This window comes from Pseudomonas sp. 2822-15 (assembly GCF_002742515.1).
In the GTDB taxonomy this organism is placed as follows: Bacteria; Pseudomonadota; Gammaproteobacteria; order Pseudomonadales; family Pseudomonadaceae; genus Aquipseudomonas; species Aquipseudomonas salomonii.
Map to the genome: position 1 here is coordinate 1 of NZ_LJRY01000210.1, position 88,753 is coordinate 88,753.

Consider the following 88,753-nt stretch of genomic DNA (forward strand, 5'->3'; position numbering starts at 1 on the left):
CAAGGACGGCTATATTTCACTCAAAGTGTTACCTATGTGAATGCACTTTTGTGTAACCCATGTGGTTGTCCCGTACATCAGGTAGATAGGCTGTTGCTTTGCACTTGATCTGGCTTTTGCTTCAACCACTCAGGTCGGCTTTCAGGCCGCCGTGCTGTAGATCTTGATCTGCTTTTGATCTCAGACGCCCCGTCAACCACGATGGCCGAACGCAGGCTTGAATCCGTGGGTAACCCGGCAGGACGCCGGGTTAGCCGCGCTGGGCCAAGGATGGCCCATCGCGGCGGCCCACGGATTCAAGCCGGAGTGAGGGCACACCGAGCATTAGCGAGGTGCCGAGTGGTGGGGCGAAGACCTTTTGGTTACTTTTGGGGCGTTTGCCAAAAGTGACCCGCTGTAAGAGCGGAACCCTAGGCAGCCGTTACCGCAGCAACGGATATGTACGCCAGCAAACCACCCCACCCCAATCAAACGCTGCCAACAAAAATCAATCCCGCGCCAGCGCCTCAATCGGGTCCAACCGCGCCGCATTCCGTGCCGGCACAAAACCAAACACAATCCCGATCAACGTCGAACACGCAAACGCCGTCACAATCGACCCCACCGAAAACACCATCTCCCACTCCTTCACAAACAGCGAAAACAGATAGCCAATGGCATACGACAACGAAATCCCGATAACCCCGCCGATCAAACACACCATCACCGCCTCCACCAGAAACTGCTGACGAATATCCGACTGCCGCGCCCCCACCGCCATGCGAATCCCGATCTCACGGGTGCGCTCAGTGACCGATACCAGCATGATATTCATCACCCCAATCCCGCCCACCAGCAGCGAAATCACCGCAATCAGCGACAACAGCAGCGCCAGGGAGCGGCTGGTTTTCTGCACCGTCTGCATGATGCTATCAAGGTTATTGGTAAAAAAATCCTTGGTCCCATGCCGCTGCAGCATCAGCTTGTTAACGTTGTCTTCCACCACCTTGCTCGGCTGCCCATCCTTGATACGCACGGTAATGCTGTCCAGATGCCGCTGCCCCAACAAGCGCCCCGCCGCCGTTTCATAAGGCACCCACACGTTCAACGCCTTGCTGGCGGCAAACATGTTTTTATTGTCAGCCGTCACCCCGATCACCGTACACGGCAGTTTGCCGACCAGGATCACCTGCCCCAGCGGGTCCACGTTCGGGCCGAACAGACGATGCCGAGTGTTGTGGTCAATCACCACCACCTGCGCCTGACGCCGCGCGTCACTTTCACTGAAGGCAATCCCGGCTTCGAGCTTGAGCCCCTTCACTTTGAAATACCGATCGCTGACGCCGTTCACCTGCGCATCCAGGTCGATATTGCCGAAACGCAGCAACAGGTTACGCCCCACCACCGGCGTGGCGCTGTCGACGTAATACAGCTGGTTCAACGCCTCCACATCCGACGGCATCAATGTCTCGATGGCCGACGCCCGACTGTCCCCAAAACTGGTGCCGGAAAAGATATCAATGGTGTTACTGCCAATCGCCTGGATGTCCTTGAGCACATAACGCTTGGCCCCCTCGCCGATCGCCGAAATCGACACCACCGAGGTGATGCCGATCACGATACCCAGCATGGTCAGCAAGGTGCGCATGCGATGGGAAATCAGCGCGACCCAGGCCATATTGAAGGCTTCCTTGAACAACCCCAGGCTCGCCACCAGACGCCGGGCGCCGCTGCGCTTGGGTTCGATGGGCGCCTCGCTGGGCAACGCCAGGCCCTCACTGTCATTGGCCTTGTCGCTGACTATCTCGCCATCACACACCTCGACAATACGCTGGGCGTTCGCCGCCACCTTGGGGTCGTGGGTGACGATGATCACCGTGTGCCCGGCCGCGTGCAGCTCGGCGAGGATGCGCATCACCTCTTTGCCGCTGTGGGTGTCGAGGGCGCCGGTGGGCTCGTCGGCGAGGATCACTTCACCGCCGTTCATCAAGGCCCGGGCAATACTCACGCGCTGTTGCTGGCCCCCGGAGAGCTGGCTCGGGCGGTGGGTGGTGTGCCCCGCCAGGCCCAGGCGCGTGAGCAGGTCGCGCGCGCGGCCGTGCCGTTGGTTTTCGGGCGTACCGGCATAGATCGCCGGCATTTCCACGTTGTGCAAGGCGCTCAAATGCGCGAGCAAATGGTAGCGCTGGAAGATAAACCCGAAGTAATCACGGCGCAGCTCCGCCAACTGTTCATCACCCAGCGAGCGGGTCTCGATGCCGTTGATCTTGTAGCTGCCGGCGGTGGCGTAGTCCAGGCCGCCGAGGATGTTCATCAAGGTGGATTTGCCCGAACCCGAGGCGCCGATGATCGCGACCATTTCGCCGGCATGAATCGTCAGGTCGATGCCCTTGAGCGCGATGAACTCGCGCTCGCCGGCCATGAAACTGCGGGTAATGCCCTTGAGCTCCAACAGAGGTTGGGTCATGGCTCAGTTCCCCGCTACGGCTGGGGTGGCATCGCCGATCACGACTTTGTCGCCCTCGGCCAGGCCTTCCAGGATCTGCACCTTGACGTTGTTATTGATGCCGGTCTTCACATCCCGCGACAGCGCCTTGCCCTTGGCGTCCAGCACCCGCAACGGGTAAGTACCGTCGTTGTTGCGCGCGCCGAGCGCCGCCACCGGCACCATCAACGCCGCCTGGGCGGTGTCGAGCACGATGCGCACCTGGGCGGTCATGGCGATGCGCAGACGATGGTCCGGGTTCGGCACGTCGAACAGCGCGTTGTAAAACACCGCGGTGTTCTGCTTGGGCGTGCCGGCAGTCTGGGTTTCGAGGAAGTTCTGCGGCGCCGGCTCCGTGCCGCGCAGCTTGGCGTAGTAGCGCTTGTCGGCTTCACCCAGAATGGTGAAATACACCTGCTGGCCAGGGCTGATATGAATCACATCGGCCTCCGACACCTGGGCCTTGACGGTCATGGTGTCCAGGTCCGCCAGCTTGAGCAGCACCGGCGCCAACTGGTTGGCGATCACGGTCTGGCCTTCCTGGGTGACGATGCCGACCACATCGCCGTCGATGGGCGCGACGATGCGCGTATACGCCAGGTTGACCTTGGCGGTGTCGATCTGGATATGCGCGCTTTTGATCTGCGCATCCAGGGACAACAGGTTGGCCTGTTGCACCTGGAACGTGGACTCGGCATCTTCAAAATCCTGACGCGATACCGACTCATCCACCTGCAAGTCCTTGTAGCGCTCATACACCGACTTGGCCTGCCTGAGCTGCGCCGCCGTGGCGCGGCGCTGGGCCTGCAGGTTTTCCTCATCCACCTGGGCCTTGCGCAAGGTGTTCTGCAGGATCAGCGGATCGATCTCCGCCAACCACTGGCCCTTCTTCACCTTGTCGCCGACCTTGACCTTGAGCGACTTCAACTGCCCCGACACCTGCGCGCCGACATCGACCTGCTTGATGCCTTCGAGCAAACCGGTGGCCAACACCGCATTCTCGATATCACCGCGCTCAGCCGTGGCAGTGAGGTACTGCGGCGCATCAGCGGGTGCCTGCACCGTATAGATAGTCAGACCTGCTGCAACCGCCAACGCCAAGAACACCGCTGTTTTGCGAAACTTCACGACACCACCTCCCCAACCACCACCCCTTCCAGCCACCACCGCGCCAACCCCAAAACATTCGGTGCCTTAAGCAACGTAAAGTGATTCCCCGCGCCATACCAAACCTGCAACCCGTTCCCCTGGCGCCGCCACCCTTCCACCATCAACCCCTGCTCACGCTGATTACCTGCCGCATCCAACGCCGGATCCTGCGCCAGCACCAACCGCACCACCCCGTTGAACCGCTGCACCGGCCGATACACCGTGCGCAACGCCGCCGCATAAGTCCGCGCCGGCCCCGCCATCGCATCCACACTGGCACGCCCCGGCAACAACCCCACGCTCACCATCCCCGCGTGCAGCCACTGCTGCTGCGCCACCTCATCGCGCCCGGCAAAATCCACCCGGTCAATGCCCAGCGACTTGCCCGCCGCCAACTGCATGGCCTCGATCAAGCGCAACAGCGCTGCGGTGGTCGAATACGGCTTGCCCGCACCACCCGGCGATTCACTGTCGATCACCGTCAACGACGCCACCTCCCGGCCCATCGCCTGCAAGCGCAGCGCCATCTCCAGCGCGACCCAGCCACCAAATGAATGCCCGACCAGATGCACCGGCCCGCGCGGGCACTCCTGCGCCAGCGCCGCCAGGTAACACTGCGCCGCCGCTTCCACCTGGCTATGGGGCACCGCCTCGCCATCCAGCCCGCGCGGCTGCAAACCGAACAGCGGCCAGTCGCGCCCGAGTGCCTCGCTCAACCCGACAAACCCGGTAACACTGTCCCCCGCTCCCGGCACGCAGAACACCGGCGCATGGCCCGCACGCCCACTCTGAATGCGCAGCACCGGTTGATGCAGCGCTTGCGTCACCGGCGCACTCACGGCCAGGGCCTGCGCCATCGCCGCGCCCAAGCCTTGAATATGCGGTGCCTGCATCATGCTCTGGTGATCGCCCGGCACCTCGACCCGGCGCAATTGCCCAGGCGCCAAGGTGTCTTCCCAACCCAGCGATTCACTGCGCCGCGACAGCTCGGTCGGCCGTTCGCGGGCACTGAACAGATGCACCGGCACCGGCAGCGGGAACAGGCTGTAGTGCGCCAGCGCATGCCCGTGGCCGACTTCCCGCTCGATAAAGCTCAAAAGGTCCGCGTCCGTAGCCGCTGCCATTTGCGCGTATAGCAGACCTTGATCGCGACAGCGTTGCAGCAGACCCGCAAAGTCCAGCTGTCCAATGCCCGCCTCAAGCTGTTCAAGGTTCGCCAGTTCATCCACACCTCCCTGTGCTTTCCAATACGCCGTGCACTGCAACAGCAAATGCCGTTTAAGGGCATCCGGCCCACTCCAGCGCGCCTTGCCCTGATCGGTCATGCGCGGCACATAGCTGTCGATCAAACCGAGGAACGCCACCGGCTCATCCAGCCCCAGCAGTTGCATCGCCACTTCATAGGCCAACACGCCGCCAAATGACCAGCCCGCCACGCGGTAAGGCCCGTGCGGCTGAACCTGGCGGATCAGGCCGACCATGCGCGCCGCCAAGCCTTCCATGGTGTTCAGGTGCGCCTCGCCCAGTGCCGCGCCCGGCAGGCCGTAGATCGGATAGTCACCGGGCAAGTGCTGGCCCAACGCCGGGAAATACACGTCCATGCCGCTGAACTCGTGCACCAGGAACAACGGCGGCTGCGCGCCGCTGCTGCGCACGGTAATCAGCGAGGTGTCGCGCACCGGCTCGCCGGTACGCTGACGCAGCATCGCCGCCACCGAGGCCACGCTGACGTGTTGGAACAGCTCGGCCAGCGACACCTGCAACCCCGCCGCTTCCATCAGGTTAACCAGTCGAATCGCCAGCAACGAGTGGCCGCCCAGTTCAAAGAAACTGTCATGTCGACCCACTTGCTCAAGTTTCAATACCTCGGCCCACAGGCCGGCGAGCGACTGCTCCAAGGCATCGGCCGGCGCCTCGAAGTCGCGGCTGAGCAAGGCTTCCAACGCCGGAAACGGCAAGGCTTTGCGATCGATCTTGCCATTGGCCGTCAGCGGCAACTGCGCCAGCGGCACATAGGCCGACGGCACCATGTAGTCCGGCAACTGCCCGTGCAGGTGCGCACGCACACTGTCGATGTCGAGAGGCTCGCCAGCCCAGGTGAAATACGCCACCAGGCGCTTGTCACCCGGCACGTCTTCACGGGCCAGCACCACCACGTCCTGGATCGCGGCGAAGGTCGCCAGGCGTGCTTCGATCTCCCCCAATTCAATACGGAAACCGCGGATCTTCACTTGGTCGTCGTTACGCCCGATGCACTCCAGCAAGCCGTCCACTGTCCAGCGGCCAAGGTCGCCGGTGCGGTACATCAAGGCGCCCGGGTTGAACGGGTCGTCGACAAACGTCTCGGCAGTCAGCTCCGGCCGGTTCAAATAGCCCTTGGCTACGCCGTCACCGCCGATGCAAATTTCGCCCGTCACACCCACCGGCAGCGGTTGCAAGTACGCATCCAGCACGTGGATTTGCGTATTGGAAATCGGCCGGCCGACCGGCACGCTGTCCGCATCGGCGGCGACCGCACGCACTTCGTAAGTGGTGGCGTAAGTGGTGGTTTCGGTCGGCCCGTAGCAATGCACCAAGCGCAAGCCCGGCGCCTGCGCCAGCAGGCTGCGGAACGCTGCCGGGTCGGCACGCTCGCCGCCGCAGAGCAAAATGCGCAAGCCCGCCAGGGCCTCGGGGATCATCTGCACGTACTGGTTGAACAACGCGGTGGTCACGAACAGCACCGTCGCACCCTGCAGCGCATTGGCGAATGCAACCGGCTCGAGCAAGGTGCAATGGTCAATCACCTGCACCTGGCCGCCGTTGAGCAGCGCGCCCCACACGTCCATGGTGCTGGCGTCGAACGCCGGGTTGGAGGCAAACGCCACGCGGTCGGCGGCGTTGAAGTCGGCGTAGCCGTTGTTGAGCACCAGCCGCGTGATGCCGCGATGGGGCACCAATACGCCCTTGGGCGTCCCCGTGGAGCCGGAGGTGTACATGATGTACGCCACGCTGTCCGAGGACTGCGACAGGTCGGGGTTGTGGCTCGGCTGCGGGTCCATGACCAACGTATCCAGGTCCAGGCGCCGCGCCGGGTGCTCCAGCGCCGCGTCGCTGCGGGTCAACAGCCAGCTCGCGCCGCTGTCCTGCAACATGAAGCTCTGGCGTTCGGCGGGTGCGTTGATGTCCAGCGGCACATAGGCCGCCGCGCACTTGAGGATCGCCAGTTGGCTGACCAGCAGGTCCAGGCAACGCGGCAGCAGGATCGCGACGTTATCGGCCGGGCGCACGCCCAGGCTCATCAGGTGATGGGCCAGGCAGTTGGCGCGGGTGTTGAGTTCGCCGTAGCTCAGCACCGCATCACCGTGCAACGCCGCTATCGCGTCAGGCCGCGCCTGGGCCTGGGCTTCAAACAAGCGCTGCACCGTGTGCTCGCGGGGGAAGGTGCGCGCCGTGGCATTGAAATCCGCCAGCTGTTGGCGCTCGGCTGTCGGCAGGATCGGCAGACCGCTGATGGCCGTCTCGCTGTGCTGCTCCAGCGCTTCAACCACCTGTTCCAGTGCGATAGTCAGGTAATCACACAATCGCCGGGCGCCCTGCCCCATGGCGGTGAGGCTGAAACCCTCGCCAAGGTCATCGACACTCACCGACACCCCGTAATTGGTCTGTTCCTCGGCACCGAGCAGCGCAATCCCCTGCCATGCCTGGGCCACGCCACCCGTGTGCGGCGCGCTGTGACGGTAGTTGAACAGCACGTTGAACAACGGCGTCCCTACTGGCACGCCGCTGCAGCGCTGGGCCAACGCGAGCGGTGCATGTTCATGGCTGAGCAATTGGGTCAGGCGCGCATGGGTGGCGCGCAGTGCGGCGCGTACCGAGTGTTCGCCCAGGTCGACGCGCAGCGGCAAGGTGTTGATAAACACGCCCATGGCCCGCTCGGCGCCTTCGCCGCCTTGCAGGCGCCCGAGCATTACGGTGCCGAACACCACCTGTTCGCGGCCACTGACCTTGCCCAGCACCTGCGCCCAGGCCAGGTGCATCAGGCTGGCAGCACTCACACCTGCCTGACGGGCCTGGGTACGCAGGCGCCGGCTCAACTGAGGGTCGATTGCCAACTGAGCCTTTTGATCGACACCCAGGTTTTCAAACTCGGTGGGCTCGTCGATCTCACTGAGCATTTCGCGCAAGAACGTTTCGTGATCGTCAACGCCCAGGCGGGTCTGGGCCACATAGTTGCGATACGGCACGGCCGCGTCCAGGGTGTGCTGGGTACCGAGCAGAAACGCCTGCATTTCATGCTGCAGGATGTCCAGCGCGATATGGTCCATCACCAAATGATGGAACAGCAACGTGGCCACCACGCGCTGCGGTTCCGCGGTACAGATCAGACGCATCAACGGCGCGTGCGAAAGATCCAGGCGCTGTGGCACAGCACCGGTTTCAACGCTTAGCGAGGCTTCACGCCATACCACCTGCACCGGTTCTTCCAGGCCCTCCCAATGGAAGGAGGAACGCAGGATGTCATGCCGCTGGATCACCGCCTGCAAGGCCTGGGCAAAGGCGTCCAGGCGCAGACGGTTGTCGAAGGCAAACTGCGCCCGCAACAGGTAGGCATCGCCGTCAAGCACCGCCCGATGGTGGTACAAAATGCCGGCCTGCAACGGCGCCAGCGGGTAAATATCCTGCACATTCGCGGCACCGCCGGGGATGCATGCAACGATGCGGTCGATGGCAGCCTGGTCCAACGCGATCAAGGGCAGCATAGCCGGGCTGATGTGAGTGCAGCCTTCGACAATGCCATTGGCCGGCACCACCACTTCACGCCCACTGCCCAACGCCGCCGCCAAGGCCGAGAGCGTCGGCTGGCCGAACAGCACCTTCACATCCGCCGACAAGCCCAGGCGCCGCATGCGCCCCATCAAGCTGACGGCCAGCAGCGAATGCCCGCCCAGTTCGAAGAAGTTGTCGTGACGGCCCACGCGCTCAACATTGAGCAGTTCGGCCCACAGGCTGGCCAAGGCGATTTCGGTATCGCCCTGGGGCGCCTCATACGCTCGCACCGCCACCGAGTCCAGGCCCGGCGCCGGCAGCGCCTTGCGGTCGAGCTTGCCGTTGGGGCTGAGCGGCAACGCCTGCAGATGCACGAAAATCGCCGGCACCATAAACTCCGGCAGATGCCGCAGCAGGTGGCCGCGCAGCGCGTCGATGTCGCTCGGCGTGCCGGTGTAGTACGCCACCAGCCGCTCTTCACGGGCGACCACGGCGGCTTCGTTGACCTGCGGATGCTCAAGCAGCCGCGCCTGGATTTCACCCAGTTCGATGCGCAAACCACGGATCTTCACCTGGTCATCATTGCGCCCCAGGTACTCGATATTGCCGTCCGGCAAGTAACGCCCGACATCACCGGTGCGGTACATGCGCCCCGGCATGAAAGGGTCGTCAAGGAAACGCTCGGTAGTCAATTCCGGCCGGTTCAGATAGCCGCGCGCCACTTGTACACCCGCAATAAACAACTCGCCCACCACACCCAGCGGCACCGGCTGCAATTGGCTGTCGAGCAGGTACATGCGCGTGTTGGCGATGGGCTTGCCGATCGGCGTGTTGTCCGGGGTCACCGGGCCTGCACAGTTCCAGGCGGTGACGTCGACGGCCGCTTCGGTCGGCCCGTACAGGTTATGCAACTCGCTGCCCGGCAGTTGCTGCTTGAAGCGCCGCACCAGGCTGCCCGGCAAGGCTTCGCCGCTGCACATCACCCGCACCAGCCCGGCCGCCTGGCGGACATCGCCATGGGCCAGGAACACATCGAGCATCGACGGCACAAAGTGCAAGGTGGTGATCTGTTCGGCCTCGATCACTTCGCACAGGTATTCGGGCTCTTTGTGCCCGCCTGGGCGCGCCATCACCAGACGCGCGCCGGTAAACAACGGCCAGAAGAATTCCCACACGGAGACGTCAAAGCTGAATGGGGTTTTCTGCAGCACCGAATCCTGCGCGTTAAGGCCGTATGCGTCCTGCATCCACAGCAGGCGGTTGACCACCCCGGCGTGGTCGTTGATCACACCTTTGGGCAGGCCGGTGGAGCCGGAGGTGTAGATCACATAGGCGCTCACGCCCTGTACCTGAGGGTTGCCTGCGGGCAGGTGCTGCCAGCTTGGCTGGTCCAGATCGACCACCGCCACCTCGCCCAGCAAGCCCAGGGTCGCACCTTGGGCCAGCACCACCCGCGGCGCGCTGTCTTGCAGCATGTAGGCCAGGCGCTCCTGCGGATAGGCCGGGTCCAGCGGCACATACGCAGCGCCGGCCTTGAGGATCGCATACAGGCCAATGACCATTGAAAGGCCGCGCTCCACGCAGATCGCCACCCGCGCACCCGGCTGTACGCCCAGCGCCAGCAGGTGATGGGCCAACTGGTTAGCCTGCGCATTGAGTTCGGCGTAGGTCAGTTGCTGCTCGCCCGCCTTCACTGCAATCGCGTTCGGCGTGCGCGTCACCTGCGCTTCAAACATCCCGTGCAGGGTCTGGTCGAGGTTGTAGGCCACTGCGGTGGCGTTGAAGTCGACCAGCAGGTGCTGACGCTCACGCTCATCCACCAACGGCGCGTGTTCCAGCACCGCCTGGTCGTTATCGACCATGGCCTGCAAGGTGCGGATGAAATAGCCGGCGTAACGCTGCACGGTCGACTCATCAAACAGCGCCACGGCAAACTCCAGCGCGCCGAGAATGCTGCCCTGCACTTCACCCAGGTTCAGCGACAGGTCGAACTTGGCAAAGTGGCTGTTCTCGACAATGCCTTCCAGGGCCAGGTCGCCCAAGGCCAGGGTCGGCGCGCTGCTGTCCTGCCAGCTCAGTAAGGTCTGGAACACGGGGCTGTGGGCCAGGCTGCGCACCGGCCGGGTGATTTCCACCACCTGTTCGAACGGCAAGTCCTGATGCGCCTGGGCTGCCAGCGTCAGCGCCTTGACCCGTGCCAGCAAGGCCTCGGTGCTCAGCTCGCCCGAGGTGTCGATGCGCACTGCCAGGGTGTTGACGAACAGGCCGATCAGCCCTTCCACCTCGCTGCGGGTACGGTTGGCCACCGGCGTGCCGATTACCAGCTCCTGTTGCCCGGACAGCCGTGCCAGCAGTGAGGCCCAGGCCGTCATCAAAGTCATGTACAGCGTGGTGCCATGGCGTTGGCTCAAGGCCTTGAGCCCAGCGGTCAGGCGTTCGTCCAGGCGCACTTCAACGCTGCTGCCGGCGTAGTCCTGCTGCACAGGCCGTGGGCGGTCGGTGGGCAGCGTGAGCAAGGCCGGCGCACCGGCCAGTGCCTGTTGCCAATAGCTACTTTGGCGCTGTAACACTTCGCCGCTCAGCCACAAACGCTGCCACACGGCAAAGTCGCCGTACTGGATCGGCAGGCTTGGCAACGGGTCAGGCATGCCGTGGCTGAAGGCTTGATACAGCGCCATCAACTCACGGGTGAGCACGCCCATCGACCAGCCATCGGAAACGATATGGTGCAAGGTCAACAGCAGCACATGGTGATCGTCGGCCATCACCACCAGGCGCCCGCGCAGCAAGGGGCCGCGCTCCAGGTCGAACGGCGCCGAGGCTTCGCCATGAATCAAGGCATCCAGCGCCTGTTGCGGTTGCCGGTGGCGGCGCAAATCCTGCACTTGCAGGGGCAGCATCTCCTCGGCCGGTACGATCAGTACCTGGGCCTGGTCGCCCTGTTGGGCAAAGCGGCTGCGCAAGGTTTCGTGGCGCGCGACGATACGCGCCAGCGCGCGTTGCAGCGCCTCGACATGCAACTGGCCACGTAAACGCAGGCCGATAGGAATGTTATAGGCGGTGTTGGCGCCTTCCATCAGCGCCAGGAACCACAGGCGCTGCTGGGCGAACGACAGCGGCACGTCGTCATCACGATTGGCCGGCAGGATATCCGGCAAGGTGCTGCGCGCCGACTTCGCCAGCCCTTCAGCGACTGCCGCCAGCTCTGCATTGGCAAACAAGTCGCCCAGCACCAGTTCCACCCCCAGGCGCTGGCGCACTTGCGACACCATGCGCATCGCCAGCAACGAGTGCCCGCCCAGCTCGAAGAAATGGTCGTGGCGCCCGACACGCTGCACCTGCAGCACATCGGCCCAGATCTGTGCGAGCACGCTTTCGATCTCGCCCTCGGGCGCTGCGTATTCGCGGGTAAACACCGCGGCCATGTCCGGCGCCGGCAACGCCTTGCGGTCGAGCTTGCCGTTGGCCGTGAGTGGCAACGCCTCAAGCTTCACATAGGCGACCGGGACCATGTAGTCCGGCAGATGCGCGACCAGGTGGGCACGGATATCACCCACAGCCAGAGGGTCGAGTTGCGGGTTCTGGGTGAAATAAGCGACCAACCGGTCCTCGCGCACCAGCACCACCGCTTCCTGAATTTCGGGCAATTGGCCGAGTCGGGTTTCAATCTCGCCCAGCTCGATGCGCACGCCACGGATTTTTACCTGATCATCGTTGCGCCCCAAGTACTCGATATTGCCATCCGGCAACCAGCGCGCCAGGTCGCCGGTGCGGTACATGCGCCCCGGGTTGAACGGATCTTGCAGAAAACGCTCGGCGGTCAGCTCCGGGCGGTTGAGGTAACCACGCGCCACACCCTTGCCGCCCACGTACAGCTCACCGGCCACACCCAACGGCACCGGCCGTTGTTGTTCATCGAGCAGGTACACCGTGGCATTGGCCACCGGTTTGCCGATATGCAACGGCTGGCCCGCCTCGACCTTGCCGGAGGTGGCGACCACCGTGGCTTCGGTGGGGCCGTAGTTGTTGATCAGCTCAAACCGCTGCGCCCGCGCAAACTGGCGCAGGCGGTCACCGCCAATCAGCAAGGTGCGCAGTGTCGGGTGTTCGATCTGCTGGCTGAACGCGTACTCGGCCACCGGCGTGGGCAAAAAGCACACGTCCAGCGGCTGCGCGCACCACCAGCTCAGCAGCGCGTCGATATCTTCTGCGCCGTCCGTGGCCGGCGGCAGGTGCAGGGTCGCGCCGACACACAGCGCCGGCCACACTTCCCAGGCCATCGCATCAAAACCAAAGCCGGCGACACTGGCGGTGTGGCGCCCGGCGCACAGGTCGAAGGCGCGGCAATGCCAGTCCACCAGGTTGGCCACCGTGCGGTGCTCGACCATCACCCCTTTGGGCAGGCCGGTGGAGCCGGAGGTGTAGATCACATAGGCGAGGTTCGAAGGGCTGACGGCGGCTTTCGGATTGCTGGCTGAATGGTGCTGCCAGGTGTAGCGGTCCAGCTGAATCACCGGCGCGTCCAGCGCAGGCAAGCGCTCAAGCAATGCCTGTTGGGTCAGCACCGCCACCGGGGCGCTGTCGCTCAGCAGGTAGCTCAGGCGCTCGGCCGGGTGCGATGGGTCCACCGGCACGTAGCAGGCACCGGCCTTGAGGATGGCCAGCAACCCGGCCAGGGTGTCCAGGCCACGCCGCGCGACGATGGCTACGCGGTCATCAGGTTTGACCCCCAACGCCAACAGGTGATGGGCCAGCAGGTTGGCTTGCTGGTTGAGTTCGGCGTAGGTCAGTTGGCGGCCCTGCTGCACGGCGGCGATCGCGTCCGGCGTGAGCGCGGCCTGGGCTTCGACGCGGCCGTGCAAGGTGCTGCCGTGAGCGAAATCGACCTGGGTGGCGTTGAACTGCTCAAGCAGCAACTGCCGCTCGGCGGCGGGCACCACCGACAGCTGATTGAGCGCGGTGTGCGGTGCCTGCTCCAGCGCCGTCACCAGGTTTTCCAGGGCGGTTTGCAGGTAGCCGCACACACGCTGCGGGTCGACCCGCTGGCTGGCCAGCAGGCTCAGGCCAAAGCCGTCACCCAGGTCATCCACACTCAGGGTCAGCGGGTAGTTGGTGCGCTCTTCGGCGCTGAGCGCGGCGATCCCGTGCCAGGCCGACACGGCTTCGGCGCTCGCGGCCGGGGCGCTGTGGCGATAGTTGAGCAAGGCACTGAACAGCGGCGTCGGCGCCACTACCCCGCTGCAGCGTTGGGCCAGGGCCAGCGGCGCGTGTTCATGGCGCAACAAGGTGGTGAGCCGCGCGTGGGTGGCCTTGACCCCGGCGCGCACGTCCTGGGCGCCTACGTCCACGCGAAACGGCAAGGTGTTGATGAAAATACCCAGCGCCCGATCCGTGTCATGGCTGCCTTGCATGCGGCCCATCAATACGGTGCCGAACACCACCTGCTCTTTACCGGCCAGCACACCCAACACCTGCGCCCAGCCCATATGGAACAGGCTGGCGGCACTCACGCCCAATTGCCGGGCTTGCGCGCGCAACCGCTGGCTGAGCACTGCAGGCAAAGGCAGGCTGACTTCGCTGATGCCACGGGCATCGCCCTGCACGTCCTGCAAGCCGTATGGCAAGGTCGGCTCGCTGATGTCGCCGAGCATGTGGCGGAAGAAACTTTCGTGCTTCGGCTCGCTGATGCCCAGGCGTGCCTGCGCCACATAGTTGCGAAACGGCACGGCCTGGCCAAGCGCCGCGCCCTGGCCCAGCAGGCACGCCTGCATTTCATGGCACACCACTTCAAGGGCGCTGTGGTCGAGGGCCATATGGTGGAACAGCAAGGTGGCGACAATGCGCTGGTTCAGCGGGTCGTCGGCCCGCACCAGTCGCAGCAGCGGCGCTTGGGTCACGTCGAGACGATAATGGCGAGCGTCGAACAGCCCGTGCAGTTGGGCGGCGATATCGCCGTCCGCCGGGTTCAATTGCAGCGCCTGCACCGGCAGGCGTGCCTGGCGCCACACCACTTGCGAGGGTTGCTGCAAACCGTCCCAGACCACCCCGGTGCGCAGGATATCGTGGCGGTCCATCACGCTTTGCAACGCCTGGGCGAAAGCCTCGAAACGCTCCAGGCTGTCGAACGCAAACTGCGACTGCATCACATAGGGGTCGCCCTGCTCGGCGCTGACGTGGTGGAACAGAATGCCTTCCTGCAACGGCGCCAGCGGGTAAATGTCCTGGATATTCGCCACACCGCCATCGACCGTGGCCACGATGCGCTCGATCTCGTCCTGGCTTAACATCGACAGGGTCAGCATGGCCGGGGTGATGTGCTCGGCCCCCGTCGGGATGCCATTGGCCGGCACCTGCACTTCACCGGCCTTGGAGGCCGAATATTCACCGGCCTTGATCAGTTCGATCAAAGCCGCTTTGTGCTCACGCAACGCCGCCAGGATCAAAGGGTCGCTCAGCGCTTGTTTGTTGCCTTGCACCGACAACTGCTCGCCCTTGAGCGCCAGTTGCACGTCCTTGGTTTTCAGCGTGGTCAATAACTCAAAAATGCTCACAGGACGATCTCCATTCGTTCGGTAATGGCGGCGTAGCCGGCCAGGCTCGGCTGTTCGAACAGCGCCCGCACATCGGCTTCCAGGCCTTCCTGGCGCAGGCGTCCGATCAAGCTCACGGCCAGCAGCGAATGCCCGCCCAGTTCAAAGAAGTTGTCATGGCGCCCAACGCGCTCAACGTTGAGCAACTCGGCCCACAGCGCAGCCATGAGGATTTCGGTCTCGCCTTCGGGCGCCGCGTAGTCGCGCACACTCAGTGCGTCCATGCCCGGCACCGGCAGTGCCTTGCGGTCGAGCTTGCCGTTGGGGCTCAGTGGCAATGCCTCCAGGTGCACAAACACCGCGGGCACCATAAAGTCCGGCAAGTGCTGCAACAGGTGGGTGCGCAGCCTGTCGATGTCAGTGTGTGTTCCGGTGTAGTACGCCACCAGGCGCTCTTCACGGGCGACCACGGCGGCTTCGTTGACCTGCGGATGCTCCAGCAAGCGCGCCTGGATTTCGCCCAGTTCGATGCGCAAACCACGGATCTTCACCTGGTCATCGTTGCGCCCCAAGTACTCGATATTGCCGTCGGGCAGGTAACGGCCGACGTCGCCGGTGCGGTACATGCGCCCGTCGGTGAACGGGTCCTTGAGGAAGCGCTCGGCGGTCAGTTCCGGGCGGTTCAGATACCCGCGCGCCACTTGCACGCCGCCGATGAACAACTCACCCACCACCCCCAATGGCACCGGCTGCAACTGGGCGTCCAGCACGTACAGGCGTGTATTGGCAATCGGCTTGCCGATCGGCGTGTTGTCCGGCACCTCGGGCCGCGCGCAGTTCCACGCAGTGACGTCGACCGCCGCTTCCGTCGGGCCGTACAAGTTGTACAGGCCAACCCCCGGCAGTTGCGCTTTGAAGCGCCGCACCAGGCTGCCCGGCAAGGCTTCGCCGCTGCACATCACCCGCGCCAGCCCTATGGCCTGGCTGACATCGCCATGGGCCAGGAACACATCGAGCATCGACGGCACAAAGTGCAAGGTGGTGATCCGCTCGGCCTCGATCACCTCGCACAGGTACGCCGGCTCTTTGTGCCCGCCGGGGCGCGCCATCACCAACCGTGCGCCGGTGAACAGCGGCCAGAAGAATTCCCACACCGACACGTCGAAGCTGAACGGGGTTTTCTGCAGCACCGCGTCATGGGCCTTGAGGCCATAGGCGTCCTGCATCCACAGCAAGCGGTTAACCACGCCGGCGTGTTCGTTGATCACACCTTTGGGCTGGCCGGTGGAGCCGGAGGTGTAAATCACGTAGGCCTGGTGCCGGGCGGTCAGGCCCGGCACCAGCAGGTTGCTCGCGCTCTGCTGTTGCCAGGTGACGCGATCCAGGTCCAGCACCGGCACGTCGCCCAATAACTGGCGGGTCGCGCCTTGCGCCAACACCACCACCGGCGCGCTGTCTTGCAGCATGTAAGCGATGCGTTCGAGTGGATACGCCGGGTCCAGCGGCACATAACCGCCGCCGGCCTTGAGGATTGCAAACAGGCCGACCACCATGTCCAGCCCACGCTCGACGCAGATACCCACGCGCGAATCCGGCCGCACGCCGAGTTCGCGCAAATGATGGGCCAGGCGGTTGGCGCGTTCGTTGAGTGCCCGGTAGGTCAACTGCTGGTCACCGGCCTTGACCGCCACCGCATCCGGCGTGCGCTCAACCTGGGCTTCGAACAAACCGTGCAGGGTCTGGTCGAGGTTGTAATCGACCTCGGTGGCGTTGAACGCTACCAGCAGTTTTTGGCGTTCCTCGGCGCCCAGAACCGGCAGGCGATTGAGCGCCTGGTGCGGCGCCTGTTCCAAGGCCTGAACCAGCCCGGCCAGGGCGTTCTGCAGGTAACCGCACACCCGTTGCGCGTCAACCTGCGCCAGGGCGGTGATATCGTAACCATCGCCCAAGTCATCCACGTTCAGGGTCAACGGGTAGTTGGTGCGGCCATCGTTGGCCAGCGTCTGCATGCCTTCCCAGGCGTGTTGCGCTTGGGCAGAGCGCGTGGCGGCGCCGCGATGGCGATAGTTGAGCATCGAGCTGAACAACGGCGCCGGGGCCGCCACGCCACTGCAACGCTGGGCCAGGGCCAGGGACGCGTGTTCATGGCCGAGCAACGCCGTGAGCCGCGTGTGGGTGGCACGCACGGCGTCGCGTGCGCCTTGCGCGTCGATCTCCAGGCGCAGCGGCAAGGTATTGATAAACACCCCGAGCGCGCGATCAGCGCCCTCGCCGCCTTGCAGACGCCCAACCAGCACGGTGCCGAACACCACGCTGTGGCGCCCTGAAGTGGCCGCCAGCACTTGGCCCCAGGCCAGGTGGAACAGGCTTGCCGTGCTCACGCCGAGCAAACGTGCCTGGGCCCGCAGGCGGCGGTTGAGGTCGCTGTCCAGGTGCAGGCTGAACGCCTCAATCGCGCTGCCGTCGCCGCGCACATCCTGCAAGCCGAACGGCAAGGTCGGCTCATCCACATCGGCGAGCATCTCGCGGAAGAACGCCTCATGTTCCTGCTCACTGACGCCCAATCGCGCCTGGGCCACGTAGTTGCGATACGGCATCGGCGCCACCGTCGGGGCGGCGTGCCCCAACAAGTGCCCCTGCATCTCACGCAGCACCACGTCGAACGCGGTGTGGTCCAGCGCAATATGGTGATAGAGCAACACCACCACCACGCGCCGGTTGGCCGGGTCCTTGGCGTACTTGAGGCAGATCAGCGGCGCCTGGCTGATGTCCAGGCGATAACGCCGCGCATCAAAACGCTCGTGCAGGCCGGCGAGCACATCACCCTGCAACTGCAGCTCTTCAAGCGGCAATTGAGCCTGACGCCACACCACTTGCAGCGGTTGCGCCAGGCCTTCCCAGACCACGCCGGTGCGCAGGATGTCATGGCGGTTGATCACCTGTTGCAGCGCCTGGGCAAAGGCTTGCAGGCGCTCGAGGCTGTCGAAGGCCAGGTGCGATTGCAGCAGGTACGGGTCGCCCTGTTCGGCGGTGAGGTAGTGGTAAAGAATGCCCTCCTGCAACGGCGCCAGCGGGTAGATATCCTGCACGTTGGCGGCACCGCCGGGGATGCGGCTGACGACTTGATCGAGGGTCGACTGGTCGATATCCACCAAGGGCAGCATGTCAGCGGTGATACGCACGCAATCCGCTGCAATCCGGTTGGCCGGCACCTGCACTTCGCGGCCACTGCCCACGGCAGCCGCCAGCGCGGCCAGGGTTGGCTGGCTGAACAACACACGGACATCCGCGCTGAGGTCCGCTTGACGCATGCGTTCGATCAGGCTCACGGCCAGCAATGAATGGCCGCCGAGTTCGAAGAAGTGGTCATGACGGCCGACCTGTTCGACCTGCAACACCTCGGCCCAGATCCGCGCCAGGGTGGTTTCCACTGCGCCCTGGGGCGCTTCGTAGTCGCGGGAGAGCAATGCCGTCTGATCAGGTTCCGGCAAGGCCTTGCGATCCAGTTTGCCGTTGGCGGTCAGGGGCAACGCGTCGAGCCTCACGTAAGCGGCGGGCACCAGCGCATCGGGCAGTTGCGCCTGCAATTGTGCGCGCAGGGTTTCGATCGCCAGCGGCTGGTGTTCAGTGAACCAGGCAATCAGGCGCCCTTCGCGCACCAGCACCACGGCCGCACCAACGCCTTCCACTGCCGCCAGACGGCTTTCGATTTCGCCCAGCTCCACGCGCACGCCACGCACTTTGACCTGATCGTCATTACGGCCCAGGTACTCGATATTACCGTCGGGCAACCAACGCGCCAGGTCGCCGGTGCGGTACATGCGCCCAGGGTTGAACGGGTCTTGCAGGAAGCGTTCGGCGGTCAGGTCCGCACGGTTCAGGTAACCGCGTGCCACGCCGCTGCCGCCCACGTACAGCTCACCGGCCACGCCCACCGGTACCGGGCGCAGCTGTGCATCGAGCAAGTAGGTGCTGGCGTTCGCCACCGGCCGGCCGATATGCAGCGCCTGCCCGGCACGGACACGGCCGGAGGTGGCAACCACCGTGGCCTCGGTCGGCCCATAGTTGTTGATCAGCGCAAAACGCCGCTCCTGGCTGAACTGGCGCAGACGGTCGCCGCCGATCAGCAGGATGCGCAACGTCGGGTGTTGCAGGTGCCGGCTGAAGGCGTATTCGGCCACTGGCGTGGGCAGGAAGCTGACGTCCAGCGGCTGCGCCAGCCACCAGGCGAGCAGTTCGTCGATGTTTTCATTGCCCACCGTGGCAGGTGGCAAATGCAGGGTCGCACCGGCACACAGCGCCGGCCAGACTTCCCAGGCCATGGCATCAAAGCCAAAACCGGCGACACTGCTGGTATGGCTGCGCGCGTCCAGGCCGAAGGCTTCGCAGTGCCAGTGCACCAGGTTTTCCACGTTGCGGTGTTCCACCATCACGCCTTTGGGCTGGCCGGTGGAGCCGGAGGTGTAGATGACGTAGGCCAGGTGCGCCGGGGTCAGCGCTGCGAGCTGGGGATTGCTGACGGCGTGGTGCTGCCAGCTTTCGCCCAGCAGGTCCACTGTGGCGGACGTGCCCAGCAACGCTTGAGTGCCGGACTCGGCCAGCACGGCCACCGGCGCACTGTCCTGCAACAGATAAGCAATGCGCTCAGCAGGGTAAGCCGGGTCGACTGGCACATAACCGGCGCCGGCCTTGAGAATGCCCAGCAGCCCGATCAGCATCTGCGGGCCACGTCGGCAACAGATCGCCACGCGGTCGTCCGGCTGTACGCCGAGCGTGAGCAGGTGATGGGCCAGTTGGTTGGCGCGTTGGTTGAGTTGCTGGTAGGTCAGCGACCGCTCGCCCTGCTGCAGCGCAATCGCATGGGGTTGGCGCTCGACCTGGGCTTCGAAGGCACCGTGTAGCGTGTGCCCGACGGGGAAATCCGCAGCCGTTGCGTTGAATTCGCGCAACAGGGTGTCGCGTTCGGCCGACGGTAGAATCGGCAGGCGGTTGAGCGCGGTGTCGGCGGCGTTTTCCAAGGCCTCGACCAGTTGCTCCACGGCGTTATGCATATAGCCGCACAGGCGCTGGGCGCCGATCTGCGGCAGCGCCAGCACGCTGAGGCCAAAGCCTGCGCCAAAATCATCCACGCTCAAGGTCAGCGGGTAGTTGCTGCGCTCTTCACCGCCCAGCAGTTGCACGCCTTCCCAGATACCGTGGCCATCGCGGGCCATTGCGTCGGGGCGGCTGTGGCGGAAATTGAGCAAGGCACTGAACAGCGGCACGCTGGTCGGCACGCCGCTGCAACGCTGGGCCAGCGCCAGGGACGCGTGTTCGTGCCCCAGCAAGGCGCTCAAACGTGAATGGGTGGCCTTGACCGCCACGGCGGCACCCGCCGCGACATTCACCCGCAGCGGCAAGGTGTTGATAAACATGCCCAGCGCCCGGTCGGCGCCCTCACCCGCTTGCATACGGCCCATCAATACAGTGCCGAACACCACATCATCGCGCCCGGACACCAGCCCCAGCACCTGCGCCCAGGCCAGGTGCATCAGGCTCGCCGCACTCACGCCCAACAGGCGCGCCTGCTCACGCACGCGCACGGCCAGCGCCGCGTCCAGGTGCTGCTCGGCCTCTTCGATATCGCGGCCATCGCCCTGCACGTCCTGCACGCCGAACGGCAAGGTCGGTTCGGCAACATCGGCGAGCATGGCGCTGAAAAACTGCTCATGCTCGGCCACGCTCACGCCCAGGCGTGCCTGGGCCACGTAGTTGCGAAACGGCGCCGCCACGAGCAGCGCGTCCGCCTGGTTGAACAGGAACGCGCGCATCTCCTGGCCCACCACGTCCATGGCCGTGTGGTCCAGCGCAAGGTGGTGGAACAGCAGGATTGCCGCGACTCGGTTATTCGCCGGGTCCTGGGCGTAAACCATGCGCAGCAGCGGCGCCTGGGTAATGTCCAGGCGGTAGTGACGGGCATCGAAACGCGCATGCAACTGCTCGATGATGCCGCCCTCGGCCGGGTCCAGGATGACTTCCTGCACGCTCAGTTGCGCGTCGCGCCAGACCACTTGCACCGGGCTGTCCAACCCTTCCCAGACCACACCGGTGCGCAGGATGTCGTGACGCGCCACTACCTGCTGCAGTGCCCCCATAAAACCGTGCAAACGCGCCAGGCTGTCGAACGCCATGCGCGATTGCAGCAAATACGGGTCGCCCTGTTCGGCGCTGATATGGTGATAGAGAATGCCTTCCTGCAACGGCGCCAGCGGGTAGATATCCTGCACATTGGCCGCACCGCCGGGCACATGGGCGACGATGCGCTCGATCGCCGTTTGGTCAAGCTGCACCAGGGTCAGCATCGACGGCGTGATCTGCGTGCAGCCCGGCGCAATGCCATTGGCCGGCACCACAATTTCACGCCCGCTGCCGACTGCCGCCGCGAGTGCCGCAAGGCTCGGCTGGCTGAACAGCACACGTACATCCGCGCTCAGGCCGACCTGGCGCATGCGTTCGATCAGGCTGACCGCCAGCAACGAATGCCCGCCCAACTCGAAGAAATGATCATGGCGCCCGACGCGTTCGAGCTTGAGCACGTCCTGCCAGATCTGCGCCAGCAGGGTTTCCACTTCACCTTCCGGGGCCTCGTAGCCACGGCTGAGCAGCGCGCTTGGGTCAGGCACCGGCAGGCCTTTGCGGTCCAGCTTGCCATTGGCGGTCAGCGGCAACAGCTCCAGCCACACATAGGCCGACGGCACCATGTAATCCGGCAACTGGCCTTGCAGATGGGCGCGCAATGCTTCGATTTCCAACGGGATCCGGGCCGTGTAGTACGCCACCAGACGCTTGTCGCCGGGCTCGTCTTCGCGGGCCATTACCACAACGTCGCGCACACCCGGGAAGGCCGCCAGGCAGGTTTCGATTTCGCCGGGCTCGATGCGGAAACCACGGATCTTCACCTGCAAGTCATTGCGCCCCTGGTACAGCAAGGTACCGTCGGCCTGCCAACTGGCGAGGTCGCCGGTGCGGTACAACAGGCCTTCGCCGAACGGGTTGGGAATGAATTTTTCGGCCGTCAGTTGCGGCTGGTTCAAGTAACCCTTGGCCACGCCTGCACCGCCGATGTACAGCTCGCCGACCACACCCAGCGGCAGCGGCTGCTGGCGCGCATCAAGCACATAGGCCTGGGCATTCGCGATGGGCCGGCCGATCGGCACCGCGCCCGCGCCTGGTGTGGTGATCTCGAACGTGGTCGAGAACGTAGTGGCTTCGGTCGGCCCGTAGCCGTTCAACAGGTGTTGCGGCTTGCCATGCTTGAGCACCCGGCCGATCACCAGCGGGTCGAGCACGTCGCCGCCGACGATCAGGTAGCGCAACTGGCGCAGCACCGGCAGCAAGGCGTCGGCGTATTGATGAAACAAGCCCGCAGTCATCCACAACACGCTGACGGCCTGTGCCTGCAACAGTTCGGCAAATGCGGCCTGGGACAGCAGCACCGCGTGCTCGACCACCACCACGCAACCGCCATTGAGCAACGGCGCCCACACGTCGAGGGTACTGGCGTCGAACGCCGGGTTGGAGGCGAAGGCCACGCGGTCGCGCTCGTTGAAATCGGCATAGCCGTTGTTGAGCACCAGGCGCGAGACGGCGCGGTGCGGCACTTGCACACCTTTGGGCGCGCCGGTGGAGCCGGAGGTGTACATGATGTACGCCACCTCGTCCGAAGACTGCGCAAGCTCCGGGTTGCGCGGCGACAGGCTGTCCAGGTTGAGGTCGGCCAGGGTATGGAGCACATGCCGCGCACCGCTGTCCTGCACCATAAAGGCCTGGCGTTCGAGCGGCGCGTTGATGTCCAGCGGCACATACACCGCCGCACACTTGAGGATCGCCAGTTGGCTCACCAGTAGATCCAGGGAGCGCGGCAGCGCAATCGCTACGCTGTCACCCGGTTGCACGCCCTGGTTGATCAGGTGATGGGCCAGGCGGTTGGCGCGGCGGTTGAGGTCGCGGTAGCTCAAGGACAACCCGCCATGCACCGCCGCCACCGCTTCGGGACGCGCCAGTGCCTGAGCTTCGAACAGCTGGTGCACCGTGAGCTGCGACGGGTATTGGCGGGCAGTGGCGTTGAACGCGACCAACAGTTGGTGGCGCTCGGCCGCCGGCAAAATCGACACCGCCTGCAACGCGGTGGTCGGCGCTTGTTGCAGCGCGGTCACCAGGTGGCTGAGGGCGGTGAGCATGTACTCGCCCACGCGCTGCACATCCACGCTGGCCACGCCTTGTACGGTCAGCGCAAAGCCGGTTCCGAGGTCATCGACGTTGAGCACCAAGGGGTAGTTGCTGCGTTCCTGGGAACTGAGAATCTCGATGCCGTGCGCGGCAAACGGGCTGTCTCCCGGCGCCTCGTCCGCGGCACTGTGGCGATAGTTGAGCAAGGTGCTGAACAGCGGCAACGAACCCGGCACACCGCTGCAACGCTGGGCCAGGGACAGCGACGCGTGCTCGTGCCCAAGCAACTGCGCCAGACGCGCATGGGTGGCGCGCACGCCGGCCTGCACGCTGGTGGCGCCGAGGCTGACGCGCAACGGCAAGGTGTTGATGAACATACCCAGCGCCCGGTCAGCGCCCTCGCCGCCTTGCATGCGCCCCAGCAGTACGGTGCCGAACACCACCTCCTGCTGGCCGGAGACCTGGGCCAGCACCTGGGCCCAGGCCAGGTGCACCAGGCTGGCGCTGCTGACGCCCAGTTGCCGCGCCTGTTCGCGCAAGCCGTGGCCGAGTGCCGGGGCCAGCGGCAAGTGCGCCTCGACGATGCCGCTGCCGTCGCCATTCACATCCTGCAAACCGAACGCCAGCGTGGGTTCGTCGATATCGCCGAGCATGTCGCTGAAGAAGGCTTCGTGTTGCGCCTGGGTCACGCCCAAACGCGCCTGGGCCACGTAATTGCGATATTGCACCGCCGGCGGCAGCTGCGCGCCGTGGCCGGCCAGGCTGGCGCTCATCTCCTCCACCAACACCTGCAGGGCGGTGTGGTCGAGCAGGATATGGTGCAGCAGCAGGATGCCGACCAAACCATCCTGTTGTTGCGCGTAACCGAAATGCATCAGCGACGCACGGCTCAGGTCGAGGCGGAAATGGCGCGGATCAAAGCGTTGCTGCAACTGTGCCAGTGCATCATCAGCCGGCACGTCGAGGCGCTCGACCTGCAGCTGCGCCTTACGCAACACCACTTGCACCGGCTCATCCAGGCCTTCCCACAGAATACCGGTGCGCAGGATATCGTTACGCTCGATCACACTGTGCAAGGCGTGGGTAAACGCGTCCACCGCGGCTTGGTCGGCAAAACTCAATTGCACCTGCAACACGTAGGGGTCGCCCTCGGTGGTTGCCAGGTGGTGATACAGAATGCCGGCCTGCAACGGCGCCAGGCCGTAGATATCCTGCACGTTGGCGATGCCGCCGGGCACGTGCTGGAGGATATGGTCGATGGCCGCCTGGTCCAGCGTCACCAGTGGCAGCATGTCGGGGCTGATGTGTGCGCTGCTCGCCGTGATCACATTCGCCGGCACCTGCACTTCCTGCTGCCCGCCCACCGCCGCAGCGAGTGCGCGCAAGGTGGGTTGGCCGAACAGCACGCGCACGTCGCAACTCAACTCCACTTGGCGCATGCGTTCGATCAGCTTGACCGCCAGCAGCGAGTGGCCGCCGAGCTCGAAGAAGTTGTCGTCGCGCCCCACCTTGTCGAGCTTCAACAGCGATTGCCAGATACCGGCAATGGTGCTTTCCACAGCGCCTTGCGGGGCGGCGTAGTCTCGCCGCGCCAAGGCGTCGGCATCCGGCGCGGGCAAGGCTTTGCGGTCGAGCTTGCCGTTGGTGGTCAGCGGGAACTGGTCCAGCCGCACGAAGGCGCTGGGCACCATGTATTCGGCCAGGCTCAGCAGCAGATGGTCGCGCAGTTCGGCGGCACCCAGTTCGCGCTCGGCGATCACGTAGGCCACCAGGCGTTTGTCACCGGGTTCGTCTTCGCGGGCGATCACCACCGCGTCGCGCACGCCGTCGGCGCTGGCCAGAGTGGCTTCGATTTCGCCCAACTCAATGCGGAAACCACGGATCTTCACCTGGTCATCGTTACGGCCCAGGTAGTCGACGCTGCCATCGGCCAGCAGGCGGCCGAGGTCGCCGGTTTTGTACATGCGCAGGCCGGTGGCCGGGTCGGCCAGGAAACGTTCGGCATTCAGCTCGTCACGGTTGAAGTAACCGCGCGCCACACCCGCGCCGCCGACATACAACTCGCCGACTACACCGATCGGCAACGGCTCACGACGCGCATCCAGCACATACAGCTGCAGGTCGGGGATGCGCACGCCAATCGGGCTTACGCCGACCAACTGCGCATCCGCCGCCTCCAGGGCACGGTAGGTCACGTGCACGGTGGTTTCGGTGATGCCATACATGTTGACCAATTGGGTGCCGGCGTTGATGGCGCGGGCGTACCACGGCTTGAGCATGCCCGGCTCCAGGGCTTCACCGCCGAAAATCACCTGGCGCAGTGAATGCGCCTGGTCGCTCTGGGCCGCGATCAACTGGCGAAACGCACTGGGTGTCTGGTTGAGGATGCTCACGCCCGCGTCGCAGATCAGCGCGTAGCACTCATCCGGCGAGCGGCTGACCAGTTGCGGCACGATCAGCAACTGGCCGCCGTGCATCAGTGCACCCCAGATTTCCCAGACCGAGAAGTCGAACGCGAAGGAATGGAACAGCGCCCACACATCGTTGGCGTTAAAGCCAAACCAATGCTCGGTGGCGGTGAACAGCCGCGCCACCTGGCGGTGTTCGATCATCACGCCCTTGGGCAGGCCGGTGGAGCCGGAGGTGTAGATCACATAGGCGAGGTGGGCCGGGCTGAGCGCAACGCGCGGGTTGACGATGGATTCTGCGCGCAGGTTGTTGAGGTCGATGCGGGTCAGATCGCCGACCCGATGCTGCGTGTCGGCTTGCACCAACACCGCCACTGGCGCGCTATCGGCCAGGGTATAGGCGATGCGCTCCAGCGGGTAAGCCGGGTCGATGGGCACATAACCGCCGCCGGCCTTGAGGATCCCGAGCAGGCCGATGATCATGTCCGGCCCGCGCTCCACACAGATGGCCACGCGATCATCGGGACGAATGCCCTGGGCCAGCAGGCGGTGGGCCACCTGGTTGGCGCGTTCGTTGAGTTGGCGGTAGGTGATGCGCCGGGTGTCGAAACGCAGGGCGATGGCATTGGGTTGTGCGGCAGCGTGGGCTTCGACTTGCGCGTGGATCAGGGCGGTGTCGCTGTAGTGCGCGGGGCTTTGATTGAGGCGGTGCAGCAGATGGTGACGCTCGGTGTCAGGCAGGATATTCAGGCCGCAGAGCGGCATATCCGGTCGCTGCTCCAGGGCCTCGGCCAGGCTGTGCAGGGCCGTATGCAGGTAACCGGCGACGCGTTGCGCGCCGATGGACGCATCAACCATCACCGTCAGCGCAAAGTCTTCACCCAGGTCGTCGACGTTGACCGTCAGCGGGTAGTTGGTGCGCTCTTCGGCACCCAGTACCTGGATGCCTTCGGCCACCTCGATCACCGCAGCCATGTCGGTGGCGGCGCTGTGCCGGTAGTTGAGCATCGCACTGAACAGCGGCGTCGGCGCCGTCACACCGCTGCAACGCTGGGCCAGCGCCAGGGACGCGTGCTCGTGATTGAGCAAGGCGGTCAACCGCTCGTGGGTAGCCTTGACCCCGGCGCGCACGCCCTGCTCGCCCACGTCCACGCGCAACGGCAAGGTGTTGATAAACATACCCAGCGCGCGTTCACCGCCCTCGCCGGCGCCCATGCGGCCAAGCATCACGGTGCCGAACACCACGGCATCGCGCCCGGACACCACGCCCAGCACGCGCGCCAGCGCCAGGTGCATGATGCTTGCCACGCTGACGCCCAAGGGCCGTGCCAGGCTGCGCAGGCGGCGGCTCAGGCTGCTGTCGACGGGCACCCGCACTTCATCGATGCCGTGCCCGTCGCCTTGCACATCCTGCAGGCCGAAGGGCAAGGTCGGCGCATCGATATCCGCCAGCATGTCGCGAAAGAACGCCTCGTGCGCCTGTTCGCTGACGCCATGGCGCACCTGGGCGATGTAGCTGCGAAACGCCACTGGCTCGGCCGCCTGGGCTTGCTCACCGGCCAGGTAGCGTTGGATTTCATGGCGCACCACATCCAGCGCGGTGTGGTCGAGGATGGTGTGGTGGAACAGCAGCATCGCCACCACGCGCTGGTTGGCCGGGTCATTGGCGTAAACCAGGCGCAGCAACGGCGCCTGGCCGAGGTCCATGCGGTAGCTGCGGGCGTCATAGCGGGCGAGCAACTGCGCCAGGCGGTCGCCGTCGGCAAAGTGCGCTTCTTCGCAGGCCAGGGTCGCCGTGCGCCACACCACTTGCAGCGGTTCGTCCAGACGCTCCCAGGCCATGGACGTGCGCAGGATATCGTGGCGGTCGATCACCCATTGCAGCGCCTGGGCAAACGCCTCCAGGCGCGCACGGCTGTCGAACACGAATTGCGCATGCAGCACGTAGGGGTCGCCCTGCTGCGCCGAAAGATGGTGGTAAAGCATGCCTTCCTGCAGCGGCGCCAGCGGGTAGATATCCTGCACATTCGCCGCACCACCGGGGATGGTGGCGACGATACGGTCGATGGCCGGCTGATCGAGGGTGACCAGCGCCAGCATGTCCGGGGTAATGCGGTAGGCCGGGCTGAGCCAGTCACCGCCGTGTTCAGCCACAAAGGCAAGCAGGTGGGGTTTGTGCGCGATCAGTTGATCCCATAGCGCGTCATCCAGGGCTTGGTCATCGCCGAGAATAATCAGGTCGCCTTCTTCCAATTGAAGACGGACCGCATGGGTGGAAATCGCTGCCAATAATTCACTGAACTGCATGGGGGTAACCTGCCTGATAAGTCACGGTTGAGGAGAACGTCCGTATTCAGCTGCCGTTTGAAGCGGGTGTGCTGGCGCCGTAAAAAAATCGCGGGCGCAGCCGGGGGCCTGGAGTGGCTTCCGGCAGGCTTGGAAAATTAAGGGATTTGACAGGTGCGGGGTGACATGGGAAGCGGGGACAAGCGGGAATCAGGCAGCGCTCGGTTTTATTAAGCCTACAAACTATCGATAGGCCGATAGTCCAGTTGCAGCTCAAGCGCCAGTTGCTTCGCGCGGCCGAGCCTGATCGGGCCGCGCTCGATATCCACCAGCAATCCAGGGCAGTCGAGCACAGGCAACCCGGCGATAGCCTTGAGCCGCCCATCGGTGATCACCAGCAGCCGTTGCTGCTCGGCCGGGTAACGCTGGCGACGTGTTTGCAGCCATTGGCCGGCTTCGGACAACGCCGCCAGCAACGGCGTGCCGCCACCGGCGCCCAGCTGCGCCAACCAGCCGGTCAAGCCTTTGGCGGCCTTGAGCCCCTGCACCTGCCATTCAGGCGCGTGCCCGCTGGCGGTCAATAACGCCATGCGCGCCCGCTGTCGATACGCGTCATCAAACAGTTGGGCGAGCAGGCCTTTGGCGTCGCTCAGCGCGCCATGGCGGCGGGTGGACGCCGAGGCATCGACAATCACCAGCCACAGCTCATGAGGCGTGCGGCTACGCAGGTGATAGAGCAGATCCTCACGGCACTGCGGCCGGCCACCGAGCAAGGTGCCCGACCAATTGATCGCGCCACGCTGGGCGCTGCGCGCCTTGCCGTGCCTGCCGTGTTCCAGTCGCCCTGCTTTGGGCCGGGCATCCGCCCCCGCGTCAGGTCGAGGGCGAATGCCTAGGGCTTTTTTGGCCAGGCGGGTACTTCCCGGCGGGCGCCCGTGGGCAATGCGGGCGCGGGCATATCGCCCCACTGGCCCTGGCCGGGCGACGGGTCAGACGGTTTTGCAGCCTGGCCCTGATCGGGCGGGCTTGTCGACGCTGACTGCGGTTGGCGGCGATGACGCAAGGCGAACTCGGCCACCGCTTCGATATCTTCTTCGGCGATGGCAGCCGCGCCGCGCCAGGCGGCATGTGCACGCGCGCCGCGCAACCAGACCAGGTCGGCGCGCAAGCCATCGACACCGGCGGCAAAGCACCGCTCGGTGATCTGCGCCAGGGCCTGGTCGTCCAGCTCAATGCTGTCGAGCCGCTGGCGCGCCTGGGTGCAACGCTCACGCAGCGCCGCCTGCGGTTCGGCCCATTGGCGGCAGAACGCCGCCGGGTCGCTGTCGAAATCCAGGCGGCGCCGGATGATTTGCCCGCGCTCGCTGGGCAAGGTCCGCCCGCTCAGCGCCACATTGAAGCCGAAGCGGTCGAGCAGTTGCGGGCGCAACTCGCCCTCCTCCGGGTTCATGGTGCCGATCAGCACAAAACGCGCCGAATGGCGATGGGAGATACCGTCGCGCTCGATCAGGTTGGTGCCGCTGGCGGCCACATCCAACAGCAGGTCCACCAGGTGGTCGGGAAGCAAGTTGACTTCATCGACGTACAGCACGCCGCCATCGGCCTTGGCCAGTACACCAGGGGAAAATTGCGCACGGCCCTCGCCCAGCGCGGCATCCAGGTCCAGGGTGCCGACCAGACGCTCTTCGGTGGCGCCCAATGGCAGGGTGACGAACTGGCCACTGGCGAGCAGGTCCGCAAGGCCACGCGCCAGTGTGGATTTGGCCATGCCGCGTGGGCCTTCGATCAGCACGCCGCCGATTTTCGGGTCGATGGCGGTCAGGCACAGCGCCAGTTTCAGCTCATCGGCGCCGACCACGGCGGACAGCGGGAAGTGGGGGATATCGGTCATACCTGCTCTCTTTAAATTCTGCTACTTCTTGTGGCGAGCGGGCTTGCCCCGCGTTGGGCTGCGAAGAGCCCTAAATCCAAACGCCGCGTTCTTTCAGGAAAACCAGGTTGACCTTATTGGGGCCGCTACGCGGCCCAACGCGGGGCAAGCCCGCTCGCCACAGTGTGGGAATATCGGTCATCAGCTGTCTTCTTCTATGTCCAGCAACAGGTTTTCCAACGCCTCGCGATACGCGCCCGGCTCCTGCCACATGCCGCGCTGCTGGGCTTCGAGCATGCGCTCGGTCATGTCGCGCAGTGCCGCCGGGTTGTGCTGCTGCACAAAGGCGCGGGTGTCGGCGTCGAGCAGGTAAGCGTCGGCGAGCAAGGCGTATTGGTGATCGTCGATCAGCGCAGTGGTGGCGTCGAATGCGAACAGGTTGTCCACCGTGGCCGCCATCTCGAATGCGCCTTTATAACCGTGGCGTTTCACGCCGTCGATCCACTTGGGGTTGGCGGCACGGGAGCGGATCACCCGGTTGAGCTCTTCCTTCAAGGTGCGGATCTTCGGCAAGTCCGGCTGGCTGTGGTCGCCATGGTAGCTGGCGGCCTTGTCGCCACTCAGGGTTTCCACGGCGGCGAGCATGCCGCCCTGGAATTGGTAGTAATCGTTGGAATCAAGCAGGTCGTGTTCGCGGTTGTCCTGGTTTTGCAATACCGCCTGCACCTGGCTCAGGCGCTGGGCGAATTGTTCGCGGGCGGCGGTTCCCTCGTCGGAGCCGCCATAGGCGTAGCCGCCCCAGTTCAGGTAGACCTCGGCCAAGTCTTCGCGGCTTTGCCACAGGCGACCGTCAATCGCACCCTGCACGCCCGCGCCATAGGCACCGGGCTTAGCGCCAAAGATGCGCCAGCCCGCCTGCTTCGCAGCCGCCGCGTCGTCCAGGCCCGACTCGAGCAACGCTTCACGCTCACTGCGCACCTTGGCGGCCAGCGGGTTCATATCATCCGGCTCATCCAGCGCCGCCACTGCCTGCACCGCCGCATCGAACAGGCGGATCAGGTTGGCGAACGCATCGCGGAAGAACCCGGACACCCGCAACGTCACATCCACCCGTGGGCGATCCAACAGGCTGATCGGCAGGATTTCAAAGTCATCCACGCGCTGGCTGCCGGTGGCCCACACCGGGCGCACACCCATCAGCGCCATGGCCTGGGCGATATCGTCGCCGCCGGTGCGCATGGTGGCGGTGCCCCATACAGACAGGCCGAGCTGGCGCAGGTGGTCGCCATGGTCTTGCAAGTGCCGCTCAAGGATCAGGTTGGCGGATTGAAAGCCGATGCGCCAGGCCGTGGTGGTGGGCAGGTTGCGCACATCCACGGTAAAAAAATTACGCCCGGTGGGCAGCACGTCGAGGCGCCCGCGACTTGGCGCGCCGCTGGGCCCAGCCGGTACGAAACGACCACTGAGGGCATCCAGCAAGCCGCGCATTTCGGCCGGGCCGCAGGCGTCGAGGCGCGGCGCGACAACAATGCGCAGGCTCTCGATCACCGACTTTACGTCCTCCCAACCCGGTTCTTCGAGCTGTTCGAGCGGGCCTTCGAGCGCTTGCTCGATCAAGCGCGCCGCATACAGCTCCAGGCGTTCACGGGTGTCGCCGGCGGTGCGCCACAGCTGCGCGTCGATCTTCTGCAACACCGCGGGACGGCGCCCGGTCCAGGGTTCGGCCAGGGCGCAGTCCAACGGGTCGAAACCCAGGTCAAAGGCTTTGGCCAGCACCCGCAGCAGGCTCGATTGCGGGCCACGGCCATCGCCACGGGGAATGCGCAGCAGGGCCAGCAAGGTGTCGATGCGCAGGCGGCCCTCGGGCGACTCGCCAAAAATATGCAGGCCATCACGGATCTGCGACTCCTTCAAGTCGCACAGGTAGGTGTCCAGGCGCGGCAGCCACACCGCTGCGTCGGCATCCTTATCCAGCTCAAGTTCCTGGTCGATACGGGTTTCGCGCACCAGCTTGAGAATGTCTTTTTGCAGCTCGAGGGCGCGGCGTGGGTCAAGCAGCTGCGCTTCGTAATATTCGTCTGCCAACAGCTCCAGGTTACGCAGCGGGCCGTAGGTTTCGGCGCGGGTCAGCGGCGGCATCAGGTGGTCGATGATCACCGCCTGGGTGCGGCGCTTGGCCTGGGCGCCCTCGCCTGGGTCATTGACGATAAATGGGTAGATATTCGGCAATGGCCCGAGCAGCGCATCCGGCCAGCACTGTTGCGACAGCCCGACACCCTTGCCCGGCAGCCATTCAAGGTTGCCGTGCTTGCCCACATGGATCACACCATGGGCGCCGTAGGTGTGGCGCAACCAGAAGTAGAACGCCAGGTAGCCGTGGGGCGGCACCAGGTCGGGGTCGTGGTAGACCGCGCTGTGGTCCACCTGATAGCCGCGTGCCGGCTGAATGCCAACGAAGGTCAGGCCCAGGCGCAGGCCGGCGATCATCATGCGCCCGTCGCGGCACATCGGGTCGTTATGGGGCGCGCCCCAGCGTTCCAGCACCGCCTGGCGATTGGCTTCGGGCAAGCGCTGGAACATCGCCTCGTAGTCGTCCAGGCCCAGGCTTTGATGGCACGGGCGCAGGTCGAGGCTGTCGAGGTCGTTGGTGACGCCGCCAAGCAGTTCATGGATCAAGGCCGTGCCGCTGGCGGGCAACTCACTCGGCACCGGGTAACCTTCGGCTTGCAGCGCCCGCAGGATATTCAGTGCCGCCGCCGGGGTGTCCAGGCCGACGCCATTGCCGATGCGGCCGTCGCGGGTCGGGTAATTGGCGAGGATCAGTGCGATGCGTTTGCCGGCATTCGGTACCCGCGCCAGTTCAACCCAGCGCCGCGCCAGTTCGGCAACAAAATCCATGCGCTCCGGCGCTGCGCGGTAGCACACCACGTCGGATTGGCTGCGCTCGCTGCGCCAGGCCAAGTCTTTAAAGCTGATGGCTCGGCTGATAATGCGCCCGTCCAGCTCCGGCAAGGCGATGTGCATGGCCAGGTCACGTGGGCCAAGGCCTTGTTCACTGGCCTCCCAGCCGGGCTGGTTGTCCTGGGCGCAGATCGCCTGGATCACCGGGATGTTGCGGCGAAACGGGCGCAAATGGGGGGCTTCCGGGCTGGATTGGGCAAAGCCGGTGGTGTTTAAAATCACCGCCGCCTGCACTTCATCCAGCCAGTCCTCGACCACCGTCAGGCAGCCGGGCTCTTTTAAACTGGCCACCGCCATCGGCAACGGGTTAAGACCCGCCTCCTGCAAGCGTTGGCAGAACACGTCGATAAAACCGGTATTGGCCGCCTGCAGGTGCGAGCGGTAGAACAACACCGCCGCCACCGGCCAGTCGGCGTGCCAATCGGCCTGCCAGTCGTTCAGGCGTGGGTGGGGTTTATGCGGGTGATAAATCGCCGTGCGCGCCAGGGTTTGCGGCTCGCCCCAGGCGTAGTCGCGGCCCAGGTGGCTGCTGGCCAGGCAACGATAAAAATCCAGCGCATTGCCCAAACCGCCCTGGCGCAGAAAGTGCCAGAGGCGGTCGCGCTCAGCCATGCCAACGGTGCTTAAGCCGCTGAGTTCCGGGTCGGGGCGATCATCGCCCGGCACCAGAATCAGCTGCACGCCGCGCTCCGCCAACTCCACCAGGCGCTCAATGCCGTAGCGCCAGTAACCGATGCCGCCGTGCAGTGAAATCAGGATGACCTTGGCGTGGCGCAGCACCTCGTCGACGTAGAGGTCGACCGAGGCGTGGTTTTGCACCTGCATGGGGTTGGCCAGACGAAAGCTGGGGTAGTCGTCGGGCAACTGCCGGCCGGCCTCGGCCAACAGTGCGAGGCTGGAATCACCGCTGCACAGGATCACCAGTTCGGCGGGGGTTTGGCCCAAGTCGGCAATATTGTCGTCCGAAACGAAACCACCCGGCTGAGTCCTGAGCAGGTGCATGGGTTAAACGCTGAGCGCTGCGCGCAATTGCGCTTCGAGGCCCGCCGCGTCCAGCGCCTGGCCGATCAGCACCAGGCGTGTGATGCGCGCTTCGTCGGCGCCCCAGGCACGGTCGAAATGTTTGTCGAAACGCGTGCCCACACCCTGGATCAGCAAGCGCATCGGCTTGTTCGGGATCGCTGCGAAACCCTTGACGCGCAGGATGCCGTGCTGCACCACCAACTGGGTCAGGGCGTCGAGCAGCAGCGCTTCGTCGGCTTGCGGCAGGTCGATGGAGATGGAGTCGAATGCATCGTGATCGTGGTCATGATCGTCTTCACCGTCGTGATGATGATCGTGGTGGCTGTGGCGGCCGTCGATGTGTTCTTCGGAACCGGCGCCCAGGCCGATCAGCACGTCCAGTGGCAGGCGGCCGCTGCTGGCTTCGACGATCTTCACCGCCGGTGGCAGTTCCTCGGCGACTTCCAGGCGCACGCGGGCCAGGTCTTCGGCGCTGATCAGGTCGGATTTGTTGAGGATCACCAGGTCGGCGCTGGCCAGTTGGTCGGCGAACAGCTCGTGCAGCGGCGATTCGTGGTCCAGGTTCGGGTCGAGTTTGCGCTGGGCGTCAACCTGGTCCGGGAAAGCGGCGAAGGTGCCGGCGGCCACGGCCGGGCTGTCGACCACGGTGATTACTGCGTCAACCGTGCAGGCGCTGCGGATTTCCGGCCACTGGAAGGCTTGCACCAGCGGTTTTGGCAGGGCCAGGCCCGAAGTTTCGATAAGGATATGGTCGAGGTCGCCGCGACGTGCCACCAGCTCGCGCATCACCGGGAAGAACTCTTCCTGCACGGTGCAGCACAGGCAGCCGTTGGCCAGTTCGTAAACGCGGCCGTTGGCCTCTTCTTCGGTGCAACCGATGGAGCACTGCTTGAGGATTTCACCGTCGATGCCCAGCTCGCCGAACTCGTTGACGATCACGGCGATGCGACGGCCCTGGGCGTTGTCGAGCATATGGCGCAGCAAGGTGGTTTTACCCGAGCCGAGGAAGCCGGTAACGATGGTGACGGGAAGTTTGGCCAGTGTTTTCATCGGATGCCCTTTGGGGCGGGCATACGGGACGATAAGCCCTGCGACGGCGCGCAGCAGCGGATTTCGTCACCGGATCACCCCGCCCGGTTAAGTAGAAAATCAGTTGCGAGGCAGGTCTCCTGGCTTGGGGCTTGCGAGTCGGGTGACCCACGCCGGCTGCGCCTTCCCGCCGTTATGGCAGTGGCGTGGCAGTCAGCTGAACCCTTCACAGTTGCGGGGGCAGCCGCGGCTTTGACCGCGTTCCCTTCTTAGCTTCGGCGTGGGCCGAAGAACCTCGAAGGTGCAAGGCTACGCAGTGCGGGGAAGCGGGTCAATGTCGATTAATACGCGGACCCGGACGCTCGCCATTAGGCGGGTTGAAACATTTTAGAAACTTATTAACAGAATGCCCCGGAACGCAATCAACGCATTGGACACCTATGAGTAGATCCCAACTACAACGGAAATGACCATGACGCTCTCAATCCCTGCCTATGGCAATTCACACTTGCCCGCCTCTCCCCTCGCTCAGCAAGCAGCGCCAACGACTGCAATTTGGAGAGAGCCTATTGACCAACTCCAGCCCCGGGAACTGGCGCAAGCACTCCAAACCTATTTTGATGCCATGAGCGATCCGCGTTTTACCGAGACCATCACCAAAAAATCCCTTCAACGAGTAGCAGATGGACGCCCGCTGAACGGAGTGCCCCCAACACAAACGCAGATCGAGATTGCACAGGAGGTGTTGAAGCGCAAAGACCTGTTCCAGCAGTTGGACTTCACCAGTGGTAAGGACGGTCAAATCAGCCGAGACGATCTCGCGACTGAGACCGGTGAATTTCACCTCCTGAGCGACCGGGCGCTGATAACCCTGGTCGGCAAAAACTTCAATGAATACGGCGCAGGCGATGAATATGTGAATTTCACCGAATTGCGAGAAGCCGCCGGTGAACTGCCAAGCGCCAAAAAATTCAGTCCGCAAGCGAGGGGAGTCGCTCAGGAACTGCTCAAACGCAAAGAGTTGCTTGATCGGTTGGATATCGGCGTGGGGTTTTTGGGGTTCTCGGGCAAACAAGATCAACGCTTCGATCAGCGCAACGTTGAGTACACACGCACTCACAGCTCTCCCCAATTCCATTACCCAGACTGATCGATACACCCAACTGGCCGACAGCGGCTCCCGAATTTCGAGAGTCGCAAACCTCTATTTGACGCCTATCCCCCGCCCATGCTCTCCTACACATCTTGTTTCGGGTGCCCTTCACAGGGTGAAACGGGAAACCGGTGAGTCATAGCGTGATGACGAGTCCGGTGCTGCCCCCGCAACGGTAAGCGAGCGAAGCGTCAAATCCACTGTGCCTGTGCATGGGAAGGAGATGCTTGATACGGCCCGGCTCTTTTCCCAAGAGCGCCCCTCGCAAGCCCGGAGACCGGCCCGAAAAAATCAGATAACAAACCCGCGGTGGGCGGGCGCTGTTCAGAACCCTGCGTGCCTGCCTCGCGGGGTTTTCATGCGCCTGCGCCACCCTGAAACCCTGAAGGGACGCGCCATGTCGATCATCAGCAGCACTTCGCACACCGCCAGCAGCACCGCCACCTTGAGCCAACGCCTGGGCGCCGCCATCGGCGCGTCGATCCTCGGCGCATGCCTGGTGTACTTCGCCGGTTTCTCGCATATCGAAGCGGTGCACAACGCCGCCCACGACACCCGCCACAGCGCCGCGTTCCCGTGCCACTGAGGCCTGCCGACATGATCAAGCGTATTGCTCAAACCGCAGGTTTCACCGGCCTGCTGGCCGCCCTGTTGCTGACCCTGCTGCAAAGTTTCTGGGTCGCCCCGCTGATTTTGCAGGCGGAAACCTTTGAAAAGGCCCCGGTTGCCGAAGTCGCGCACGAACACGCCGCCGGGGCCGCAGCTCACACCCACGACGCCGAAGCCTGGGAGCCGGAAAATGGCTGGCAGCGTGTGCTGTCGACCACCGGCGGCAACCTGGTGGTAGCGGTGGGTTTCGCGCTGATGCTCGCCGGTCTCTACACCTTGCGCGCGCCGACCCGCACAGCTCAAGGGTTGCTCTGGGGTTTGGCCGGTTACGCAACGTTTGTACTGGCGCCGACCCTGGGCCTGCCGCCGGAGTTGCCGGGCACGGCTGCCGCCGACCTGGCGCAACGGCAGATCTGGTGGATCGGCACTGCGGCCTCTACCGCTGCGGGTATCGCACTGCTGGTGTTTGGTCGTAGCTGGCTGCTCAAGGTGCTGGGCGTGGCGATCCTGGCCGTGCCCCACGTGATCGGCGCGCCGCAACCGCAAGTGCATTCGATGCTGGCACCCGAAGCCCTGGAAGCGCAGTTCAAGATCGCCTCGCAACTGACCAACGTCGCCTTCTGGCTGGCCTTGGGCTGGATCAGCGCGTGGCTGTTTCGCCGCAACCGCGACGGCCAATACTCGGCATGACGCTGGTGGTCGGCCTGGGTTGCCAGCGCGGCTGTGATGTTCACACCCTGCTGGGCCTGCTTGACGCAGCCCTCGCCGACGGCGGCATTGATCGCCAACGCATCACCGCGTTGGCGAGCATTGATCACAAACACGATGAACCCGGCCTGCTGGCCCTGGCCCGGCTGCTGAAACTGCCCTTGCGGTGTTTCAGTGCAGAACAATTGGCTGGTTATCAAGACCGCTTGAGCCACACGTCAGCCGTCGCTTTTGCGCATACCGGTTGCTACGGCATCGCCGAAAGCGCGGCCCTGGCCCTGGCTGAACAGCTGTCTCAACGCCCCGCTCGCCTGTTGATCACGCGCAAAAAAACCGCCCAGGCGACGTTTGCATTGGCATGCGCCGACTAAAATCCCGATAATTGCGCGCCTCGATCATGAGCAATTTTCATGCTCGCCCGTTTTTTCAACAGGAACTCCCATGACCGTCTACTTTATCGGCGCAGGCCCCGGCGACCCGGAATTGATCACCGTCAAGGGCCAGCGGCTGATCCGCAGTTGCCCGGTGATCATCTACGCCGGCTCCCTGGTACCGGCGGCGGTATTGCAAGGTCATCAGGCCGAACAGGTGGTCAACAGCGCCCAATTGCACCTAGAGCAGATCATTGAGCTGATCAAGACAGCCCACGCCAACGGCCAGGATGTGGCGCGCGTGCACTCCGGCGACCCAAGCCTGTATGGCGCGATTGGCGAGCAGATCCGTTATTTGCGCGACTTGGGCATCCCCTTCCGGATCATCCCTGGGGTGACGGCGGTGTCGGCTTGCGCAGCATTGCTGGAGACAGAGCTGACCCTGCCGGACATCGCCCAGAGTGTGATCCTGACCCGTTATGCCGATAAAACCAGCATGCCGGCCGGTGAAGCGTTCGACAGTTTGGCGCAACACGGCACAACGATGGCGATTCACCTGGGGGTCAACCATCTGGAGAAGATCGTCGCCGAACTGCTGCCGCACTACGGCGCGGACTGCCCGATTGCCGTGGTGCACCGCGCGACGTGGCCGGATCAGGATTGGGTGATGGGCACGTTGGCGGATATTGCCGCGAAGGTGGCGGCCAAAGGGTTTCGGCGTACGGCGTTGATTGTGGTGGGCCGGGTGCTGGCCAGTGATGGTTTCAGCGAGTCGTCGCTGTATCGGGCGGGGCATGCTCACCTGTATCGCCCCTGAATTCACAGAAACAACATGTGGGAGCTGGCTTGCCTGCGATAGCGGTGTGTCAGGTACCTGATTTGTTGGCTGTTAGGCCGGCATCGCAGGCAAGCCAGCTCCCACAGTTGAGTGCTTTGTTAAGTAGATTGCGTAATACATTGAATTTTAAGCATAAAAAACGGCGCTCACGGGGCGCCGTTTTTTTATTCGCAGTGAACACCTTACTCAGTAGTAGGCGTTTTCTTTCTGCGTGTGGTCGGTCACGTCACGTACGCCCTTGAGCTCCGGGATACGTTCGAGCAAGGTGCGCTCGATGCCCTCACGCAAGGTCACGTCCGCCTGGCCGCAGCCTTGGCAGCCGCCGCCGAACTTGAGCACGGCAATACCGTCTTCGACCACATCGATCAGGCTGACCTGACCGCCGTGGCTGGCCAGCCCCGGGTTGATCTCGGTTTGCAGGTAGTAGTTGATGCGCTCGTTGACCGGGCTGTCGGCGTTGACGTTCGGCACCTTGGCGTTGGGCGCCTTGATGGTCAACTGGCCGCCCATGCGATCGGTGGCGTAGTCGACCACGGCGTCGTCGAGGAAGGCTTCGCTGAAGTTGTCGATGTACGCGGTGAAGCTTTTAAGCCCCAGGGCGGTGTCTTCAGGTTTCTCTTCCCCAGGCTTGCAGTAGGCGATGCAAGTCTCGGCGTACTGGGTGCCGGGTTGGGTAATAAAGACGCGGATGCCGATGCCTGGGGTGTTCTGCTTGGACAGCAGGTCAGCCAGGTAATCGTGGGCGGCGTCGGTAATGGTTATGGCAGTCATGGAAACTCCTCACAGGCTTGCCGGCAGTTTACGCCAAAATATTACGCAGGTACAAAGTCCGAGTAATTTTGTCGGAAAAGACCCAAAACCCTCATCAAAGATTTTCATAGCGATTCATATCCAGCACCCCGTCTTCCACCGGCGTCGTCTCGCGGATGTACTGCGACAGGTCGTGAAAGTACTGCCAGAACAGCGGATGACTGCGCCGCACACCCCACCGATCAACAATCTTCTCGAACCGCTTGGCATCCTTGGCGTTCTCCATGGCTGCCACAAACGCCGGCACTTCCTGCGCCGGAATGTTGAAGATGAAGTTCGGATAGCTGCTAAGCACACCCGGATAGATCGTCACCGTATCCAACCCCGGCTGATAGCGATAAGCCTCGCCCAGCAGGAACGCCACATTGCTGTGCGCGCGGTTACGCAGCAGGCTGTAAACCACGCGCTTGCCGCTGGCGGTCTCGATACGCAGCATGGTTGCCTCAGGCAACTGATCAATCACCTTGAGCCCCGCCGCCGGGCGCGATGTCAGCCGGCTCAATGCCTGCTCCGCGTCCTGCAACGCCGGGTCGATACCGTCCCGCGAGCAGTAAGCACCCGTACAGCGATTGATCGGATCCGGGCTGGCATTCAAATTGCCGTAACGCGTCAATAACTGGTTGGCAAAGTCACGCTTCGGGTCTTTTTCATCCAGATGCAAGCCGCTTGGCTTGTCGTCGTCAATCGCCTCGTAGTCCAGCCACAGCTTGAGCTTGCCGCTGTTCTGGTACCAGTCATCCATAAAGTCATCGCGGGTATCGGCCGGCATCAGGCGCAGGAAGTTCTGCTCGGCGCCGTTGCGGATCAGGTCGAAATACAGCCGGGTCTGGGCCTGGTGCGACACATTGCCGAACACATCGAAATTCACTGCCAACTGGTAATAGGTGCGCTCCAGCAGCGGATAGTCGAACAACCACATCGTCTGCGGTACTTCGCCAATCAAGCCTTTGGTCACCGCAGCACTGTCGAAATGCCGGAAAATCGTCAGCAAGGCATTGTCATTCCCCGCCCACAAGGTCGACCAGCTCGGCGGCGGCACGTCCGCGTAGCTGTCTCGGCGCAAGGCTTCGTATTGGTTGCGCTTGTCGCGATAGGCCAGCCACAGGCTGAGCACGCTGCCCACGTCATCGTTCTGCCCCGGCATCGCCAGCAGCGGCGTGGCCTGGCCGCGATAGCGTGCATCGGTGATGTACAGGTCGTGGTCCGGGTCCTGGAACAGCGTCCAGAAATTGTCGCGGATTACGTCCGTGGCGATCTGCCCACGGCAGACCGGCCCGCGTATAAAGGTGCGCACAAAATACTCGGCGTTATCGAGCATGAACTGGTAGCGGGCCTTGGCCGGGATGGCTTCGAAGGTCTCGAACGGGTTGGCACGGCGACCAGGGCCATAGCCCGGCAAGGCACTCACCTGCCATTCGCCGGAATAGAACAGGTCTTTGATACGCAGCATTTTCGCCGCACTGAGCGGGTAAGTGATGTGGGTTTTATGCACGATCACGCCCTGCACCGGCCACAGGCGGTAATACACCTGGGTGCCCGGATCATCATTGGGGCGACGGGTAGCGATCAGGTCGATGGGCTGACCACTTGGCGTGCGCGAACGCACCCACTGGAAGAAATGCCCCGGCTCGCCGTTTTCGAAGTAGATATGCGCCAGGTATAAATGCTCGTACAACCAGCGAGCCACCAGGCTTTCGCGGGCGCCGGGCTGGTTGAACAGGTTTTCCCACTGCTGTACTTGCAGGGCTTCCCTGGCACTCGGCGCCAGGCCTTGTTCATCAATCGGCGCACCGGAGGCGAGCCAGCGTTGCAGGGTCTGGTATTGCTGGTCAGTCAAACCGGTGACCGCCAGCGGCATGCCTTCCTTGGGATGGCTGCCGGCGTAGGCATTGAACTCGCCGGGCATGGCGCACAGGTTCTGGCGGTTGAGGCCCAACACGATCTCGTCGGGCAGCTTGGCATTCGGTTGCAGCGGTGCGTTATGCCCCAGTTCCAGCATGCGCGCCATCAACGCAGCCTGGCTGCCTTGGGCGTCGAGTACCGAATAGAAGCCTTTTTGCTGCCAGGCCTGCTTGCCGAAGGCGTCGTAGAACAAACGCGTGGTCGGTGTGGCCTGGCTGCGCTCGCCGTCATACACCGGAGTTTTGCTCGCGCCACGGGCCGCGCCCTCGGCGCTGCCCAGGTTCAATTGGCACGCGGAGTCGTAGCAGGCATGGCAGGCCACGCATTTTTCGGTGAAGATCGGCTGGATGTCGCGGGTATAGGAAATCGCCGGGGCGGGTCCGTTGGCCTGTGCAACGCAGGCGACCAGTGCCAGGACGGCGCTGGTGAGTAGACGAAGTGACATGTATCCGGTCCCGATTCAATGCGTGCGCTATAAGTGCCGGCGAGTCTACCGGGCCAAGGCCCGTACCAACATGAACGATATTCATGCAAAACCACGACATGCTCTAAATCGGCACAGGTTTGCTATGATTCACGCCCTCCGAAATGCCTGACCAGAGTAGCCCCATGTCCGACCGTAGCGTTCGTCTGCAAGCCCTTCATCAAGCCCTCAAGGACCGTATCCTGATCCTCGATGGTGGTATGGGCACGATGATCCAGAGCTACAAGCTCGAAGAGCAGGATTATCGCGGCAAACGCTTTGCTGACTGGCCCAGTGACGTCAAAGGCAACAACGACCTGCTGGTACTCACCCGCCCGGACGTGATCGGCGGCATCGAAAAGGCCTACCTGGATGCCGGCGCCGACATTCTGGAAACCAACACCTTCAACGCCACGCGTATCTCCATGGCCGATTACGGCATGGAAGAACTGGCCTATGAACTCAACGTAGAAGGCGCCCGCCTGGCGCGCAAGATCGCCGACGCCAAAACAGCCGAGACCCCGGCCAAGCCGCGTTTTGTTGCCGGCGTGCTGGGCCCGACCAGCCGCACCTGCTCGCTGTCGCCGGACGTGAACAACCCCGGCTACCGCAACGTGACCTTCGATGAACTGGTGGAAAACTACACCGAGGCCACCAAGGGCCTGATCGAAGGTGGCGCCGACCTGATCCTGATCGAGACCATCTTCGACACGCTCAACGCCAAGGCCGCGATCTTCGCCGTGCAAGGCGTGTTTGAAGAGTTGAACGTCGAACTGCCGATCATGATCTCCGGCACCATCACCGACGCCTCCGGCCGTACCCTGTCGGGCCAGACCACCGAAGCGTTCTGGAACTCGGTGGCGCACGCCAAGCCGATTTCGGTGGGCCTCAACTGCGCCTTGGGCGCCAGCGAACTGCGCCCGTATCTGGAAGAACTGTCGAACAAGGCCAACACCCATGTGTCGGCGCACCCAAACGCCGGCCTGCCCAACGAGTTCGGCGAGTACGACGAACTGCCGTCACAAACCGCCAAGGTCATCGAAGAGTTCGCCCAGAGCGGTTTCCTCAACATCGTCGGCGGTTGCTGCGGCACCACGCCGGGCCACATTGAGGCCATCGCCAAGGCGGTGGCCGGGTATGCGCCGCGCCAAATTCCGGACATTCCCAAGGCCTGCCGCTTGTCGGGCCTGGAGCCGTTCACCATTGATCGCAGCTCGTTGTTCGTCAACGTCGGCGAGCGTACCAACATCACTGGTTCCGCCAAGTTCGCCCGTCTGATCCGTGAAGACAACTACACCGAAGCCCTGGAAGTCGCCCTGCAGCAGGTGGAAGCCGGCGCGCAGGTGATCGACATCAACATGGACGAGGGCATGCTCGATTCGAAGAAGGCCATGGTCACCTTCCTCAATCTGATTGCCGGTGAGCCGGACATCTCCCGCGTACCGATCATGATCGACTCCTCCAAGTGGGAAGTGATCGAAGCCGGCCTCAAGTGCATTCAGGGCAAGGGCATCGTCAACTCGATCAGCATGAAGGAAGGCGTCGAGCAGTTCATTCACCACGCCAAGCTGTGCAAGCGCTACGGCGCGGCGGTGGTGGTGATGGCCTTCGACGAAGCCGGCCAGGCCGACACCGAAGCGCGTAAAAAAGAGATCTGCAAACGCTCCTACGACATCCTCGTGAATGAAGTCGGCTTCCCTCCGGAAGACATCATTTTCGACCCGAATATCTTCGCGGTCGCCACCGGCATCGAAGAGCACAACAACTACGCCGTCGATTTCATCAACGCCTGTGCCTATATCCGCGACGAGCTGCCATATGCGCTGACCTCCGGTGGCGTGTCCAACGTGTCGTTCTCGTTCCGCGGCAACAACCCGGTGCGTGAGGCGATTCACTCGGTGTTCCTGCTGTATGCGATCCGCAACGGCCTGACCATGGGTATCGTCAACGCCGGCCAGCTGGAGATCTACGACCAGATCCCGGCCGAGCTGCGCGACGCGGTGGAAGACGTGGTGCTTAACCGCACGCCGGAAGGCACCGACGCCCTGCTGGCGATTGCCGACAAGTACAAGGGCGACGGCAGCGTCAAGGAAGCCGAAACCGAGGAATGGCGCGGCTGGGACGTCAACAAGCGTCTCGAGCACGCGCTGGTCAAGGGCATCACCACCCATATCGTCGAAGACACCGAAGAATCCCGGCAGTCGTTCGCGCGCCCGATTGAAGTGATCGAAGGCCCGCTGATGTCCGGCATGAACATCGTCGGCGACCTGTTCGGCGCCGGCAAGATGTTCCTGCCTCAGGTGGTGAAGTCCGCCCGCGTGATGAAGCAGGCCGTGGCCCACTTGATTCCGTTTATCGAGCTGGAAAAAGGCGATAAACCGCAAGCCAAGGGCAAGATCCTGATGGCCACGGTCAAGGGCGACGTGCATGACATCGGCAAGAACATCGTCGGCGTGGTGCTCGGTTGCAACGGCTATGACATCGTGGACCTGGGTGTGATGGTGCCTGCGGAAAAAATCCTGCAGGTGGCCAAGGAACAGAAGTGCGACATCATCGGCCTCTCCGGCCTGATCACGCCATCCCTGGATGAAATGGTGCACGTGGCCCGTGAGATGCAGCGCCAGGACTTCCACCTGCCCTTGATGATCGGCGGCGCCACCACCTCCAAGGCGCACACGGCGGTGAAAATCGAGCCCAAGTACAGCAACGATGCAGTGATCTACGTTACCGACGCCTCACGCGCCGTGGGTGTGGCCACGCAGTTGCTGTCCAAGGAACTGAAGGCCGGTTTTGTCGAAAAAACCCGCCTGGAATACATCGACGTACGTGAGCGCACCGCCAACCGTAGTGCGCGCACCGAGCGCCTGAGCTACCCGGCCGCCATCGCCAAGAAGCCGCAGTTCGACTGGAGCAGCTACACCCCGGTCAAGCCGACGTTTACCGGCGCCAGGGTGCTGGACAACATTGATCTGCGGGTGCTGGCCGAATACATCGACTGGACGCCGTTCTTTATCTCCTGGGACCTGGCCGGCAAGTTCCCGCGCATCCTTGAAGACGAAGTGGTCGGTGAAGCCGCCACTGCGCTGTACGCCGATGCCCAGGAAATGCTCAACAAGCTGATCGACGAAAAGCTCATCAGCGCCCGCGCCGTGTTCGGTTTCTGGCCGAGCAACCAGGTGCAGGACGATGACCTGGAAGTCTACGGCGACGACGGCCAGCCGATTGCCAAGCTGCACCACCTGCGCCAGCAGATCATCAAGACCGACGGCAAGCCGAACTTCTCCCTGGCCGACTTCGTTGCGCCTAAGGACAGCGGCGTGACCGACTACATCGGTGGCTTTATCACCACCGCCGGCATCGGCGCCGAAGAAGTTGCCAAGGCCTATCAGGACGCTGGCGACGACTACAACTCGATCATGGTCAAGGCCCTGGCCGACCGCCTGGCCGAGGCGTGCGCCGAATGGCTGCACCAGCAAGTGCGTAAGGAACACTGGGGCTACGCCCAGGACGAACAGCTGGATAACGAGGCACTGATCAAAGAGCAATACAGCGGCATCCGCCCTGCCCCCGGCTACCCGGCGTGCCCGGACCACACCGAAAAAGCCCAGCTGTTTCAATTGCTCGACCCCGAGGCCCGCGAAATGCACGCAGGCCGTAGCGGTGTGTTTCTTACCGAGCATTACGCGATGTTCCCGGCAGCGGCGGTCAGCGGCTGGTACTTTGCCCACCCGCAGGCGCAGTATTTTGCAGTGGGCAAAGTCGACAAGGATCAGGTTGCCAGCTACACCGCACGCAAAGGCCAGGACCTGAGCGTGACGGAGCGCTGGCTGGCACCCAACCTGGGCTACGACAACTGACGGCCTGCCCGGCTCGTTACGGCCGTGTCGAGGGACCCGGCTGTGGCGACGCCGGGCCTGCCGCCTGCGATGCCGCGACCTCTTTGCGCGACAACTCCAGCAACAACCGCGCCCTTGCGCTACTTCGCTCAACCTCCAGGCGGATCAGTGCCGCCTCGTAGTTGTCCTGGCTGTCGGTGCCCGGCATCCTGTGCGCATACTCGTCCTCCAAAGCCTCATAACGCGCGGCAGCATCGCTCTGCATCGCCTGAAACTCATCGGGGTAGCGGTCCTTCAGGTACCGGGTCCAATAATCGCGGGCAATCAGGCTTTCATAGAACGCGTCGGAAGCTTCGGCCTCCAGCACCCGCGCGCGGGCGGTGGTCAACGCCTGACCGCTGATCGGTCGACCAAATGCCATGTACCTGGGTTGCCCAGGCAGCTCGAGTCCGTCGGGCCAGCCACCGGTCATGCCGATGCGGTATTGCAGGCGCACTTCGGCCTGGTCGCGTCCTATGGCGTCGGCGATGGCCAACGTGTCGACGTGGTCCAGCCGGAACAATTGCCGGGACAGCCTCAGCAAGCGCTGGCCCCTGACGTGCAAATCTTGCGTCGGAGCCACACCCAGCATATCCGTTTCGAACACCAGAACTTCCATTGAGCTGAACGTGAGGATACGTCCGTCGATACAGGTGCCGTGGGTTTCAGCGGCCACGAACAACAACTCACGCATCTGCGCGCTGCCGGCCGCCGCTTCAATGACAGTCCATACCCGTCGGGTCAGGTCAGCGGGGACGTACTGGTACTCATCAGTCGCGCGCAGTCTCTCGAGCAGATGGAAAAACCGCTCGTGGCCCGGCTCCCCGGCCAGCTGCTGCCACAACTGCCGCCTGGATTCAATCACACTGCCCGGGGAGTGTGTCAGCCAAGATGCCAACACCGTTTCGCTCGTGTCTGCGCCTGGGTTGAGAATGACTTCCAATGGTTCGTTGGCAGCCTCTTCGTCATCCTCACTGTCGGAACCCGAGTCACTGTCATTACTTTGGGCCGCTGCAATTTCCTCTTCGATCTCGCGCCGGGTCCACCCCATCACGGTGCCATCGCTATAACCTCTGAGCAGCTCGAAGCTCTCGAGTGAAAGGGACTGGTTCTCGGACAGGTCCGTGCCGCTAACCAATGCGTGATGGTCGCCATCAAGCAACTCTTCAGGAAACGTCGTCAGGTCATTGCCACACAGGTTCAACCTGCGCAGGCTCGGGGTGTCCAATGCGCCGTCTGGCCACTCTGCAAGGCGATTGTAGCTAAGGTCCAGACGCTCAAGCCGAGTGAAAGCCTCGGTACTGAACTCACGCAGGTCATTTCTGGCCAGATCCAACTGCCGCAGGTGGCCGCCCCCCAACTGGCGATACAGAGGCTCAGGATCGCTGATGGCATTGGAGGCCAGTTCCAACGCTTCGAGCTGAGCCATGCGCCCCACCGCTTCGGGAAGCATGGTCAAACCATTGCCGCTCAAGGTGAGTTTGCGCAGCGCGGGAAAACTATTCAGGAAACCTTCGGCACCCGATGCCGTGCACTGCACACCGGTCAGGTTCAGCGTGTGCACGTTGTTGAACTGCACAGTCAATTCAGGCAGGTCATGGGTTTGCAGGCCTTGCAGGCTCACCGTATAACCGGCTTCGGCCGACACGCCGGTTTGCCAGCACTCAACTATATTAAGCGCGATCAATCGACGTTCGTCAGCCAACTGGCTGATGTCGGCGCCGGGCAATTGGCGGGTATACAGCCAGCCGTTCAGCTGGCGCGTCAAACTCACGTACTCCTCGTGCCAGCCCGTCAACAGGCTATCGATTTGCGCGTCACTCATGCCTCCCTGACGGAGCTGCGCGAACCATTGCCGTGCGTTTTGTTCGGTCACCGCTGGGCTCATCTGCTGCAACCGAGGGACAAACCCCTCAGCCCCTTCGGCCACTGCAATCGGCTCAGGCAATGGCAATAAATAACGTGCCATCGTCATGCCCGTTTCCTGCGGGGGAAACACGTCCGGTACATTTTGCGCGTCAAAACGCGCCAACGCGCCCGCCGGTAAACCCTTCGCCTCCTCGACCCGCAGGCGCGCAGAGGACAGCGCAGACTCACCCGAGGTGCTGAAGCGGTTACCCACGAAGTGGGTTTTCATCAGTATCGCATCATTGCTCAACACCTGAGGCGGCAAGGTCGCCAGTAGATTGTCCCGCAGATCCAGCCAGGCCAATTTCGGCAGGCTCTCGGCTCCGCTCGGCCAAGCCTGCAAGGCTGAACCGCGCAGATTCAGCGCCTCAAGCTGCCTCAAGGCGCTCACATCCACCTCGTCGAGCGGCGTGCTGCTCCGGCTCAAGTCCAACAGCTCCAGGCCGCCCAGGTCATTGAGTTGTGCCTGCAGTGCCGGCATGACCAGGCTGTTATCGGCCAGGTCTAACCGGGCCAAAGCGGGAAGGTCGCCCGCGCCAATGGGTATTTCAGTCAAGCCAAGCCCTTTGAGTTCAAGGGATTGCGTACCGCTGAAGGCGCGTATGAAGGCACGCATCTGTGCGGGCGTTTCACCCGCCCAGCGCATGCGCAACGTGCGTACATGCGCAAAACTCGCTGCCGGTAACCGGGGCAGCTTCACGCTACTCAGTTGCACCCCAGAGCCCGTCGCTGGATACGACGGTCCTGGCAAATCCAACACTGATGCCTTGCCCGCTATGCCGTATCGCTCGCCCACTGCCTCCCACCAATTGGTTTCGAGCACACTCAGTATCTGAGCACTCCGCCCCGCCTGCCATGAGTGGGAACGTAATCTCAACTGCCGGGCGGTCTTGACCGGCGAGTAGTAGAACGTCTCAAAAATGCCGGAGTACTGATCGCTGAGGCCATCAATAATGGCAAGCTGTGCCTGCGGGGTTTGCGCGGCTGCGATTATTTTTTCGCGCAGTGCGTCAGCCAAAAATGTATTGCCGGTCAGCGATGCCAACTCGCCCTTGGCATAACCATTGACCATCTGGTGCAAATCAACCAAGTGCCCAAGCTCGCCCCGGTAAGCGCTGACATACTCATAGGCCGGTTGGAAGGTTTCGCGGGTAAACCTCGACCAGTCCATCGACAGCCCCGCCCACAGTCGTTCATGCCCGCTATACAGCGTTTCAGGCAGCGCGCCGATTGCGGTACGGCTCAAATCGAGACGTTCCAGATGGGGCAGGTTCTCGATATTGATCGGCCACTGGGAAAGGCCTATCGGCGCTTCGATTTGCAACCGTTGCAACCGCGTCAACCCCGACAAGTCAAGGTTATTGAGTGCGTCGCTGGAGAACCCACGGTAATCGATATGCAACGCCTCCAGCGAAGTCAGAGTATTGAGCCTTGAGAAAAACTCCGGCGCCAGTTGCTCCGCCGCCGAACCGAACTTCAGGTTTTTGAGACGGGCCATCCTGGAGACCGCCGGGGGCAGTGTCGTCAACGACGTTCGGCCTGTCGGGATGGTCGGCGCCCACAATTGGGTCGTGTCGCCAATCGACAGGGTTTGCACCTCAGGAAACCGCGCCAGGAAAGCCTCAACTCCGGCATCGTTCATCTTCCTTCCGATCACCGTCAGCTCACGGATATGGGAAAAGTCAGTCGGCAATGGCGGCAGATGCTCATCGATATAGAGATGCAAGTGATCGGCACTGACCACCTTTCCAGCCAACGGCTCCATCCGCCAGGCCTCCTTGAGCTGATGCGCCAAGCGAGTTCTGTATTGGAACGTGGCAGTGTCGGCCGCCGTGCCGCCCCAGGTCCCGGCCCAAGTCCCGGCCCACTCGTCGAGTGCCGACACCAGCGCGGTGTATTCACGCTCACGGGTTTGCAGATAATTGAATATCGCCCTGCTATCCTTGCCCTCTCTTTGCAGGTGTCGGATATAGCCGGCAGCCTGCTCATCGTTCAGCCCGTAGAGTGCCTGCGCGCGTGACTCAAGGTTTGCCCCCAGCCCCGCCCCTCGTCCACTGGCGTAATAGCCCACCGCCTTGCCATTGACCCGCACGGGTGGCTTGAACCATTTGCGCTGCGGCTCCAGCCATCGTGCTGCCTGGTTACGATTCAGGTCTGCGAATTCGATGATCTTTTCGCGCAGTTGCGCGCTTTGACCCACATGCGGCACATCCAGCCCCTGACGCACTTGATCGGGCATGGCATGCATGAGCGAGGCGTAAAAGTTATCGCCGTCCGAGGGAACGCTATTGAGTTCCTCCCCGCGCTCATTGAACGCCTGGAAGCGCGGGCCTTTTTTCACCAGGTACTTCTTGTCCCGGGCGGTGTCACTGCCGATGCTGTCCAATAGCGCACCACTCTCACTGCCTTCGCGTACTTCCAGACGTAAGGTGTCCGGCCAACCAGGCAGTTTCTCGAGGGTGTGCAGCGCCAGCCGACGGCTATCTGCCGAGGCCATGGTTTCGCTGCGCAAACCGGCATACGCACGCGTCTGTCGCCCCTCAAGCGCGTACCAGCGCGCCTCCTCAAGCATCGCCAAAGACGGCCGGCGCGTCGCTTGCAGACGTTTGAGGTCCTCCACAGAAGCGTTGGCCAGGGTTTCCTCGGCGGCGGCTTCGCTGAGCCCGGGACAGAGGCGTTGTAGCAGCTTGACCTGGCTGTCTACAGGTTCGGTGCCCGCGTAAATGCTGTCAAAAACAGCCGGTTTGCGGGTCTGGGCATAATCGGCGATTTGCCGGGTAAACTCCTGCGGCCGCAAATCACCGACGCGGGCAGCTTCGCCGCCCAGCAGGCTGGTCACCTGCGACTCATCCAGCGCAGCCAGAATCACCGTGGGCAATTTCCCGCTCAGTACATCGGCACGGGTAATCTGGATCGGCACTTGCGTCCCCGCTCCACGCGGCAAGCGCTCAGAGCCGTACTTCACCGAATCGCCAGTGAACGCTGCCCCCTCGAACACTTGCAGCACGCGCGTTTTCGGCCAACGCGGCATCTCGGTGATCAGAGGCAGGGCAAATAAATAATGGTCGTCGATCGGTTGACTGCCTCGCAACTGCGCTATCACTTTAGAGCTGTCAGCCTCAGCCTTGAACAAGCGCATGGCATCGAGCAACTGCGGAGGCGGCGGCGCCAGGTCAGTGTGCATTTTACGCAAAGCGCTGTCGCTCACCCCACTGACCTGCGCGACCTTGAGCAACTCAGTATCGGAAAACGCCTCGGTTTCATGACCCATGCGCCGCAACAGCGTCAAACGATCCCACTCGGCAGGTCGCTCGAGGGTATGACGCCAGGCCCCCCTGCCGTTGCTTTGCAGCGCCGGTTGGTACACCTCGGGATTAGTGGGGTGCTTGATCCGCCAATGCTTGGTCGACTCATCGAAAACCTGTTCATAAACCTGACCGCCCTGGCGCACATAAGTCTTGCCGTTGAGCGTGTACTGCCCCATTGCGTTCGGGGCTGTCCCGGCGTCCAGCGTCACGGGGCTTTCGTAGCCCGTCAGGTCTGGTTTCCAGAGACGGGTCTCACCGTTGGGCAGGGTCACGGGGCTGAGGTTTTCGAGGACCGGTTCAGCCTTGACCGCGCGATACTTGCCTACCGCCGCCCCCACGCCTGCCATCACCGCGATCTGGGCCAGGTTCTGTGCCACATCGACCAGATGCGCCTTGGCCGCCCGTTTATCGCCCTCGGCCCAGTCAGCCACGCCTTCCACGGTTTGCGAGAGCAATTGCTCAGCCATGACTGCGAGCATGACTTCACCCAACACCGGCACAAACATGGAGACCACGTTGAGCGCCAATATGCCGACCTCCAGCAGGTGCGCCAGCTTGGCTTCCCGCGCCTTTGCATCAACGTCGGCGGTGGGCACTGCATGGGCACGGGCGTCGGCCAGGATCTTGTTACGCTGTTTTTCGTAGAGAAATGGCCAAAGATCGAGAAGCCCGGAATATATGCCTACACCGCGGTAAGGCATCTGGCTGCCGGGCGCAATGTAAGGGTCGCTTGCCGGCTCTCGTTTCGCCGGTTTTTCCGGCGGTAATTCCTTAATACGTGTAATCGGCGACAACCCGAAGATGAACTCCACCAGCCCTCGCCACGGCGAGTTGAAGGGGCTGCTCGGGGAGTCGGCAGACGTCTGCGTGAACTGACTGAAATAGTAAGGCCGCTGCTCATAGGGTACGAACTGGCTGAAAAAGCGCTGATAGGGCGTTGGTGCAGGATCATCCGTCGCCATGCCTTGACGGTCCGTGAACAGGCGCTTGAGCTCGTCGCGCATTTGCTGCCTGGTATAGCGCTTGAGCGGGTGGGCCGGGTCGTGCGGGATATACAGGATCAACTCGTTGCTGTAGGTGTCACCGATGGCAAAATAGACACAGCCTGTCAGTCTTATTTTCATCAGGCTCATGTCGAGCACCCACACACGTTTGTCACCAAGCGTGGGGTAAAGACTGCCGCCGATCACCGCCAGGATCATCGCATGGTCGGCCGGCTCGATATCACCGGCCAACACGGCATAGTCGGCGGCGGCCTTCATGGTTGCCTTCTGGCAGGCGATGAAGTGCTGGCGAAGAGGCGGCTCAGGTTGGGTGTCGACCGGTTCAAAGAACGACGTGAGGTAGGCCTGATACTTTGCGCCGATATCGAGGCTGCGACACAGGGTCATGAACTGGCTGACCGTCAGATTGACGGTCGCAACTTCAAAGGTTGCGGCTTCGGCGGTTTCCCGCACATAACCAGAAGTCGAATGGTACGCCCCTGCCCGGCACTCCCAGGCTTCAAAGTTATGCAGGGCCGCCTGCAGCATCGATATCCTCAGAAACTCGAACGAAGCGACTTCAAGTTCCAGCGCACTGATCGCCAGCGGGCGTCGCAGACACAGAAAGGTTTTGTCGACATCGACCTCTACCTGGTACTGGTCTTTCAAAGCTTTGAGCAACAACGGCCTGGCGAAGGCGTCGACGTCCTGGAACGTTGACATCGCGCTGTCCAACTGAACCTGGGCGATTGCACTGGCCTGGGCGCTTGCAGCGACGGCCTGGCGTTGCAAGGCAGAGGCATTCTGGTACACGGGCGGCGTGACCGGCGCAGCGTGCTTAAGCGCCAACCTGCGCGCAGGCGTTGCATCGACCAGCCAACGGGGCACGGCTTTCTCGAGAAAGTCGCCATGAATACTCAAGGTCGCCGCGAGCTGCCTGTCGGCAGCGCGCGGGGTGGGTAAATCAGACATTCGGTCACTCCTGTGATAGGGAATGACAGAACATCACCGTCCAGGCCTTGGTCGGTGGTGACTATGTAGAGAAGCTGACTGTTGCCAAACCGAGCGAAACCCACGGTGGGGCGGTAGGCGATAATCGCCTACCGCATCTGCGATGACGAAATGCGATTTCCTGTACCGGACCACCCCCGGTTCGCTGAGCCGGCAGCCTGAGAAACACCGGTTCCACACAGAAAAAGGATTTCGTCATGCCCGACCCAACTGCTCCTGCATTACCCATGGCGCTGAGCCAATTACCCGCCAAAGCCGTTCATGCACATTTCGCCACCCGCCCGGTGTTGTATTCCGTCGTGTTCAACGCACTGCGCAACCTCATCCTGGAGCGCTACCCTACCCTTGAGCTAAACCTGCTCGACGTGCAACTAGCCATTCCGACCTCCACCGGCCATTACACCTACCGATCGTTGATGGAAGTCACCCTCGCGCATGTCCTGAACCCGCAATCGCTGGACCTTCACTCAAAACGCGAACTGCCCTATTACCTGACGCAGCAAATCCCCAAGATTCTGAAACCCTTGCCGCCCGCGCTCATCGACATGAAAGTCATCGCGCAAATCATCGACGAACTGCGCTCATCGCTGTACCTCTATTTTCAGTACGACCTGGCCGACTACTGGAGCGTTATTGACAGCCACGGCAACAGCCGCTGGCAATGGCTGGGCACCTTTCTCAACGGTCAAATGACCGCAGCGGCAGCGGGCCAATCAAGCCTGAACGACACCCAGCGGGATATGCTGACTGTCGTCGCCGCCTGGCCGGTATTACTCGAGCGTCTGCCCCATTCTTCGCCCCCTACCTACACCTATTTCATTGAAAACACTTTCACCACCGCCGATAAGCAAGCGCGCTTGCTGACGCCGCACCTGCTGCTGGTCCGTGAAAAACAAGTGTTGCTGTACAGCGTCGCCGGCGTTATCGAGGCGTTTGACTCCATTGATGCCTTCGGTCAGGCCTGGGGCACGCGGATGCAGGACCAGTACCAGTTCGACAGCATGACCTGGAGGCGCAATGAACCAGACGGCAATGTGTTCGAACAGCAAGCCGGCTTGATCCTCAATCAACAACTTGAAGACTTGGCGACGCTTGTGTTTGAGGGGCAAGACGAGAAAACCCTTGAGCGACGCTTGGACAAAATCACCAATCCGGCGCTGCTTTTTACCAACATCCCGACACCCGCAGCCCCGCTCATGCAAAAAGTCAGTGACCACCTGCCTGAATGGTTCAAGCAAGCCACAGCCACTGACAGCTTTGCCTACCACCGCCACCTTCAGGACATGGCGCGGGTGTTGCGACAAAACCAAGGCCGATCATTCGATCAGGGCATTGAAAGCATCCACCGCTTCAGCCGTGAAGCGCTGCGCAAGCAGATGCAGGCCGATCATGAAGATTTCGACCCCGATGAAGTGGTGCTGGACTTCACCGTGACGGCCGGGCTTCCAGGCACTGCCGGTATAATCGAGCACGTGCGTATGTCGTTGACAGAACTGGCCCTGAAGAACCTGGCCGGTAAACCCTCTGGCGTGTTGAAGCTATCTTCCAAAGGCGCCACGCCGTTGCCCGAATGGTTGAACGAAGAGTATCTCTTAGGCAGAACCGGGCTGATCCAGCGCGTCGACATCGGTACCACCTACCCGCAAAAAATCAAGGATCTACTGTTGTCCGACACGGATGACGCCCGGCAACGCGAGACGTTGTTCACCCGCGAACTCAAGGTCAAGCTGCCGATGCTGGCGCTGGAGTGCAAGATCCGGCAACTTAACGGCGTTACTGTCACAGGCTACCGGTATGTGAAGGCATTGATGGGTGAGATGCCAACGGACAGAGTCGTCGACGAACAGGAGATCGTCCTGCGCCCTCTGGCCCTGTGTCGTAAACCCGGGGCCAGGCCCGATGAAGTCAACAATGTATTTATCATTGAACCGCGTGACGCCAGCGTCGGCCCGCACTTGCTGTATCGGCCGCTGTATGACGAGGCCCTACATGAATTTCCGACCCGCCAAGCCCTGCTGGATGCGCTGGTCACACCCGGCGAACTGCAAGACAGCATACTGACGTGGCTAACCGACAAGGCCCGCCCCATCTATGACCACGGCGGAATCAAGGAACCTCACATCGTTCATTTCTTGCCTGGAGATGAGTTCCCCCCCCCTGAAAAACCAAGCCCTGCCACTCTGGCCATCGATGAGGGCGCTGGCGAATGGATGCAGTCGCAAATCAACGGACAACTGCTCAGCCATCTATTCGGCAGTACTGCAAGGGCCCTGGTTGACCTGGCGGATCGCGAGTCGGTATCCAACAGCGAAAGCCGCTGGGCCGTTATGATGGAAGGTGCCTGGCTGCTGTTCAATACCCTGTTGCTGCCCTTGGTACAGGGGCCGGCCATGCTGGTGGGGTGGTTCATGGTGCTGGTCAGCAGCCTGGAGCAGGATTTGGCCGGCCTGGACAGTGAAGACCCAACCACCCGTGAGTTGGCGCTGATTGATCTGTTGCTCAACACCGCGATGGTGTTGCTGCACACGGCGACACCCACCAACAGGTCACACCAACCGCTGTCGGAACCGAGCGCAGCGGAGCACACCCTACCATTGCGAGCCTGGCGTCGCACCGTGGGCCTGGCCCACCAGCAACCTATCGCAGAGGTCCGCATCGGCTCAGTGGCATTTCCCGGCGAGCCGCCGGCGACAGGCCATACCACGCTGGACTTCAGCCGCTCGATTGCCAGCCCTCAAGCCAGCGCAAAATTGCTCAAGGCACTGTTGGAAGTGAAGGTGCCTTGGCCCGACCCACTACCATCCCCACTGCCCACGGGTGTTCTCAAAGGGCTCTATTGGATTGAGGAAAAATGGCATGCCAGCGTTGGCGGGCTGCTGTTTCAGGTGAGCGTGGTGCCCGGTTTCGGCGACGTCTATCTGATTGATCCGCAGCATCCGTTGCATCCAGGCTTCAGGCTGGTCACCGACGGCCAGGGGCATTGGCGGTTGGACCGACATGCCAGGCTGGAGGGGGGCATGCGCAGGACCGGCATCAGCGCACTGCGAGCGCTTAAGACCCAACGTATCGCCGAGCTCGGCTCGGAGCTGGCCATCCTCAATCAAGAAGCGCAGGTCCTGGCAAAACATGCCCAACCGTTCAACGAAGCCGTCGTGCGCAGTGGGGCTCAACTTGACGAGCGGCTGCTCGCCTTGAGGAAAGATTGGGAATTACTCAGCAACCCCGAATTACTCCCCGCATTACGCCCCAGAATCGCTGAGCGGCATGAACAAAGGCAAGCCTCGACACTGCACGCCAAAAGCGCATGGGGCCTTGCATTCGAAAACTATCAGGAAAATACACAGCCCTTTATAAACGCACTGGAAGCGTCGGTGGCCAAAGTTGACGAACTGATAGCAGTGGACAGGGTAGAAAAGGAATACACCGATTTACGAAATAACGTCATAACTAACATTTACCAGCATTGGCTATTTACCTATGGCTACCTGCATAAAAAAATCTCACTGACGCTGCAAACCCCGCGCGGCGAAAGCCTTCTTGAATTGCTCAATCGTATGAACAGAGAACTGCCAGACAAGGTCACGGACGGCTACAAGGCGTTCATCCGTGGCGCCACGCAACGATTAGAAACGCTTAAAGAAGCCCTCGATGCCACAGAAAAATACGAAGCCACACTTAAGCAAGCGGGCGCGGCACTGCATGAAAAACTGTTGAGAGACTTCAACCCTAGTCAACCCATATCCTCATTCCGGATAAAGCAAAACATTTTGTTAGCGTTTATTGAACTGCTAGTGAATCGTGCACTGGATACCGATAAACCGGAACAGCGCCCTTTTCTCGACGTGCTCACGGATCGCCAACTCTACGCCAGTATTAACACGCATACGGAAATACAGACGACTACCGGCTACTCCACCTCAGAGCAAATGGACGTATTCAAGAACTTACTTCAGCAATATGAACAGCTGGGAAGTGCCGTCAGCTCGTTAATTGAAATGGGTTCCCCGCTCATTCAAGAGGACTATAGCGCGCCGTTCCTGGAACAGCTCAGCGAGGCCCGCGCCGATGTTGAAGCACGGCTTGCGAACCTGATCCTGATTGAAGAAAAGATTACCCCTCAACCTGCGCAGGATAAAACCAAACGGCAAAAACCGAGCAACCGGAGGGTGATCAAAACCGTCGACAAGAAGAGCCTGGTGGGCGACATGCGCCCGAGGACGGCTGACGCTTCAGGTAATTACGTCGACATCAAGGACCCGTTCACCAATGAGGTCTTCGCCACTTACCATGAACATGCCAGTGAAAACGTCTGGAAAATTGTCGATCCCGAAGGTCCGAAAGCAAAGGCTCCCGCGCCTGCGGCTCGATCATTGAAGAGGATAAAGGCGGATGCACAGACCCTCGACGGCCAGCGGGCCGGTATTGATGCGAGCATTCTCTTCCAACAGAGAGGGCTTCGAGAGCCCAGCCGAGTGGAAAGCCTGAGTCCTTACGAATGGGACGTTATGTTGAGCCAACACGCGGAAAAATTCGAAGCCCTCGCCACAGAACTCAAACGCGACCACAGTGCCAATACCGGTGCCATCGTGTTGATCGATGAATACCAGGCCAAGGCCGGAGACGCCACAACAGCGGCCCGCATAGCCTGCGCCGAGGGTTACAAACTACAGCGGCCCAAAGCCGATAAAGTCGCCTATTTATGGAAGCATGGCTTTGTCGATATCAATCTGCTGGGCAGTCGTATTCCACTGGCGGCCGGTGACTTCCTCACCGAGTACGTGATTCGTGACCGGAGCAAAATCAAAGCAGGAGCAACGTTCGAAGAGACCGTGTTGTGGTACGCCCACTTCCACTACCCAGCCGTCGATACGCCGCCCTCGCAATCGCCTTTCGGCCACCTCAAGACCAAAGAGGATCGGCGTTTCACCCGTGCTCAACTGATCGAGAAGGCACGCTCGAGCAACCGCGCGTTAGTCATCTACGAGACCGCTAAAATCTGGCCACCACTGGACCAAGAGTTGTTTCTCAAGCTGGAGGTACTGATACCTGAGTGAAGTTCCAGGTCGGGCGGCCAGATTGTCTATGCTCTGTAGGATAATCCGGCTGACGAGGGCTGTATGGACGATCCAATCGATAACAAGCCGCCGACCTTCTGGCAGATGCTGCACAGCGTGATGGCGGCGGCTTTCGGCGTGCAAAGCGGCAAGAACCGCGCCCGCGATTTCACCCACGGCAAGCCCAGCCACTTTGTGATCCTGGGCATTCTGTTCACGGCAGTGTTTGCCCTGACCCTGTTTGGCATCGTCAAGCTGGTGCTGCACCTGGCCGGCGCCTAACGCAGCAGCAGTTGCAGGCTGAACGGGTAGCGATAGGACGCAGGCTTGCCCACGGCCGACAGCGCACGGAAATCCACCGCCGTTGTCGGCCCTGACAAGCGGCGGGCCTGCGCGCTGTCGATGAGTTGGAACAGCGCCTGCTGGCGATCACGCCCCCCATAGGCGCTGATGTCGAGCCCCTGGGCATCATCATGGATCAGCACCATGGCCCAACCGCCCAAGGTGAAGTGACCTGCAACCAGGGTGGTCAGCCGCCCCCCAAGACGCGCCTGCAGGATCTCGGGCGAGCTGTTGACCGCGCTGAACAGAACGTCCTTGCCCGGCACCCGCCCGCTGTCTTGCAAAGCCTGCATTGCCCCCAGCGCCATCTCGTCATTGGCTGACCATACCAGCGCTGTCTGTGGGTAACGCTTGAACATCTGCGTGCCTTGTTCAAAGGCGCGTTGACGGTTCCACTCACCATAGACCAATTGGCGCAGGCGCACTTCGGGGTGCTCGGCCAGGGCCCGGCGCAAGCCTTGTTCGCGCAGTTGTGCGGCCGGGGTATTTTTGGCGCCGGAAAACGCCAGCAGGCCGAGCGACTCGCCTGGGGCTATCGGGCCATGTTGGCGCACAAGATCAGTGAGCATCAGATAACCGGCTTGCTCGTCGTCGGCCACCAGGCTGCCGATCCACTGCGCGTCTTTATGCGCATCGAGCAACTGGATCTGGTCGGCGGTGAGCGCATTATTGACCATCAGCAACTTGACCCCAGTGCCCTGGGCCATGCGCAGAATCTGCGGGGCGACGTATTGCTCGTTCACCAGCACCAGGTAATCGGGCCGCTCGCCGCCTTGCAGCGCCTCACGGGCATGAACCAGCGTGTTATCCGCGTTGCGCTCGGAATAACGCACACGCAAATCCAGGCCGAGGTCCTTGGCGGCGGCCTGCATGAATTGCGCGTAGCTGACCCAAAAGGTTTCCGTGGACGCGCCCGGGTTGAGAAACACCACTGACGTCGCCTGGGCCATCGCCCCATAGACCGACCCCAGCAACCCCACACACGCAATCAGAACCTTCAACATGGTTATTTGTGCCTCGAATATTGATCGCCATCATAGTGGCAATGCGACAGTCAATCGAGGTTCAATCAACCTTCTTTATTGGTGGCTAACCCAGAACACGGCGGTTCCAACCACCAGGATTATCAGAAACAGAATGGCCCAGGCATCAACGGTACTGTCAGGTTTACGGGCTTTGGTGGAGTTGCTCATCGCATCGCCTCTTGTCGGTTTTATAGGTGATTGCACGAAGACACGAGCACAGTAAAGTTGATGATTGCCCGCATGACAAATGTGGGTATCGCGATAACGGTTCTCATTAGTCAATTTGGTTATTTACATATACTCAAACATCACTTTTGCGCATAAACGCAAACTGGTATCGTGCGCCGGCTCCGTTGGGAGTGCGCGGCCGTGCGCGCAGATTTGCCGAGAACAGGACCTATATGTACGTATACGACGAATACGATCAGCGCATCATCGAGGACCGCGTCAAGCAGTTCCGTGATCAGACCCGACGCTACCTAGCAGGTGAACTGAGCGAAGAAGAGTTCCGCCCTCTGCGCCTGCAAAATGGCCTTTATGTTCAGCGCTTTGCGCCGATGCTGCGGGTTGCCGTGCCTTATGGCCAACTGACCTCGCGCCAGACGCGCATGATGGCCAAGATTGCCCGCGACTTCGACAAAGGCTACGCCCACATCAGTACCCGCCAGAACGTACAGTTCAACTGGCCGGCGCTGGAAGACGTGCCGGACATCCTCGCTGAGTTGGCGACCGTGCAGATGCACGCGATTCAGACCAGCGGTAACTGCCTGCGCAACGTGACCACCGACCAATTCGCCGGCGTTGCCGCTGACGAGCTGATCGACCCACGCCCGTGGTGCGAAATCGTGCGCCAGTGGACCACCTTCCACCCGGAATTCGCCTACCTGCCGCGCAAGTTCAAGATCGCCATCAATGGCTCGACTTCGGACCGCGCAGCGATCGAAGTGCACGATATTGGCCTTGAGCCGGTGCACAACGCCGCCGGCGAGTTGGGCTTCCGTGTGCTGGTGGGCGGCGGCCTCGGCCGTACGCCGGTGGTCGGCGCCTTCATCAATGAGTTCCTGCCCTGGCAGGACCTGTTGAGCTACCTCGACGCCATCCTGCGGGTTTATAACCGCTATGGCCGTCGTGACAACAAGTACAAGGCCCGAATCAAGATCCTGGTCAAGGCGCTGACCCCTGAGGTATTTGCCCAGAAGGTCGACGCCGAGATGGAACACCTGCGCGGCGGCCAGACCACCCTGACCGAAGCCGAAGTCCACCGTGTGGCCAAGCACTTCGTCGACCCTGAGTACAAGGCCCTGAGCAATCAGGACGCCGAACTGGCGGCCCTCGACCAGCAGCACCCAGGCTTTGCCCGTTGGCGCACGCGCAACACCCTGGCGCACAAAAAGCCGGGCTATGTGGCCGTGACCCTGTCGCTCAAACCTACCGGCGTTGCCCCGGGCGATATCACCGACAAGCAGCTGGACGCCGTCGCCGACCTGGCCGAGCGTTACAGCTTCGGCCAACTGCGCACCTCCCACGAGCAGAACATCATCCTCGCGGACGTCGAGCAGAGCCAACTGTTCACCCTGTGGGGCGAGCTGCGCGAAGGCGGTTTTGCCACGCCGAACATCGGCCTGCTGACCGACATCATCTGCTGCCCGGGCGGCGATTTCTGCTCCCTGGCCAACGCCAAGTCGATCCCGATAGCCGAATCGATCCAGCGCCGTTTCGACGACCTGGACTACCTGTTCGACATCGGCGAGCTGGACCTGAACATCTCCGGTTGCATGAACGCCTGTGGTCACCACCACGTCGGCCACATCGGCATCCTGGGCGTGGACAAGAAAGGCGAAGAATTCTACCAAGTGTCCCTGGGTGGCAGCGCCAGCCGCGATGCGAGCCTGGGCAAGATCCTCGGCCCGTCCTTCGCCCAGGAAGCCATGCCCGAGGTGATCGGCAAGCTGATCGACGTGTACATCGAACAGCGCACCGAAGATGAGCGTTTCATCGACACCTACCAGCGCATTGGCATTGACCTGTTCAAGGAGCGCGTCTATGCAGCGAATCATTAAGAACAACGAAGTTCTCGACGAAACCTGGCACCTGCTGCCCAAGGACGCGAGCTTCGACGGCATTTCCAACTGCGACGACCTGATCGTGCCGCTGGCCCTGTGGCGCGAACACGGGCACGCCCTCAAGGCCCGCGACGGCGGCCTGGGTGTGTGGCTGGACGCCGACGAGGAAGCCGAAGAGATCGGCGACGACGTGCAGCACTTCCAGGTCATCGCGCTGAACTTCCCGGCCTTCACTGACGGGCGCAACTACTCCAACGCGCGCCTGCTGCGTGACCGTTATGGTTACAAGGGCGAATTGCGCGCGATTGGCGATGTGCTGCGCGACCAGCTGTTCTACCTGCGCCGTTGCGGGTTCGATGCCTTCGCCTTGCGCGCCGACAAAGACCCGTATGAAGCGCTGGAAAGCCTCAAGGACTTCTCGGTGACCTACCAGGCTGCCACGGATGAGCCGTTGCCGCTGTTCCGTCGCCGCTGAGCCTGCTGCTGTGAAAAACCCTGGCTTGCCAGGGTTTTTTTATGGGCTGCATTCAGTCGGCCCCATGACGCAATCTTCACATTTAAGGGTGAACATCCGTCGTGTTCGAACTGTCCTCTACTGATCAGCAGCCTTTAACCTCACTGACGATTGGAGTTCTTCATGGCGAAAATCAACCTGGCCCAGCAGTTGGCGACCACCCTTGAACAGGCGGGCATCAAGCGCATCTGGGGCCTGACCGGCGACAGCCTCAATGGCCTGACCGACGCCCTGCGCACCATGGACAGCATCGAGTGGATGCACGTGCGCCACGAAGAAGTGGCCGCCTTCGCCGCCGGCGCCGAGGCCGCTGCCACCGGCGAGTTGACGGTGTGTGCCGGCAGCTGCGGGCCGGGTAACCTGCATTTGATCAATGGCCTGTTCGACTGTCATCGCAACCATGTGCCGGTGCTGGCCATCGCCGCGCAAATCCCCTCCTCCGAGATCGGTCTGAACTACTTTCAGGAAACCCATCCGCAGGAACTGTTCAAAGAGTGCAGCCACTTTATCGAGCTGGTCACCAACCCGGCGCAGATGCCCCAGGTGCTGCACCGCGCCATGCGTTCGGCGATCCTCAATCGCGGCGTGGCGGTGGTGGTGATCCCAGGCGATATCTCGCTGCTCGAAGTGGAAGACAAACTCAAGCCCTGGCCGGCCCTGCACGCGCCGCGCACCTTGCCGGCGGAACAAGACCTGCAGCGCCTCAGCGAAATCCTGCACAGCAGCGAGAAAGTCACCCTGTTGTGCGGCAGCGGCTGCGCCGGCGCCCACGACCAGGTGGTAGCCCTGGCCGATGCCTTGGGCGCGCCGGTGGTGCATGCCTTGCGCGGCAAGGAGCATGTGGAGTGGGACAACCCGTTTGATGTGGGCATGACCGGCCTGATCGGCTTCAGCTCCGGTTACCACGCAATGCTCAACTGCGACACGTTGATCATGCTCGGCACCGACTTCCCCTATCGCCAGTTCTACCCGACCGATGCCAAGATCATTCAGGTCGACCGCAACCCGCAGGCGCTGGGCCGTCGCGCCACCCTGGACCTGGGCATCGCCGCCGACGTGAGCGAGACCATCGACGCACTGCTGCCACGCCTGACACGCAAGACCGACCGCAGCTTCCTCGACACCTCGCTCAAGCACTACGAGAAAGCCCGCCAAGGTCTGGATGACCTGGCGCAGCCATCGAAGGCCGACCGACCGATTCACCCGCAGTACGTGGCGCGCTTGCTCAGTGAGCTGGCCGATGACGATGCGATCTTCACCGCCGACGTCGGCTCGCCCACCGTGTGGGCGGCGCGGTATTTGAAGATGAACGGCAAACGTCGCCTGATCGGCTCGTTCAACCACGGTTCGATGGCCAATGCCATGCCCCAGGCCATCGGCGCGCAGGCCGCGTTCCCCGGGCGCCAGGTGATCTCGATGTCCGGCGACGGCGGCTTCGCCATGTTGATGGGCGACTTCATCTCGCTGGCGCAATTGAAATTGCCGGTGAAAGTCATCGTGTTTGATAACTCGTCACTCGGGTTTGTCGCCATGGAGATGAAGGCCGCCGGCTACCTGGACACCGGCACCGAGCTGAAAAACCCGGATTTTGCCGCCATGTCCAATGCCATGGGCATCCTCGGCATTCGCGTGGAACAGTCCGAAGACCTCGAACCGGCCTTGCGCCGCGCCCTGGCCCATGACGGCCCGGTGCTGGTGGATGTGGTCACCGCTACCCAGGAATTGGTGATGCCGCCGACCATCAAGCTGGAACAGGCCAAGGGTTTCAGTCTGTACATGCTCAAGGCGGTGATGAGCGGGCGTGGCGATGAAGTGATCGAACTGGCGCGCACCAACTGGTTGCGCTGAGCCTCAGTGGCGACGCACAGCGCCGTAGCGGACCACCACCTGGGTGATTATCTCAACCAGGCGCGGGTCCGCCTCGGGCGCGCTGAACAGGCGGAATTCGGCATCCGGCAACGCGGGTAAACCGTGTTCGGCGCCGAGTACCGTCAAGCCCGGCCCGACTTGGCTCTGCGCCATGGGTGCAATCGCAAACCCGGCCAACGCGGCGGCATGCAGCGCAGCGTAACTGCTGCACTGCATGGCGCTGCGCTGGGCGATGCCGGCCTGAGCCAGACGGGTCAGCGCCGCCTCGCGGTACGGGCATGGCTCAGGGAACAAGGCCAGTGGCAACGGGTTCGGCAAGGCCACCAGCGGCTGCCCGGACCAAGCCCAGACTAATGGCTCACGCCACAGCGCCAAACCTGGCTCACTGGATTCGCACAACGAGCCGACCACCACATCCAGCTCACCCTGCTTCATCAAACTCAGCAACGAACCGGGAATGCCCACCTGCACGCTGATATGCATGCCAGGGTATTGCGCCGCGACGTTTTGCAGCTCACGCAACAGGCGCGCGTCCGCGAACTCTTCCGACACACCTACGCGCAGGTTTCCTTCAAACGCCGAACGCGTCAGCTCGGCCCAGGCGTCCCGGTTCAGCGCAAGGATGCCACGGGCATAGGCCATCAGCCGTTCGCCATCGGGCGTCAATTGCTGTGAGCGCGTGGTGCGGGTGAGCAAAGGCTTGCCCACCTGCTCCTCCAATCGGCGCAAATGCCCGCTGACGGCCGATTGCGTCAGGTGCAGGCGCTCTGCGGCGCGGCTGAAACCGCCCTCATCGACCACAGCGACGAAGGTTTTGAGCAACAAGGCGTCGAACATATTCTGATTGGTGATCAATAGGTGATGAAAAGACGATTTATATTCCAATCAGCATTATGTTGCAATGCTCTGGTCAACTTACCCGAGGCCCCACCATGACCACGCTCCTGCACATCGAATGTTCGCCGCGCAAACAGCGCTCCGCGTCACTGGAAATCGCTCGCCAGTTTATCGCCCGCTACCAGCAGAACGCCCCGGATACTCAAGTAGTGACCCTGGATTTATGGGCGCTGGACTTGCCGGAGTTTGCCGGGCCGGTGATGGACGCCAAATACGCGGGTATTGCGGGCACGCCATTAAGCGAAGAACAAAGCGCGGCCTGGACCACCCTCAAAGCGCTGGCGGCTCACCTGCATCAGGCAGATGTGCTGGTGTTCTCGGTGCCATTGTGGAATTTCGCGATTCCCTACAAGCTCAAGCACTTTATCGACGTGGTGTCGCAGAAGGACGTGCTGTTTGAGTTCAGCCCGGAGCATGGGGTGCGGGGCTTGCTGCACAACAAAATCGCGGTGAATGTGTATGCGCGGGGGATGGATTTTTCGGCGCCTGGCGCGCAGGCGATGGACTTTCAGAAGCCCTATATGGAGGCTTGGCTGGGGTTTATCGGGGTGACCGATGTGCACTCGCTTTATGTGGAAAAAACTATTTTGGGGGCGGAGGTGGATCAGGGGTCGCGCCTTGAAAGTGTGGGGGTGGCGCTGAAGCTTGCTGACCGATTGGGGTTGGTTGGGGGTTAGGGTCTGCTGAGTGTATATCCGTTATTTAGGTAACGGCGGCTTATGGTTTCGCTCTTACAGCGACTCACTTTTCGAAGGACCGAAAAGTAAGCAAAAGGTCCTCGCCCCAACACTCGGTGCCTCGCTGTGGCTCGGCATGCCCGCAATCCGACACTGATTTGGGGGGTCGCCGCCACGCGCCATCCATGGCGCGGGGCGGCTAAACCGGCATCCCTGCCGGTTTACCCCCCAAATCACTGTCAGATTCCGGCCATCGTGTTTGACGGGGCGATTTCAGATCAAGATCAAGATCAAAAGCGCAGATCAAAAGACCGCTGACTTCGTCATCGAAAAGGATGTAAGAGCCGGAGCAACAGCAACAGCAACAGCAACAGCAAAGCCATACTCGGTCAAAGGTGGGAGCGGGCTTGCTCGCGAATGCGGTGGGCCAGTGACAGATAAATTGACTGACCCACCGTATTCGCGAGCAAGCCCGCTCCCACATTTAGACGCCGCGGCATCAGGTAGATAGGCTGTTGCTTTGCACTTGATCTGGCTTTTGCTTCAACCACTCAGGTCGGCTTTCAGGCCGCCGTGCTCTGCTTTTGATCTTGCTTTTGATCTGAGGCGCCCCGTCAACCACGATGGCCGAACGCAGGCTTGAATCCGTGGGTAACCCGGCAGGACGCCGGGTTAGCCGCGCTGGGCCAAGGATGGCCCATCGCGGCGGCCCACGGATTCAAGCCTTCGTTCTGGCATGCCGAGCCACAGCGAGGCACCGAGTGGTGGGGCGAGGACTTTTTGGTTACCTTTTTGGTCCTTCAAAAAGTGACCCGCCGTAAGGGCGGAACCCTAAGCAGCCGTTACCGCAGCAACGGATATGTACTCAATCACCACGCCCTCCCCCCATCAACCCAACTGTTTCTCAACCCACTTACCATACCCATCAATAAACGCCTGCAAAAACGGCCGGGTCTTCTCCGACACCTTACCCGCCTCATCAAACACGCTCCCCGCCCCGCCCAGGTACGCCTCGGGCTGCTGCATGCAAGGCACATCCAGAAACACCAGCGACTGGCGCAGATGGTGGTTGGCACCAAACCCACCAATGGCCCCCGGCGACACACTGATGATCGCCCCAGGCTTACCCCCATAGGCACTCTGCCCATAAGGACGCGACCCAACGTCAATGGCATTCTTCAACGGGGCGGGCACGGAACGGTTGTATTCCGGGGTTACAAACAACACCGCGTCGGATGAACGTACTTGCTGACGGAAAGTACTGTAGGCTGCCGGCGGTGCTGCACCGTCGATGTCCTCGTTGTAGAGCGGCAAATCGCCAATTTCCACAATGCTCAACTTGAGATTGGCGGGGGCCAGTTCGGCCAGTGCCAACGCGACCTTACGGTTGATCGACTCTTTTCTAAGGCTGCCAACCAGGACGGCAATCGTGTAGACCTTGCTCATGAGGTTTTCCCGACGTCTGACTAAAGGAGCTTGTAGTTATAGAGACTTCACGACAGCTTCACCAGTGAGTTTTGATAATCTCAACGCCGTTTGCCACGCACTCACCAGTGTAGGAAACGTCGGAAAACATCAAAGAATAGTATTTTTTTTCCATAGGTAAACTACCCCGCTCCATGACGGTCTACAGAACCGCAAATCGAGTGTTTATCTCCAGAGGTTCTAAACAGATGGCTGCAGTACTTGTCGGACAGTTCCATGCCAGAGACGCGGAAGGACGCGTGTATTCCGTGCATGAGTTCCAGGAATCCAACCCGGCGCAGGACAGCCAGGCTGGCTCGCTGCCTACCACCACCTACAAGCTGGCCATTGGCGACCGTGTAGAAAAATTGGAAGGCGATGAATTCAAATTGATCCAGTCGGGGACCATCATCACCCGCGAATCGCAAACCATCCTCGCTTCATAAGATCCCGCCTTATCGACCTGCTCAGTCCTGGCCATCACTGGCGTTGACTGGGCCGGGGGGATCACGGGCGGCGTATTTGCGTCACCTCCACGTCCTGCGCGCCGTCCAGTTGCTTGAGCGTTACCAGCAACCGCCCCCGCTCGCCTTCAACGGCATACAGCGAACGTTTGTAGCCCGGCGTGCCGTAGGCGGGATACGCCACCACCTGCCTGACCAGCGCAATCTCCAGCACCGCCCCCACCTGCTCGCTCACCTGTTCCTGGGAACGGATAAACGCCTCTAGGGCATGGTTTTCCGGGGTGCGTTCGTCTTGATTATTGAGGAGATAAGCAGCCACGCAACCAAGGGTCACCAAGACCAGCAGTTGTTTGGCCCTTACCCCGAAAAACGTCGAGGGTAGAGGCATGTGAGACCAGACCTGTTGTTGTTTTAAGTGCCGTGCGAGCGGCATTGGTCGTTGATGATCAGCTGCGTCATTCTAATCGGGTCGATGGGGAATGCCAGGTGATTCAGTGGTCGCCGTAAGTAATATCCTTGTTATCGCCGACGCCGCCCAGGGTCCGGTCCTTGCCGAATGAAAACAGATCGAAGGCGGTGTTGGGCTGGGACGCCGGGTAGTGGTACTGATAGGCGATGCCCCAAGGGTCGGTCAATAGCTCTTCCTTGATATAGGGGCCTTTGCCGTTGGCCGACGGCGCAGATTGCGCGGTCAACACCTCCAGGCCCTCCTCATCCGTAGGATAGCGGCCGGTGTCCTGATGGAACTGCTCGACAGCCTTGCCCAGCTCAGCCACTTGAGCCTTGGCGGTCGCGATCTCTGCCAGCGTCACATCCCCGAACAGGCGTGGCCCCAATGCCAGGGCCAACAAGCCGATGATGACCAGCACCACCAGCACCGCCCAGCGCGTAAAGCCACGCTGGGTGGGTATTTTTGCGGTTATAAGACTTGCCGGCATGATGAGACTCCCCTTTCCCTCGATTGATACATTCTTTGTATAACCTGCCCGTGACAGTGACATACACACTGACGGTAGCCAACACTCACCCAGGCCTGTGCTCTTTTTTACCCAGCCATTGAAACCCCACCGCACTGAACATAGACTCCGGCGATGCGTTTACGTCATATCGAAGTGATTCAGGCCATTTTGCAGACCGGAAACCCAGGCTTGGCCGCCGAGTGGTTGCAACTCTCCGTGGGCGATGTGGACGCAACCCTCAAGGAGGCCGAGCAGCAACTGGGCTTCATGCTGTTTGCCAGCGTGCGCGGGCGTTTGCAAGCGACGCGCGAAACCCTTGAGTTGCAAGCCGGTATTGCCCTGCTTTATGAGGCGCTGGAGCCGGTGCAGCGCCTGGCCAGCCGCCTCAAACACCATCACGCGCCGACCCTGCGCGCGTTGTGCACGCCGCCGCTGGCCAATCAACTTTTGCCACAAAGCCTGGCGCTGCTGCGCCGACGCTTCCAGGACACACCGTGCAACCTGTCGAGCCAGCCGACCCGGGAGATCGTCAGAAGCCTGTTGTTGCACGAGGCCGATGTGGGCCTGAGCCTGCATGATCCGCAACACCCACAAATCCAGAGCACCGTACTGGCCCAGGGCAAGTTGCAACTGCTCGCGCCCCATGGCTGGCTCAAACCCAAGCAAAAGTACATTGCACTGCAGGATTTGGCCGGGCAGTCGATGATCGGGCTGGAAGGCCACGACCCGCTAAGCCGCCTGCTGGACAGCAAGCTGCAAGCCCTGCGCCCGCTGCCGGTAGTGCAGACGCGGGTACAGACTTATCAAATGATGCGCAGCATGGTCGAAGCCGGGGAAGGCTTGGCGATTGTCGACCCGTTCACCGCCTTTGGTGCGCGGGAGGCCGGGCTGGATGCGTGTCCGTTATCGCCGCCTGTGCCTGTAGCCCTTTACGCACTGACATTGAAGGAATCTGAACCCAGCTCAGCGCTGAACGCACTGCTGGAAATCGTCGCACACAAGGCTCAAGCCTTGCTGACCGGCACAGCACCGGGTACTCCAGCAGAATAATCGCGCACCCTCCCCTCGTATGGCCCGTTCACTGACACAACTCCTTAAAGGTCAGCGTGGAACCTTGCTCCAGAGACGTCGCACTCACAGAGGCAGAAAGCACCGCCGCGCGCTTTCTACCGGACGACATACTCTAATCAAGGACAGCGATTTTTATGACCCATCTCCAGCACACCCTGACTCAACCGCCGGCACTCCCCCCCTTCAGTTTGCCCCCGATACAGGACGCCAGTGCATTAAAGGGTGCCCCACCGGTTTTGACTGCAGCCCCGGCCAACGATGCGACGGCCCCTGACGAACTCGACAACCCGGCGGCGCTTAAAAAAGCCTTTGCCGAGCGCTGTAACTGGGAAACCCTGACTGCAAAACTGCGCACGGTTATTGAAACACTGCACACCGCCTTCCCCGACGACACCGCCAGCGACCAGCAAAACCTGATGGAAGCGCAACTGGCAGCGCATTTGAACAGCACCTCAGTGCCGGTCTGCGAAGGCTCCAGCTATTACCAGAAACATAACCTGGCCCCCACCAGCGTCGTCAAACTCGGCACATTCCTCAACGGCAGCGGTTTGCCTGTTCCCAAAACCCTGGACGCGCTGCTTGCCCTTTATCAGGTGGCAATCCGGCACTTGCAGACCCTGCCGCTGGGGAATTTCAGCGGCGCGCTGTCCTGGCCGATTCCGCTCTCGACGCAGGACAAACAAGCCATCGTCGACCTGTTGAACGCGCCTGACCCTGCCCTGCCAGACCTGCCGCTGACAGATAAAACCAGCGTGCTGGGTTATCTGTTGTCCGCCTGCAGCCTGTCCGCCAATGACTTTAAATTCACCAGCAGCGCAGTCGAGACGCTGCTGGGATCGGCCAAGGCGCAAGCGCTGGGCCAGGCCATTCAAACCCGATTGGGTGGCATTGCAACGAATACCAGTGTTAACGACTACTTGCTGGCAGCGATTCATCTGGGGCTGAACCCGGATTCCACGGGCTCACCTGCACGCAACCGCGTGGCCGGCTTTGATCTTGGGCAACGACAGCACTGGAATCAACCTGCCAGCGTCGTGATCGAGGGTTTAGGCCACCACTTGGTCAAGGAAGGCCGCGCCTCTGCAGCATCGGCAGACCTGGCGGCCCTTATGTTGCTGGCACGCAGCGCGCCTGAATACCTGGTCAAAGACATTCCGCCCACCGTGACCTACGGCAGCGTCCCCTGGACCCAACTGGCGATCGCCGCAGCCAAGCTGGAAGTCGAATCACCCGGCCGCGTGCTCACCATGAGCTATCGCGAAGTACTCGCCGCTGCGGATACGACCGATGTCGGTGCCTCACTCGCACAACATATCCAACGCGAAGCCTTGCACAACTGGGGGGTAGTCAATGGCCATCTGGCGGCCGACACAACGCCCACCGCGGCTCAAATGCGCACCGTGCAGAACGCCTTTATCGCCCAGCAAGAAGCGTTGCAAGCAACCGCCCTGGCACTGGCAACCCCCATCCCGATGCGCGAAGACATGGGCATGGAATTGCTCAGGACCAAATTTCCAGGCGTTGCGGACGAGGTGTTCCGGGCAAAAAACCTCACCAAAGCCTGGTTGCTCCCCGGGCGACCTGGCCGCTTCCCCGGGACGTATTCAATGCTGGATGTGGTGATGCACGGCGATAAGGTCAGAAATGACGACCTTGAACATTGGGTCACCCGTGACAAGCGCATCCCCATCATTGAGTTTTGCACGCTTTCCGATAGCGGCGCACTGTCTGTGGCAGACACTTTTACGCAGCGCTACACGCCGGCCATAGCGGCGCTGGAGAAAGGCCATGCGGGCATGACCCAGCACCTTATCTCAAGCTTGCCACCCGAGGATCGGAAAAATTTCGAATACGGAAAACTCGAATTTTTTCATACCGATGACTACCTCATCGGTTTGGACTTGTCGACAAAAACCCTGACGCAAAAGGGTCATACCCTGGATGTAAAAATCACCCGTGAAGGGCAGGTCAATATTTACCGCATCGATACACGCGCCGGAACCGTTTCCAAACACAACTACCTGGCCCACATTTACTCGCCCCCCTACACCCGGCTCGATAGCCGAGACGACAACACACTGCACAGAACGGTGCGATTCAACCCCTTCGAAGACGAACACACCGCGCACGCCAAGGAACTACCAGCAACCGCTGAAACGCCACAGGTCTTCGATTCCGAGCGCACCCGCTACATCGCCAAGGTACTCACTAAACGCCTGGATTTGCACGGCGATGACCTGCTCGAACATGCCCGCGGAACCACCGCCTATGACACCAGCCGTGCCGCTGACAAGGCGATCGGCGAATTTTTCCTGAATATGATCCCCTTCAGGTCGGCAATCATTAACTTCACGCAGGGCCATATCGGCGACGGTTTGCTTGACCTCGGGCTGGATGTGATAGGCCTGGTGACTCTGGGCGCAGGCAAGGCCGCCCACGCCAGCAAATTGCTCGCCAAGGGCGTGACCGGCCTGAAGGGTGCAGCGAGAACGGCGCGGTTTATGGGGACCGTCGCGATCGAAGCGCTCAATCCGTTGGGCGGTGCGGGCGACGTGCTAAAAGGCATCAGTCGCTGGGCCTGGTCCAAGGGCACCAAAGCATTCAACGCACTCAGGGGCGCCAGCGGCAGCTACGACCTGCTCAAAACGACCAGCACACAGCATGGGCTGGCGGCCATGGGTACCTCAAAGGTTGCCGGTCACGACCTGGAAGTGGGTGCGGTATTTCGCGGCGGCAACTGGCACGCCTTCGACGCAGCCAAGGGGGTGCCCTATGGCGCGCCGCTGAAAAATTTCCAACCCACCGTGGCAGCGGCGAACGGCGAAGTCAAAGTCCTCACTACCAAACCCATTCTGCGCGAGTATGAGGCCGCCGTATCGCCCGACTTATTGCAGGTCAAAGGCCTGCAGGGCAATGTCTACATAGGCCCAAACAACAAAGAATATATAAAAGTCGATGGCAAGCTCTACCCGTCCAGCGTCAAGGACGGCCAGCGGGTTATCCAACACCCCGGCGGGGCGCGCGACGACATTGTGGTCAGGGACCTGGGCAGCGCCGGCTGGGAGCCTTCCGCCAGCGCCAATCGCTTATTGGGTGGTAACTCACTCACCCCCTGGAAACTCAACGAAAACACCTACGTCGTGCCGGTGGACGACGTAAAAATAAACTCGGGCCCTTCATACCCCTACACCATCAACTACCGGGGCATGAACTATGTCACCACCTTTGATCCCAAGACGGGCGCCTGGATGGCCGGTTCGGGTAACGCCAACGGCATAAACACCCAATATTTCTGGAGAACCGCAAAGAACAAGTGGCAGATGGGACCACTGGATGAACTTAAAAAAGCCCCGAAGATCCCCGAGCATAATTTCAGGTTTATCGAGATAACCCCGCCGGCCATCTTGCAGATGCCCAGCAATATCAAACCCATCCCTACCAACATTCACTACTTCTGGGCCGGCGGCGAAATACCCGACAAGCTGGTCAAGAACATCGCGACCAATGCGGAAAAAATGCCGGGCTTCACATCCATTGTGCACGTTGACGCCGACACTCCAGAGTTGCTCCAGGCCATCAAGCTCAAGCTGGACAAGGATGCACCCGGCGTAACCGTCATGAACTTGCATGACGAAGACTTTTTCCAGCCATTGAAAAACACAGAGCTGTACACCTACTTCCGCAGGGGCCAGGGAAAAAACCTTGCCGCCACTTCTGATGTGGCTCGCTATCCGTTGATGAACAAATATGGCGGTATTTATCTCGACACCGACGACACAATCAAAGGCGCCGTGGGAACCGCCGGTTTGAACGCAGGCGACTCGGATATGCTGGTGAGCAAACCGGTCGCGCACAAAATCACCGACTACAAACCCTTCTTCAATACCAGTAACTTCGCCACGCAACCCGATAACCCGGTCGTGACCGAAATGATCGCCGAGATGAACCGGCGCTTCACTAAAAACAAAGCGTACTTCGAGGCCCATCGCCCAACACTTTCCAGAGAGGCAAACGGCGGGCTCACCTACACCGAAGATTTTCTGGAATACGAAGGCAAGGTCTTTGAAACCGTCGGCCCGAGCATGTTTGACGATGTACTGAAAACCAAGCGACCCGACATCTACGATGCCGGCTTTGATGGGATGAGCAAAGAAAAAATGCAAACGCGCAATAACAGGTTCTTGCCCGGCGAACCGTTCAAACTGGAAGACGACACTCGCCAGTATTATCTCGATAAAGGCCTGGCTGAGCCGGATGGACTCAAACAGAGTGTGGCCCAGGCCAAGGCGCACTACCGCGCGCTCCGTGACCAGTTACAGATCAACATCGGCGCCGAACATTCGTGGATCAATTCCTGACCTGACCTGCCGCACGTCAACTTGGCCTGAACATCAGCCGTCAGGGTGTTCAGGCCATTTGCAACTCCGACTTGAACAACCGATACCAGAAAATCGCCACTTCACGGGTTTGCGGATCAATCCCGCGATAGCGCAATTGGTCGATCCCGCCCATCACATACCCGCACCGCTCATACAGGCGGCAGGCACCGAGGTTGTTGTTCTGGGTTTCAAGCATCATGCCCGGCAGGTTTTTCTTGCGCGCCCAGAACTGCGCTACATCCAGCAACGCCTTGGCCACGCCATGGCGCCGCGCTGGCAAGGCCACCGCCAGTTCGTCGACATGGGCAAAACCGTTCCAGTTGGTGCTCACCACAATGTGCCCCACCGCGCGATCATCCAGATACGCCATAAAAATCGCACTGTCGGGGACATCGCGAAAACTGGCGAATTCTTCCGGGTCGATGCCATAACACTTGCGGTACGGCAGGATGCGCTCCACCGCCCATTGGTCGACACGCTTGCCCATCTCCGGCACGCCGTAGGCGCCGACCTCAAAGCTGAAGTCATTGCCCCACACATAGGCGTCAAAGCCCTCGTCGGCGACTCGAACGCTGAGCCCCGGATACTTCGGGTTCATTACAGCTTGCATAAACATCCTTAACCCTTGATGCAATCGACGGTATAACAACGACCACTGCCGTCATCTTCGTGCTGCAACCCATGCACATCAGCGACAAAACCGGGGAAACTGCTATCGAACGTGCGGGCAAATGCCAGATAGTCGATGATTGAACGGGTTGATTCGGTAAAGCGCTCGCCCGGCATGATCAACGGAATGCCCGGTGGGTAAGGCACCAGCATCACGGCTGCGATGCGTCCTGGCAAGGCATCAATGGAAACGGCTTCGACTTCCCCCCTGACCAGATGGTCGTAGGCATTGGCCGGTTTCATCGCAATGTCCGGCAGCACCGTGTACATGCGCTTGAGGTGTTTGGCCGTGGCGTTGCTGCGGTAACAACTATGCAACTGGTCGCACAGGTCACGCAAACCCAGGCTTTGATAGCGCGCCGGGCCCTCTTTGAACACCGAAGGCAAACAGCTGGCCAGGCTGGCATTGGCGTCGTAGTTGCGCTTGAACTCCAGCAATTCGGTGAGCAAGGTGCTCCATTTGCCCTTGGTGATGCCCATGGAAAACAACACGAGGAAGGAATACAAACCGGTCTTTTCCACCACCAGCCCGCGCTCCCAGAGGAACTTGCTGACCACGGCGGCGGGAATCCCGCAGTCGCTCAAGGCGCCGCCGGCGTTAAGGCCGGGCATTACCAGGGTGACTTTGATCGGGTCCAGCAACACATAATCTTCGGCCACATCGCCAAAGCCGTGCCAGTCGTCCTGCGGGTGCAACAGCCAATCCGCCGTGGCGACGCGGTCGATGCCGGCCACCGACGGCGGCTGCCAGATCGAGAACCACCAGTCTTCGGCTGCAATATGCTGGCGCAGGTTAGCCAGAGCACGGCGAAAGCTCAGGGCTTCGTCGAACATCTCCTGCAGCAGCGAGCGCCCGGCCGGGCCTTCCATCATCGCCGAAGCCACGTCCAGCGAGGCGATGATGCTGTATTGCGGGGACGTGGAGATGTGCATCATGAAGGCTTCGTTGAAGCGGTCGCGGTCCAGCTGGCGCGCGCCGCCATCCTGCACATGAATCATCGAAGCCTGGCTGAAGGCCGCGAGCAATTTGTGGGTCGAGTGGGTGGTGAACACCAGCGGGCTGTCCGGGGTGCGCGAAGTGCCCATGCCATAACGCCCGGCGAAGAATTCGTGAAAGGCCGCGTAGGCGTACCAGGCCTCGTCGAAGTGCAGCACCTCGACACTGTTGCCCAATTGCTGCTTGATCAGCTCGGCGTTGTAGCACAGGCCGTCGTAGGTGGAGTTGGTGACCACCGCCAGCTTCACTTTCGCCGGCCGGCCACGGGTCAACGGGCTGGCATCGATTTTGGCGCGGATCGATTCAGGGCTGAATTCACTTAAGGGAATTGGGCCGATAATCCCCAGCTCGTTGCGTTCAGGGCACAAATACAGCGGGATGGCGCCGGTCATGATGATCGAATGCAGCACCGACTTGTGGCAGTTTCGATCCACCAACACCAAGTCGTCGCGTGCCACCATGGAGTGCCAGACAATCTTGTTGGCAGTCGAGGTGCCGTTGATCACGAAGAACGTGTGATCGGCACCAAAATTACGCGCCGCACGGGCCTCGGCTTCGGCCAATGGCCCGGTGTGATCGAGCAGCGACCCCAGTTCCGGCACCGACACGGACAGGTCCGAACGCAGGGTGTTTTCACCGAAGAACTGGTGAAACGCCTGGCCCACCGGGCTTTTGCGATACGCCACGCCGCCGCCATGGCCGGGGGTGTGCCAGGAATAGTTGGAGTCGGCCGTGTGCTGCACCAGCGCTTTGAAGAACGGCGGCAACAAGCCATCAAGGTAGGCGCGCGCAGCGCGTGCGACCTGGCGGGCCAGAAATGGCACGGTGTCCTCAAACAGGTACAAAATGCCGCGCAATTGGTTGAGCTCGCTCATGGCGTCGGCCGGCGCGTTTTCCAGGGTGACCTGCTCGCCCAGGGCAAAGATCGGCAGGTTGGGCGCCCTCACCCGCGCCAGGCGAATCAACTCGACCATGTTTTGCAGCAGGTGGGTGTTTTCGCCAGCGCCTTCGGCGGCGATCAACATGCACGCCAGCCCATGATGGGTAGAGGCCACCAACCGGCCTTCGGCGTAATCCACCGCGGAAAATATGCTGAAGCCCTCTTGTTCCAGCTCGTGGGCGATGCCTCGAACCCGATCACCGGCAACGGTGTCGGCCTTGATGTCACGGTGCACGATGAGAACAGGGAACTTCAGGTCTTTGTACATGAGTGCTTGGAGTCCTGAGGGCTATGCACTCAGGGTAGAAGCTGGGAGTGGATGTGGCGAATGAAGATTGTAGGACACCGCAAATCAACTGTGGGAGCTGGCTTGCCTGCTCCCACATGTTCAACCGTGCTCGACCGTGATTATTGCTGGGTCAGTTGCGACCACAACGCCGGCGCACCCGCCGACTTGGCGATCGCTTCCAAGCGCGCCGCATGCTCGGCCAGATCCTGCTCGCTGGCACGGATGATGGTGGTCGGCTTGCGATCGGCCGCCAAACGACGAATTTCCGAAGGCCGGTTGCCCGAGCCTTCCGCCGAGCCGCTGCCATCGGAAGCGTTACCGGCCAGGGACAGGCTGGTCTGCCCGCCGGTCATGGTCAGGTAAACGTCGGCAAGAATCTCGGAGTCGAGCAAGGCGCCGTGCAGTTCACGGCCGGAGTTGTCGACGCCATAACGTTTGCACAAGGCATCCAGGCTGTTGCGCTGGCCGGGGTGACGCTCACGGGCCATCATCAAGGTATCGAGGATCGAGCAGTGCCGGGAGATATCCGCGCGCTCGGTCTGCCCCATCAGGGCAAATTCGTTATTGATGAAGCCGACGTCGAACGCCGCGTTATGAATGATCAGCTGCGCGCCGTTGATGAATTCGAAAAACTCGTCCGCCACTTCAGCAAAGCGCGGCTTGCCCTTGAGGAATTCATCAGTGATACCGTGGACGCCAATCGCGCCCTCGTCACTGTCACGATCCGGTTGCAGGTAGACGTGAAAGTGACGCCCGGTGAGACGGCGACCCATCAATTCGACACAGCCGATTTCAATGATCCGGTGACCATCGGTCACCGGCATGCCGGTGGTTTCGGTATCGAGTACAACAGATCGGATGGCCATCAGGGTTCAGCTCTCAACGGTGGTGTGCAATGTGGTGTGAATCAAGGGGCGCGATGTTAACACGTCAGCCGGCTCAGCTCTGTTTGTAGCCCCGCACTTCATCCACGCCACGATTGGCCAACTGGTCGGCGCGCTCGTTGCCAGGGTGGCCGATATGCCCGCGTACCCATTTCCAGGTGATGTTATGACGATTGCATTGCTCATCGAGCAGTTGCCACAGGTCGGCATTCTTTACCGGCTCCTTGGCCGCGGTTTTCCAGCCGCGCTTCTTCCAATTCACCATCCACTCGTTGATGCCCTTCATCACGTATTGCGAGTCGGTCACCAACAGCACGTCACAGCGACGCTTGAGTTCTTCCAGGCCGCGAATGGCGCCCATCAGCTCCATGCGGTTGTTGGTGGTGTTGGCTTCGCCGCCCCACAGTTCCTTCTCCACGCCTTTGCACACCAGCAACGCGCCCCAGCCGCCGGGGCCAGGGTTGCCCTTGCAGGCGCCATCGGTGAAGAGTTCTACGGTATCGGTCATCAGTTGCTCGGTCTTAAATCAAAAAGAGGGTTTTACGGTTCGCTTTGCTTGCGGTTGACCTTGGCCATCGGCATCGGCACCAGCTTGCCCATGGGCTGACGCGCGACCTGGCGCACCGGCCGCAGCCCGACCACGATCTTGCGCGCCACCAATAAATAGAAGCCGCCGCCCGACAGTTGCCAGGCACCCGCCCGGCGTTCCCAGCCGGCCAGACGACCTTGCCACTTGGCAGACGCAAGCGGCGGACGATAGCACCCGAAGCGGCGTTTCTCCAGCGCGAAGCCCAGCAGGTTCAACCAGTCGCCCACCCGCGACGGCGCGATGCAGCGCGCCTGGCGCAGGCCGTCATGGGCGAACACATGGCGCAGGCCCCAACTGCTCCAGGGGTTGATGCCGATAATCAGCAAATGGCCACCTGGGCGCACGCTGCTGGCAGCCTCGCGCAGCAAACCGTGGGGCGACAGGCAGAAATCCAGGCCATGCTGCAGCACCACCACGTCGGCGGCATGTTCGCTCAGCGGCCAGGCCTGTTCCTCGCACACAATCTCTACCCCAGGCAACGGCGCGCCCAGGCGCACATTGCGTTGCACCTGCGGCGCAGCGGGCGGCGTCTGGGCCGACGGGCCGTAGTGCACCAGGTAGCCACCAAAGAACCGGCCCAGCTCGTCTTCGAGCATGCGCCGCTCTTCATCCAGCAAAAATTGCCCGATCGGCCCGGACAGCCAATCACGGGCTGCGCTGATCAGGGCCAGCCATTCAGGATCGGCCTGGGCGAACGCTTTATCAGTCATTGCATTCTCCAACTCGCCTAGACGTTCTAAGATGCACCAATGTGTTCAGCTTGGCGAATCGAAGAATGATACAGATCAGTGCTCTGCCCGCCTTCACCGATAACTACATCTGGTTGTTACAAGACCCTGATACCCAACGCATCGCCGTGGTCGACCCCGGCGATGCCGCGCCGGTGCTGGCCTGGCTCAAGCAAAACCCAGGGTACAGGCTCAGCGACATCCTGATCACCCACCACCACCATGATCATGTCGGCGGCGTCGAACTGCTCAAACAGGTCACCGACGCCACGGTCTACGGCCCGGCGAACGAGAAGATCCCGGCACGCGACGTGGCCCTGCACGATAACGAGCGCATCAACGCACTCGGCTGGGACTTCGACGTTTATAGCGTGCCCGGCCATACCCTCGGCCATATCGCCTACTACCACCAGGGCGTGCTGTTTTGTGGCGACACCCTGTTTGCCGCCGGCTGCGGGCGCCTGTTCGAAGGCACCCCGCAACAGATGCACACCTCCCTTGAGCGCCTGGCCGCCCTGCCCGCCGACACGCTGGTGTACTGCACTCACGAGTACACGCAAAGTAACCTCACATTTGCCCAGGCCGTGGAGCCGGGCAACGCCGATATTGCCGAACGCGTCGAAAGCGTCAAGCAATTACGCGCCCGTGGCGAGATGACGCTGCCGTCCAACCTGGCCCTGGAAAAACGTACTAACCCTTTTCTGCGTACCGCCGAAACATCCGTTAAACAAAAAGCGGACGAACGGAATGGTCGCGACAACCGCACTGGGGCCGAGGTGTTTGCTAGCTTGAGGGCTTGGAAAGATAAGTTCTAAGCGGATGCAATCTGATACGGAATTTCTGAATGGTTGACCGGAACCAAAGCGCTTTCTAGAATCGCCCGACATTTTTGCCCGGAACTTACTTCCAGCCAATGTCGTCATCTATTCGTAAATCCATTTCTTCAGACGCATTGACCCGCCTGGCTCAAGCCGTGGCGGTGGCCGTTTCCGCGACTCTGGCGGGCTGCCAATCGACCAATTTCGCTGCACAATCCACCGTGCAACCCAAACCCAATCTTGCTGCCAAGATCAAGCAAAAACCTATTTGGCTCTCAGAGAAGCCTAGCCCCGAAGTGCCCCAGGATGTCTGGGAGCGCATGCGCCGGGGCTTTCAATTGCAGGACGGCCTGGGTGTGAACCCGCGCATCGAGCAACAACGCTTGTGGTTCGCCAGCAACCCGTCCTTTTTAGAGAACGCCGGAGAACGCGGCAGCCTCTACATTCATTACATCGTCGAACGCCTTGAAGAACGCAACATGCCCCTGGAGCTGGCGCTGCTGCCAGTGATCGAAAGTGCCTACAACCCGATGGCCTATTCGCGCAGCGATGCGGTCGGCTTGTGGCAGTTCATCCCCTCCACCGGGCGCTACTTCAACCTGCGCCAGACCCGCGCCTACGACGGCCGCCGCGATATCACCGCCTCCACCACCGCCGCCCTGGACTATCTGACGCGTCTGCATGACATGTTCAACGGCGACTGGCTGCTGGCCCTGGCGGCCTACAACGCCGGCGAAGGCACGGTCAGCCGGGCGATCGAGCGCAACGAAAAGCTCGGCCTGCCTACCGACTACTGGAACCTGCCCCTGCCCCAGGAAACCAAGGACTACGTGCCCAAGTTCCTGGCGCTGTCCCAAGTGGTGCTGGCTCCCGAGGCCTACGGCGTCAACCTGAGCCCGATTGCCAACACGCCGTACTTCGAAGTGGTTGAAGTCAAGCAAAGCATGGACCTGTCCCGGGTTGCCGCGCTGGCCGAGATCGACGAAGACGAACTGTTCCAGCTCAACCCGGCCCTGAAACAACGCACCACCCTGGACGGCCCGCAGCATTTGCTCGTGCCCAGCTCCAAGGCGCAGTTGCTCACCAGCACCCTTTCGACGATGAAGCCCGAAGAATTGCTGGCGATGCGGCCTAAAAAGCAGGTGTTCGACGAAGTTGAGAGCACACGGGTGGCCGGGCGTACCCGCAACTACAAGGTACGCAGTGGCGACAACCTCACGCTGATCGCCAAGGCGAACAAGGTCGATGTGCATGACCTGCAGCGCTGGAACAAGCTCAACGGCCAGGCCCTCAAGGTCGGCCAGACCCTGGTGATGCAGGACACCCGCAAACTGGTGGTCAGCAGCAAGAAGCCGGTGCAGTACAAGGTCAAGAAAGGCGACTCGCTGTACATCGTCGCCAAGCGCTTCAACGTGGAGATGCAACATCTCAAGCGTTGGAACCCGCGTACTGGCCAGGCGTTGAAGCCGGGGCAGATGCTGGTGGTTTCCGGGCCTAGATAAAGTCCCGCGGGGACTGGCTTGTGTGGGAGCTGGCTTGCCTGCGATGCAAACACCTCGATGTGTCAGGCACACCGAGTTGATGCCATCGCAGGCAAGCCAGCTCCCACATTTGATCTTCACCCAATTCGATACCTTCCCAACCCTGAACCCAGGGCTTTTCAACGGCCTTTTTCCAACCGGAACAAGCTGTTACTGTACCGATCATAAAGCCCAAGCCGCCTGGATCGGATCTCTGACTTGAAGCGTCCCCTCCTTCTACTAATAAGTCTGGCCTTGAGCTTTGCTGCGAACGCGACGATTACCGAGAGCCACGGTTACACGCAGTTCGGCACACTCAAGTACCCGGCCAAATTCACCCACTTCGATTGGGTAAACCCTGCAGCGCCCAAAGGTGGGACCTTGCGGGTCATGGCATTTGGCACCTTCGACACCCTCAACCCCTACACCTTCAAGGGCACCAGCCCGGTTTCCACGCCCAATTTCCTGCAATACGGCGTCAACGAGCTGAACGAGCCGCTGATGGTCGGCACCGGCCAGTATGCGCCGTCCGGTGACGAACCCACCTCCAGCTACGGGCTGATTGCCCAATCGGTGGAGTACAGCGAGGACCGCAGCTGGGTGGTGTTCAACCTGCGCCCGGAAGCGCGTTTCCATGATGGCAAGCCGATCACCGCCTACGACGTGGCGTTCTCCTATCGCACCCTGCTCACCGAAGGCCACCCGCAGTACCGCACCAACCTGCAGGAAGTCGCACGGGTCGACATCCTCAACCGCCATCGCATCCGTTTTGTGTTCAAGCGCGCCGGCAACCCACTGCTGATCCTGCGTCTGGGCGAACTGCCGGTACTGCCCCAGCATTACTGGAAAAACCGCGATTTCAAGGCCACCACCTTCGAGCCGCCCCTGGGCAGCGGGCCGTATCGCATCACCAAAGTCACCCCAGGCCGCCAACTGGTGTTCGAGCGGATCAAGGATTACTGGGGCAAAGACCTGCCGGTCAACCAGGGTTTCTACAACTACGACAAGGTCGAAGTGGAGTTCTACCGCGACAGCGATGTGGCCTTCGAAGCCTTTAAGGCCGGTGAATTCGATATCTATATCGAACACCAGGCCAAGAACTGGGCCGCCGGCTACAACTTCCCGGCGGTCAACCGCGGCGACGTGGTCAAGGCGCAGATCGCCCACCAGATCCCGACCCAGAGCCAGGGCCTGTTCATGAACGCGCGGCGGCCGATCTTCAGCCAGACCAAGGTGCGCGAGGCGCTGGGGCTGATGTTCGATTTTGAATGGACCAACCGCACCCTGTTCAGCAACGCCTATAAACGCACGCTCAGTTACTATCCCAACAGCGAGTTTGCTGCGACGGGTGTGCCGGTGGGGCATGAATGGCTGATGCTCTCGCCCTACCGCGATCAGTTGCCGCCCAACCTGTTCACCCAAGCCTTCAGCCTGCCGCAGACCGACGGGCGGGGCATTCCGCGCGAGACCATGCGCCGCGCCCTGGGGTTGCTCGGTGAAGCCGGCTGGAAACTCTCCGACCAGCGCCTGCTGGACAGTAAGGGCCAACCGCTGCGCTTCGAGATCCTGCTGGTCAACCCGAACCTTGAACGCATCCTGCAGCCCTACGTCGAGAACCTCAAAAGCATCGGCATCGACGCGCGACTGCGCACCGTTGACCGCGCGCAATACAAACAGCGCCTGGATCAGTTCGACTACGACATGGTCCTGATCACCCTCAACCAGACCTTGAGCCCCGGCCTTGAGCAGTGGCAGTACTTCCACTCCAGCCAGGCGGCTATCAAGGGCAGCAAAAACTACGCCGGCATCACCAACCCGGTAGTCGACCACCTGCTCGAGCAGCTACTGGCGGCGCAGACCCGCGAAGAACAATTGGCCGCCGGCCGCGCCCTCGACCGGGTGCTGCTGTGGCAGCACTACAGTATTCCCAACTGGTACCTCAACTATCATCGCTTGGCGTACCGCAACCGGTTCGCCTTTGTCACCACGCCGCCCTACAGCCTGGGTTTGAGTGCGTGGTGGCTGAAAGCTGCGGAGAAAGCCCAATGATGACTTTGCGCACCGCCCTGTTTGGCGCGCTGTTAGCGTGCGGCGCGGCCAACGCCGCGCCGCAACATGCGCTGACCCTGTACAGCGAGCCACCCAAGTACCCCGCCGACTTCAAGCATTTCGACTATGTAAACCCCGATGCGCCCAAGGGCGGCACCTTCCGTGAATCGAGCATGGGCGGCTTCGACAGCCTCAACCCCTACATCAGCAAGGGCGTACCTGCGGACAACCTGCCGCTGATCTACGACACCCTGGCCATGCAAAGCCTGGACGAGCCCGTCACCGAGTACGGCCTGGTGGCCGGCAAGATCGAAAAGGCTCCGGATAACAGTTGGGTGCGCTTCTACCTGCGCCCCGAAGCGCGCTTTCATGATGGCCACCCGATCCGTGCCGAAGACGTGGTGTTTACCTTCCAGGCACTGATGAAGGACGGTTCGCCGCTCTACCGCAACTACTACGCCGACGTCGACGAAGTGGTCGCCGAAGACCCGCTGCGCGTGCTGTTCAAGTTCAAGCGCACCAATAACCGTGAATTACCGCTGATCCTCGGCCAACTGCCGGTATTGCCCAAGCATTGGTGGGCAACGCGCGACTTTGCCAAGGGCAACCTGGAAATACCGCTGGGCAGCGGCCCGTACAAGGTCGCCGAGGTCAAACCGGGGCGCATGGTGCGCTATGAGCGGGTCAAGGATTACTGGGCCAAGGACTTACCGGTGGCCAAGGGGTTCTACAACTTCGATAACCGCATCACCGACTACTACCGTGACAGCACCGTGGCCCTGGAAGCCTTGAAAGCCGGGCAGTTCGACTATTGGCTGGAGTTCAGCGCCAAGAACTGGGCCAACGCCTACAACATTCCGGCCGTGGCCCAGGGCCGGTTGATCAAGGAAGAAATTCCCAACGGCAACCCCACCGGCATGCAGGGGTTTGTGTTCAATACACGCAAACCGATGTTCCAGGATGTGCGGGTGCGCAAGGCCATCAGCCTGCTGCTGGATTTCGAGTGGAGCAACAAACAGCTGTTCAATGGTGCCTACACCCGCACCCGCAGTTACTTCGAAAACTCGGAGATGGCCGCCACCGGCCTGCCCGGCCCGGCGGAAACCGCCATCCTGGCGCCGTTTCGCGACAAGCTCCCCGCCGAAGTCTTTACCCAAGCCTTCGAGCCGGCCAAAACCGACGGCAGCGGCATGATCCGCACCCAGCAGCGCGAGGCTTACCAGCTGTTGCAGGAGGCGGGCTGGAAGATCGTCGACGACAAGATGGTCGACACCACCGGCAAGCCGGTAAACATCGAGTTTCTGTTGACCCAGACCGATTTCGAACGGGTACTGCTGCCCTTCAAGCGCAACCTGGCAGACCTTGGGATCAACCTGGTAATCCGCCGCGTTGACGTTTCCCAATACATCAACCGCCTGCGTTCACGGGACTTCGACATGCTGGTAGGCAGCTTCCCGCAGTCCACCTCGCCGGGTAACGAGCAGCGCGAATTCTGGTCGTCCGCCGCCGCCGACAAATCCGGCAGCCGCAACTACATGGGCCTCAAGGACCCGGTGGTCGACCAACTCGTCGAAGAACTGATCAACGCCGACTCGCGCCAAAGCCTGGTCGACCATGCCAAGGCGCTGGATCGGGTCTTGCAGTTTGGCTACTACGTGATTCCCAACTGGCACATCAAGACTTACCGCGTGGCGTACTGGGATCACTTGGGCCACCCCAAAGTCCCGCCACGTTACGACGTCGGCACGGCCACCTGGTGGGCCAAACCTGAAGTCAAACCTGCCGTCGACACTGTCCAGAGCGCCGATCCGGCGAGCGGAGGCGATTAAATGCTGGCCTATATTGTTCGCCGCCTGTTGCTGATCATCCCCACACTGTTCGGGATCCTGCTGATCAACTTCATCATCATCCAGGCCGCCCCCGGTGGCCCGGTGGAGCAGATGATCGCCAAACTCGAAGGGTTCGACGGCGCCACCAGCCGTATTGCCGGTGGCGGCGCCGAGGTCTCGGTGGCCGGTTCCAGCTACCGCGGCGCCCAGGGCCTGGACCCGGCGCTGATCAAGGAAATCGAAAAGATGTACGGCTTCGACAAGTCGGCGCCGGAACGCTTGTGGATCATGGTCAAGAACTATGCACGGCTGGATTTTGGCGACAGCTTCTTTCGCGACGCCAAGGTCATCGACCTGATCAAGGAAAAAATGCCGGTGTCCATCTCCCTCGGGTTATGGAGCACGCTGATCATGTACCTGGTGTCGATCCCGCTGGGCATCGCCAAGGCCACGCGGCACGGCAGCCACTTTGACGTGTGGACCAGTTCGGCGATCATCGTCGGCTATGCCATCCCGGCGTTTTTGTTCGCGATTTTGCTGATCGTGGTGTTTGCCGGCGGCAGTTACCTGGACTGGTTCCCCTTGCGCGGGCTGACCTCCAACAACTTCGAGGAACTGAGCTTAGGCGGCAAGATCCTCGATTATTTCTGGCACCTGGCCCTGCCCGTCACGGCGCTGGTGATCGGCAACTTCGCAACCATGACCCTGCTGACCAAAAACAGCTTCCTCGACGAAATCAACAAACAGTATGTGGTCACCGCCAAAGCCAAGGGTCTGACCAACCACCGCGTGCTTTACGGCCATGTGTTTCGTAACGCCATGCTGCTGGTGATTGCCGGTTTCCCCTCGGCATTTATCGGGATCTTCTTCACCGGCTCGTTGCTGGTCGAGGTGATCTTTTCCCTCGACGGCCTGGGCCTGATGAGCTTTGAAGCGGCAATCAACCGCGATTACCCGGTGGTGTTCGGCACGTTGTTTATCTTCACCCTGCTGGGGCTGATTGTGAAACTGATCGGCGACCTCACTTACACCCTGGTCGATCCGCGTATCGACTTCGCCAGCCGGGAGCATTGAGATGAACCTGTCCCCCCTCAATCGCCGCCGGTTCGAGCGCTTTAAGGCCAACAAACGTGGCTGGTGGTCGCTGTGGCTGTTCCTGATTCTGTTCGTGCTGAGCCTGGGCGCCGAGTTGATCGCCAACGACAAACCGCTGGCAGTCCATTACGACGGTGGCTGGTATTTCCCGGCGCTTAAACGCTACCCGGAGACCACCTTCGGCGGCGAATTCCCGCTGGAAGCCAACTACAAGAGCCCGTATATCAGGGAACTGCTCAAGGCCAAGGATGCCTGGACGCTGTGGGCGCCCATCCCGTTCAGCTACCAGAGCATCAACTACGACCTGAAAGTCCCTGCGCCAGCGCCGCCGTCTTCGGTGAACCTGCTGGGCACCGATGACCAGGGCCGCGATGTGCTGGCGCGGGTGATCTACGGCTTTCGCGTGTCGGTGCTGTTTGCCCTGACGCTGACCGTGCTCAGCTCGATCATCGGCGTCATCGCCGGCGCCTTGCAGGGTTTCTATGGCGGCTGGGTCGACCTGGCCGGCCAGCGTTTCCTAGAGATCTGGTCGGGTTTGCCGGTGCTGTACCTGCTGATCATCCTCGCCAGCTTTGTGCAGCCCAACTTCTGGTGGCTGCTGGGCATCATGTTGCTGTTTTCGTGGATGAGCCTGGTGGACGTGGTACGCGCCGAGTTCCTGCGCGGGCGCAACCTGGAATACGTGCGCGCCGCCCGAGCCCTGGGCATGCAGAACGGCGCGATCATGTTCCGGCATATCCTGCCCAATGCCATGGTCTCTACCATGACCTTCATGCCGTTCATCCTTACCGGCGCCATCGGCACCCTCACCGCCCTGGATTTTCTCGGCTTTGGCCTGCCGGCCGGTTCGCCGTCCCTGGGCGAACTGGTGGCCCAGGGCAAATCCAACCTGCAAGCGCCGTGGCTGGGCATGAGTGCCTTTGCCGTGCTGGCGATCATGTTGAGTTTGCTGGTGTTTATTGGCGAGTCCGCTCGCGATGCCTTCGACCCGAGGAAATGAGATGAACCAGGACAATCTGATCGAAGTCCGCGACCTCTGCGTCGAGTTCGTCACCGGCGAGCATCACCACCGCGTGGTCAACCACATCAGCTTCGATATCAAACGCGGCGAAACCCTGGCGCTGGTCGGCGAAAGCGGCTCGGGCAAATCGGTGACCGCCCACTCGATCCTGCGCCTGCTGCCCTACCCGCTGGCGCGGCACCCGGCCGGCACCATCAGCTATTCCGGGCATGATCTGCTGACCCTCAAAGAGAAAACCATACGGCATATTCGCGGCAACCGCATAGCGATGATCTTTCAGGAGCCAATGACCTCGCTGAACCCGCTGCACTCCATCGAAAAGCAGATCAACGAAGTGCTCGGCCTGCACAAAGGCCTGACCGGTAAAGTCGCGACCCGACGCACCCTGGAACTGCTCGAACTGGTGGGCATCCCCGAGCCGCACAAGCGCCTCAAGGCCCTGCCCCACGAACTGTCCGGCGGCCAGCGCCAGCGGGTGATGATCGCCATGGCCCTGGCCAACGAGCCCGAACTGCTGATCGCCGACGAGCCGACCACGGCCCTCGACGTCACCGTGCAATTGAAGATCCTGGAACTGCTCAAAGAGCTGCAGGCCCGGCTGGGCATGGCATTGCTGCTGATCAGCCATGACCTGAACCTGGTGCGGCGCATTGCCCACCGCGTGTGTGTGATGCAGCAGGGTTGCATCGTTGAACAGGCTGATTGCGAGACGCTGTTTCAGTCGCCCCAGCACCCCTACACCCAGGAATTATTGGCTGCGGAGCCCAGCGGTGGGCCAGCCAGTAACGAGGTCGGGCCGCCCCTCCTGGAAGTCGACGACCTGAAGGTCTGGTTTCCGATCAAAAAGGGCTTTTTGCGCAACACCGTCGATTACGTCAAGGCGGTGGACGGCATCAACTTCAGCCTGCCCCAGGGCCAGACACTGGGCATCGTCGGTGAAAGCGGCTCGGGCAAATCCACCCTGGGCCTGGCGATTTTGCGTTTGATCGCCAGCAAAGGCGGGATTCGCTTTGAAGGCCAGCAACTTGACCGCCTGACCCAACAACAGGTGCGCCCGCTGCGGCGGGAGATGCAGGTGGTGTTTCAAGACCCGTTCGGCAGCTTGAGCCCGCGCATGTGTGTGAGCGAGATTGTTGGCGAAGGCTTGCGTATCCACAAAATGGGCACGCCGGCCGAGCAGGAAGTGGCGATTATTGCAGCGCTCAAGGAAGTGGGTTTGGACCCGGAGTCGCGGCATCGTTACCCCCATGAGTTTTCCGGCGGGCAACGTCAACGCATCGCCATCGCCCGTGCCTTGGTGCTCAAGCCCCGCTTGATACTGCTTGATGAACCGACATCCGCGCTGGACCGCACGGTGCAGCGGCAAGTGGTGGAATTGTTGCGGGGGCTGCAGGCCAAGTACAACCTGACGTATCTGTTTATCAGCCATGATTTGGCGGTGGTGAAGGCCTTGAGTCACCAGTTGATGGTGGTCAAGCAGGGGCAAGTGGTGGAACAGGGCGACGCGGCGGGGATCTTTGCGGATCCGCAGCATGCTTATACGCGGCAGTTGTTGGAAGCTGCGTTTTTGGTGCCTGCTGGTGTGGTTTGATCGTGTACATATCCGTTATTTAGGTAACGGCGGCCTATGGTTCCGCTCTTACAGCGGGTCACTTTTGCAAGGACGCAAAAGTAACCAAAAGGTCCTCGCCCCAACACTCGGTGCCTCGCTGTGGCTCGGCATGCCCGCAATCCGCCAGTGATTTGGGGGGCCGCCGCCACGCGCCATCCATGGCGCGGGGCGGCTAAACCGGCATCCCTGCCGGTTTACCCCCCAAATCACTGTCAGATTCCGGCCATCGTGTTTGACGGGGCGATTTCAGATCAAGATCAAGATCACAAGCGCAGATCAAAAGACCGCTGACTTCGTCATCGAAAAGGATGTAAGAGCT

At 61.7% G+C, this 88,753-nt stretch carries 43 protein-coding genes and 2 riboswitches; of the genes, 22 read left to right on the forward strand and 21 right to left on the reverse strand.

All coding sequences use genetic code 11. The features are described from left to right. Positions 1 to 487: 487 nt before the first annotated feature. The 8 genes from AOA59_RS24910 to cobW form a co-directional block, all read right to left on the reverse strand. Complete coding sequence (locus AOA59_RS24910; RefSeq protein WP_065911437.1) at positions 488 to 2,446, reverse strand: MacB family efflux pump subunit; 1,959 nt, start codon at positions 2,444 to 2,446, stop codon at positions 488 to 490. A 3-nt stretch (positions 2,447 to 2,449) separates the two neighbouring features. Then, positions 2,450 to 3,592 carry a macrolide transporter subunit MacA gene (macA, locus tag AOA59_RS24915; protein ID WP_099489444.1) on the reverse strand — a complete coding sequence of 381 codons (1,143 nt, stop codon included), beginning with the start codon at positions 3,590 to 3,592 and terminating at the stop codon, positions 2,450 to 2,452. Further along, a complete protein-coding gene (locus AOA59_RS24920) occupies positions 3,589 to 14,913 on the reverse strand; it encodes a non-ribosomal peptide synthetase (protein WP_099489445.1) in 11,325 nt (3,774 codons plus the stop codon). The genes macA and AOA59_RS24920 overlap by 4 nt, the downstream gene beginning before the upstream one ends. Next, positions 14,910 to 27,815 carry a non-ribosomal peptide synthetase gene (locus tag AOA59_RS24925; RefSeq protein ID WP_099489446.1) on the reverse strand — a complete coding sequence of 4,302 codons (12,906 nt, stop codon included), beginning with the start codon at positions 27,813 to 27,815 and terminating at the stop codon, positions 14,910 to 14,912. The genes AOA59_RS24920 and AOA59_RS24925 overlap by 4 nt, the downstream gene beginning before the upstream one ends. 215 nt (positions 27,816 to 28,030) lie before the next feature. Next, a complete protein-coding gene (locus AOA59_RS24930; RefSeq protein ID WP_099489469.1) occupies positions 28,031 to 28,633 on the reverse strand; it encodes a VWA domain-containing protein in 603 nt (200 codons plus the stop codon). A 53-nt stretch (positions 28,634 to 28,686) separates the two neighbouring features. Beyond that, positions 28,687 to 29,685, reverse strand: a complete 999-nt coding sequence (locus AOA59_RS24935; RefSeq protein ID WP_099489447.1) for an ATP-binding protein — start codon at positions 29,683 to 29,685, stop codon at positions 28,687 to 28,689. A 180-nt stretch (positions 29,686 to 29,865) separates the two neighbouring features. Next, on the reverse strand, positions 29,866 to 33,627 hold the full coding sequence (gene cobN, locus AOA59_RS24940; RefSeq protein WP_099489448.1) for a cobaltochelatase subunit CobN: 3,762 nt from the start codon (positions 33,625 to 33,627) through the stop codon (positions 29,866 to 29,868). Between the two features lie 3 nt (positions 33,628 to 33,630). Continuing rightward, on the reverse strand, positions 33,631 to 34,698 hold the full coding sequence (gene cobW, locus AOA59_RS24945) for a cobalamin biosynthesis protein CobW (protein WP_065911427.1): 1,068 nt from the start codon (positions 34,696 to 34,698) through the stop codon (positions 33,631 to 33,633). Between the two features lie 91 nt (positions 34,699 to 34,789). Then, positions 34,790 to 34,990: riboswitch (cobalamin riboswitch) on the reverse strand. A gap of 159 nt (positions 34,991 to 35,149) precedes the next feature. Between cobW and AOA59_RS32720 the strand changes: the two genes are divergently transcribed. The 5 genes from AOA59_RS32720 (at position 35,150) to cobM (ending at position 38,335) form a co-directional block, all read left to right on the forward strand. After that, a complete protein-coding gene (locus AOA59_RS32720) occupies positions 35,150 to 35,827 on the forward strand; it encodes a hypothetical protein (protein WP_178076290.1) in 678 nt (225 codons plus the stop codon). 85 nt (positions 35,828 to 35,912) lie between these two features. Beyond that, a riboswitch (cobalamin riboswitch) is annotated at positions 35,913 to 36,131 on the forward strand. A 96-nt stretch (positions 36,132 to 36,227) separates the two neighbouring features. Then, positions 36,228 to 36,416, forward strand: coding sequence for a CbtB-domain containing protein (locus AOA59_RS24955; protein WP_056859468.1), 189 nt, complete (start codon positions 36,228 to 36,230; stop codon positions 36,414 to 36,416). Between the two features lie 11 nt (positions 36,417 to 36,427). Further along, entirely contained in the window at positions 36,428 to 37,129 is a 702-nt protein-coding gene (locus tag AOA59_RS24960) for a CbtA family protein (protein WP_065911425.1), read from the forward strand. Continuing rightward, positions 37,126 to 37,518: a cobalamin biosynthesis protein gene (locus AOA59_RS24965; RefSeq protein WP_099489449.1), complete on the forward strand. Its 393-nt coding sequence runs from the start codon at positions 37,126 to 37,128 to the stop codon at positions 37,516 to 37,518. Before AOA59_RS24960 ends, AOA59_RS24965 begins: the two co-directional genes overlap by 4 nt. 70 nt (positions 37,519 to 37,588) lie before the next feature. After that, a complete protein-coding gene (gene cobM / locus AOA59_RS24970) occupies positions 37,589 to 38,335 on the forward strand; it encodes a precorrin-4 C(11)-methyltransferase (RefSeq protein WP_099489450.1) in 747 nt (248 codons plus the stop codon). Between the two features lie 207 nt (positions 38,336 to 38,542). On the opposite strand, the gene nfuA is transcribed toward cobM, so the two are convergent. Then, the gene (nfuA, locus tag AOA59_RS24975) at positions 38,543 to 39,127 is read right to left on the reverse strand and encodes a Fe-S biogenesis protein NfuA (RefSeq protein ID WP_017136914.1); all 585 of its coding nucleotides are present in this window, start codon (positions 39,125 to 39,127) and stop codon (positions 38,543 to 38,545) included. Between the two features lie 94 nt (positions 39,128 to 39,221). Further along, entirely contained in the window at positions 39,222 to 41,513 is a 2,292-nt protein-coding gene (locus AOA59_RS24980; protein WP_099489451.1) for a fatty acid cis/trans isomerase, read from the reverse strand. A gap of 164 nt (positions 41,514 to 41,677) precedes the next feature. Between AOA59_RS24980 and metH the strand changes: the two genes are divergently transcribed. Then, positions 41,678 to 45,388, forward strand: a complete 3,711-nt coding sequence (gene metH / locus AOA59_RS24990; protein ID WP_099489453.1) for a methionine synthase — start codon at positions 41,678 to 41,680, stop codon at positions 45,386 to 45,388. Positions 45,389 to 45,404: 16 nt separating this feature from the next. Here the strand turns inward: metH and AOA59_RS24995 are convergent, their stop codons facing one another. Next, a complete protein-coding gene (locus tag AOA59_RS24995) occupies positions 45,405 to 52,577 on the reverse strand; it encodes an NEL-type E3 ubiquitin ligase domain-containing protein (protein ID WP_099489454.1) in 7,173 nt (2,390 codons plus the stop codon). Between the two features lie 236 nt (positions 52,578 to 52,813). Here AOA59_RS24995 and AOA59_RS25000 point away from each other — a divergent pair, with 236 nt between their 5' ends. Together AOA59_RS25000 and AOA59_RS25005 are read left to right on the forward strand one after the other, a co-directional pair. Beyond that, the gene (locus tag AOA59_RS25000) at positions 52,814 to 57,670 is read left to right on the forward strand and encodes a dermonecrotic toxin domain-containing protein (protein WP_099489455.1); all 4,857 of its coding nucleotides are present in this window, start codon (positions 52,814 to 52,816) and stop codon (positions 57,668 to 57,670) included. 63 nt (positions 57,671 to 57,733) lie between these two features. Beyond that, entirely contained in the window at positions 57,734 to 57,952 is a 219-nt protein-coding gene (locus AOA59_RS25005) for a DUF2970 domain-containing protein (protein ID WP_065911407.1), read from the forward strand. Here the strand turns inward: AOA59_RS25005 and AOA59_RS25010 are convergent. Further along, positions 57,949 to 59,016: an ABC transporter substrate-binding protein gene (locus tag AOA59_RS25010; protein WP_099489456.1), complete on the reverse strand. Its 1,068-nt coding sequence runs from the start codon at positions 59,014 to 59,016 to the stop codon at positions 57,949 to 57,951. The two genes, AOA59_RS25005 and AOA59_RS25010, sit on opposite strands and share 4 nt — an antisense overlap. Before the next feature lie 422 nt (positions 59,017 to 59,438). Between AOA59_RS25010 and AOA59_RS25015 the strand changes: the two genes are divergently transcribed. The 3 genes from AOA59_RS25015 (at position 59,439) to poxB (ending at position 63,462) form a co-directional block, all read left to right on the forward strand. Then, complete coding sequence (locus AOA59_RS25015; RefSeq protein WP_017136919.1) at positions 59,439 to 61,097, forward strand: nitrite/sulfite reductase; 1,659 nt, start codon at positions 59,439 to 59,441, stop codon at positions 61,095 to 61,097. Then, on the forward strand, positions 61,081 to 61,575 hold the full coding sequence (locus AOA59_RS25020) for a DUF934 domain-containing protein (protein ID WP_017136920.1): 495 nt from the start codon (positions 61,081 to 61,083) through the stop codon (positions 61,573 to 61,575). Before AOA59_RS25015 ends, AOA59_RS25020 begins: the two co-directional genes overlap by 17 nt. Before the next feature lie 162 nt (positions 61,576 to 61,737). After that, the gene (gene poxB / locus AOA59_RS25025; RefSeq protein WP_099489457.1) at positions 61,738 to 63,462 is read left to right on the forward strand and encodes a ubiquinone-dependent pyruvate dehydrogenase; all 1,725 of its coding nucleotides are present in this window, start codon (positions 61,738 to 61,740) and stop codon (positions 63,460 to 63,462) included. A 3-nt stretch (positions 63,463 to 63,465) separates the two neighbouring features. On the opposite strand, the gene AOA59_RS25030 is transcribed toward poxB, so the two are convergent. Continuing rightward, positions 63,466 to 64,320 (reverse strand): LysR family transcriptional regulator, encoded by an 855-nt coding sequence (locus AOA59_RS25030; RefSeq protein ID WP_058421483.1) that lies wholly within the window; start codon positions 64,318 to 64,320, stop codon positions 63,466 to 63,468. Positions 64,321 to 64,415: 95 nt separating this feature from the next. On the opposite strand from AOA59_RS25030, the gene AOA59_RS25035 reads away from it, so the two are divergent. Further along, positions 64,416 to 65,057, forward strand: coding sequence for an FMN-dependent NADH-azoreductase (locus AOA59_RS25035; protein ID WP_099489458.1), 642 nt, complete (start codon positions 64,416 to 64,418; stop codon positions 65,055 to 65,057). Positions 65,058 to 65,945: 888 nt separating this feature from the next. Here the strand turns inward: AOA59_RS25035 and AOA59_RS25045 are convergent. Then, positions 65,946 to 66,503, reverse strand: coding sequence for an NADPH-dependent FMN reductase (locus AOA59_RS25045; protein ID WP_069788419.1), 558 nt, complete (start codon positions 66,501 to 66,503; stop codon positions 65,946 to 65,948). Between the two features lie 227 nt (positions 66,504 to 66,730). On the opposite strand from AOA59_RS25045, the gene AOA59_RS25050 reads away from it, so the two are divergent. Continuing rightward, entirely contained in the window at positions 66,731 to 66,967 is a 237-nt protein-coding gene (locus AOA59_RS25050) for a hypothetical protein (RefSeq protein ID WP_056859483.1), read from the forward strand. Positions 66,968 to 67,028: 61 nt separating this feature from the next. Here the strand turns inward: AOA59_RS25050 and AOA59_RS25055 are convergent, their stop codons facing one another. Beyond that, on the reverse strand, positions 67,029 to 67,373 hold the full coding sequence (locus tag AOA59_RS25055) for a hypothetical protein (protein ID WP_099489471.1): 345 nt from the start codon (positions 67,371 to 67,373) through the stop codon (positions 67,029 to 67,031). Positions 67,374 to 67,476: 103 nt separating this feature from the next. Continuing rightward, positions 67,477 to 67,923 (reverse strand): type II secretion system major pseudopilin GspG, encoded by a 447-nt coding sequence (gene gspG / locus AOA59_RS25060; RefSeq protein WP_065931799.1) that lies wholly within the window; start codon positions 67,921 to 67,923, stop codon positions 67,477 to 67,479. Between the two features lie 153 nt (positions 67,924 to 68,076). Between gspG and AOA59_RS25065 the strand changes: the two genes are divergently transcribed. Both AOA59_RS25065 and AOA59_RS25070 read left to right on the forward strand, forming a co-directional pair. Further along, positions 68,077 to 68,994 (forward strand): LysR substrate-binding domain-containing protein, encoded by a 918-nt coding sequence (locus AOA59_RS25065; protein WP_065931800.1) that lies wholly within the window; start codon positions 68,077 to 68,079, stop codon positions 68,992 to 68,994. 155 nt (positions 68,995 to 69,149) lie between these two features. Further along, positions 69,150 to 73,373: a glycosyltransferase gene (locus AOA59_RS25070; protein WP_099489460.1), complete on the forward strand. Its 4,224-nt coding sequence runs from the start codon at positions 69,150 to 69,152 to the stop codon at positions 73,371 to 73,373. Positions 73,374 to 73,422: 49 nt separating this feature from the next. On the opposite strand, the gene AOA59_RS25075 is transcribed toward AOA59_RS25070, so the two are convergent. From AOA59_RS25075 to AOA59_RS25095, 5 genes are all read right to left on the reverse strand, one after another. Then, positions 73,423 to 74,004: a GNAT family N-acetyltransferase gene (locus AOA59_RS25075; protein WP_099489461.1), complete on the reverse strand. Its 582-nt coding sequence runs from the start codon at positions 74,002 to 74,004 to the stop codon at positions 73,423 to 73,425. Positions 74,005 to 74,012: 8 nt separating this feature from the next. Next, the gene (locus AOA59_RS25080; RefSeq protein WP_099489462.1) at positions 74,013 to 76,268 is read right to left on the reverse strand and encodes an arginine/lysine/ornithine decarboxylase; all 2,256 of its coding nucleotides are present in this window, start codon (positions 76,266 to 76,268) and stop codon (positions 74,013 to 74,015) included. A gap of 140 nt (positions 76,269 to 76,408) precedes the next feature. Further along, positions 76,409 to 77,149 (reverse strand): DNA polymerase III subunit epsilon, encoded by a 741-nt coding sequence (gene dnaQ / locus AOA59_RS25085; RefSeq protein ID WP_163005484.1) that lies wholly within the window; start codon positions 77,147 to 77,149, stop codon positions 76,409 to 76,411. A 79-nt stretch (positions 77,150 to 77,228) separates the two neighbouring features. Then, positions 77,229 to 77,681 (reverse strand): ribonuclease HI, encoded by a 453-nt coding sequence (gene rnhA, locus AOA59_RS25090; protein WP_003207474.1) that lies wholly within the window; start codon positions 77,679 to 77,681, stop codon positions 77,229 to 77,231. Between the two features lie 32 nt (positions 77,682 to 77,713). Next, positions 77,714 to 78,472, reverse strand: coding sequence for a class I SAM-dependent methyltransferase (locus tag AOA59_RS25095; protein WP_017136933.1), 759 nt, complete (start codon positions 78,470 to 78,472; stop codon positions 77,714 to 77,716). Between the two features lie 65 nt (positions 78,473 to 78,537). Here AOA59_RS25095 and gloB point away from each other — a divergent pair, with 65 nt between their 5' ends. From gloB to AOA59_RS25135, 7 genes are all read left to right on the forward strand, one after another. Beyond that, complete coding sequence (gloB, locus tag AOA59_RS25100; protein WP_099489463.1) at positions 78,538 to 79,305, forward strand: hydroxyacylglutathione hydrolase; 768 nt, start codon at positions 78,538 to 78,540, stop codon at positions 79,303 to 79,305. Between the two features lie 98 nt (positions 79,306 to 79,403). Further along, a complete protein-coding gene (locus AOA59_RS25105) occupies positions 79,404 to 80,810 on the forward strand; it encodes a transglycosylase SLT domain-containing protein (protein ID WP_099489464.1) in 1,407 nt (468 codons plus the stop codon). 237 nt (positions 80,811 to 81,047) lie between these two features. Further along, the gene (locus AOA59_RS25115; RefSeq protein ID WP_099489466.1) at positions 81,048 to 82,877 is read left to right on the forward strand and encodes an extracellular solute-binding protein; all 1,830 of its coding nucleotides are present in this window, start codon (positions 81,048 to 81,050) and stop codon (positions 82,875 to 82,877) included. Beyond that, positions 82,874 to 84,706, forward strand: coding sequence for an extracellular solute-binding protein (locus tag AOA59_RS25120; RefSeq protein ID WP_099489467.1), 1,833 nt, complete (start codon positions 82,874 to 82,876; stop codon positions 84,704 to 84,706). The genes AOA59_RS25115 and AOA59_RS25120 overlap by 4 nt, the downstream gene beginning before the upstream one ends. Beyond that, entirely contained in the window at positions 84,707 to 85,780 is a 1,074-nt protein-coding gene (locus AOA59_RS25125; protein ID WP_017136937.1) for a microcin C ABC transporter permease YejB, read from the forward strand. It abuts the gene before it with no gap. A 1-nt stretch (position 85,781) separates the two neighbouring features. Further along, entirely contained in the window at positions 85,782 to 86,801 is a 1,020-nt protein-coding gene (locus AOA59_RS25130; RefSeq protein WP_065929526.1) for an ABC transporter permease, read from the forward strand. 1 nt (position 86,802) lies between these two features. Continuing rightward, a complete protein-coding gene (locus tag AOA59_RS25135; RefSeq protein ID WP_099489468.1) occupies positions 86,803 to 88,413 on the forward strand; it encodes an ABC transporter ATP-binding protein in 1,611 nt (536 codons plus the stop codon). The last annotated feature ends 340 nt before the right edge of the window (positions 88,414 to 88,753 follow it).

What these genes read in the sequence shown, in the direction of transcription:
- AOA59_RS24910 (WP_065911437.1), bottom strand. Translation starts at nt 2,446, where the DNA reads ATGACCCAACCTCTGTTGGAGCTCAAGGGCATTACCCGCAGTTTCATG.
- AOA59_RS24925 (WP_099489446.1), bottom strand. Translation starts at nt 27,815, where the DNA reads ATGCAGTTCAGTGAATTATTGGCAGCGATTTCCACCCATGCGGTCCGT.
- AOA59_RS24935 (WP_099489447.1), bottom strand. Translation starts at nt 29,685, where the DNA reads ATGACCGATATCCCCCACTTCCCGCTGTCCGCCGTGGTCGGCGCCGAT.
- cobN (WP_099489448.1), bottom strand. Translation starts at nt 33,627, where the DNA reads ATGCACCTGCTCAGGACTCAGCCGGGTGGTTTCGTTTCGGACGACAAT.
- cobW (WP_065911427.1), bottom strand. Translation starts at nt 34,698, where the DNA reads ATGAAAACACTGGCCAAACTTCCCGTCACCATCGTTACCGGCTTCCTC.
- AOA59_RS32720 (WP_178076290.1), top strand. Translation starts at nt 35,150, where the DNA reads ATGACGCTCTCAATCCCTGCCTATGGCAATTCACACTTGCCCGCCTCT.
- AOA59_RS24955 (WP_056859468.1), top strand. Translation starts at nt 36,228, where the DNA reads ATGTCGATCATCAGCAGCACTTCGCACACCGCCAGCAGCACCGCCACC.
- AOA59_RS24960 (WP_065911425.1), top strand. Translation starts at nt 36,428, where the DNA reads ATGATCAAGCGTATTGCTCAAACCGCAGGTTTCACCGGCCTGCTGGCC.
- AOA59_RS24965 (WP_099489449.1), top strand. Translation starts at nt 37,126, where the DNA reads ATGACGCTGGTGGTCGGCCTGGGTTGCCAGCGCGGCTGTGATGTTCAC.
- cobM (WP_099489450.1), top strand. Translation starts at nt 37,589, where the DNA reads ATGACCGTCTACTTTATCGGCGCAGGCCCCGGCGACCCGGAATTGATC.
- nfuA (WP_017136914.1), bottom strand. Translation starts at nt 39,127, where the DNA reads ATGACTGCCATAACCATTACCGACGCCGCCCACGATTACCTGGCTGAC.
- AOA59_RS24980 (WP_099489451.1), bottom strand. Translation starts at nt 41,513, where the DNA reads ATGTCACTTCGTCTACTCACCAGCGCCGTCCTGGCACTGGTCGCCTGC.
- metH (WP_099489453.1), top strand. Translation starts at nt 41,678, where the DNA reads ATGTCCGACCGTAGCGTTCGTCTGCAAGCCCTTCATCAAGCCCTCAAG.
- AOA59_RS24995 (WP_099489454.1), bottom strand. Translation starts at nt 52,577, where the DNA reads ATGTCTGATTTACCCACCCCGCGCGCTGCCGACAGGCAGCTCGCGGCG.
- AOA59_RS25000 (WP_099489455.1), top strand. Translation starts at nt 52,814, where the DNA reads ATGCCCGACCCAACTGCTCCTGCATTACCCATGGCGCTGAGCCAATTA.
- AOA59_RS25005 (WP_065911407.1), top strand. Translation starts at nt 57,734, where the DNA reads ATGGACGATCCAATCGATAACAAGCCGCCGACCTTCTGGCAGATGCTG.
- AOA59_RS25010 (WP_099489456.1), bottom strand. Translation starts at nt 59,016, where the DNA reads ATGTTGAAGGTTCTGATTGCGTGTGTGGGGTTGCTGGGGTCGGTCTAT.
- AOA59_RS25015 (WP_017136919.1), top strand. Translation starts at nt 59,439, where the DNA reads ATGTACGTATACGACGAATACGATCAGCGCATCATCGAGGACCGCGTC.
- AOA59_RS25020 (WP_017136920.1), top strand. Translation starts at nt 61,081, where the DNA reads ATGCAGCGAATCATTAAGAACAACGAAGTTCTCGACGAAACCTGGCAC.
- poxB (WP_099489457.1), top strand. Translation starts at nt 61,738, where the DNA reads ATGGCGAAAATCAACCTGGCCCAGCAGTTGGCGACCACCCTTGAACAG.
- AOA59_RS25030 (WP_058421483.1), bottom strand. Translation starts at nt 64,320, where the DNA reads ATGTTCGACGCCTTGTTGCTCAAAACCTTCGTCGCTGTGGTCGATGAG.
- AOA59_RS25035 (WP_099489458.1), top strand. Translation starts at nt 64,416, where the DNA reads ATGACCACGCTCCTGCACATCGAATGTTCGCCGCGCAAACAGCGCTCC.
- AOA59_RS25045 (WP_069788419.1), bottom strand. Translation starts at nt 66,503, where the DNA reads ATGAGCAAGGTCTACACGATTGCCGTCCTGGTTGGCAGCCTTAGAAAA.
- AOA59_RS25050 (WP_056859483.1), top strand. Translation starts at nt 66,731, where the DNA reads ATGGCTGCAGTACTTGTCGGACAGTTCCATGCCAGAGACGCGGAAGGA.
- AOA59_RS25055 (WP_099489471.1), bottom strand. Translation starts at nt 67,373, where the DNA reads ATGCCTCTACCCTCGACGTTTTTCGGGGTAAGGGCCAAACAACTGCTG.
- gspG (WP_065931799.1), bottom strand. Translation starts at nt 67,923, where the DNA reads ATGCCGGCAAGTCTTATAACCGCAAAAATACCCACCCAGCGTGGCTTT.
- AOA59_RS25065 (WP_065931800.1), top strand. Translation starts at nt 68,077, where the DNA reads ATGCGTTTACGTCATATCGAAGTGATTCAGGCCATTTTGCAGACCGGA.
- AOA59_RS25070 (WP_099489460.1), top strand. Translation starts at nt 69,150, where the DNA reads ATGACCCATCTCCAGCACACCCTGACTCAACCGCCGGCACTCCCCCCC.
- AOA59_RS25075 (WP_099489461.1), bottom strand. Translation starts at nt 74,004, where the DNA reads ATGCAAGCTGTAATGAACCCGAAGTATCCGGGGCTCAGCGTTCGAGTC.
- AOA59_RS25080 (WP_099489462.1), bottom strand. Translation starts at nt 76,268, where the DNA reads ATGTACAAAGACCTGAAGTTCCCTGTTCTCATCGTGCACCGTGACATC.
- rnhA (WP_003207474.1), bottom strand. Translation starts at nt 77,681, where the DNA reads ATGACCGATACCGTAGAACTCTTCACCGATGGCGCCTGCAAGGGCAAC.
- AOA59_RS25095 (WP_017136933.1), bottom strand. Translation starts at nt 78,472, where the DNA reads ATGACTGATAAAGCGTTCGCCCAGGCCGATCCTGAATGGCTGGCCCTG.
- gloB (WP_099489463.1), top strand. Translation starts at nt 78,538, where the DNA reads ATGATACAGATCAGTGCTCTGCCCGCCTTCACCGATAACTACATCTGG.
- AOA59_RS25105 (WP_099489464.1), top strand. Translation starts at nt 79,404, where the DNA reads ATGTCGTCATCTATTCGTAAATCCATTTCTTCAGACGCATTGACCCGC.
- AOA59_RS25120 (WP_099489467.1), top strand. Translation starts at nt 82,874, where the DNA reads ATGATGACTTTGCGCACCGCCCTGTTTGGCGCGCTGTTAGCGTGCGGC.
- AOA59_RS25125 (WP_017136937.1), top strand. Translation starts at nt 84,707, where the DNA reads ATGCTGGCCTATATTGTTCGCCGCCTGTTGCTGATCATCCCCACACTG.
- AOA59_RS25130 (WP_065929526.1), top strand. Translation starts at nt 85,782, where the DNA reads ATGAACCTGTCCCCCCTCAATCGCCGCCGGTTCGAGCGCTTTAAGGCC.
- AOA59_RS25135 (WP_099489468.1), top strand. Translation starts at nt 86,803, where the DNA reads ATGAACCAGGACAATCTGATCGAAGTCCGCGACCTCTGCGTCGAGTTC.